Source organism: Actinophytocola glycyrrhizae, assembly GCF_042653545.1.
Classification (GTDB): Bacteria; Actinomycetota; Actinomycetes; order Mycobacteriales; family Pseudonocardiaceae; genus Actinophytocola; species Actinophytocola glycyrrhizae.
Genome location: NZ_JBHSIS010000022.1, coordinates 341,000 through 453,673, shown reverse-complemented (window position 1 = coordinate 453,673; position 112,674 = coordinate 341,000). Strand labels below are relative to the sequence as shown.

Annotated in this window: 112 protein-coding genes and 1 riboswitch (2 of these 113 only partly in view); of the genes, 52 read left to right on the top strand and 60 right to left on the bottom strand. The window is 70.6% G+C overall.

Annotated features, from left to right (window positions below; translation table 11 throughout):
* On the bottom strand, positions 1-164 hold the start of the coding sequence (locus ACFPCV_RS33180) for an NAD(P)/FAD-dependent oxidoreductase (RefSeq protein WP_378060845.1). The gene continues 856 nt to the left of window position 1, outside the view; only the first 164 of its 1,020 coding nucleotides appear in the window; its start codon is at positions 162-164; the stop codon falls past the left edge of the window.
* A gap of 173 nt (positions 165-337) precedes the next feature.
* Here ACFPCV_RS33180 and ACFPCV_RS33175 point away from each other — a divergent pair, with 173 nt between their 5' ends.
* Positions 338-1,126, top strand: a complete 789-nt coding sequence (locus ACFPCV_RS33175) for an rRNA adenine N(6)-methyltransferase family protein (protein WP_378060844.1) — start codon at positions 338-340, stop codon at positions 1,124-1,126.
* A 149-nt stretch (positions 1,127-1,275) separates the two neighbouring features.
* Positions 1,276-1,527, top strand: a complete 252-nt coding sequence (locus tag ACFPCV_RS33170) for a RidA family protein (protein ID WP_378060842.1) — start codon at positions 1,276-1,278, stop codon at positions 1,525-1,527.
* Here the strand turns inward: ACFPCV_RS33170 and ACFPCV_RS33165 are convergent.
* Together ACFPCV_RS33165 and ACFPCV_RS33160 are read right to left on the bottom strand one after the other, a co-directional pair.
* On the bottom strand, positions 1,499-2,998 hold the full coding sequence (locus tag ACFPCV_RS33165) for a PH domain-containing protein (protein WP_378060840.1): 1,500 nt from the start codon (positions 2,996-2,998) through the stop codon (positions 1,499-1,501). The two genes, ACFPCV_RS33170 and ACFPCV_RS33165, sit on opposite strands and share 29 nt — an antisense overlap.
* Positions 2,995-3,489: a PH domain-containing protein gene (locus ACFPCV_RS33160; RefSeq protein WP_378060838.1), complete on the bottom strand. Its 495-nt coding sequence runs from the start codon at positions 3,487-3,489 to the stop codon at positions 2,995-2,997. Before ACFPCV_RS33160 ends, ACFPCV_RS33165 begins: the two co-directional genes overlap by 4 nt.
* A gap of 99 nt (positions 3,490-3,588) precedes the next feature.
* Here ACFPCV_RS33160 and ACFPCV_RS33155 point away from each other — a divergent pair, with 99 nt between their 5' ends.
* Positions 3,589-4,629: a WD40/YVTN/BNR-like repeat-containing protein gene (locus ACFPCV_RS33155; RefSeq protein ID WP_378060836.1), complete on the top strand. Its 1,041-nt coding sequence runs from the start codon at positions 3,589-3,591 to the stop codon at positions 4,627-4,629.
* Position 4,630: 1 nt separating this feature from the next.
* On the opposite strand, the gene ACFPCV_RS33150 is transcribed toward ACFPCV_RS33155, so the two are convergent.
* The 3 genes from ACFPCV_RS33150 to ACFPCV_RS33140 all read right to left on the bottom strand — a co-directional run bounded on the left by ACFPCV_RS33150 (position 4,631) and on the right by ACFPCV_RS33140 (position 7,403).
* The gene (locus ACFPCV_RS33150) at positions 4,631-5,182 is read right to left on the bottom strand and encodes a hypothetical protein (RefSeq protein WP_378060834.1); all 552 of its coding nucleotides are present in this window, start codon (positions 5,180-5,182) and stop codon (positions 4,631-4,633) included.
* 181 nt (positions 5,183-5,363) lie between these two features.
* The gene (locus ACFPCV_RS33145) at positions 5,364-6,965 is read right to left on the bottom strand and encodes a DHA2 family efflux MFS transporter permease subunit (RefSeq protein ID WP_378060832.1); all 1,602 of its coding nucleotides are present in this window, start codon (positions 6,963-6,965) and stop codon (positions 5,364-5,366) included.
* Between the two features lie 12 nt (positions 6,966-6,977).
* Complete coding sequence (locus tag ACFPCV_RS33140; protein WP_378061182.1) at positions 6,978-7,403, bottom strand: MarR family winged helix-turn-helix transcriptional regulator; 426 nt, start codon at positions 7,401-7,403, stop codon at positions 6,978-6,980.
* Positions 7,404-7,631: 228 nt separating this feature from the next.
* Here ACFPCV_RS33140 and ACFPCV_RS33135 point away from each other — a divergent pair, with 228 nt between their 5' ends.
* The 5 genes from ACFPCV_RS33135 to ACFPCV_RS33115 all read left to right on the top strand — a co-directional run bounded on the left by ACFPCV_RS33135 (position 7,632) and on the right by ACFPCV_RS33115 (position 12,608).
* Entirely contained in the window at positions 7,632-10,019 is a 2,388-nt protein-coding gene (locus ACFPCV_RS33135; protein WP_378060830.1) for a Tex family protein, read from the top strand.
* Positions 10,020-10,059: 40 nt separating this feature from the next.
* A complete protein-coding gene (locus tag ACFPCV_RS33130) occupies positions 10,060-10,641 on the top strand; it encodes a pyridoxamine 5'-phosphate oxidase family protein (RefSeq protein ID WP_378060828.1) in 582 nt (193 codons plus the stop codon).
* 53 nt (positions 10,642-10,694) lie between these two features.
* A complete protein-coding gene (locus tag ACFPCV_RS33125) occupies positions 10,695-11,156 on the top strand; it encodes a hypothetical protein (RefSeq protein WP_378060826.1) in 462 nt (153 codons plus the stop codon).
* A gap of 89 nt (positions 11,157-11,245) precedes the next feature.
* On the top strand, positions 11,246-12,226 hold the full coding sequence (locus ACFPCV_RS33120; protein ID WP_378060824.1) for a lactonase family protein: 981 nt from the start codon (positions 11,246-11,248) through the stop codon (positions 12,224-12,226).
* 4 nt (positions 12,227-12,230) lie between these two features.
* Complete coding sequence (locus ACFPCV_RS33115; RefSeq protein ID WP_378060822.1) at positions 12,231-12,608, top strand: FadR/GntR family transcriptional regulator; 378 nt, start codon at positions 12,231-12,233, stop codon at positions 12,606-12,608.
* On the opposite strand, the gene ACFPCV_RS33110 is transcribed toward ACFPCV_RS33115, so the two are convergent.
* Positions 12,559-13,329 carry a fumarylacetoacetate hydrolase family protein gene (locus tag ACFPCV_RS33110; protein ID WP_378060820.1) on the bottom strand — a complete coding sequence of 257 codons (771 nt, stop codon included), beginning with the start codon at positions 13,327-13,329 and terminating at the stop codon, positions 12,559-12,561. The two genes, ACFPCV_RS33115 and ACFPCV_RS33110, sit on opposite strands and share 50 nt — an antisense overlap.
* A gap of 103 nt (positions 13,330-13,432) precedes the next feature.
* Between ACFPCV_RS33110 and ACFPCV_RS33105 the strand changes: the two genes are divergently transcribed.
* Complete coding sequence (locus ACFPCV_RS33105; protein ID WP_378060818.1) at positions 13,433-14,086, top strand: S1 family peptidase; 654 nt, start codon at positions 13,433-13,435, stop codon at positions 14,084-14,086.
* Here the strand turns inward: ACFPCV_RS33105 and cimA are convergent.
* From cimA to ACFPCV_RS33070, 7 genes are all read right to left on the bottom strand, one after another.
* The gene (gene cimA / locus ACFPCV_RS33100) at positions 14,059-15,696 is read right to left on the bottom strand and encodes a citramalate synthase (RefSeq protein WP_378060816.1); all 1,638 of its coding nucleotides are present in this window, start codon (positions 15,694-15,696) and stop codon (positions 14,059-14,061) included. The genes ACFPCV_RS33105 and cimA overlap by 28 nt on opposite strands.
* Positions 15,697-16,169: 473 nt before the next feature.
* Positions 16,170-17,219, bottom strand: coding sequence for a 3-isopropylmalate dehydrogenase (locus ACFPCV_RS33095; protein WP_378060814.1), 1,050 nt, complete (start codon positions 17,217-17,219; stop codon positions 16,170-16,172).
* A 108-nt stretch (positions 17,220-17,327) separates the two neighbouring features.
* Positions 17,328-18,926, bottom strand: a complete 1,599-nt coding sequence (serA, locus tag ACFPCV_RS33090; protein ID WP_378060812.1) for a phosphoglycerate dehydrogenase — start codon at positions 18,924-18,926, stop codon at positions 17,328-17,330.
* Positions 18,927-19,847: 921 nt separating this feature from the next.
* Positions 19,848-20,144: a DUF397 domain-containing protein gene (locus ACFPCV_RS33085; protein ID WP_378060810.1), complete on the bottom strand. Its 297-nt coding sequence runs from the start codon at positions 20,142-20,144 to the stop codon at positions 19,848-19,850.
* A 54-nt stretch (positions 20,145-20,198) separates the two neighbouring features.
* Complete coding sequence (gene ilvC / locus ACFPCV_RS33080) at positions 20,199-21,212, bottom strand: ketol-acid reductoisomerase (RefSeq protein ID WP_378060808.1); 1,014 nt, start codon at positions 21,210-21,212, stop codon at positions 20,199-20,201.
* Positions 21,213-21,251: 39 nt separating this feature from the next.
* Entirely contained in the window at positions 21,252-21,758 is a 507-nt protein-coding gene (gene ilvN, locus ACFPCV_RS33075) for an acetolactate synthase small subunit (protein ID WP_184808912.1), read from the bottom strand.
* A gap of 6 nt (positions 21,759-21,764) precedes the next feature.
* Complete coding sequence (locus tag ACFPCV_RS33070; protein WP_378060805.1) at positions 21,765-23,606, bottom strand: acetolactate synthase large subunit; 1,842 nt, start codon at positions 23,604-23,606, stop codon at positions 21,765-21,767.
* 283 nt (positions 23,607-23,889) lie between these two features.
* On the opposite strand from ACFPCV_RS33070, the gene ACFPCV_RS33065 reads away from it, so the two are divergent.
* Together ACFPCV_RS33065 and ilvD are read left to right on the top strand one after the other, a co-directional pair.
* Positions 23,890-24,336, top strand: coding sequence for a PH domain-containing protein (locus ACFPCV_RS33065; RefSeq protein WP_378060803.1), 447 nt, complete (start codon positions 23,890-23,892; stop codon positions 24,334-24,336).
* A 14-nt stretch (positions 24,337-24,350) separates the two neighbouring features.
* The gene (gene ilvD, locus ACFPCV_RS33060; RefSeq protein WP_378060801.1) at positions 24,351-26,195 is read left to right on the top strand and encodes a dihydroxy-acid dehydratase; all 1,845 of its coding nucleotides are present in this window, start codon (positions 24,351-24,353) and stop codon (positions 26,193-26,195) included.
* A 653-nt stretch (positions 26,196-26,848) separates the two neighbouring features.
* On the opposite strand, the gene ACFPCV_RS33055 is transcribed toward ilvD, so the two are convergent.
* The gene (locus tag ACFPCV_RS33055; RefSeq protein ID WP_378060798.1) at positions 26,849-27,136 is read right to left on the bottom strand and encodes a hypothetical protein; all 288 of its coding nucleotides are present in this window, start codon (positions 27,134-27,136) and stop codon (positions 26,849-26,851) included.
* 109 nt (positions 27,137-27,245) lie between these two features.
* Between ACFPCV_RS33055 and ACFPCV_RS33050 the strand changes: the two genes are divergently transcribed.
* The 18 genes from ACFPCV_RS33050 to ACFPCV_RS32965 all read left to right on the top strand — a co-directional run bounded on the left by ACFPCV_RS33050 (position 27,246) and on the right by ACFPCV_RS32965 (position 45,225).
* The gene (locus ACFPCV_RS33050) at positions 27,246-28,088 is read left to right on the top strand and encodes a helix-turn-helix domain-containing protein (RefSeq protein ID WP_378060797.1); all 843 of its coding nucleotides are present in this window, start codon (positions 27,246-27,248) and stop codon (positions 28,086-28,088) included.
* A 15-nt stretch (positions 28,089-28,103) separates the two neighbouring features.
* Positions 28,104-28,358: a DUF397 domain-containing protein gene (locus ACFPCV_RS33045; RefSeq protein ID WP_378060796.1), complete on the top strand. Its 255-nt coding sequence runs from the start codon at positions 28,104-28,106 to the stop codon at positions 28,356-28,358.
* A gap of 34 nt (positions 28,359-28,392) precedes the next feature.
* The gene (locus ACFPCV_RS33040) at positions 28,393-28,524 is read left to right on the top strand and encodes a putative leader peptide (RefSeq protein WP_378060794.1); all 132 of its coding nucleotides are present in this window, start codon (positions 28,393-28,395) and stop codon (positions 28,522-28,524) included.
* A 106-nt stretch (positions 28,525-28,630) separates the two neighbouring features.
* Entirely contained in the window at positions 28,631-30,304 is a 1,674-nt protein-coding gene (locus ACFPCV_RS33035; protein WP_378060792.1) for a nitrite/sulfite reductase, read from the top strand.
* The gene (locus tag ACFPCV_RS33030) at positions 30,301-30,477 is read left to right on the top strand and encodes an Insertion element protein (RefSeq protein ID WP_378060790.1); all 177 of its coding nucleotides are present in this window, start codon (positions 30,301-30,303) and stop codon (positions 30,475-30,477) included. The genes ACFPCV_RS33035 and ACFPCV_RS33030 overlap by 4 nt, the downstream gene beginning before the upstream one ends.
* Positions 30,474-31,166 carry a phosphoadenylyl-sulfate reductase gene (locus ACFPCV_RS33025; RefSeq protein ID WP_378060788.1) on the top strand — a complete coding sequence of 231 codons (693 nt, stop codon included), beginning with the start codon at positions 30,474-30,476 and terminating at the stop codon, positions 31,164-31,166. The genes ACFPCV_RS33030 and ACFPCV_RS33025 overlap by 4 nt, the downstream gene beginning before the upstream one ends.
* Positions 31,163-32,110 carry a sulfate adenylyltransferase subunit CysD gene (gene cysD / locus ACFPCV_RS33020; protein WP_378060786.1) on the top strand — a complete coding sequence of 316 codons (948 nt, stop codon included), beginning with the start codon at positions 31,163-31,165 and terminating at the stop codon, positions 32,108-32,110. Before ACFPCV_RS33025 ends, cysD begins: the two co-directional genes overlap by 4 nt.
* A 64-nt stretch (positions 32,111-32,174) precedes the next feature.
* Positions 32,175-33,452: a sulfate adenylyltransferase subunit 1 gene (locus tag ACFPCV_RS33015; protein ID WP_378060784.1), complete on the top strand. Its 1,278-nt coding sequence runs from the start codon at positions 32,175-32,177 to the stop codon at positions 33,450-33,452.
* Between the two features lie 11 nt (positions 33,453-33,463).
* Complete coding sequence (locus tag ACFPCV_RS33010; RefSeq protein ID WP_378060782.1) at positions 33,464-34,513, top strand: ABC transporter substrate-binding protein; 1,050 nt, start codon at positions 33,464-33,466, stop codon at positions 34,511-34,513.
* Positions 34,514-34,525: 12 nt separating this feature from the next.
* Positions 34,526-35,299: an ABC transporter ATP-binding protein gene (locus ACFPCV_RS33005; protein WP_378060780.1), complete on the top strand. Its 774-nt coding sequence runs from the start codon at positions 34,526-34,528 to the stop codon at positions 35,297-35,299.
* Entirely contained in the window at positions 35,292-36,179 is an 888-nt protein-coding gene (locus ACFPCV_RS33000; protein WP_378060778.1) for an ABC transporter permease, read from the top strand. The genes ACFPCV_RS33005 and ACFPCV_RS33000 overlap by 8 nt, the downstream gene beginning before the upstream one ends.
* Positions 36,180-37,016, top strand: coding sequence for a sirohydrochlorin chelatase (locus ACFPCV_RS32995; protein WP_378060776.1), 837 nt, complete (start codon positions 36,180-36,182; stop codon positions 37,014-37,016).
* A 187-nt stretch (positions 37,017-37,203) separates the two neighbouring features.
* A complete protein-coding gene (locus ACFPCV_RS32990; RefSeq protein WP_378060774.1) occupies positions 37,204-37,827 on the top strand; it encodes a cyclase in 624 nt (207 codons plus the stop codon).
* Between the two features lie 498 nt (positions 37,828-38,325).
* A complete protein-coding gene (locus ACFPCV_RS32985) occupies positions 38,326-38,895 on the top strand; it encodes a toll/interleukin-1 receptor domain-containing protein (protein ID WP_378060772.1) in 570 nt (189 codons plus the stop codon).
* A 1-nt stretch (position 38,896) separates the two neighbouring features.
* The gene (locus ACFPCV_RS32980) at positions 38,897-40,519 is read left to right on the top strand and encodes a CATRA system-associated protein (RefSeq protein WP_378060770.1); all 1,623 of its coding nucleotides are present in this window, start codon (positions 38,897-38,899) and stop codon (positions 40,517-40,519) included.
* Between the two features lie 7 nt (positions 40,520-40,526).
* Positions 40,527-41,153 carry a hypothetical protein gene (locus ACFPCV_RS32975; RefSeq protein ID WP_378060768.1) on the top strand — a complete coding sequence of 209 codons (627 nt, stop codon included), beginning with the start codon at positions 40,527-40,529 and terminating at the stop codon, positions 41,151-41,153.
* On the top strand, positions 41,150-44,434 hold the full coding sequence (locus tag ACFPCV_RS32970; RefSeq protein ID WP_378060766.1) for an ATP-binding protein: 3,285 nt from the start codon (positions 41,150-41,152) through the stop codon (positions 44,432-44,434). The genes ACFPCV_RS32975 and ACFPCV_RS32970 overlap by 4 nt, the downstream gene beginning before the upstream one ends.
* A gap of 17 nt (positions 44,435-44,451) precedes the next feature.
* Positions 44,452-45,225, top strand: a complete 774-nt coding sequence (locus tag ACFPCV_RS32965) for an enoyl-CoA hydratase-related protein (RefSeq protein WP_378060764.1) — start codon at positions 44,452-44,454, stop codon at positions 45,223-45,225.
* Here the strand turns inward: ACFPCV_RS32965 and ACFPCV_RS32960 are convergent.
* On the bottom strand, positions 45,215-45,616 hold the full coding sequence (locus ACFPCV_RS32960) for a guanyl-specific ribonuclease (protein ID WP_378060762.1): 402 nt from the start codon (positions 45,614-45,616) through the stop codon (positions 45,215-45,217). The two genes, ACFPCV_RS32965 and ACFPCV_RS32960, sit on opposite strands and share 11 nt — an antisense overlap.
* An 18-nt stretch (positions 45,617-45,634) precedes the next feature.
* Entirely contained in the window at positions 45,635-45,874 is a 240-nt protein-coding gene (locus tag ACFPCV_RS32955) for a hypothetical protein (RefSeq protein WP_378060760.1), read from the bottom strand.
* A gap of 69 nt (positions 45,875-45,943) precedes the next feature.
* On the opposite strand from ACFPCV_RS32955, the gene ACFPCV_RS32950 reads away from it, so the two are divergent.
* Both ACFPCV_RS32950 and ACFPCV_RS32945 read left to right on the top strand, forming a co-directional pair.
* A complete protein-coding gene (locus ACFPCV_RS32950) occupies positions 45,944-46,906 on the top strand; it encodes a zinc-binding dehydrogenase (RefSeq protein WP_378060758.1) in 963 nt (320 codons plus the stop codon).
* Positions 46,903-47,334 (top strand): HD domain-containing protein, encoded by a 432-nt coding sequence (locus ACFPCV_RS32945; RefSeq protein WP_378060756.1) that lies wholly within the window; start codon positions 46,903-46,905, stop codon positions 47,332-47,334. Before ACFPCV_RS32950 ends, ACFPCV_RS32945 begins: the two co-directional genes overlap by 4 nt.
* Here the strand turns inward: ACFPCV_RS32945 and ACFPCV_RS32940 are convergent.
* From ACFPCV_RS32940 to ACFPCV_RS32930, 3 genes are all read right to left on the bottom strand, one after another.
* The gene (locus tag ACFPCV_RS32940; RefSeq protein ID WP_378060754.1) at positions 47,308-47,658 is read right to left on the bottom strand and encodes an MmcQ/YjbR family DNA-binding protein; all 351 of its coding nucleotides are present in this window, start codon (positions 47,656-47,658) and stop codon (positions 47,308-47,310) included. The two genes, ACFPCV_RS32945 and ACFPCV_RS32940, sit on opposite strands and share 27 nt — an antisense overlap.
* Before the next feature lie 39 nt (positions 47,659-47,697).
* Positions 47,698-48,264 (bottom strand): Uma2 family endonuclease, encoded by a 567-nt coding sequence (locus ACFPCV_RS32935; RefSeq protein WP_465251578.1) that lies wholly within the window; start codon positions 48,262-48,264, stop codon positions 47,698-47,700.
* Positions 48,265-48,326: 62 nt separating this feature from the next.
* Positions 48,327-48,863, bottom strand: coding sequence for a Uma2 family endonuclease (locus tag ACFPCV_RS32930; RefSeq protein ID WP_378060750.1), 537 nt, complete (start codon positions 48,861-48,863; stop codon positions 48,327-48,329).
* Between the two features lie 23 nt (positions 48,864-48,886).
* Between ACFPCV_RS32930 and ACFPCV_RS32925 the strand changes: the two genes are divergently transcribed.
* The 3 genes from ACFPCV_RS32925 to ACFPCV_RS32915 are packed head-to-tail and all read left to right on the top strand — an operon-like array spanning position 48,887 to position 50,114.
* Positions 48,887-49,339, top strand: a complete 453-nt coding sequence (locus ACFPCV_RS32925; RefSeq protein ID WP_378060748.1) for an NUDIX domain-containing protein — start codon at positions 48,887-48,889, stop codon at positions 49,337-49,339.
* A gap of 59 nt (positions 49,340-49,398) precedes the next feature.
* The gene (locus tag ACFPCV_RS32920; RefSeq protein ID WP_378060746.1) at positions 49,399-49,926 is read left to right on the top strand and encodes an RNA polymerase sigma factor; all 528 of its coding nucleotides are present in this window, start codon (positions 49,399-49,401) and stop codon (positions 49,924-49,926) included.
* Positions 49,923-50,114, top strand: a complete 192-nt coding sequence (locus ACFPCV_RS32915; protein ID WP_378060744.1) for a hypothetical protein — start codon at positions 49,923-49,925, stop codon at positions 50,112-50,114. Before ACFPCV_RS32920 ends, ACFPCV_RS32915 begins: the two co-directional genes overlap by 4 nt.
* A 95-nt stretch (positions 50,115-50,209) precedes the next feature.
* On the opposite strand, the gene lepA is transcribed toward ACFPCV_RS32915, so the two are convergent.
* The 5 genes from lepA to ACFPCV_RS32890 all read right to left on the bottom strand — a co-directional run bounded on the left by lepA (position 50,210) and on the right by ACFPCV_RS32890 (position 55,687).
* Entirely contained in the window at positions 50,210-52,051 is a 1,842-nt protein-coding gene (gene lepA / locus ACFPCV_RS32910; RefSeq protein ID WP_378060742.1) for a translation elongation factor 4, read from the bottom strand.
* A 154-nt stretch (positions 52,052-52,205) separates the two neighbouring features.
* Positions 52,206-52,970: a heme ABC transporter ATP-binding protein gene (locus tag ACFPCV_RS32905; protein ID WP_378061180.1), complete on the bottom strand. Its 765-nt coding sequence runs from the start codon at positions 52,968-52,970 to the stop codon at positions 52,206-52,208.
* A complete protein-coding gene (locus tag ACFPCV_RS32900; protein WP_378060740.1) occupies positions 52,970-54,025 on the bottom strand; it encodes a FecCD family ABC transporter permease in 1,056 nt (351 codons plus the stop codon). Before ACFPCV_RS32900 ends, ACFPCV_RS32905 begins: the two co-directional genes overlap by 1 nt.
* Positions 54,012-55,025 (bottom strand): heme/hemin ABC transporter substrate-binding protein, encoded by a 1,014-nt coding sequence (locus ACFPCV_RS32895; protein ID WP_378060738.1) that lies wholly within the window; start codon positions 55,023-55,025, stop codon positions 54,012-54,014. The genes ACFPCV_RS32900 and ACFPCV_RS32895 overlap by 14 nt, the downstream gene beginning before the upstream one ends.
* Positions 55,013-55,687, bottom strand: a complete 675-nt coding sequence (locus tag ACFPCV_RS32890) for a biliverdin-producing heme oxygenase (RefSeq protein WP_378060736.1) — start codon at positions 55,685-55,687, stop codon at positions 55,013-55,015. The genes ACFPCV_RS32895 and ACFPCV_RS32890 overlap by 13 nt, the downstream gene beginning before the upstream one ends.
* A gap of 73 nt (positions 55,688-55,760) precedes the next feature.
* Here ACFPCV_RS32890 and ACFPCV_RS32885 point away from each other — a divergent pair, with 73 nt between their 5' ends.
* Both ACFPCV_RS32885 and ACFPCV_RS32880 read left to right on the top strand, forming a co-directional pair.
* Positions 55,761-56,519 (top strand): hypothetical protein, encoded by a 759-nt coding sequence (locus ACFPCV_RS32885; protein ID WP_378060734.1) that lies wholly within the window; start codon positions 55,761-55,763, stop codon positions 56,517-56,519.
* A 56-nt stretch (positions 56,520-56,575) separates the two neighbouring features.
* Positions 56,576-58,357, top strand: coding sequence for an HtaA domain-containing protein (locus ACFPCV_RS32880; RefSeq protein WP_378060732.1), 1,782 nt, complete (start codon positions 56,576-56,578; stop codon positions 58,355-58,357).
* Between the two features lie 99 nt (positions 58,358-58,456).
* Here the strand turns inward: ACFPCV_RS32880 and ACFPCV_RS32875 are convergent, their stop codons facing one another.
* A complete protein-coding gene (locus ACFPCV_RS32875) occupies positions 58,457-59,734 on the bottom strand; it encodes an Nramp family divalent metal transporter (RefSeq protein ID WP_378060730.1) in 1,278 nt (425 codons plus the stop codon).
* 71 nt (positions 59,735-59,805) lie between these two features.
* On the opposite strand from ACFPCV_RS32875, the gene ACFPCV_RS32870 reads away from it, so the two are divergent.
* From ACFPCV_RS32870 to ACFPCV_RS32860, 3 genes are read left to right on the top strand one after another with little or no spacing between them, the layout of a single operon-like run.
* Entirely contained in the window at positions 59,806-60,459 is a 654-nt protein-coding gene (locus ACFPCV_RS32870; protein WP_378060728.1) for a response regulator transcription factor, read from the top strand.
* A gap of 4 nt (positions 60,460-60,463) precedes the next feature.
* The gene (locus ACFPCV_RS32865) at positions 60,464-61,810 is read left to right on the top strand and encodes a sensor histidine kinase (protein WP_378060726.1); all 1,347 of its coding nucleotides are present in this window, start codon (positions 60,464-60,466) and stop codon (positions 61,808-61,810) included.
* Between the two features lie 32 nt (positions 61,811-61,842).
* Complete coding sequence (locus tag ACFPCV_RS32860) at positions 61,843-62,784, top strand: TAXI family TRAP transporter solute-binding subunit (RefSeq protein ID WP_378060724.1); 942 nt, start codon at positions 61,843-61,845, stop codon at positions 62,782-62,784.
* Positions 62,785-62,823: 39 nt separating this feature from the next.
* Here the strand turns inward: ACFPCV_RS32860 and ACFPCV_RS32855 are convergent, their stop codons facing one another.
* From ACFPCV_RS32855 to ACFPCV_RS32835, 5 genes are all read right to left on the bottom strand, one after another.
* A complete protein-coding gene (locus ACFPCV_RS32855) occupies positions 62,824-63,660 on the bottom strand; it encodes an EamA family transporter (RefSeq protein WP_378060722.1) in 837 nt (278 codons plus the stop codon).
* 15 nt (positions 63,661-63,675) lie between these two features.
* Positions 63,676-64,368, bottom strand: a complete 693-nt coding sequence (locus ACFPCV_RS32850; protein WP_378060720.1) for a formate/nitrite transporter family protein — start codon at positions 64,366-64,368, stop codon at positions 63,676-63,678.
* The gene (locus tag ACFPCV_RS32845; RefSeq protein ID WP_378060718.1) at positions 64,284-64,517 is read right to left on the bottom strand and encodes a hypothetical protein; all 234 of its coding nucleotides are present in this window, start codon (positions 64,515-64,517) and stop codon (positions 64,284-64,286) included. Before ACFPCV_RS32845 ends, ACFPCV_RS32850 begins: the two co-directional genes overlap by 85 nt.
* 80 nt (positions 64,518-64,597) lie before the next feature.
* Positions 64,598-66,136: a hypothetical protein gene (locus tag ACFPCV_RS32840; RefSeq protein ID WP_378060716.1), complete on the bottom strand. Its 1,539-nt coding sequence runs from the start codon at positions 66,134-66,136 to the stop codon at positions 64,598-64,600.
* Positions 66,121-66,876 (bottom strand): ABC transporter ATP-binding protein, encoded by a 756-nt coding sequence (locus tag ACFPCV_RS32835; protein WP_378060714.1) that lies wholly within the window; start codon positions 66,874-66,876, stop codon positions 66,121-66,123. Before ACFPCV_RS32835 ends, ACFPCV_RS32840 begins: the two co-directional genes overlap by 16 nt.
* Positions 66,877-66,940: 64 nt before the next feature.
* On the opposite strand from ACFPCV_RS32835, the gene ACFPCV_RS32830 reads away from it, so the two are divergent.
* The 3 genes from ACFPCV_RS32830 to rpsT all read left to right on the top strand — a co-directional run bounded on the left by ACFPCV_RS32830 (position 66,941) and on the right by rpsT (position 68,589).
* Positions 66,941-67,888: an SPFH domain-containing protein gene (locus ACFPCV_RS32830; protein ID WP_378060712.1), complete on the top strand. Its 948-nt coding sequence runs from the start codon at positions 66,941-66,943 to the stop codon at positions 67,886-67,888.
* 4 nt (positions 67,889-67,892) lie between these two features.
* Entirely contained in the window at positions 67,893-68,135 is a 243-nt protein-coding gene (locus ACFPCV_RS32825) for a type II toxin-antitoxin system antitoxin (RefSeq protein WP_378060710.1), read from the top strand.
* A 193-nt stretch (positions 68,136-68,328) separates the two neighbouring features.
* Positions 68,329-68,589 (top strand): 30S ribosomal protein S20, encoded by a 261-nt coding sequence (gene rpsT / locus ACFPCV_RS32820; protein WP_378060708.1) that lies wholly within the window; start codon positions 68,329-68,331, stop codon positions 68,587-68,589.
* A 247-nt stretch (positions 68,590-68,836) separates the two neighbouring features.
* Here the strand turns inward: rpsT and holA are convergent, their stop codons facing one another.
* Entirely contained in the window at positions 68,837-69,814 is a 978-nt protein-coding gene (holA, locus tag ACFPCV_RS32815) for a DNA polymerase III subunit delta (protein WP_378060706.1), read from the bottom strand.
* A gap of 148 nt (positions 69,815-69,962) precedes the next feature.
* A riboswitch (SAM riboswitch) is annotated at positions 69,963-70,093 on the top strand.
* Between the two features lie 11 nt (positions 70,094-70,104).
* On the opposite strand from holA, the gene thrC reads away from it, so the two are divergent.
* Positions 70,105-71,364 carry a threonine synthase gene (gene thrC, locus ACFPCV_RS32810; protein ID WP_378060704.1) on the top strand — a complete coding sequence of 420 codons (1,260 nt, stop codon included), beginning with the start codon at positions 70,105-70,107 and terminating at the stop codon, positions 71,362-71,364.
* A gap of 33 nt (positions 71,365-71,397) precedes the next feature.
* Here thrC and ACFPCV_RS32805 read toward each other — a convergent pair whose 3' ends face one another.
* The 8 genes from ACFPCV_RS32805 to nadD all read right to left on the bottom strand — a co-directional run bounded on the left by ACFPCV_RS32805 (position 71,398) and on the right by nadD (position 78,689).
* Positions 71,398-71,964 carry a hypothetical protein gene (locus ACFPCV_RS32805; protein ID WP_378060702.1) on the bottom strand — a complete coding sequence of 189 codons (567 nt, stop codon included), beginning with the start codon at positions 71,962-71,964 and terminating at the stop codon, positions 71,398-71,400.
* A 52-nt stretch (positions 71,965-72,016) separates the two neighbouring features.
* Complete coding sequence (locus ACFPCV_RS32800) at positions 72,017-74,434, bottom strand: DNA internalization-related competence protein ComEC/Rec2 (protein WP_378060700.1); 2,418 nt, start codon at positions 74,432-74,434, stop codon at positions 72,017-72,019.
* Positions 74,431-75,246 carry a ComEA family DNA-binding protein gene (locus tag ACFPCV_RS32795; protein WP_378060698.1) on the bottom strand — a complete coding sequence of 272 codons (816 nt, stop codon included), beginning with the start codon at positions 75,244-75,246 and terminating at the stop codon, positions 74,431-74,433. Before ACFPCV_RS32795 ends, ACFPCV_RS32800 begins: the two co-directional genes overlap by 4 nt.
* Before the next feature lie 142 nt (positions 75,247-75,388).
* Positions 75,389-76,246, bottom strand: coding sequence for a DegV family protein (locus ACFPCV_RS32790; protein ID WP_378060696.1), 858 nt, complete (start codon positions 76,244-76,246; stop codon positions 75,389-75,391).
* 11 nt (positions 76,247-76,257) lie between these two features.
* Positions 76,258-77,004, bottom strand: coding sequence for a diglucosylglycerate octanoyltransferase (gene octT, locus ACFPCV_RS32785; RefSeq protein ID WP_378060694.1), 747 nt, complete (start codon positions 77,002-77,004; stop codon positions 76,258-76,260).
* 7 nt (positions 77,005-77,011) lie between these two features.
* Complete coding sequence (locus tag ACFPCV_RS32780) at positions 77,012-77,626, bottom strand: histidine phosphatase family protein (protein WP_378060692.1); 615 nt, start codon at positions 77,624-77,626, stop codon at positions 77,012-77,014.
* Complete coding sequence (gene rsfS / locus ACFPCV_RS32775; RefSeq protein ID WP_378060690.1) at positions 77,623-78,021, bottom strand: ribosome silencing factor; 399 nt, start codon at positions 78,019-78,021, stop codon at positions 77,623-77,625. Before rsfS ends, ACFPCV_RS32780 begins: the two co-directional genes overlap by 4 nt.
* Before the next feature lie 77 nt (positions 78,022-78,098).
* Positions 78,099-78,689 carry a nicotinate-nucleotide adenylyltransferase gene (gene nadD / locus ACFPCV_RS32770; RefSeq protein ID WP_378060688.1) on the bottom strand — a complete coding sequence of 197 codons (591 nt, stop codon included), beginning with the start codon at positions 78,687-78,689 and terminating at the stop codon, positions 78,099-78,101.
* A gap of 124 nt (positions 78,690-78,813) precedes the next feature.
* Between nadD and ACFPCV_RS32765 the strand changes: the two genes are divergently transcribed.
* Positions 78,814-80,916: a RecQ family ATP-dependent DNA helicase gene (locus tag ACFPCV_RS32765; RefSeq protein ID WP_378060686.1), complete on the top strand. Its 2,103-nt coding sequence runs from the start codon at positions 78,814-78,816 to the stop codon at positions 80,914-80,916.
* Between the two features lie 304 nt (positions 80,917-81,220).
* On the opposite strand, the gene proB is transcribed toward ACFPCV_RS32765, so the two are convergent.
* The 6 genes from proB to ACFPCV_RS32735 all read right to left on the bottom strand — a co-directional run bounded on the left by proB (position 81,221) and on the right by ACFPCV_RS32735 (position 88,771).
* Entirely contained in the window at positions 81,221-82,330 is a 1,110-nt protein-coding gene (gene proB, locus ACFPCV_RS32760) for a glutamate 5-kinase (RefSeq protein WP_378061179.1), read from the bottom strand.
* Between the two features lie 8 nt (positions 82,331-82,338).
* Positions 82,339-83,817 carry a GTPase ObgE gene (obgE, locus tag ACFPCV_RS32755; protein ID WP_378060684.1) on the bottom strand — a complete coding sequence of 493 codons (1,479 nt, stop codon included), beginning with the start codon at positions 83,815-83,817 and terminating at the stop codon, positions 82,339-82,341.
* An 85-nt stretch (positions 83,818-83,902) separates the two neighbouring features.
* Positions 83,903-84,160 (bottom strand): 50S ribosomal protein L27, encoded by a 258-nt coding sequence (rpmA, locus tag ACFPCV_RS32750; protein ID WP_378060682.1) that lies wholly within the window; start codon positions 84,158-84,160, stop codon positions 83,903-83,905.
* A gap of 13 nt (positions 84,161-84,173) precedes the next feature.
* Positions 84,174-84,485: a 50S ribosomal protein L21 gene (rplU, locus tag ACFPCV_RS32745; RefSeq protein WP_378060679.1), complete on the bottom strand. Its 312-nt coding sequence runs from the start codon at positions 84,483-84,485 to the stop codon at positions 84,174-84,176.
* Positions 84,486-84,641: 156 nt separating this feature from the next.
* Positions 84,642-87,800 (bottom strand): Rne/Rng family ribonuclease, encoded by a 3,159-nt coding sequence (locus tag ACFPCV_RS32740; RefSeq protein ID WP_378060677.1) that lies wholly within the window; start codon positions 87,798-87,800, stop codon positions 84,642-84,644.
* Between the two features lie 221 nt (positions 87,801-88,021).
* Positions 88,022-88,771 (bottom strand): TIGR03936 family radical SAM-associated protein, encoded by a 750-nt coding sequence (locus ACFPCV_RS32735; protein ID WP_378060675.1) that lies wholly within the window; start codon positions 88,769-88,771, stop codon positions 88,022-88,024.
* 219 nt (positions 88,772-88,990) lie between these two features.
* Here ACFPCV_RS32735 and ACFPCV_RS32730 point away from each other — a divergent pair, with 219 nt between their 5' ends.
* Entirely contained in the window at positions 88,991-90,493 is a 1,503-nt protein-coding gene (locus ACFPCV_RS32730; RefSeq protein ID WP_378060673.1) for a S8 family peptidase, read from the top strand.
* Here the strand turns inward: ACFPCV_RS32730 and ACFPCV_RS32725 are convergent, their stop codons facing one another.
* A complete protein-coding gene (locus tag ACFPCV_RS32725; protein ID WP_378060671.1) occupies positions 90,494-92,416 on the bottom strand; it encodes a TIGR03960 family B12-binding radical SAM protein in 1,923 nt (640 codons plus the stop codon).
* Positions 92,417-92,573: 157 nt separating this feature from the next.
* Between ACFPCV_RS32725 and ACFPCV_RS32720 the strand changes: the two genes are divergently transcribed.
* Positions 92,574-92,984, top strand: a complete 411-nt coding sequence (locus ACFPCV_RS32720; RefSeq protein WP_378060669.1) for a DoxX family protein — start codon at positions 92,574-92,576, stop codon at positions 92,982-92,984.
* 30 nt (positions 92,985-93,014) lie between these two features.
* Here ACFPCV_RS32720 and ACFPCV_RS32715 read toward each other — a convergent pair whose 3' ends face one another.
* Positions 93,015-93,830 (bottom strand): ABC transporter permease, encoded by an 816-nt coding sequence (locus tag ACFPCV_RS32715; protein WP_378060667.1) that lies wholly within the window; start codon positions 93,828-93,830, stop codon positions 93,015-93,017.
* A complete protein-coding gene (locus ACFPCV_RS32710) occupies positions 93,827-94,627 on the bottom strand; it encodes an ABC transporter permease (RefSeq protein ID WP_378060665.1) in 801 nt (266 codons plus the stop codon). The genes ACFPCV_RS32715 and ACFPCV_RS32710 overlap by 4 nt, the downstream gene beginning before the upstream one ends.
* A 226-nt stretch (positions 94,628-94,853) precedes the next feature.
* Here ACFPCV_RS32710 and ACFPCV_RS32705 point away from each other — a divergent pair, with 226 nt between their 5' ends.
* Positions 94,854-95,576 carry a hypothetical protein gene (locus tag ACFPCV_RS32705; protein WP_378060663.1) on the top strand — a complete coding sequence of 241 codons (723 nt, stop codon included), beginning with the start codon at positions 94,854-94,856 and terminating at the stop codon, positions 95,574-95,576.
* 6 nt (positions 95,577-95,582) lie between these two features.
* On the opposite strand, the gene ACFPCV_RS32700 is transcribed toward ACFPCV_RS32705, so the two are convergent.
* Positions 95,583-96,500 carry an ABC transporter ATP-binding protein gene (locus tag ACFPCV_RS32700; protein WP_378061178.1) on the bottom strand — a complete coding sequence of 306 codons (918 nt, stop codon included), beginning with the start codon at positions 96,498-96,500 and terminating at the stop codon, positions 95,583-95,585.
* Positions 96,501-96,796: 296 nt separating this feature from the next.
* Here ACFPCV_RS32700 and ACFPCV_RS32695 point away from each other — a divergent pair, with 296 nt between their 5' ends.
* Positions 96,797-98,686: a hypothetical protein gene (locus ACFPCV_RS32695; protein WP_378060661.1), complete on the top strand. Its 1,890-nt coding sequence runs from the start codon at positions 96,797-96,799 to the stop codon at positions 98,684-98,686.
* Between the two features lie 16 nt (positions 98,687-98,702).
* Complete coding sequence (locus tag ACFPCV_RS32690; protein ID WP_378060659.1) at positions 98,703-100,262, top strand: hypothetical protein; 1,560 nt, start codon at positions 98,703-98,705, stop codon at positions 100,260-100,262.
* A gap of 21 nt (positions 100,263-100,283) precedes the next feature.
* Here ACFPCV_RS32690 and ACFPCV_RS32685 read toward each other — a convergent pair whose 3' ends face one another.
* The 5 genes from ACFPCV_RS32685 to ACFPCV_RS32665 all read right to left on the bottom strand — a co-directional run bounded on the left by ACFPCV_RS32685 (position 100,284) and on the right by ACFPCV_RS32665 (position 106,376).
* Entirely contained in the window at positions 100,284-101,429 is a 1,146-nt protein-coding gene (locus ACFPCV_RS32685) for a hypothetical protein (RefSeq protein ID WP_378060657.1), read from the bottom strand.
* Positions 101,430-101,535: 106 nt separating this feature from the next.
* Positions 101,536-101,943 carry a nucleoside-diphosphate kinase gene (ndk, locus tag ACFPCV_RS32680; protein ID WP_378060655.1) on the bottom strand — a complete coding sequence of 136 codons (408 nt, stop codon included), beginning with the start codon at positions 101,941-101,943 and terminating at the stop codon, positions 101,536-101,538.
* 62 nt (positions 101,944-102,005) lie between these two features.
* The gene (locus tag ACFPCV_RS32675; protein ID WP_378060653.1) at positions 102,006-102,392 is read right to left on the bottom strand and encodes a DUF4233 domain-containing protein; all 387 of its coding nucleotides are present in this window, start codon (positions 102,390-102,392) and stop codon (positions 102,006-102,008) included.
* Positions 102,389-103,726 (bottom strand): bifunctional tetrahydrofolate synthase/dihydrofolate synthase, encoded by a 1,338-nt coding sequence (gene folC / locus ACFPCV_RS32670; protein ID WP_378061176.1) that lies wholly within the window; start codon positions 103,724-103,726, stop codon positions 102,389-102,391. The genes ACFPCV_RS32675 and folC overlap by 4 nt, the downstream gene beginning before the upstream one ends.
* Before the next feature lie 10 nt (positions 103,727-103,736).
* Entirely contained in the window at positions 103,737-106,376 is a 2,640-nt protein-coding gene (locus tag ACFPCV_RS32665; RefSeq protein ID WP_378060651.1) for a valine--tRNA ligase, read from the bottom strand.
* A 144-nt stretch (positions 106,377-106,520) separates the two neighbouring features.
* Between ACFPCV_RS32665 and ACFPCV_RS32660 the strand changes: the two genes are divergently transcribed.
* The gene (locus tag ACFPCV_RS32660; RefSeq protein WP_378060649.1) at positions 106,521-107,486 is read left to right on the top strand and encodes a hypothetical protein; all 966 of its coding nucleotides are present in this window, start codon (positions 106,521-106,523) and stop codon (positions 107,484-107,486) included.
* A gap of 66 nt (positions 107,487-107,552) precedes the next feature.
* Entirely contained in the window at positions 107,553-107,801 is a 249-nt protein-coding gene (locus tag ACFPCV_RS32655; protein ID WP_378060647.1) for a mycoredoxin, read from the top strand.
* On the opposite strand, the gene ACFPCV_RS32650 is transcribed toward ACFPCV_RS32655, so the two are convergent.
* The 3 genes from ACFPCV_RS32650 to ACFPCV_RS32640 form a co-directional block, all read right to left on the bottom strand.
* On the bottom strand, positions 107,802-109,361 hold the full coding sequence (locus tag ACFPCV_RS32650) for a phytoene desaturase family protein (protein WP_378060645.1): 1,560 nt from the start codon (positions 109,359-109,361) through the stop codon (positions 107,802-107,804).
* A gap of 10 nt (positions 109,362-109,371) precedes the next feature.
* A complete protein-coding gene (locus tag ACFPCV_RS32645) occupies positions 109,372-109,545 on the bottom strand; it encodes a hypothetical protein (protein ID WP_378060643.1) in 174 nt (57 codons plus the stop codon).
* A gap of 65 nt (positions 109,546-109,610) precedes the next feature.
* Positions 109,611-110,183 carry an ArsR/SmtB family transcription factor gene (locus tag ACFPCV_RS32640; protein WP_378060641.1) on the bottom strand — a complete coding sequence of 191 codons (573 nt, stop codon included), beginning with the start codon at positions 110,181-110,183 and terminating at the stop codon, positions 109,611-109,613.
* Positions 110,184-110,268: 85 nt separating this feature from the next.
* On the opposite strand from ACFPCV_RS32640, the gene fdhD reads away from it, so the two are divergent.
* The gene (fdhD, locus tag ACFPCV_RS32635; protein WP_378060639.1) at positions 110,269-111,096 is read left to right on the top strand and encodes a formate dehydrogenase accessory sulfurtransferase FdhD; all 828 of its coding nucleotides are present in this window, start codon (positions 110,269-110,271) and stop codon (positions 111,094-111,096) included.
* On the opposite strand, the gene ACFPCV_RS32630 is transcribed toward fdhD, so the two are convergent.
* Together ACFPCV_RS32630 and clpX are read right to left on the bottom strand one after the other, a co-directional pair.
* Entirely contained in the window at positions 111,083-111,676 is a 594-nt protein-coding gene (locus tag ACFPCV_RS32630) for an RBBP9/YdeN family alpha/beta hydrolase (RefSeq protein ID WP_378060637.1), read from the bottom strand. The genes fdhD and ACFPCV_RS32630 overlap by 14 nt on opposite strands.
* A gap of 152 nt (positions 111,677-111,828) precedes the next feature.
* A protein-coding gene (clpX, locus tag ACFPCV_RS32625) for an ATP-dependent Clp protease ATP-binding subunit ClpX (RefSeq protein WP_378060635.1) crosses the window boundary here: on the bottom strand, positions 111,829-112,674 show its 3' portion. It continues 453 nt past the right edge of the window; 846 of the gene's 1,299 nt are visible here — the last part of the coding sequence; its start codon lies off the right edge, out of view; the stop codon is at positions 111,829-111,831.

Genomic DNA, 112,674 nt, shown 5'->3' with positions numbered 1-112,674 from the left:
ACCGGGCCGCCGTAGGTGGGCACGTAGATGGCAGCGGATCGGCCGGTGGTGTGCCTTGCCAGTTCGGGTTCTGCCTCCACGAGTACCACGTGCGCGTCTGCCGCCAGCTCGCAGGCGATCGAGACGCCCGCGATGCCGCCGCCGATGACCAGGACGTCCACCATGGCGTGGAGCTTAATTCGGTTGCCGCGCTCGTTAGCGTCGGCGGTATGAGTGCGTCGATACGTTTGCGCCGTCGCTGACAGCGGCGGTTGCCCTTTCCTTGCCCTGACGGCGTTCGCCCGCCGCTGTCTCCAAGCAGCCCTGTTCGCTTTCTCCGGCTTGGAGCCAGGCACTCATGTCCTCCCGATCGCGGCGTACCGCCGCGCCTTCTTCCGGTGTGCACCTGTTGTCGGACCCGCGTGTGATCACCGCGCTGGTGTCCGCCGCCCGGCTGGGCGCGGGTGACCTCGTCATCGACTTCGGCGCCGGTCCGGGCGCGATCACCGAACCGCTGGCCCGCACCGGTTCGCGGGTGCTCGCGGTGGAACGCGACGCGCGGTTCGTCGCCGACCTGCGGCGCCGGTTCGGCGACCGGCCGCAGGTGCGGGTGGTGCATGACGATCTGCGCACGGTCCGGCTGCCCCGGCGGGCTTTCGCCGTGGTGGCGAACATTCCGTTCGCGGTGACGACACCGCTGCTGCGCCGGTTGCTCACGCCGTCGTCGAGTGGGTTCTCGCGGGCGGAGCTGGTGGTGGAGTGGGGGCTGGCGAAACGGCTGACCGCCGCGTGCCCCCGGGACGCCGAGGCGGCGTGGTGGTCGTGCCGGTTCGCGTTCACGCTGCGGCGGCGGGTGGCCGCCGGGTGTTTCACCCCGGCGCCCAGGGTGGACGCCGCGCACCTCGCTGTGCGCCGCCGGCCCGGTGTGGACCGCCGGGTGTCGGCGATCCTGTGGGCGCTGCTGTCCACCGTCTACGACCGGCCCGCCGCGCCTGCGCGGAGGTCGCTGCGGCGCGTGGCACCACGGCTCACGCACCGGCTGCTCGGCGACCGCCCGGCGGCGGCGATCACCCCGGACACGTGGCTGACGCTGGCGAAAACGCTTGCGGCGGACCGGAACGTCATCCCGCCCGGCGGCATGCCGTGACCGCGCTGTCCGCCAGGTACGGCAGGAACCGGTGCGCGACCGCCCGGCCGGGCCGTCGAGTGCGGGCCCGTCGTTCACGACCGCGACGTCCAGCTCGCCCATTCTCAGCCGCGCGGCCAGCGCCGCGTCAGACCGTCCGAAAGGGACAGTTGGACGCCGGGGAAGTCGCGCCGGAACGCCACCATCGCCTTGGCACCGGCCGGGGCGCCACGTTCGCCGCCGTGGTCGACATCCGCACCTACCTCACCGACATGTCCCGCCTGCGCGAGTACGGCGAGGTGCGCGCGGCCTACCTCGACGGCGCGCTCCCGACCAGCACGACCGTCGAGGTCTCGCGGCTGTTCCGGCCGGGCGCGCTCCCCGAGGCCGACGTCACCGCCGTGGTTCCAGGAACGGCGTGAGCAGGCCGGGCACCGCCTCCTCGGCGAACCGCAGCCCGTCGTCGATGCCCACGTCGTACACCGGGTAGGCGCCGCTGTTCGCCGCGGTCGTCGCCTTGACGGTGACGAGGCCAACCCTGCGCTGGAACGGCGAGGCGGAGATCGTCCACCCGATCACCCCGGACCGCAGCAGCGCCGCGGTCCGCCGGGAACCCATGCCGTACCTGGCCACGAGGTGCTCCTCGGCGAGACCGTGCCCGAGGTTGCGGTACGACTCGTGCGCCAGGAACACGGCGGCCGGCGTGAGCACGACGGCCGAGATCCACGCCAGGTGCAGCAGCACGTCGGTCAGCAGGAAACCCAGCCCGGCGAGCACGGCTACGAACGCCAGCACGCAGTACAGGCCCCAGCGCAGCCGCCGCCACAGCGCGGCACGCGGGTGGCCGGTGACCGCCGTCGCGGTCGCGGCCTCCGAGCCGATCACGTCGGCCGCCACCCGGCGCGCGACGTCGAACGGCGCGGCAGGCAGCAGCGTCTTCGGGTCGCCGCTCTCGTTCTGGGTCTGCTGCCGCATACCGGTCGCGATCACGTCCACCCGCGCGGCACCCAGCATGCGCACCCCGAGCGGCTCGATCACCTCGACACCACGCAGCCTGCGCCGTTCCAGCGTGAGCGACCTGGTGCTGAGCAGGCCACGCGACATCAGGAGGTTGTCGCCCTCGTTGCGCAGCGAGTAGCGGTACCACATCTCGACGAACAACAGGAGCGAGCCGATCACCCCGACCACGAGCGCGGCGGCCAGCAGCACCACGATCAGCCCGATGACCGACAGCCCGCCGAACAGGTCGCGGACGAACCGGAACACCGCGCCCTGCAACTGGAACCACTCCGAGACCTGCATGACCGCGCCGAACGCGGCCGCGCCGAGGATCGGGGTGGACACCGACACCGGCGCGTACCGGAGCCAGCGCCAGTCCAGCTTCGCGATCTCGGGGCCCTGCTGCTCTTCCTCCCCGGCCACCACGTCCGACCTGCGCAGCAGTTCCCTGCGCAGTTGCTCGGCCGTCGCCCGCCCGACCGGGTCGAGCGTCACGTGGCTGGTCTCCGAGGTCTGCTGGCCGGTGCCGATCTTCAGCTTGGCGACGCCGAAGACGCGCTGCACCGGATCGCTGACCAGGTCGACGGTCCGCACCCGGTCCCTCGGCACCGACCGGTGCGTGTGCAGCACCCAGGAGTACCGCACCTCCACCCGTTCGTCGGTCACCCGGTAGGTGGTGTGCCGCCAGCGCATCAGGTCGATGACCGCGGCGACGGCCGACGCCAGCACGACCCCGCCCACCGCGATCAGCAGCATCAGGCCGAGCCCGGCCGCATCCGCGAAGCCGAGCACGAACGGCACCGCGATGCCCGCCGCGACCAGGGCCACCCACACCGCGGTGACCTGGACCGTGCGGGGGTGCAGCCGCTGCCAGCCGTCCTCGGGCGCGATCACGTCGCGTCCCCCCTGTTGGCCTGCGTGACCTCGGTGAGCGTGTCGGCGAGCTCGGCCGCCACCTCGTGGTCCAGGCCCTTGATGGTGATCGGGCCCGCGGCCGACGCGGTCGTCACGGTCACGCTCGAGAGCCGGAACGCCTGTTCGAGCGGCCCCCTTTTGGTGTCGACGGTCTGGATGCGGGACATCGGCGCGACCCGCCACTCCTGCCACAGCCAGCCGCTGCGGGTGTAGACGGCGTCCTCGGTGATCTCCCAGCGGTGCACCCGGTACCGCCAGATCGGCATGACGATCATGTACGGGATGCCGATGACCAGCACGATCCCCAGCGCGAGGAGCAACCACGGTCGGGCGGGCGGGATGAGGAAGGCCAGCACACCCAGCACCAGCGCGACCACCCCGTTGGTGATCGCCTCCCCCGTCATCCAGTACCGCACTGCCCGCGGGTCGACCCTGTTCGCAGGCGGACGCAACCGCACCTGTTCCTCCATGGGACGTCACGGTACTGACCCCGACGATGCGCCCACGTCGACCCGAAGACCCGTGCCGTGTCATTCCCTCGGTGGACATTCGCCGCTAGGTTCCCGGGCATGAAGCGTGCGCTGATGATCTCCCTGCTGGTCCTGGCCACACTCCTCACCGTCCCGGCCACCGCCGGCGCGACCGCGCTGACGTGGCGGTCGCTGCCGACCGGCACGGACGCCCAGTTCCGGGGGCTGTCCGCGGTGAGCCGGCACGTCGCGTGGGTGTCCGGCACCAGGGGCACCGTGCTCAGAACGGTCGACGCCGGCCGCACCTGGCAGCAGGTGGGGCCACCGGACACCGCGGCACTCGACTTCCGCGACATCGAGGCGTTCGACGCGAACACCGCGGTGGCGCTGTCGATCGGCGAGGGCGAGTCGTCGCGGATCTACCGCACGACCGACGCCGGTCGCACGTGGACGGAGACGTTCCGCAACACCGAGCCCACCGCGTTCTACAACTGCCTGGCGTTCTGGGACTCCCGCAACGGGCTGGCGGTCGGCGACCCGGTGGCGGGCGAGTTCCGCGTGCTGGCCACTTCGGACGGTGGCCGCACGTGGGAGCGGGTGACCGGGCTGCCGCCCGCGCTGGCCGGCGAGTACCAGTTCTCGGCGAGCGGCCAGTGCGTGACCGTGGCCGGGCGCAAGGACGCCTGGATCGCGACCGGTGGCTCGACGGTCGCGCGGGTGCTGCACACCGGTGACCGCGGCCGCACGTGGACCGCCGCGCAGACCCCGCTCGCGAGCAGCGAGAGCGCCGGGGTGTTCGCCGTGGCGTTCCGCAGCCCGCGCACCGGCATCGCGATCGGCGGCGACTTCGCGACCCCCGCGAACGGCGCGGACGCGCTGGCACTGAGCCACGACGGCGGCGCCACGTGGCGGGAGCCGGTGACCGCACCGGCGGGTTACCGGTCGGCGGTCGCGTACCACCCGTTCCTGCCGACGGTCCTGTTCGCGGTCGGCCCGACCGGCAGCGACGTGTCGCTCGACGGCGGCCGCAACTGGCGCCAGTTCCACGACGGCAGCTTCGACTCGGTCGACTGCACCCGCGACGGCGCCTGCTGGGCGTCGGGTGCGCGTGGCGCCGTGGGTGCGCTGACGCTGGGCTGAGTCAGTCGCGCCAGTCGGTGGGGTGGAGGGCGGCGGCGGCCAGCATGGCGCCGCCGCCGACGGTGAAGCAGAGGGTCGCCGGGGAGAACGCGCTGACCCGCCCGTCAAAGTGCCCGGCGAGGGCGAACACCAGCAGCCAGCCGAGCGCGCACGCCACCAGCAGGACGATGCCGCAGACCCTGGCGAACCGCACCGGCCCGGTGCCGACCGCGTCCGCGAACAACCGCAGCAGCGCGATCAACGCGACCAGGATGGCGAGGGCGAACACGCCGACGACCACGGCGGCCATCACCGCCTCCTCCTCGAACGGTCCGCCACCGGCTTCGCTGATGCCGAACACCGTCGGGAGCAGCGCGACCGACTCGTCGTCGTCCCCGCGCGCCTTCTCGGTCGCCGAGAGGAACGGCAGGAAGAAGCCCAGCACCAGCGCCACCGAGCCGACGGTCACCACCGCGCGGAACAGACCGATCTCCAGTCTGCCGACCCGGTCACCCAGCACCTGCACCTGGCGCCGCAACTCCCTGACCTGGTCCTCCGCGGTCTTCTCGCTCATGCGGGGAGGGTAGGCCCGAACCACCCGCCGCGGGGCCGGAATGCCCTGAAAGACGCTTTCGAGACGTTGAGCGTCCCGAAGGCGCCTTTCGGGACAAGGCACCCGCCCTGGCGCACCGGACGGGCAAACAGGTACGAGGACCTCCGCCGAGCGCGTCAGCGCCCGGCGGAGGTCTCACGTGTTATCGACGGTCGCCCGCGGGCTCGTCGATGACCGGCGGTGCCTCCGCGTCCTCCGGGAGCACGTCCTCCGGCTCCTCCCGCGCGGCCGGTGCGGTCTTGCCACGCGGCAGGAACAGCGCCGGGATGAACGCGACGGCCAGGAGCACCAGCGCCCACACGAACGTGGACGAGTACGCCTCCGACATCAGGTCCGCGAGCTGTGTGCGGACCGGCTCCGGCAGGTCGCTGATCGACGTGGTGGCGTCGGGCGCCGCACCGGCCGGGGCGCCCGCCGCCAGCGGTGCGAGCCGGTCCTTGACCTCGTTGAACAGGAGCACCGACAGCAGCGCGGTGCCGATCGACGCGGCCACCTGCTGGATGATGTTCAGGCTCGTCGAGGCACGGGCGACGTCCTTCTGCCGCAACGTCTTCAGCGCCGCCGACATGATCGGCATCATCGTCATGCCCATGCCGAGGCCGAGCACGAACAGCGCCGTCCCGATCGCCCAGTACGAGGTGTCACCCTCGAGCTGGGTGAACAGCACCATGCCGCCGACGATCACGATGATGCCGAGCTGCGCGATGCGTGCCGAGCCGATCCGGTCGACGACCAGACCCGCGATCGGCATCATCAGCATCGCGCCGATGCCCTGCGGTGCCAGCAGCAGACCGGCCGAGAGCGCGCCCTCACCCCGCACCTGCTGGAAGTACAGCGGGAACAGCAGCATCGCGCCGAAGAACGCGACCGTGAACAGGACCATCGTGATCGCGGCGACCCCGAACCCCCGGTCGCGGAACAGCTTCAGGTCGATCAGCGCGCCCTCGGTGCGGGACGCGTGCCAGATGAACGTCGCCACGAGCACCGCGCCGATGCCCGCCGGCAGGTACACCTCGGGGTGGCCGACGCCCTCGTGCGCGGGGACCTGTGCGAGGCCGTAGATCAGCGCGGCGAGACCCGGCGACAGCAGGAGCAGGCCCAGCACGTCGAGCTTCTCCGTCGGCCTCGGCTCGTCCTTGTCCAGGATCCTGATGCCGAGCAGCAGCGTCAGGATGCCGACCGGCACGTTGATGAAGAAGATCCAGCGCCACGACACGTCGTCGACGAGCCAGCCACCCAGGATCGGGCCGATGATCGGGCCGAGCAGCATCGGCACGCCGATCACCGACATCACGCGGCCGACCCGCTCCGGGCCCGCCGCCTTGGTCAGGATCGTCATGCCCAGTGGCATGAGCATGCCGCCACCGAGGCCCTGCAGCACGCGGAACAGGATCAGCGACTCGACCGACCACGCCATGCCCGCGAGCGCGGAGCCCACCATGAACAGGAAGACAGCGGTCAGGTAGATCCGTTTGGTGCCGAACCGGTCGGCGGCCCACCCGCTCAGCGGGATGACGGTCGCGAGCGCCAGCGTGTAGCCGGTGGCCACCCACTGGATGGTGTTCAGCGTCGTGTTGAACTCACCGATCAGATGGTCGAGCGCGACGTTGACCACGGTGATGTCGAGCATCGCCATGACCGCGCCGAGGACGACGACCGAGCCGATGGTGAGGATTCTGCGGTCGAGCTTCTCCGAGCCCGTACCCCCTGCCGCCGACGGTGTCGGCGGAAGCACCTCAGTCACAAGAAATCCCCTCTAGCAGCCAGATGTGGTGGTGGGGAGGTCCCCCCGAGCAAGAAAAGGCGTCAGTGCCAGCGAAAGCCGCTCCCGCTCGTGGTCGCTGAGCGACTCGAGGCACTCGCGTACGGCCGCCCGGTGTGCCTGCAGGAGACCGCCGACGAACTGCCGGCCGTGCTCGGACAGGCGCACCCGTTTGACCCTGCGGTCGTGGTCGTCCTCCCTGCGCGTCACCATCTCGGCCCGCACCAGCCCCTGGACGGCTCGTCCGGCGGTCGCCATCGACAGCCCGAGCAGTCCGGCCAGCTCGTGGACAGCCAGTTCCCCCTGGCTGTCGGAGAGCACGAACAACGCACGCATCTGCGAGAATGACAGATCGAGTCCTTTTGCGACACCTAATATGTGCGCCTCGCCGCTCTTCTTCAGCCGCGCAAGACAGTCCATCACCTGATCGGTGACAGACTCGACGGAGGAGAGCGACGGTACTTGCACGGTACAATCGTCGCACCGACGCAACTAACTGCAAGTGACTGTGCGCGGCGTCTCAGTCCACTTTCGGCGTACGTCTGGACGCAAGGCAGCTACTCATAGCAACGAGCAATTACTCGTGTACCCACCGATGCAACCCCCGTGCATCGGCTTTGTCGGGGGTGCGGGGCAGAATGCTCACCCGTGACAGCCACGGCCACTCCCCCTTCCGTCTACCTGCGCATAGCCGAGGAACTCGACGTCGCCGAGCGCCAGGTGCGCTCCGCCGTGGAGCTGCTCGACGGCGGCTCGACCGTCCCGTTCATCGCCCGGTACCGCAAGGAGGTCACCGGCGCCCTGGACGACACGCAGCTCCGCACTCTCGAAGAACGGTTGCGCTACCTGCGTGAGCTGGAGGAGCGCCGCGCCGCCATCCTCGACTCGGTCAAGTCGCAGGGCAAGCTGACCGACGAGCTCGCCGGGCAGATCTTGGCCGCCGACTCCAAGGCGCGCCTCGAGGACATCTACCTGCCGTACAAGCCCAAGCGCCGCACCAAGGCGCAGATCGCGCGTGAGGCCGGACTGGAGCCGCTCGCCGACGGCCTGCTCGACAACCCCGAGACCGACCCGCCTGCCGCCGCGGCCGTGTTCGTCGACGCCGACAAGGGCGTCGCGGACGTGCAGGCGGCGCTGACGGGTGCGCGCGACATCCTCGTCGAGCGGTTCAGCGAGGACGCCGACCTGATCGGCGGGCTGCGCGAGCGCATGTGGGAGCAGGGCCGCCTGGTCGCCAAGGTCCGCTCCGGCAAGGAGACCGACGGCGCCAAGTTCGCCGACTACTTCGACTTCTCCGAGCCGTTCACCAGGCTCCCGTCGCACCGCATCCTCGCGATGTTCCGCGGCGAGAAGGAGGAGATGCTCGAGCTGACGCTCAACCCGCACAGCGACGACGAGCAGCCCCCCGGCCCGACGGACTACGAGGCGCGGATCGCCGCCAGGTTCGGCATCGACGACAAGGGCCGTCCCGCCGACAAGTGGCTGGCCGACACGGTGCGCTGGGCGTGGCGCACTCGCATCATCGTGCACCTCGGCGTCGACCTGCGGGCCCGGCTGCGCCAGATCGCCGAGGACGAGGCGGTGCGCGTGTTCGCCGCCAACCTGCGTGACCTGCTGCTCGCCGCGCCCGCCGGCACCCGCGCGACGATGGGGCTGGACCCCGGCCTGCGCACGGGCGTGAAGGTCGCGGTGGTCGACGCGACGGGCAAGGTCGTCGCGACGGACACGATCTTCCCGCACGCCCCGGCCAAGCGGTGGGACGAGTCGCTGGTGAAGCTGCACGCGCTGGCGAAGGCGCACGACGTGGAGCTGATCGCGATCGGCAACGGCACCGCGTCGCGGGAGACCGACAAGCTGGCGGCCGAGCTGCTCGCCAAGAGCCCGGAGCTGAAGCTCACCAAGGTGATGGTGTCCGAGGCGGGCGCTTCGGTGTACTCGGCGTCGGCGTACGCGTCGCAGGAGCTGCCGTCGATGGACGTCTCCCTGCGCGGCGCCGTGTCGATCGCCCGCAGGCTCCAGGACCCGCTCGCGGAGCTGGTGAAGATCGACCCGAAGTCCATCGGTGTCGGCCAGTACCAGCACGACATCTCGGAGACGAAGCTGTCCAGGTCGCTGGACGCGGTGGTCGAGGACTGTGTGAACGGCGTCGGCGTCGACCTGAACACGGCGTCCGTGCCGCTGCTCACGCGGGTGTCGGGCATCGGCGGCTCACTGGCGGCGAACATCGTCGCGCACCGGGACGCCAACGGCCCGTTCCGCTCCAGGACGTCGTTGAAGACGGTCCCGAAGCTGGGCCCGAAGGCGTTCGAACAGTGCGCGGGCTTCCTCCGCATCCGCGACGGCGAGGACCCGCTCGACTCGTCGAGCGTGCACCCCGAGGCGTACCCGGTGGTGCGCAGGATCGTGTCGTCGACCGGCGTGGAGCTGGCTTCGCTGATCGGCAACACCAAGACACTGAAGTCGCTGCGCCCCGCCGACTTCGTCGACGACAAGTTCGGCCTGCCCACCGTCACCGACATCCTGGCGGAACTGGACAAGCCCGGCCGCGACCCGCGCCCCGCGTTCAAGACGGCCACGTTCAACGACGCGGTGCACACACTGAACGACCTGAAGGTCGGCATGGTGCTGGAGGGCGTGGTGACGAACGTGGCGGCCTTCGGCGCGTTCATCGACATCGGCGTGCACTGCGACGGGCTCGCCCACGTGTCGCAGCTGTCCAGGAACTTCGTGAAGGACCCCCGCGAGGTGGTCAAGTCGGGCGACATCGTGCGGGCCAAGGTGCTCGAGGTGGACCTCCCCCGGAAGCGGATCTCGCTGACGTTGCGGCTGGACGAGGAGACGTCGGCACCGCGGCCGCCGCGGGAGCGCGGGGATCAGCCTCGGGGTGGCCAGCCGCGCGGCGGTCAGGCCCGTGGTGGGCAGTCACGGGGTGGTCAGTCGCGTGGCGGTGGTCAGCAACGCCGTGGCGGCCAGTCCTCGGGCAGCGACGGCGCGATGGCGGAGGCCCTGCGGCGGGCTGGGTACCGGCCTGGCTGATCCGGGGTTCACTGGTTCCTCGCGGGGTAGGTTGGCCGGTATGGGGAAGGTCTACGAGGGGATCACGGCGCGGCTGCGGGCGTTCATCGAAGAGCAGAAGGTCTTCTTCGTCGCGTCCGCGCCGCTGTCGGGGGACGGGCACGTCAACCTGTCACCGAAGGGGCGGGACGGAACGCTTGTCGTGCTGGGTGAGCACACGCTCGCGTACCTGGACTTCGGGGGCAGTCATGCCGAGACGATCGCCCACCTGCGGGAGAACGGGCGCGTCACGTTGATGTGGTGCGCCTTCTCCGGTCCGCCCAAGGTGTTGCGGGTGCACGGGCGCGGAACACCGGTCTTCCGGGACGACCCGCGCTGGGCCGGGCTGATCACCCACTTCGCCGGGGCGGACGGGCCAGGGGCGCGGGCGATCATCCTCGTCGAGGCCGTGCTGGTGAGTGACAGCTGCGGGTTCGCGGTGCCGTTCATGGACTACCGCGAGGAACGGACCCAGCACGCGCAGCACTTCGGGCGCAAGACCGACGACGAGTTCGCCGCCTACTGTGCGGGCAAACCGCACAACGTGGCGAGCATCGACGGGCTGCCCGCGCTGCCGGTGCCACTGCCGTCGCGGACCTCCTGAGCGCCACCCCGCGCACTTGTGGACGCGCCGCCGGGTTTGGCAGCGTGCCGACCATGGTGAGACGCGCCCTGCCGAACTACCTGTGGCTGGTCCTCGCGATCCTGTTCGCGCAGATCATCCTCAACGTGTTCGGCGGCACGGTGCTGCTGTACTCGCTCGGCGGACGGCCCGATGCCGGGGCGCTGTACGTCGTGGTGTGCTTCGCGCTGCTCGCGTCCGTCGTGCTCGCGGTGAGTGCGCTGTTCCTGGTGCTGCGCAACCCGTGGGCGCGGTACCCGGTCATCGTCGTCGAAGGGCTGTCGATGGCCGGTGGGCTGCTGTCGCTGCTGACCGGTTCGACCGCCGGGATCACCAACCTCGCGCTCGGGTTCGCCGTGCTTCTCATGCTGTACCAACCCGAGGTGCGTGCCTGGCTCACCGACGTGCGCACCCCGCCGGGGTCCTGGCACGGGCCCGCGACCACGGTGGGGATGGCAGCTTCCGGCCGACTTCCTGACCACGGCCTGGCCGACTGATCGTCGGCGGCGATCCAGCATGCTGGGTGCGTACGCGGGACGGCAGGAACAAACGATTGATTACGATTTGATGGGCTACGGTGATCGGCATGGACGTCTGGGTTGGCTGCTACACGTCGGCGACCGGTGGCAACGGGGCCGGGATCAGCACGTTCCGCCGCTCACCGGACGGCACGCTCACCCCGGACCGCGGCCTGCCGATGCTCTCGCCGTCGTGGCTGACCGCCCACCCGAGCGCGCCCGTCGTGTACGCGGCGAACGAGTCGGGTGACGGCGTGATCACCACCGTCTCGGCCGAGCTGGAAGCGCTCGGCGCGGTCTCCTCCGGTGGCGCCGACCCGTGCCACCTCGCGGTGTCCGCCGACGCGCGGTACCTGTTGTGCAGCAACTACTCCAGCGGCAGCCTGTCGGTGTTCGCGCTGGCCGAGGACGGCCGGATCACCGCGCAGACCGATCTGGTGCGACACGAGGGCAGTGGCCCGCACCCCGAGCGCCAGGAGGCCGCGCACGTCCACCAGGCGGTCGTGCGCGACCGGATCGTGAGCGTCGTCGACCTCGGCACCGACGAGATCCGCTCCTACGAACTGATGGACAACGGCAAGCTCGACCCGCTGGCGGTGTCGGCGCTGCCGCCCGGCACCGGCCCGCGTGAGCTGCACCGCAGGCCGGGCGGCGACCTCGCGTACGTGGTTGGCGAGGTCGCCGGCACGCTGGTCGTGGTGCGTGAGGACCAGCCCGGTTCGTTCACACCGGTCACGGTCGTGCCCGCCACGAAGGAACCGTGGACCGGCGACACCCCGAACTGGGTGGCGCACCTGGAGATCGCGGGCGAGCGGCTGTACCTGTCGAGCCGGAACCCGGACGTGATCACGGAGTTCGACATCACCGCCGAGACCCCGGTCGCGGTCGCCGACCACCCGAGCGGCGCGTGGCCGCGGCACTTCGCGGTCGCGGACGGCACCGCGTACGTGGCCGCGCAGCACGACGACGCGATCGTGGCGTTCCCGGTGGGCGGCGGCGAGCAGGTGCGCTACGCGACGGGCACCCCGACCTGCGTGCTCGTCAGGTAGTGGCGTGCCGCGGTCCCAGCACCGTCCCCGCGGCGTCCACGGCCAGACCGTCGAGACGCTGGCCGGGCGGATCCTGTCGGGCGAGTACCCGGAGGGCACGGTCCTCGACCTGCCCACCCTGCGTACCGAGCTGGACCTCAGCCTGACCGCGCTCCGCGAGGCGCTGAAGGTGCTGACCGCGAAGGGCATGGTCGACGCGCGGCAGAAACGCGGCACGTTCGTCCGGCCGAGGTCGTCGTACTGGCCGCGGTGGCCGCCCACGACCCGGTGGAGGCGGAACGCGCCATGCACGCACTGCTGGCCACCTCGTGCCAGGACTGATGCCGTGCCGGTCAGCGGGCCTCGACCGGGTTGGTCAGCGTGCCGAGGCTGTCGATCGTGATCGACACCTGCTGGCCCGCGGTCATCGGGCCGACGCCGGCCGGCGTGCCGGTCATGATCACGTCGCCGGGCAGCAGGGTCATCACGCGGGACACCCACTCGACCAGCTCCGGCACGCCGTGCAACAGCAGCGAGGTCCGTGCGTCCTGCTTGACCTCACCGTCCAGCGAGGTGCTGATGGCCAGGTCGGACGGGTCCACCTCGGTCTCGATCCACGGGCCGAGCGGGCAGAACGTGTCGTGGCCCTTGCCGCGCGTCCACTGCACGTCGGCCTTCTGGTGGTCGCGGGCGGTGACGTCGTTGCCGATCGTGTAGCCGAGGATCACCGACTTGGCCTGCGCGGCGGTCACGTCCCGGCACGGCCGCCCGATCACCGCGACCAGCTCACCCTCGAAGTCCACTCTGGACGAGTCGGCGGGCAGCTTGATCGCCGCGCCGGGACCGATCACCGACGTCGACGGCTTGAGGAACATCACCGGGTCGGCGGGCGGCTCGCCCCCCATCTCGCGGGCGTGGTCCGCGTAGTTCTTCCCGATGCAGACGACCTTCGACGGCAGGATCGGCGCCAGCACCCGCACGTCGGCCATCGGCCACGACTTGCCGGTGTAGGTGGGCGTGCCGAACGGGTGGTCGGCCACCTCCCGCGCGACGAGGTCGTCCCCGGACCCGTCGACGGTGACGAACGCGACCCCGCCCGGATGAGCAATTCGAGCAATACGCACGCCGCCAGCCTACGAAACGCGACATGTCGCCCGGTTGCCGGATAGGCATCGGCCCAGGACGCCTGGTTGTGTCGAAGGCACCCTGCGTACGAAGGAGTACCCCATGCGGCGACTCATCGCCATCCTCACCGTGCTGTTCGCGTGCCTGTTAGGTCTGCCCGGCACGGCATCCGCCGTGCCGGTCCCGATCGGCGGCGGCAGCGTCCTGTTCAACCCGTTCGGCAGCGCCGGGACGCGGTGCACGGTCGCGTTCGCCGCTGCCGACAGCAGCCGCGAGTACCTCATCGCGGGCCCTGGCTGCGGCACCGGGTTCTCGACGCAGTTGTACAGCGGCAACAACGTGCTCGTCGGCCCGGTCGTCGGCAACGCCAACGGCGGGTACGTGGTCGTTGCGGTCACCAACACCGCGGCGTGGGACGTGGTCGGCTGGATCAACGCAGGCGGCAGGCACCCGATCGCCGGGTCGAGGGAGACGCCGATCGGCGGGCGCGTGTGCCTGCTGAGCAACACCGCGGGCATCACCTGCGGCACGGTGACCGCCAAGAACGTGACGATCAACTACCCAGGAGGCACGATCACCGGTCTGACCAGGACCAACATCTGCCCGCAGCCGCGCAGCATCGCCTTCGTGACCGGCGACCAGGCCCAGGGCGTGCCGTTCGGGGGCTCCGGCATCTGCACGACGGGGGGCAGCAGCTACTTCTTCCCCGTCAACCGGATCCTGGCCGCCTACGGGCTGAGGCTGCTCACCGGCTGACCGACCCGCATCGCCTTGTGCACCAAGGCGTCGCAGAGCGCGAGCCAGCTCGCCTCGACGATGTTGCCGTGCACCCCGACCGTGGTCCACTCGCGTTCGTGGTCGCTCGACTCGACCAGGACGCGGGTGACCGCGTCGGTGCCCGCGGTGCCGGGCAGGATGCGGACCTTGTAGTCCGACAACCGGACCTCCGACAGCCACGGCAGGTGCGGCAGCAACGCCTCGCGCAGCGCGGCGTCCAGCGCGTGCACCGGCCCGTTCCCTTCCGCGGTCGCGATGACGCGCTGGTCCGCGACGTGCACCTTGACCGTTGCCTCGGACACGATCTCGCCGTCCATGCCGTGGTCGAGGATCACCCGGTAGGACTCCAGCCGGAACGGCGGCGCGTCGACAGTGGCGTCCTCGGCGGCCGCCACTTCGTTGCGCAGCAACAGTTCCAGTGACGCGTCGGCCGCCTCGAACGACCAGCCGCGCGCCTCGAGCTCCTTCACCTTGCGCACCGAGGAGGTGAGCGCGGCCGGCTGGCCGGCCAGGTCGACCCCGAGTTCTCTGCCTTTCAACTCGAGGCTGGCCCGGCCGGCCATCTCGGTCACCAGCACCCGCATGTCGTTGCCGACGACAGCTGGATCGATGTGGTTGTACAACAACGGATCCACCTTGATCGCGCTCGCGTGCAGCCCCGCCTTGTGAGCGAAGGCCGACGACCCGACGTAGGCCTGGTGGGTGTCGGGTGCGATGTTCGCGATCTCGGCAAGCGCGTGCGAGACCCGCGACAGCTCGGGCACTGAGGCAGCCGGGATCACCGGCATACCGAGCTTCGTGACGAGGTTGCCGACCACGGCGAACAGGTCGGCGTTGCCCGCCCGCTCGCCGTAACCGTTGGCGGTGCACTGGACGTGCGTCGCGCCCGCCTGTACCGCGGCCACACTGTTGGCGACCGCGCAGCCCGTGTCGTCCTGGCAGTGGATGCCGACCCGGAAACCGGTGCGGGCGATGACCTCACCGACCGTGTCGGCGAGTTTCAGCGGGAGCTGGCCGCCGTTGGTGTCGCAGAGGACGGCGACGTCCGCCCCGGCCTCGACCGCGGCGGTGAGCACGCGGAGGGCGGTGTCGGGGTCGAAGGCGTAACCGTCGAAGAAGTGCTCGGCGTCGAGGAAGACCCGCCGCCCTTCCTGCCTGAGGAACGCCACGGTGTCCCGCACCATCGCGCACGCCTCGGTGACGTCGGTGCGCAGGGCCCGCTCGATGTGCCGCCGGTCCGACTTGGCGACCAGCGTGACGACCGGTGCCCCCGAGTCGAGCAACGCCCGCACCTGCGGGTCCTGGTCGGCGGTGGTGCCGGCGCGGCGGGTGGCCCCGAACGCGACCAGCGCGGCGTGCTTGAAGTTCTCCGCACGGGCCCGCGCGAAGAACTCGGTGTCCTTCGGCATCGCGCCCGGCCAGCCACCCTCGATGAACCCGACCCCTACCTCGTCCAGCAACCGGGCCACCGCGAGCTTGTCGGCGACGGAGTAGGTGACGCCCTCGCGCTGGGCACCGTCCCGCAGAGTCGTGTCGAACACGTGGAACGAGTCGCCGAGCGGGGTCCCGGCCGGGGTCGTGCGGTTCACGACGGGTGCCTTTCGTTGTGTGGCAACAAAAAAACCTCCCGCAGGATGCGAGAGGTCAGCGCGTCGGGTGCGTGGATCGGCTACCCGGCGCGCTCGGCGATAATGATCACGGCGTGAGTGGTCATGCTGGCATGTAATCACATGCCCCGCGCGGCTACCAACTTATGAGCACGTTCTCCCACATCCCGGGATCACGGCACGCACTCCGCCACCGGCGGCCGCTTCGTCGTGACTGTGCCCCGGACGCGGGATCCCAGCAGGCATTTCGAACCGGCCGTGATCGCCACCGAAGCGACGGCGTCGTCGGCGGGTGGTTGTGGACAGCCGGAACGGCTGTGGACAACCGCCGCCGGAGGCCGGTTCGGGCCGCCGGAACTGTCGGTGAGCCATGAGAGGCTGGTGACCGGGGGCCGGAGGCCCACGCGAAACGGGCGCCCCGGCCGAAGCCGGGGCGCCCGTTTCGCGTGTGAGATCTACAGTTCGACGTTCGTCGTCGGGTTGTTCGACGAGACCAGGGCCGCGAGGCGGTCGCCGATCGCGAACGTGTTGCCAGGGGACGGGTGGTCGCGGGTCGCGAGGTCGAACGCCACCGACGCCTCGATCCGCCGTGCCGCCTCGTGTTCGCCGAGGTGGTCGAGCAGCAACGCCACCGACAGCACGGCGGCCGTCGGGTCGGCGATGCCCTGGCCCGCGATGTCCGGGGCGCTGCCGTGCACCGGCTCGAACATCGACGGGTTGCGCCTGGTGATGTCGATGTTGCCGCTCGCGGCGAGGCCGATGCCGCCGGTCACCGCCGCCACCAGGTCGGTGAGGATGTCGCCGAACAGGTTGTCGGTGACGATCACGTCGAAGCGGCCGGGGTCGGTCACCATGTGGATGGTCGCCGCGTCGACGTGCTGGTAGTTCACCGTCACGTCGGGGTGCTGGAGCGACACCTCCTCGACCACCCGCGACCACAGCGAACCGGCGTGGGTCAGCACGTTCGTCTTGTGCACCAGCGTGAGGTGCTTGCGTGGCCGGGCGACGGCACGCGCGAACGCGTCCCGCACCACCCGCTCGACGCCGTACGAGGTGTTGACGCTGACCTCGGTGGCGATCTCGTGCGGGGTGTCCTTGCGCAGCAGGCCACCGTTGCCCGCGTACAGACCCTCCGTGCCCTCCCGGATCACGATCATGTCGATCTCACCCGGATTGGCGAGCGGGCTCTGCACACCCGGGTAAAGCCGCGCCGGACGCAGGTTCACGTGGTGGTCGAGCTCGAACCGCAGGCGCAGCAGCAGTCCCCGCTCGAGGATGCCGCTCGGCACCGACGGGTCACCTACCGCGCCGAGAAGGATCGCGTCGTGCTGGCGCAGCTCGCCCAGCACCGACTCCGGAAGCAGCTCGCCGGTCGAGTGCCACCGGGTCGCACCAAGGTCGTACTTGGTGACCTCGACGTCCGGCACCACCTCGTTGAGCACCTTGAGCGCCTCGGCGATCACTTCCGGCCCGATCCCGTCGCCTGGGATCACCGCGAGCCGCATGCACACCTCCCGGAGTATCGGGCTTCTGACAGATTCGTGAAGGTTACCGGGAAGACGTCGGATCACCGGTGCTGGCCACCCGACCGGGTGGTGTCGCGCCGGTGGACATCAGCCGAAATCCACCATGCGGATGATCGTGGCGCGTGCCGTCGCACCGATGGACTCCAGCACAGAGGGGTCGACGGGGCGGTCGACACGCAGGATCATGACCGCGTCCTCGCCACCACTCGTCTGGCTGATCTGTGCGGCCTCGATGTTGATCCCGACCTTGCCGAGCAGCGTGCCGACGACACCCATGACACCGGGCCGGTCCTCGTACTCCAGCAGCAGGTTCACGCCCTCGGCACGCAGGTCGAACGAGCGGCCGTGCACCTCGACGACCTTCTCGATCTGCGCGATGCCGCTGACGGTGCCGCTGACGGTGAGCGTGTCGCCGTCCGGGTAGACGGCGCGCAGCGTGACCAGGCTGCGGTGGTTGGGGCTCTCCGCCACCTTGTCCAGCGTGACGGCGACACCCAGCTCCTCCGCGATCCGGGTCGCGTTGACGAACGTGACCTGGTCCTCGACGACACCGGAGAACACCCCGCGCAGCGCGGCGAGCGACAGCACCGAGACGTCCTCGTTCGACAGCTCGCCGCGGACCTCGATCGCCACCGACGACGGCGGGGTGGACGAGAACGCCGACAGCACGAGCCCGAGCTTCTGGGTGAGGGGCAGGTACGGCCGCACCTCCTCGCCGACCGCGCCACCGGACGCGACGTTCACCGCGTCGGGCACGAAGTCGCCGCGCAGCGCGAGCAGGACGGAACGGGCGACGTCCGTGCCCGCGCGGTCCTGCGCCTCCCCGGTCGACGCGCCCAGGTGCGGCGTGACCACGACGTTCGGCAGACCGAACAGCGGGCTCTCGGTGGTGGGCTCGGTGGAGAACACGTCGACACCGGCACCGCCGATGCGGCCTTCGCGTGCGGCGTCGGCGAGCGCCTGCTCGTCGATCAGCCCACCGCGGGCGGCGTTGACGATGATCACGCCCGGCTTGACCTTCGCGAGCTGGTCGGCGCCGATCAGGCCCTTGGTCTCGGGGGTCTTCGGCAGGTGGATGGAGATGAAGTCGGCGCGGGCGAGCAGCTCGTCGAGCGTGACCAGCTCGACCCCCAGCTGCGCGGCACGGGCGGCGGACGCGTACGGGTCGTAGGCGATCAGCTCGGTGCCGAACGCGGCGATCCGCTGCGCGAACAACTGCCCGATCTTGCCGAGGCCGACGACCCCGACGGTCTTGCCGTTGACCTCGACACCGGAGAACTTGCTGCGCTTCCACTCGTGGTCCTGCAAGGTGGCGTGCGCGGCCGGGATCTGGCGGGCCGTGGCCAAAAGGAGCGCGACCGCGTGCTCCGCGGCGGAGACGATGTTCGAGGTCGGCGCGTTGACGACGAGGACACCGCGGGTGGTCGCGGCCGGGACCTCGACGTTGTCGAGACCGACACCGGCGCGGGCGACGACCTTCAGCCTGGTGGTGGCGGCGAACACCTCGGCGTCCACCTTGGTGGCGGACCGGACCAGAAGCGCGTCCGCCTGCGCGACGGCTTCGAGGAGGGCCGGACGGTCGGTGCCGTCGACGTGTCGGACTTCGACCTCGTCTCCGAACACGTCGAGTACCGAGGGCGCCAGCTTCTCGGCGATGAGGACAACGGGGCGAGGCTGCTGGGTCACGACACGGGCTCCAGGATTGCGCGGTTGCTGGGGGCGCGGTTACAGCGCTGTAACCAACCGAGCGCAGTCTAGGAGGTTCGCTGAATCGTTTCTCCACCTGGTGAGCCAGCCGACAGCGTCAATCACTCGTTCGGGTCGATTCGGGGGGTGTGTCCGGGTCTTGTCCCAGGATGTGGGCTTGTCGCTGCTCGGCGCGCGAGGGTGCGTCCACGTCGTGGGACGAGCGATGGCTGCCTGACCGGGGTTGTCGGTGCTTTCTCGTTGGGCTGTCCGTTGGTTCTGGGTGGTTGCCGCGGGGTTCTTGGTGCTGTTGTCCCACCTGGGCTTCGGGGTGTTTCCCGAGTGTTGGTGTTCGGTGGTGGCGGCGGATTTTACGGGCGGCCCCTCACGTGTCAAGGGCGCCTTCGGCGTCCGGCTTCGCCGGATGGCTTCGCCACCCTTGACACGCGAGCCTCCGCCGCCCCGCAGGGGCCCTTGCGGGCAGGGCTGGCGCCCTGCCACTGGATTGCCCGCCGCCACCACCGAACCTTCTGGGTGGTTCCGTTCGCTTGCGGTGCGTTGGGTGCGGGGTGGTTTGCCCTTTCAGGGCGCCCCGCTGCGCGGGGGCTTCGCCCGCTACGCGGGCTGCGGGGCTTTCGCCCCGCGGGCGGCGCGGCCCGCGTAGCGGCGCCGGTCCTTGATCAACGGAACATTTGGGACACCGGCGGTGTCGTGAATGGGCCATTCAGGGCGCTGGGCGCCGTGAATGTGCCATTGACGGCACGTTCGTATGCCGTCAACGCGCCTTTCGCGGCGTGTCCGCTTCGCGCGCCCGCGTGCCGATCAACGACGCGTTGCGACATCGGCCAATGCCCTGAATGGGCCGTTCAGGGCGCTCAGCGTCCTGAACGCGCCTTTCAGGGCGTCCTGGGGCGGGCGGCGTTACCAGGGTTCGTCGAACTCGCCTGCTTTGGCGCCTTCCACGAAGGCGTCCCACTCCGACTCGGTGAACACCAGGACCGTGTCGTTCGGGCCGGTGAACTTCGAGTTGCGCATGGCGATGTAGGTCTTGCCGTCGGTGTGGGGGACGAACGCGATCTCCACGTACTCGCCGTTCGGATCGGCGTCCGGTTCCGCGGCGCGTTGCCACTCGGCCTTCGTCAGGTCGAGTTTGCCCCGTACGTGCGCCTTGTCGTCAAAGATGGGGGCCGACTCGCGGGTGGTCGGTTCGTCACTCATGGCGACCAAAGTACCCGGTGGCCACCTGTGCGGTGGCCACCGGGCGCTCGACGATCAGGCGGTTTCCGTGATCGGGCGGTCGACCCACGACATGAGGCCGCGCAGCTTCTTGCCGACCTCCTCGATCGGGTGCTGCTCGCCCTGCTCCACCAGCTTCTGGAAGTTGGGGCGGCCCGCCTGGTCCTCGCCGACCCATTCCTTCGCGAAGGTGCCGTCCTGGATCTCGCCCAGGATCTTGCGCATCTCCTCGCGGGTGGCGTCCGTGATGACGCGGGGGCCCCTCGTCACGTCGCCGAACTCCGCGGTGTCGGAGATCGAGTACCGCATGCGGGCGATGCCGCCCTCGTACATGAGGTCGACGATCAGCTTCAGCTCGTGCAGGCACTCGAAGTACGCCACCTCGGGTGCGTAGCCCGCGTTCACCAGCGTCTCGAAGCCGGCCTGCACCAGCGCCGTGGTGCCACCGCACAGCACCACCTGCTCGCCGAACAGGTCGGTCTCGGTCTCCTCCTTGAACGTCGTCTTGATGACGCCCGCCCGCGAACCGCCGATGCCCTTGGCGTACGCCAGCGCCAGCGCCTGTGCCGAGCCGGACGCGTCCTGCTCCACCGCGATGAGGCACGGCACGCCCTTGCCGTCCACGAACTGGCGGCGCACGAGGTGGCCGGGGCCCTTCGGCGCGACCATCGCCACGTCCACGTTCGACGGCGGGGTGATCAGGCCGTAGCGGATGTTGAAGCCGTGCCCAAAGAACAGCGCGTCGCCGTCCTTGAGGTTCGGGGCGATCTCCTCCGCGTAGATGGCCGCCTGCTTGGTGTCCGGCGCGAGGATCATGATCACGTCGGCCCAGGCGCTGGCCTCCGCGACCGTCTGGACGGTCAGGCCCTCCTCCTCGGCCTTCGCCCGTGACTTCGAGGACTCCGGCAGTCCGATCCGGACCTCGACGCCGGAGTCGCGCAGGGACAGCGCGTGCGCGTGGCCCTGGCTGCCGTAACCGACGACGGCGACCCGCCGGTTCTGGATGATCGAGAGGTCCGCGTCGTCGTCGTAGAAGATCTCGACTGCCATGCTGGTGTGTACTTCCTTCCTCAAAGAATCTCGGGAAAACTAGCGGACGCCGGTGGCGGTGATGGAGCGCGGGCCACGGCCGATCGCGACCCGGCCGGACTGCACCATCTCCCGCACCCCGTAGGGCTCCAGCATCCGCAGCAGCGCCTCGAGCTTGTCCTCGGTGCCGGTCGCCTCGACCGTCAGCGCCTCCGGGGACACGTCGACCACCTTGGCGCGGAACAACTGCACGGTCTCCAGCACCTGCGTGCGCACCGTGGCGTCCGCGCGGACCTTCACGAGCAGCAGCTCACGCTGCACCGACACCTGGGGGTCGAGTTCGACGATCTTGATGACGTTCACGAGCTTGTTGAGCTGTTTGGTCACCTGTTCGAGTGGCAGCTCGTCCACCGCGACGACGATGGTCATGCGGGAGACGTCGGCGTGCTCGGTGGGGCCCACCGCGAGCGACTCGATGTTGAAGCCACGCCGGGAGAACAGGCCCGCGACGCGTGCGAGGACACCCGGCTTGTTCTCGACGAGAACCGAAAGAGTGTGTGTGCTCATCGTGTATCAGTCCTCGTCGAACAGGGGGCGGATGCCGCGTGCCGCCATGATCTCGTCGTTGCCGGTGCCCGCGGCGACCATCGGCCACACCTGTGCGTCCTTGCCGACCACGAAGTCGATCACCACCGGGCGGTCGTTGATCTCCATCGCGCGCTGGATCACCGTGTCCACGTCCTCTTTGGACTCACAGCGTAGCCCCGCGCAGCCCAGCGCCTCCGCGAGCAGTGTGAAGTCCGGGATGCGGTGCTTGTGCGTGCCGAGGTCGGTCTGCGAGTAGCGCTCCGAGTAGAAGAGGTTCTGCCACTGCCGCACCATGCCCAGGTTGCCGTTGTTGATCACGGCGACCTTGATCGGCGCGCCCTCGATGGCGCACGTGGCCAGCTCCTGGTTGGTCATCTGGAAGCAGCCGTCGCCGTCGATCGCCCAGACCACCTTGTCCGGCATGCCGAACTTGGCGCCCATGGCGGCGGGCACCGCGTACCCCATGGTGCCAAGACCACCCGAGTTGAGCCAGGTCGCCGGGTTCTCGTACTTGATGAACTGCGCCGCCCACATCTGGTGCTGGCCGACGCCCGCCGTGTAGACGGCGTCGGGGCCCGCGATCCTGCCGATCCGCTCGATGACGTACTGCGGCGACAGCGCGCCGTCGTCCGGCCACTCGTAGCCGAGCGGGAACGTGTCGCGCCACGAGTCGAGCTGCTGCCACCACCTGGCCAGGTCGGCCCGCTTGGCGCCGTCGGCCTGCTCGGTGCGCACCGCGGCGATCAGCTCCGCGATGATCTCCTTGCAGTCACCCACGATCGGCACGTCGGCGCGGCGGTTCTTCGAGATCTCCGCCGGGTCGATGTCGGCGTGCACCACCTGCGCGTCCGGCGCGAACGTGGAGAGCTGGCCGGTGACCCGGTCGTCGAACCGGGCGCCGAGCGCGATCAGCAGGTCGGAGCGCTGCATGGCGGCCACCGCGGCGACCGAGCCGTGCATGCCCGGCATGCCGAGGTGCTGGCGGTGGGAGTCGGGGAAGGCGCCCTTGGCCATCAGCGTGGTGACCACCGGGATGCCGGTCAGCTCGGCCAGTTCCTTCAGCTCGGCCGAGGCCTGCGCCTTCAGCACGCCGCCGCCGACGTAGAACACCGGCCGCTTCGCGGCGGTGATCAGCTTCGCCGCCTCCCGCACCTGCTTGCCGTGCGGCCGGGTCGTCGGCTTGTAGCCGGGCAGCCGCATCTCGGGCGGCCACGAGAAGGAGGTGGCCTCCTGCAGCACGTCCTTGGGGATGTCCACGAGCACCGGACCGGGGCGGCCGGTGCTCGCGATGTGGAACGCCTCCGCGATCGTCCTCGGGATGTCCGCGGGGTCGGTCACGAGGAAGTTGTGCTTGGTGACGGGCAGCGTGATGCCGCAGATGTCCGCTTCCTGGAACGCGTCGGTGCCGATGAGCGCCCTGGACTGCTGACCGGTGATCGCGACGACCGGGACGGAGTCCATGTTGGCGTCGGCGAGCGGCGTGACGAGGTTCGTGGCGCCCGGCCCTGAGGTCGCCATGCAGACCCCGACCTTGCCGGTGGCCTGCGCGTACCCGGTGGCCGCGTGGCCCGCGCCCTGCTCGTGACGGACGAGGACGTGCCGGACCTTCGTCGAGTCCAGGAGCGGGTCGTAGGCGGGCAGGATGGTGCCGCCCGGAATGCCGAACACCACCTCGACGCCTACCGCCTCGAGCGACCGGACGAGCGACTGGGCGCCGGTCACGCGGACCGGGGTGCCGGTCGGTGGGGCTGGTTTGGGTCGGGGGCCCGCGGGGCGGGCCCCGGGGGTCGCGGCGGCCGGGGTCGGCCGCTGTGTCGCACTGGTCATCGGCTTCAGCCTCTTGTCGGGGTCTCTACCAGGCTCTCAGGTGGTCTCTACACACGAAAAAACCCCCGTCGACCACATGGGCCGTACGAGGGTCGCGCGTTCGACGCAGCTGACTTCCTCAGCGTCGAACGCGCTGGGGAAGTACGAGACCGGTCTGCTGGGGCACGCTTGCAGACGTTAGTGCGATCGGTCTAGGGCGTCAACTCTGCGGGATTGTGATCTCGGATGCTGAAACGGTCGGCGGGTCGCCTCGCAGGTGCCGGGCCGTGGCACCATGTACGACGTGACCGTTCCGCAGCTGCCGTCACGGCTCGTGTTCAGGATTCCGTCCACGGCCGTGCTGGGTGCGCTGCTGTTCGCCGTCACCGCCACGCCGTTCGCGTGGGCCGCGCCGGGGCTGTACCTCGTCTACGTGGTTCCTGTCGTCGCCATCGTGTGGGTCCTGCGGGTCCGCACCACCGCCGACGGCGAGAAGCTCGTGGCGCGGACCCTGTTCGGCAGGCACGTGCTGCCGTGGACCGACGTGCGCGCGCTGAAGCTGTCGGAACGGTCCTGGGTACGTGCCGTCGACGAGGCCGGGAAGGAACTCCCGCTGCCCAACGTCCGCACCCGCCACCTCCCCGCCCTGTCGCTGATCAGCGGCGGGCGGCTGGACGATCCCACCGAGGCGCCCGAGCAGACTCCCGAGGAGGAGTCCGGGGAGCCCCGGGAAGAAGCCAAAGCTGAATAGAAGTTGGAGGAGCCGTGCCTGAGCTCCGTTCCCGCGTCACCACCCACGGCCGCAACGCCGCCGGCGCCAGGGCGCTGTGGCGTGCCACCGGCATGACCGACAGCGACTTCGGCAAGCCGATCGTGGCCATCGCGAACTCCTACACGCAGTTCGTGCCCGGCCACGTGCACCTGCGTGACCTCGGCGACATCGTGGCCGAGGCGATCAGCGCGGCCGGCGGCACCGCGCGGGAGTTCCACACGATCGCGGTCGACGACGGCATCGCCATGGGTCACGGCGGGATGCTGTACTCGCTGCCGTCGCGGGAGGTCATCGCGGACGCGGTCGAGTACATGGTCAACGGCCACGCCGCGGACGCGCTCGTGTGCATCTCGAACTGCGACAAGATCACCCCGGGCATGCTGAACGCCGCCATGCGGCTCAACATCCCGACCGTGTTCGTGTCGGGTGGGCCGATGGAGGCGGGCAAGGCGGTCGTCGTCGACGGCGTCGCGCACCCCTCGTCCGACCTCATCACCGCGATCTCGGCGTCGGCGAACGACAAGGTCGACGAGCTCGGGCTGTCGGCTGTGGAGCAGTCGGCGTGCCCGACCTGCGGGTCGTGCTCCGGCATGTTCACCGCCAACTCGATGAACTGCCTGACCGAGGCGCTTGGTCTCGCGCTGCCGGGCAACGGGTCGACGCTGGCCACCCACGAGTTCCGCCGCGCGCTGTTCGAGCGGGCCGGGACGACGGTCATGGAGCTGGCGACCCGGTACTACCGCGACGACGACCACTCGGTGCTGCCGCGCTCGATCGCGACCCGCGCGGCGTTCGAGAACGCGATGGCGCTGGACATGGCGATGGGCGGGTCCACCAACACGGTGCTGCACATCCTCGCCGCCGCCCGCGAGGGCGAGGTCGACTTCACCCTCGCCGACATCGACGCGATCTCCCGGCGCGTGCCGTGCCTGTCGAAGGTGTCGCCGAACTCGGACTACCACATGGAGGACGTGCACCGGGCGGGCGGCATCCCGGCGATCCTCGGCGAGCTGTGGCGCGGCGGGAAGCTGCACGAGGACGTGCACACGATCCACTCGCCGTCGATGGCACAGTGGCTCGGCGAGTGGGACATCCGCGCGGAGTCGCCGTCACAGGAGGCGGTGGAGCTGTTCCACGCTGCGCCGGGCGGGGTGCGCACGACGAAGGCGTTCTCGACGGCGAACCGGTGGACGTCGCTGGACACCGACGCCGCCGGTGGCTGCATCCGCGACGTCGGGCACGCGTACACGGCCGAGGGCGGTCTCGCGGTGCTGCGCGGCAACCTGGCCGAGGACGGCGCGATCATCAAGGCGGCCGGGATCGACGAGGAGCTGTTCCGCTTCGAGGGACCCGCGCGGGTCGTGGAGAGCCAGGAGCAGGCGGTGTCGGCGATCCTGGGCAAGCAGATCCAGCCCGGTGAGGTGCTGGTCGTGCGGTACGAGGGGCCCGCGGGCGGGCCGGGCATGCAGGAGATGCTGCACCCGACCGCGTTCCTGAAGGGCGCGGGCCTCGGCAAGAAGTGCGCGCTGATCACCGACGGCCGGTTCTCCGGCGGGTCGTCGGGCCTGTCGGTGGGCCACATCTCCCCGGAGGCCGCGGGCGGCGGCACGATCGGTCTGGTGGAGAACGGCGACCGGATCCTGATCGACGTGCACGAGCGGCGCCTCGAGCTGCTGGTCTCGCCGGAGGTCCTCGCCGACCGCCGGGCGAAGATGGAGTCGAGCGAGCGGCCGTGGCAGCCGGTGGACCGGCAGCGCCCGGTCACGGCGGCACTGCGCGCCTACGCGCGCCTGGCGACGGACGCCTCGCAGGGCGCCGTCCGCGACGTCAACCGCTGACCAGCCCTCTGAGCGGGGCTGGTGCTGGCTTCTTGTGGTTCGTCCGCGCCCGGACTCCGGGGTGGGTCGGCTGCGGTTGGCGTTGTGGGTTTGTCCTCGCCGGACGGGCAGGTCTCGGGGGTGGCGGAGGGGCATGTCGGCTGCGGTTGGGTTCGGGTCTGCCTGCCATCCCGTCGACCTCCCTACGGGCTATCACACCGCGCCAAGGGGGGCCGATTCTTGCCTGTGGTGATTCGGGCTTCTGGCCCCCCTTGACACGGTGCGATCGGGCGCTGCCAGGTCGACGGGATGGCAGGGAGCCCCTTGTGGTGGGCTTGCGCCACATCGGGGCTGCGTCGGGGTGAAGCCCCGCTTCACGGGTCGGGCGCGGAGCGCCCCGGCTTTGGTGCTGTGAAAGGCGCGTTGACGGCATTCGGGATGCCGTCAACGGGCCATTCACGGCGCTCAACGCCGTCAATGTGCCTTTGACGGCACCGGTTGTGCCGTGAACGCGCCTTTCACGGCATCGGCCCAGCCCCGTCGGGCGCCCGCAGGGGGTGTGGGTGTTGTGCCTGATGACGGGTCCGTACGCCAAAGCCACTTCACATGATCTTCACGGAATCAATCGCCTAGCGGGGTGGATTGCCCGGGCGCCGCGGCGAGGACAACCGAGGCTAGGCGGGCTCGGTGCCGTGCCAGATGACGCGGGCGGAGACCCGGTCATGGCGGCCGAAGCGGCGCAGCACGTGCTCCGGCTTGGTGCCCAGGTGCACGCCGCCGTCCAGGCCGATCACGTCCACGTGGTCGGCGTACGCCAGGCCCCAGCCCACCACCCGCGCGTCCACCCGCTCCCCGTACTCCTCGACCACCGCGAACAGCCGGGGCGCCGTGTCGGCCACCAGCTCCGCCAGCAGGGTCTCGAACTCCTCCGGGCCGCACATCGGCGGCAGGTCCGTGCTCATCGGCAACCTCCTCGTTCTCGTTGAGGAAACCGTGTGACTAGACGTCTCACAATTCACGTCACCCGATTGTGCGATGTCGTGTACACGCCATGTGCACCAAGATGACGTCATGGCTCCCCGACGTGATCCCTCCCCCTTGCGCTGGCTGATCGGTGTCGAGCTGGGCCGATATCGGGAGGCGACCGGGTTGTCGCTGTCCGATGTCGCCGAGCGGACCGGGATGTCGCGGGCCAAGGTCGGGCACCTGGAGACCGGGTTCCAGCAGCAGGACCCCGAGGACATCGCCACCCTGCTCGCGCTGTACGAGGTGGAGCCCCACGGCGTCGAACGGCTCACGGCGTTGACCACCTGTGCCGACCGGACGACCTGGTGGGCGCCGTGGGCGCACGTCCTGCCCGACTGGCTCAAGACCTTCGTCGGCCTGGAGGGGCTCGCCGAGGCCGAGTTCATCTTCGAGCCGATGATCGTGCCCGGGCTCCTGCAGACCGCCGAGTACGCCACTGCGATCACCGCCGAGACACCGCGTGTCCGGCCGGACCACGGCGAGCGGGTGGTCAGCTTCCGACTCGCCCGCGCCAACCGGCTCGCCGACAAGGAGCGGCCACTGCGCCTGCACGCGGTGATAGGCGAAGCAGCGTTGCGGTTGGCGGTCGGTACTCCCGAGATGCGCCGCGCCCAGTTCGAGCACCTGGTCGCGATGGCCAAGCTGCCGAACGTGACCATCCAGATCATCCGTCCCGAGGACGGCTTCCACACCGCGATGAGCGGCCGGTTCGCCATGCTCGACTTCGAGCAGGCACGGCCGATCGTCTGCTCCGAACTGCATGACGGTGCGGTCTACTTGCAGGACCAGGAGCAGGTTCGTTCTTATAAGCTGTCCTCGGAGAACTTGCAGCAAGTCGCGCTCGGCCCAGAAAGATCCGTCGCGCTGCTGCGATCGATGAGCGAGTAGCCACGGAGGCGCGCCATGGCCAGCCCACTCCCGACCGGTCTCGCCTGGCGCAAGAGCAGCTTCAGCTCGGACAACGGAATGTGTGTCGAGATCGCGAACCTGCCAGCCGATTTCGCGTGGCGCAAGAGCAGCCGCAGCACCGACAACGGAGCCTGTGTCGAGGTGGCCGACCTGCGTGCCGACCTCGTCGCCGTCCGGGACAGCAAGCGGCCCGACGCCGGGCACCTGGTGCTCCCCCGACGGGCGCTGCTCGCGGTCGTCGACAGCTAGCACACCCGCCTGGCGCCTTCCTAGGCGTCCCACCATGCGGATGACGGTGGACCACCACGTGGACGCGTGGCACGCTGAAGCCATGTCCGCTGTTACCGAACTCCTCCTCGTGGCACGTCGCCACGTGGACTTCGTTCGGGTTTCCAGCGCGATCTGCCGGCGGTAACCCGCCGCCGCCGTTTTCTGTTCGTACGCCGGCGCCCGGGTGCGCCGGCACAGCCTTCGGGTGGGGTCGGCGCGCGCGAGCGCCCAGACCCCCGGAGGTCGGTCGGGTGTCGTCATCTCCCACCACGAAACGCCAGAAGCGCGGTGAGGGGCAGTGGGCGCTCGGATACCGCGAGCCGCTGAACCCCAACGAGCGCAGCAAGAAGGACGACAACCCGCTCAACGTCCGTGCCCGCATCGAGAACATCTACGCCCACACGGGCTTCGCCGGGATCGACCCCGGTGACCTGCGCGGACGGTTCCGCTGGTACGGCCTCTACACCCAGCGCAAGCCCGGCATCGACGGCGGGCGCACCGCCACGCTCGAACCGGAGGAGCTGGACGACGAGTTCTTCATGCTCCGCGTCCGGATCGACGGCGGCGCGGTCACGACCGAGCAGCTGCGGGTCATCGGCGAGGTCTCCCGCGATTACGCCCGCGACACCGCCGACATCACCGACCGGCAGAACATCCAGTACCACTGGATCCGCGTCGAGGACATGCCGGCGATCTGGCGCAAGCTGGAGGACGCGGGCCTCACCACCATGGAGGCGTGCGGCGACAGCCCACGGGTGATCCTCGGCTCACCCGTGGCGGGCATCGCCAAGGACGAGGTGCTCGACGGCACCCCCGCGATCGACGAGATCAAACGCCGGTACGTCGGCGATCCCCAGTTCGCCAACCTGCCGCGCAAGTTCAAGACCGCGATCTCCGGGCTGCCGGACGTGGCACACGAGGTGCACGACGTCGCGTTCGTCGGCGTCGACCACCCCGAGCACGGACCCGGTTTCGACGTGTGGGTCGGCGGCGGGCTGTCCACGAACCCGATGATCGGCCAGCGCCTCGGCACGTGGATCCCCTTGGACGACGTGCCGGAAGTGTGGGCGGGGGTGATCGGCATCTTCCGCGACTACGGCTACCGGCGGCTGCGCCACCGCGCGCGCATCAAGTTCCTCGTCAAGGACTGGGGTGCCGCGAAGTTCCGCGAGATCCTCGAAACCGAGTACCTGAAGCGGCCGCTCTCCGACGGACCCGCACCCGACGTGCCGGACGTGCCGCGCGACCACATCGGCGTGCACCAGCAGAAGGACGGCAACTTCTACCTCGGCGCCGCGCCCATCGCGGGCCGCGTGTCCGGCACCACGCTCCTCGCGGTCGCCGACGCCGCGGAGAAGGCGGGCTCGTACCGGGTGCGGTTCACCCCGCAGCAGAAGCTGATCGTGCTCGACGTCGCCGAGTCCGAAGTGGACGGGTTGCGGACCACGCTCGCGGGGCTGGGGCTGCAGACGGACCCGTCGCCGTGGCGGCGCGGGGTGATGGCGTGCACCGGCATCGAGTTCTGCAAGCTCGCGATCGTCGAGACCAAGGCCAGGGCCGTGGACCTGGTGGGCAGGCTCGAGGACCGGCTCAAGGACATCACCGGTGACGTGACCACACCGATCAGCGTGCACATCAACGGCTGCCCCAACTCCTGCGCCCGCATCCAGACCGCGGACATCGGGCTGAAGGGCCAGATCGTCACCGACGACGACGGCAACCAGGTCGAGGGCTTCCAGGTGCACCTCGGCGGGGGGCTCGGCCTCGACGCCGGGTTCGGCCGCAAGCTGCGCGGCCACAAGGTGACCGCGCAGGAGCTGTCCGACTACGTGGAGCGCGTCGTACGCAACTACGTGGCCGACCGCAAACCGGACGAGCGCTTCGCGCAGTGGGTCGCGCGTGCCGAGGAGGCGGACCTCAAGTGACCGAGCGAGCGACCCCCTTCCACTGCCCCTACTGCGGCGACGAGGACCTGCGCCCGCAGGAGGAACCCCACGCGGCATGGCTGTGCGGCGGCTGCCGCCGCGTGTTCACCGTCAAGTTCGTGGGCCTGAACCTTGCTGGACCGACAGCGCAGCGGGAAGAGGTGACCCGGTGACCACCACCACCGACCTCCAGAAGGTCGCGGAGCAGGCACAGGAGGAGCTCGCCGGCGCGACCGCGGCGGAAGCCCTCGCGTGGACCGCGGCGACGTTCGGCGACAACTTCATCGTCGCGTCCAACATGCAGGACGCGGTGCTGATCGACCTGGCGGTCAAGGCGAAGCCGGATGTCGATGTCCTGTTCCTGGAAACCGGCTACCACTTCGCCGAGACCATCGGCACCCGCGACGCGGTCGAGCTGACCTACCCGTCGGTGCGGATCGTCGACGCGGCCGCCGCGCAGTCGGTCGCCGACCAGGAGGCCGAGTTCGGCCTGCTGAACAAGACCGACCCGACGAAGTGCTGCTTTTTGCGCAAGGTGGTGCCGCTGCGGGACACCCTCGCGCGCTACGACGCGTGGGTGACCGGCGTGCGCCGGGTCGACGCGCCGACCCGCGCGGACACGCCCATCGTGCAGTGGGACGACCGCAACGGCCTCGTGAAGGTCAACCCGATCGCGCCGTGGACCGACGACGAGTTCACCGGCTACATCGCCGAGCACGGCATCCTCGAGAACCCCCTCGTGTCCGAGGGTTACCTGTCGATCGGCTGTGCGCCGTGCACCGCGAAACCACTGCCGGGCCAGGACGCCCGCAGCGGCCGCTGGGCCGGCCTCGCCAAGACCGAATGCGGGTTGCACGGATGAGCGAGCTTGCGAGCGAAACGTCGCTGCCGACCGCCACCATCGAACCGCCGCCCACCCTGGACGCCCTGGGGCGCCTGGAATCCGAGGCCGTCCACATCATGCGTGAGGTCGCGGGCGAGTTCGACCGGCCGGTGATCCTGTTCTCCGGCGGCAAGGACTCCACGCTGCTGCTGCACCTCGCGGTGAAGGCGTTCTGGCCGGCGCCCGTGCCGTTCCCGTTGCTGCACGTGGACACCGGGCACAACTTCGACGAGGTCATCGACTTCCGCGACCGGGTCGTCGAGCGGTACGGGCTGCGGCTGGTCGTCGCGAAGGTCCAGGACTGGATCGACGACGGCCGCCTCACCGAACGACCCGACGGCACCCGCAACCCGCTGCAGACCGTTCCCCTGCTGGACACCATCACGGAGAACAGGTTCGACGCGGTGTTCGGCGGCGGGCGCCGCGACGAGGAGCGGGCGCGGGCGAAGGAGCGGATCTTCAGCCTCCGCAACAGCTTCGGCCAGTGGGAGCCGCGCAGGCAGCGCCCAGAGCTGTGGAACCTCTACAACGGGCGGCACCGGCCGGGCGAGCACGTGCGGGTGTTCCCGCTGTCGAACTGGACCGAGCTGGACGTGTGGCGCTACATCCAGCGGGAGAACATCGAGCTGCCGGACATCTACTACGCGCACGAGCGCGAGGTCTACCAGCGCGACGGCATGTGGCTCGCGGAAGGCCCGTGGGGCGGACCACGTGCCGGGGAGACGAAGGTGCGCAGGACGGTCCGGTACCGCACGGTCGGCGACGGCTCGTGCACCGGTGCCGTCGAGTCCGTCGCGACGACCCTCGACGAGGTGATCGCGGAGGTCGCCGCGTCGCGGCTCACCGAGCGCGGCGCGACCCGCGCGGACGACCGGCTTTCCGAAGCCGCCATGGAAGATCGCAAGAGGGAAGGCTACTTCTGATGAGCGAGCTCGCGAGCGAACCATCGGTACCGAGGCTGCTCGGAGCGTGCGAGGAGCGGCCGTCATGAGTGATCTCCTGCGCCTGGCAACGGCGGGCAGCGTCGACGACGGCAAGTCCACGCTCGTCGGGCGGCTGCTGTACGACACGAAGTCCGTGCTGGCCGACCAGCTCGACGCCGTGCAGCGCGCGAGCGTCGACAGGGGACTGTCCACCCCGGACCTGTCGTTGCTGGTCGACGGCCTGCGCTCGGAGCGGGAGCAGGGCATCACGATCGACGTGGCGTACCGCTACTTCGCCACCGACAAGCGGACGTTCGTGCTCGCCGACACCCCCGGCCACGTGCAGTACACCCGCAACACCGTCACCGGCGCGTCCACCGCCGAGCTGGCGATCCTGCTGGTGGACGCCCGCAAAGGGGTGATCGAGCAGACCCGCCGCCACGCCGCGGTCCTCGCGCTGCTGGGCGTGCCGCGGCTGGTGCTGGCGGTCAACAAGATCGACCTCGTCGACTACGACGAGGGCACGTTCCAGGTGATCGCCAAGGAGTTCACGGCACACGCGACATCACTCGGCTACCCGGCGGGCGCGGTGCTCGCGATCCCGGTCTCCGCGCTGGGTGGCGACAACGTGGTCGAGCACTCGGCGCACACGCCGTGGTACACGGGCCCGACGCTGCTCGACCACCTGGAGACGGTGCCGGTCGAGCAGGACCCGCACACCGCGCCGTTCCGTTTCCCCGTGCAGTACGTGATCCGGCCGCGCACGCCGGAGCACCCGGACTACCGCGGCTACGCGGGCCAGGTCGCGGCGGGCACGGTCCGCCCGGGCGACGAGGTCGTCGTGCTGCCCGCCGGGGTGCGGACCACCGTCGAACGCGTCGACACCCCGGACGGCGAGCTGCCCGAGGCGGTCGCGGGCCGCTCGGTGACGCTGCTGCTCGCCGACGACGTCGACATCTCGCGCGGTGACGTGATCGCGGCCGCGACCGAACCGCCGGAGCTGACCGACGAGCTGTCCGCGACGCTCGCGTGGCTGGCCGACAAACCGTTGCGGCACAACCAGAAGGTGCTGGTCAAGTCCGGCGCGAAGACCGTCCGGGCCGTGGTCACCGAGTTGCGCACACGCTTCGACGAACAGAAGCTCGCCACCCACGACGATCCGGAAACGCTGTCGCTCAACGAGATCGGCCAGGTGTCGCTGCGCACGGCGGAGCCACTCCCGGTCGACGGCTACACGAGCCGGGGCCGGACCGGCGCCTTCCTGGTGATCGACCCGGCCGACGGCACGACGCTCGCCGCTGGGCTGGTCGGGGCTCCGCTTCCCCTGCTGGACAGGAACTAGGAAGGAACCCGGTGCGCACTCGTCTTCTCGTCGCCACGGTCGCCGCGCTGTCGCTGCTCGCGGCGTGCACGCGTGCCGACCGCGGCGACGAGGCGGAGAGCGCACAGGACCAGGGCCCCGCGGCGGAACTGCGGCTCGGCTACCTCCCGAACCTCACCCACGCGCCCGCGCTGGTCGGCCTGGCGAAAGGGCTGTTCGAGAAGGAGCTCGGCGACACCAGGCTCGTCCAGCAGGAGTTCAACGCGGGTCCCACCGAGGTGGCCGCGCTGCTCGGCGGCTCGCTCGACATCGGCTTCGTCGGGACGGGCCCGGCCATCAACGCCTACGCCAAGTCCCACGGCGAGGCGGTGCGGCTGATCTCGGGTGTCACCTCCGGCGGTGCGCAGCTCGTGGTGCGGCCGGACATCACGAAGCCGGCGGACCTCGCCGGGAAGACCGTCGTCGCCCCGCAACTGGGCAACACGCAGGACGTCGCGCTGAAGAAGTGGCTGGCGGACAACGACCTCACCGACCGGGTCGACGTCGCCAACATGGAGAACGCGCGGACGCTGAGCGCGTTCCGGAACGACGACGTGCAGGCGGCCTGGCTGCCCGAACCGTGGTCCTCGCAGCTCGTGCTCGACGCGGGCGCGACGGTGCTGCTCGACGAGAAGGAGCTGTGGCCGGGCGGCCGGTTCCCCACCACCGTCGTGATCGTGCGGACCCAGTTCCTGTACGAGCACCCGGCCACCGTGCGCGCGTTCCTGCGCGGCCTGGTCGCGTCGATCGACTACGCAGGCGAGAACGAGGCCGACGCGCGGACCGCGGTCAACGCGCGGCTCGCGGCGCTGACCGGCAAGGCGCTGGCGCCCGAGGTGATCGAGCGGGCCTGGTCGAACAGCACGCTCACGTTCGACCCGATCGCGGGTGAGTTCTCCCGGCTCGCCCGGGACCAGGTGACCGCGGGCATCGTCGAGCGGGCACCCGAGGTGGCCGGTTTCGCTGACCTGACCGAACTGAACGCCGTGCTCAAGCAAGCAGGCAGGCCCGCGGTCGACGCGGGCGGCCTGGCCGAGAAGTAGGGAAGGCAACCAATGACCGCGACGCTCGACATCGGTGTGCAGACCGGCCACGCTGTGCGTCTTTCCGGCGTGGGCAAGACGTTCGGGCAGGGCAGGCGTGCGGTCACCGCCCTCGACGGGGTCGACCTGGAGGTCGCGCCCGGCGAGTTCGTGTGCCTGCTCGGCGCGTCCGGGTGCGGCAAGACGACCGTGCTGAACCTGGTGGCGGGGCTGGACGCGCCATCGACGGGTGCGATCGAGCTGAACGCGTCGCGGCCCGCGGTCATGTTCCAGGAGGCCGCGCTGATGCCGTGGCTCACCGCGGCCCGCAACGTCGAGCTGCCGCTGCGGCTCAACGGCGTCGGGCGTGCCGAACGCCGTGCCCGCGCCGGTGAGCTGCTGGAGCTGGTCCGCCTGTCCGGCGTCGGCGACAAGCGCCCGCACGAGCTGTCCGGCGGCATGCGCCAGCGCGTGGCACTCGCGCGGGCGCTGGCGTCCGCAGTGGACGGTGGCGCGAACTCGTTGCTGCTCATGGACGAACCGTTCTCCGCGCTCGACGCCATCACCCGCGACGTGCTGCAGTCGGAGCTGGTGCGGATCTGGCGCGCCACCGGCACCGCGGTCCTGTTCGTCACGCACGACGTGCGCGAGGCCGTGCGGCTCGGGCAGCGCGTGGTGCTGCTGTCGTCGCGGCCCGGCCGGGTCGTGCAGGAGTGGCACGTCGGCGACCTGTCCCCTGCCGCGCAGGCGACCGCCGTTGACGAGATCAACACCCGTCTGCACGAGGTGATCAGCACCCATGCGTGAGGGTCCCGTCGAGACCGTCGACGACGACACCGCGTCCGTCGGCGCCGGTCTCGACGCGCTCGACACCCCGAGTGCGGGTAACACCCGCGGCCGGACCCGCGGGATCCTGGGCCAGGTGCTGCCACCGGTCGTCGCGCTGGTGGCGATCCTCGCGATCTGGCAGGCGCTGTGGGCAGCCGCCTTCTGGCCCGAGTACCAACTGCCCGCGCCCGCGGCCGTGTGGACGCGGATCTGGGACAGCGTCGCCAGCGGCGACATCCTCGGGTTCCTGTGGATCTCGGTGCACCGCGCCGTGCTCGGCTTCCTGGTCGCGGTCGTCGCCGCCGTCCCGCTCGGGCTGCTGATCGCGAACTTCACGCTGGTACGGCGCGGGATCGGGCCGATCGTGTCGGGTCTGCAGAGCCTCCCGTCGGTGGCGTGGGTGCCCGCCGCGGTGCTGTGGTTCGGGCTGACCGACGCGTCGATCTACTTCGTGGTGCTGCTCGGCGCGGTCCCGTCGATCGCGAACGGGCTCGTGTCCGGCATGGACCAGATCCCGCCGATCCTCCCCCGCGTCGGCAAGGTGCTGGGCGCGGGCAGGCTGGCGTCCGCGCGGCACATCCTGCTGCCCGCGGCGCTGCCGGGTTTCCTCGGTGGTCTCAAGCAGGGGTGGGCGTTCTCGTGGCGGTCGCTGATGGCCGCGGAGCTGATCGCGACGTCCCCGCAGCTCGGGGTCGGGCTCGGGCAGTTCCTGCACAACGGGATGTCGCTGTCGGACATGTCGATGGTGATGGCCGCGATCATCCTCATTCTCTTCGTGGGCATCGGCATCGAACTGCTGGTGTTCCGTCCGCTGGAGCGGGCCGTGTTGCGTGCCCGCGGACTGAACGGATCGCTGTAGATGGCCGTGTCGGACTGTTCGCTCCGCTCCTCCGCTCAGCCGCCGTCGTCCCTCCTGCGCGCGCGGACCGCACTGGTCACTCCAGACGGCGCCCGCTCGATCGCCGCTGCTCACGCACCGCTCGTCGCCGTCGCGCACGGCAGCCGCGACCCGCGTTCCGCCGCGTCGATCGCGGCGCTGCTGGACGTCCTGCGTGCCGCCGAGCCGGGGCTGGACGTCCGCGCCGCGTTCCTCGACCTGTCCGCGCCCCGGCTGCCCGACGTCCTGTCGGGCATCGCGGCGCAGGGGCACCGGGAGGCGGTGGTCGTGCCGCTGCTGCTCGGGTCGGCGTTCCACGCGCGAGTCGACCTGCCCACGCTGGTCGGACAGGCGCACGCCCGGTTCCCGCGCCTGTCCGTCTCGGTGTCGGACGTGCTCGGCCCGGACGAGCGGCTCGCCGAGGTGGCGCTGCGCCGGGTGGTGGCCGCCGGTGCGCGGTTGGACGACCCGTCGCTCGGGATCGTGCTGGCGGGCGCCGGTTCCTCGCACGCCCCAGCCAACGACGCGGTGGCCGCGGTGGCGGCGTCGTGGGCGCGGCGGTTCCCGGTCGCGGGGGTGCGGGCGGCGTTCGCGTCGACGGCCGACCCGGACGTGCCGGCCGCGGTGGCGGCGCTGCGCGCGTCGGGTGCGCGGCGGATCGCGGTCGCGTCGTGGTTCCTGGCCCCCGGCAGGCTGCCCGACCGGGTCGCGGCGCTGGCCGGGGACGCGGCGGTGGCCGAGCCGCTGGGTGACGCGCCGGAGCTCGCGTCGCTGATCGTGGACCGCTACTTCGACGTCGCGGCGGTCACCGCTGCTTGACCTGGGGTTACTCCGCCCAGTCCGACCCGGTTCGACCATTGGGTGGCGCGCGATCCGCAGTCGCGTGTGCACATTCGGTAACCGTGAAGGGTTGACGTGATCGCTACCCGGCAGTAGACAAGGAAGTGCCCAGGGCATCACCGGTACCGGAAACACTTACCCTGCAACGTTTCCCGAGGTGAGGACAATGAGGTTCACCCTGCTCAGGACCGGCGTGGCCGTCGCGGCGGCGGTCGCGGCGTCCGTGGTGCTCGCACCGACCGCGTCGGCGGCCACCGACATCGTCTTCGACTGCGAGGCAGACACCCCGCTCGGCGCGGAGAACTTGACACTGAACCAGACGGTCGACGCCACAGCCCCCGCGTCGGTCGCCCCCGGCGGCGCCCTCGACATCGTGGTCGACCCGGCACCGAACCAGGTCCCGTCCGAGGCGGCGGGCTACACGGTCAAGAACGTCCACACGTTCACACTGAAGGTCCCGGTCCCGGCCAACGCGACGCTGACCGGCGTGGACCTGACGGGTGGCTCCGGCCTCGGCAGCGACCCGACGTGGACGGAGTCCGGCGGTGTGGTCACCGTGACCTTCACGGGCCCGATCGCGGGCGGCGCCACGTTCGAGTTGCCGACCATCACAGCGCACCTGACGGCGGGGGCTTCAGGTGCCATCGAGTCGACCCTGTACGGCACCGGCTACGACAACCCCGGCCTGACGTTCACCGCGGTCGTCGGCACGTTCATCGGCAACATCTCGGCGCCGACGTCGTGCTTCCCCAACCCCAACCCGGTACTCACGTCTACCACCATCGGCTGACCGGGCGCGGATGAGAAAGACGGTCCCCTGCAACGGCGCAGGGGACCGTTCTCGTCGCAGACTTCGCAGGTGAGCCGGGCGGGCACCCCGGGCGAGTACGAGTACATCCAGATCAGGTACACAGCGGACCGTTGAGGGACAGGGTTTCCGCCACTGTCCCGAACGGCACCATGAGGACGTTCAGCCGGTTCCACCGATAAACCAGGGCTCGGTTTCCGGTGGATTTGGGCGCCTGGTGCCTGGGTCGTGTCCTGAAAGGCACCACGCACCGCATGCCGGAACAACGCGCAAGATCATCGGCGAATCCAGGTTGAACGTCCCGGCACGACATCAGCCATGCCCTTCTGGATCGTCGCCCAAGCATCGCCCACACCGGATCCCGGCTGATCTTCCGGGGAGATCAACTTACGTTGTCCTTTTTTTGTCAACTATTTCCGGACACCTTTCACCTATGCTCGGACCGCACCAACATCCGGGTCGAAGGGGCGGCGGCACGCGGTGTCCGACTACGAATTCGATGTCTTCATCAGTTATCGCCGCGAGGGCAATCCCTACAAATGGGTACGTAACCACTTCCACCCGCGTTTGACGGACCACCTGGCCGACCATCTCCGCGACGAACCGAGGGTGTTCCTCGACGAGGGCATGGAGATCGGCAGCGTCTGGCCGGACCGGCTCGAGGAAGCACTGAACCGCACCAGGATTCTCGTGCCGGTGTTCTCCCCGCAGTACTTCCGGTCGCGGTGGTGCCTCGCGGAATGGCACAGCATGGCCGAGCGGGAGAAGATGCTCGGCCGGTCCGGACTGATCTACCCGGTGTTGTTCTCCGACTCCGACAACTTCCCCAGCTTCGCCCAGGAAAGATCGTGGCGGGACCTGAAGAAGTGGAACCACCCCGATCCGGTGTTCCAGCAGACCGTGCGGTGGATCGATTTCCTGCAGGAGATCGAGGACGTCGCCATCGAACTGGCTCAGCGGCTTGAGAAGGTGCCCCCGTGGGAACCGGGCTGGCCCGTGCAACGACCGGACCCACCGATGCCCGGCATGACGCCGGTGCCGAGGTTCTGACATGGCGGGCACGGTCGTCACCTTCTACTCGTTCAAGGGCGGTGTCGGGCGCAGCTTCGCGCTGAGCAACGTCGCGATCCTGCTGGCGCGATGGGGTTACCGCGTCCTCACCGTCGACTGGGACCTGGAGGCGCCGGGCCTGCCCGCGTACTTCAAGCCACTGCTGGCGTCCCCGCCCACCACCGGCATCATCGACCTCGTCGACGACTTCGCCACGGGCGCGCAGAAACCGTCGGCCGCCTACATCACCGAACTGGTGCTCGACGAGCCGGGCGTGGTGCACCTGCTCGCCGCGGGCGGTCAGCAGGACGAGGACTACGCGCGGCGCGTGCAGAGCATCGACTGGGCCGCCCTGTACAACCAGGGTTTCGCCGACGCACTCGAGCTGTGCCGGGCGGACTGGACCGAGACCTACGACTTCGTACTGATCGACAGCAGAACGGGTTTCGCCGACATCGCGAGCATCTGCACCGCGCACCTGCCCGACCACCTGGTGGTGCTGTTCACCGCGAACGACCAGAGCGTCACCGGCGCGGTCGACGTGGTGCGCCGCGCCGACCGCGCCCGCGACCGAATGCCCTACGACCGACCGCAACTGACCGCACTGCCGGTGCTGTCCAGGTTCGACGACCGCGTCGAGTACGAGCGGGCGGACTCCTGGCACAAGAAGTGCGCCGAGCTGACCACGCCCTTGTTCCAGAACTGGCTGGTGCGGAACGTGCAGCCGTCGCTCATGTTGCGACACCTCACTCTGCCGTATGTGTCGTACTGGAGCTTCGGCGAGCAGCTCCCGGTGCTCGCCGAGCGGGTGCCGTCGGCGAGTCAGATCGCGTACGCACTGGAGACGATCGCGGCGGTGGTGGCGCATCGGCTGGACCGCAGCGACCTGCTGGCGGACAACCGGGACGCGTTCGTGGCCGCCGCGCAGGGCCAGACCCGCGACTTCCCCGTCGACCTCCTGGTGAGCACGCCGCGCTCGACGCACGAGCAGGCGGCGGCACTCGTCCACGAGTTGCGCGCGATGGGGGTGAAGGCGGAGAGCTCGTTGTCCGGTGACGTGGACTTCCTGGCCCACGCACAGGATTCCGCGCGCCACCTGTGCCTGGTCATCGACGGGCAGGTGAGCCGATGGCAGACCGCGGAGGCCGAGTGGTTCCTGCGCAGGACCCTCGCCGCCGACGCCGACCGCCGCCTGTTCCCGGTGCTGACGTCGGCCACGAACCCCGTGCTGCTGCCGGGTTTCCTGCGCAATCTGCGGCACCTGGAACTGAGCCCCCGCCACGGCACCCGGGCGGTGGCGGCGAAGCTGCACTCGGAACTGGCAGGAAGCGACGCGGTTGCGCCGGTGAGCACCAGCCAGGTGTACGCGGACGCCGCGGCAACCCTCGAACAGACCAGAACGACGCTGCTCCCCTACACGGGCTGGCACGCGGTCGAACGCATCGTGCGCGCCATGGAGAACGCCACCCGCGACGGCAACGCCGACCGGATGCGCGACCTGATCGCCGAACTGGAGATCGCCATCGCCCGCCGCTCCGACAACGGCCGCGTCGCGATCCCCGGCAACGTCGCGGACCTGGCCACAACCGTGCTCAGCAGACTCGGTTGGCGAATAAGGAAATGAGTACCAGATGAACGATCGGCTCACCAGTCAGGACATTTCCGCGTTGTTCACCCTCATGGCGGTGGCCCGCGAGATCGACAACACGGAACTGGAGAAGGTCACCGGCATCCGCATCACCGGCGACGTCCGCAAGCGCCTCAACGGTCTCGGTCTCGTCGACAGCACCCGCACGGGCAACAAGCCGTACGTCCACGATCTCACCGACAAGGGCTGGGTCCGCTGCCGCTACGAACTCAAGGCACAACGCCCGTCGCGGCCGGGCTACTACGGCTACGCGTTCTTCGCGGTGCTCAACGGTCTCGACCGGTACCTGGGCCGGGAGCGCCGGGAACTCGCCGACGTGTTCCAGCCGGAGGCCGGCGACGACGCGGAAGGCCTCGAGACGCAGATCCGGCTCGCCTACCGCAAGCTCGCGCCCCGGCCAGGCGAACCAGTACACCTGGCCAGACTGCGCCCGTTGCTGAACGGTGCGGCGAAGGACGACGTGGACGCTGTGCTGAAGACGCTGGGCCGCCAGCAGGTCGTGACGCTCACGCCCAACCCCAATGGCAAGGACGTCACAGCCGAGGACCGGGACGCGGCGGTGCGGATCGGCGGTGACGAGAACCACATGATCGCGATCGAGGAGTCATGACCCAGGACGCGAGAGAGGCTCTCGCATCACTCAGGTTCAACTGGGCGGAAACCCCCGACGACGTCTGGAGTACCTCCCCCTACCACGTCGACGGCATCCACCAGGAGGCAGAACAGGCGGTCCGCGCAGGCATCAAGGACGCGGTCGGCAGCAACGGCCCCAGTCCCATCGGGATCGTGCTGCGGGGCCAGAAGGGCGTCGGCAAGACCCACCTCCTCGGCTGGGTCCGTCGCGAGGTGCAGGGCCAGGGCGGGTACTTCTTCCTGGTGGCACTCAGCACGGGCACAGTGTTCTGGTCCGACGTCGTGCAGCACGTCCTGTCCGGTCTCATGAAGACGGACGACGACGGCGAACGCCAGCTGACGCGATTCCTGCGCAGCCTCTGCTCATTGACCGGCACGCCGGACTCCGTGGCGAACGCGATCGTCGGCGACACCAGCGTTTCCGCCGACGACCTCGACGCCTTCGTCACCGATCTGTTCCGCCTGGACCGCGCGGTCGGCAAGAAGTGCGCGGACACCGCGCGGGCGCTGGTGCTGTACGCGTCGTCGGACATGAAGAAGTCCGAGATCGGTGAGGACTACTTCGACGGGTTCGACGAGCCGGAGCGAGAGGCGCGGGACAAGTGGGGCATCCGCCCCACGCTCAAGCCCGTGCACGAGATCGCACAAGAGATCTTCCAGCTACTGGCACTCACCGGGGCGAGCGTTATCGCCGTCGACCAGCTCGACACCCTCGTGGCCCGGGCGACCGACAAACCGCTCCAGTCAGACGACGACCCGAAGCTCGCGGGCGAGCTGTCGCTGATCGCGGACGGTTTGATGCAGCTGCGGGAACGCACCCGGCGCACGCTCTCGCTCGTGGCCTGCCTACCGTACTCGTGGCACCTGCTCAGCGAGAAGGCCGTCGACTCGGTGTCCGACCGGTTCCGCACCACCAAGCACCTCGACCGGATCATCGACCCCGAGCGTGGCCGTGAGTTCGTGCGGAAGTGGCTGGGCGTGCCGTACGCGAAGATCGGGTTCACGCCCCCGCACCCGACGTGGCCAGTGTCGCCCACCGCGTTCGAGACGTGGGACACCTACCGGGCGCGGGAGCTGCTCAAGCGCATCGACGCGCACGTCGAGTCCTGCCTGCGTGGCGAAATCCACGAGCTGAAGTCGTTCGACGCCGAGGTCGAGGTGTTGCCCACGCAGCCGACCGGTCCGGAACCGGCGTACTTCGCCGAGCTGGACAAGAGGTTCGCCCAGCTGCGGGCCGAGGTCGACGTGTCGACGCCGCTCGACGAGCACACCGAGGACCGGGTGATGCCCGCGTACCTGTCGGCGGCGCTGCGGTCGTGGATCACCGAGGTCGGCAACGACGACATGGTGTGGAAGGCCGAACCGCCACCGGAGGGGAAGTCTGTGGTGCACGCGGCGATCCGCCGCACCCTCGACGAGGAGTACGACATCGAGGAGCACTGGGCCTTCCGCGCCATCGCCGCGAGGCACCATCTCTCCGCGCTGCACCGGATCCGCAACGCACGTTCGGCGGCCGGGGTGCGCGCGACGGCCGACAACCGCCACCTCGTCCTGATCCGCAACAAGCCATGGTCGCCAGGTACCAAGACACAGCAGGAGCTGGCCGAGTTCCAAGCGAAGGGCGGCAAGGACGTCCGGATCAGCGAGGACGACCTCCGCACATTCGGCGCGCTGACCGAGATGCTCACCACCCAGAGCTACGACCTGCGCGAATGGCTGGTGTCCCGCAAACCGGCGAGCAGTTCGACCCTCCTGGCCGACCTCCTCCCGACCACCCCACCCGAACGCCGCTTCCCGTGGCCGGCCGCCGACCCCGACACCCGCGAGTCCAACCCGCACGACCCGCATGTCCAACCGGCACAGCCCACGAGTTCGACCGGGACCAACGGCAGCAGTCACACCAACGGACGCCACGCCGTCCAGACGCTGCCACAGCCGCCCGAATCGCCGCCCCTCACGGTCCAGGCGGCCACCACACTCCATACCGGCACCCAGCGCCCCGCCACACCCACATCCCAGGCGCTCCCACCCTCCGCCACCACGATCACGCTCGGCGTGGACCAGTCCGTCTCGATCGAGCTGGAGTCGTTGCGCAAGCACGCCGTGGTGTTCGCCGGGTCGGGGTCCGGCAAGACCGTGCTCATCCGGCGCATCGTCGAGGAGTGCGCACTGCGTGGCGTCTCCGCGATCGTGCTCGACCCCAACAACGACCTCGCCCGGCTCGGGGACCCGTGGCCGTCGCCACCGGCGGACTGGGCGGCCGGGGACGCCGAGGCGGCAGGCGACTACCTCGACAACACCGACGTCGTGGTCTGGACGCCCGGCAGGGCGAGCGGGCGGCCGCTCAGCTTCCACCCGCTGCCCGACTTCGCCGGTGTGCTCGACGACGAGGACGAGTTCACCGCCGCGGTCGAGGTGGCCGTCGCCGCGCTGGCGCCGCACGCGAAGGTCACCGGCGCAGCCAACAAGGCGGTCCGCGGCAAGGCGGTGCTGCGCGAAGCACTCACCCACTACGCCCGCAAGGGCTCGCGCGGCATGCTCGGTTTCATCGACCTGCTCACCGACCTGCCAGACGGGGTGAGCCGTCTCGGCAGCGGGCACCCGATCGCCGCCGACCTCGCCGAGAACCTCAAGGCCGCGATGGTCAACGACCCGCTCTTCGCGGGTGCCGGTGAGCCCGCGGACCCGGCCGTGCTGTTCACCCCGGCACCCGGCAAGCGCGCCCGCGTTTCGGTGATCAGCTTCATCGGGCTGCCCGCCGACGAGCAGAAGCAGGCGTTTGTCAACCAGCTGCAGATGGAGATCTTCGCGTGGATCAAACGAAACCCGGCGGGTGACCGGCCGCTCGGCGGGCTGCTCGTGATGGACGAGGCCCAGACGCTGGCCCCGTCCGGCGGGGTCACCGCCAGCACGCGCAGCACGATCGTCCTCGCGTCGCAGGCACGCAAGTACGGGCTCGGGCTCCTGTTCGCCACGCAGGCGCCGAAGGGCCTGCACAACCAGATCACCGGCAACGCGACAACGCAGTTCTTCGGCCGCCTGAACAGCCCGGCGCAGATCGCCGCCGCGAACGAGATGGCCAGGGCGAAGGGCACCACGCTCGACGACATCTCGGGGCTGAACCGCGGCCAGTTCTACGTCACCGGCGACACGTTCGCGTTCCGCCGCATGCGGTCACCGCTGTGCCTGACCCACCACCCGGCGAGCCCGCTGCGCATCGAGGAGGTGCTGGAACGAGCCAGGAACAGTCAGCCGTGATTGGTTAGTCTCTGGCCATGGCTGACGAGCTGGTGCACTACGCGGTCGACAAGGGCGTTGCCAGGATCACCCTGGACTCGCCGCACAACCGGAACGCCCTGTCCGCGCAGTTGCGGCGCGAGTTGCGGGACCACCTGGCCGCGGCGGCGGGCGACGACGCCGTCCGGGTGGTTCTGCTCGACCACACCGGGCCGGTGTTCTGCGCGGGGATGGACCTCAAGGAGGCCGGGGACCCGAGCTCCAGCACCGCAGGGGTGAACGAGTTCCCCGAGATCCTCACACAGATCTGGACCAGTGCGAAGCCCGTCGTCGCGAAGCTGGCCGGGCCCGCGCGGGCCGGGGGCGTCGGGATCGTGGCCGCGGCCGACATCGCGGTGGCGCTCGACTCCGCCACGTTCGCGTTCACCGAGGTCAGGCTGGGTCTGGTGCCCGCGGTCATCTCCGTGACCGTGCTGCCCCGGCTGGTGCCGCGGGCCGCGCACGAGCTGTTCCTCACCGGGGAGAAGTTCGACGCGGCGCGGGCCGTCGAGATCGGGTTGCTCAACTCCTCGGTGCCCGCCGACGCGCTGGACGCCGAGGTCGACCGGTACACCGGCATGCTCGCCCTCGGTGGGCCCACCGCGCTCGCCGCGACCAAGACGATGCTGCGGCGTGCCCGTGCCGCCGACATGGCCGACGACTTCGCCGAGATGCTGACGCTGTCCGCCGGGTTCTTCGCGGGTGCGGAGGGGCAGGAGGGCATCCGGGCGTTCGCCGAGAAGCGGCCCGCGAAGTGGGTCCCTAACGGGTGATGTCGACCCGCACGAACGACTCGTAGTGATCGGCCGTGTAGTAGACCTCGTCCGCGTCGCCGGTCACCAGTCGGCGCGCCCCCCGGTCGTCGCTGCCGGGGGTCTCGACCGTGTACTCGTGGTAGTAGCCGCGGTCCTGGTCCGGCAACAGGCCCTCGCGGTTGCCGAAGACCTTGCCGTCGTCCTCGGGGTACGGGAACGGGCCGCCCTCCTCGATCAGCCGCCACGTGTCCCCGGCCTCCGGCGGCAGCTCGGTCAGCGCGCGTTCCGGCACACCGGACACGGGCGGCGGCTGCTGCTCGCCGGTCAGCTGGGACTGCGTGAACCAGCCCGCGAGCACCAGTACGACCAGCCCGACCAGCGCGATCGTGATGCGTCTTGATGACCCCACGGGTCTCACCCTATGGAGTCACCGCGAGGACGAGTCGACCAGATCCGTGCTGTGCTCGCCGTCGGGCTCGGTGCCGATCGGCTCCTCGTCCCCGGGCGCGGGGCCGAACCAGGTGGACGCGTGGTCCACGACGCGGTCGATCGCCCAGGCCACGACCACGCAGAACGGACCGAGCAGCACCATCACGAGAGCGAACTGGAACGGGAACGCGAGGCCGGACACCCACAGCTCCACACCGTTCCACCACTCCGCCACCATGACCACGAGAGTAGACCTGCACCACTTCACCGGGCCGCCGGATGCCCCGACCGGTTAACGTTGGCGACCATGTTCGCCGTATACGCAGCAGAACCGAACCCGGAGAACCCGCTCGACGCGTTGCGGGTCGGCGAGCGACCGGAACCCGAGGTCCCCGACGGCTGGGTGACCGTCTCGGTGCGCGCGGGCAGCCTCAACATGCACGACCTGTGGACGTTGCGGGGCGTTGGCATCAAGCCCGACCGGTTCCCGATGATCCTCGGCTGCGACGGCGCCGGCGTCCTCGACGACGGGACCGAGGTCGTCATCCACAGCGTGATCGGCGACACATCCCACGGGGACGAGACGTTCGACCCGAAGCGCAGCCTGCTCACCGAGCGGTACCAGGGCACGTTCGCGGACAAGGTCGTCGTGCCGGCACGCAACGTCCTGCCCAAGCCCGCGTCGCTGTCGTTCGCCGAGGCCGCGTGCATGGGCACGGCGTGGCTGACCGCGTACCGGATGATCTTCACCCGGTCCGGCATGCGACCCGGCCAGACCATGCTCGTGCAGGGCGCGTCCGGCGGCGTGTCGACCGCGCTGGTCACGCTGGGCAAGGCCGCGGGCATGCGGGTGTGGGTGACCGGCCGGACCGAGGAGAAGCGCGCGCTCGCGATGTCGCTCGGCGCCGACGCGGCGTTCGAGTCCGGCGCGCGGCTGCCCGAGCGGGCGGACGCCGTGTTCGAAACGGTCGGCAAGGCCACCTGGGCGCACACGATGAAGTCGGTGAAGCCCGGTGGCGCGGTCGTCGTATCCGGCTCCACCAGCGGGCCCGACCCGAGTGCCGACCTTCAGCGGCTGTTCTTCATGCAGATCCGCGTGGTTGGCTCGACCATGGGTAACAAGGAAGAACTCGCCGACCTGCTGGCGTTCTGCGACCTGAAGGGGCTGCGGCCGGCGATCGGCACCGAACTGCCCATGACCGACGCGAAGGACGGGTTCGAGCAGATGCTGGCCGGAGAAACCGCGGGCAAGATCGTCTTCACCCGATGAAGCGCACATTCACCCTCGACGACGCCATCCAGGTCGCACGCCGTGCGCACGAAGGCCAGCTCGACAAGTCGGGCAGGCCCTACATCGCGCACCCGCTGCGGGTGATGGGGGCGCTGCGCGACGAGCAGGAGCGGATGGCGGCGGTGCTGCACGACGTCGTCGAGGACACCACGGTGTCCCTCGACGACCTGCACGCGGCGGGCTGCCCGAAGCCGGTGCTGGAGGCGCTCGACGCGATCAGCAAGCGCCAGGACGAGGACCAGCAGACGTACCTGGCGCGGGTCGCGGCCAACCCGATCGCGCTGGCGGTGAAGCGGGCCGACATCGCGGACAACATGTCCCCGGACCGCATGTCCCGCCTCGACAAGGCGACGCAGGAACGGCTGCTCGCCAAGTACACCTCAGCGCTGCGCCAGCTGGGCGCCTAACGACTTCGGGGCGATGGTGCGGTAGGCGTCCTCGACGACCTCACCGACCTCGTCCCAGTCGACCGGCACGTCGAGGTACACCCCGAGCCACCCCCGGTGCCCGACGTACGGTGGCCGGAAGTACCGCGTGTCGTCGACCAGCTCCTCCTGTGCCCCTGGCGGCGCGGCGCACCAGAACCCGACCCGGTCGTCATGGTGCCGGTCGGAGAACATCACGAACATCCGCCTGCGCACGAACCAGGCAGGCTCACCGTGGCTGACCTTCTCGGTCACCTCCGGCAACGCCGTGCACAACGCCCGCACCCGCGCGATCACATCATCCATGCCCCCGACGGTAACCCGCCCGTCTTGGACGAAAGTGACCTACGAGGCGAGCGTGCCGAGCAACTCCCTCGGCACGATCCGCACCGGGAACGGCCGCTCCACCGACAGAACGTCACTGTCCTTCACCTCGGCGGCCTGCTCGTAGCGGCCGTCGACCAGCTCGAACACGACAATGCTCGGCGCCTGCGGATCCACCACCCAGTAAGACGGCACGCCCATCCGCTCGTAGGCCGCCTTCTTGTTGTTCAGGTCGTTGATCACACTGCTCGGCAACAACACCTCGACCGCCAGTACCGGCGCTGCCGACAGCAGCTTCTCGGTGAGGTCCTCCTCACGAGCCACCAACACATCCGGCTGCAGCTCAGTCGTCGAAGTCATCCGAACGGCAAACGGCGCCGGAAACACATGCAGCCCATTCGGGCAAACGGCGTTGAGCGCGACAGCGAGCTGAAACAAGATCTTCTGATGGCGTGTACCAGGTGCCGGGCTCACGACCAGCATCCCGTCGATGAGCTCGTAGCGGTTCCCGTCATCGGGCATGGCCTCCAGGTCGTCCACGGTGAATGGGCGACCCTGCGGAATGCCAGCTGAGCGCGTCGCGGTCATGACACTCATGGTGCCCCCCCCTTTCTCGTCGGCGCCAAGTAGAGCACAGAGCACCGAAAGAATCACGAAGGGTGACGACCGAGCAGGTCCGTCAGCACGATGCGGACCGGGAACGGGTCCTCGGTCTCGTAGGGTTCCTCCGCGACGACCTCGGCGGCCAGCTCGTAGCACTCGGCCACCAGCTCGTACACCAGCAGCGAGGGACGGGCCGGGTCGAGAACCCAGTAGTGCGGCACGCCCATGCGCTCGTAGGCGGCCTTCTTGTTGTTGAGGTCGTTGATGGCGCTGCTCGCGTCGGCGACCTCGACGACCAGCTCCGGCGCGTCGAGCACGACCTCGCCGTCGATGTCGGAGTCCCACGCGACCTGCACGTCCGGGCGCAGCTCGGTGTCGGGCGCCGGGCGGACCACGTACGGCGGCCACAGCACGGCGAACTCGTCCGGGCAGGTGTCGTCGAGCAACTCGCCGAGGCGCAGCAGTGCCCGCTGGTGCCGTCGGCCGGGCGGTGGGCTGACGAACAGCACACCGTCGATCAGCTCGTAGGTGTTGCCGTCGTCCGGCATGAACTCGAGATCGTCCACCGTGAACGGCCGCCCCATGCCGCTCATGGTGCACTGCCCGTGTGCACAACACCATCCTCAGCGCGGCGGGCGCACTGATCCGTGACGAACAGGGCCGGATCCTGCTGCTCGAGCCGACGTACAAGGACCACTGGGAGATCCCCGGCGGCATCATCGAGCTCGGCGAAACCCCGTCGCAGGGCTGTGCGCGCGAGCTCACCGAAGAACTGGGCCTGGTCCGCGAACCCGGCCCGCTGCTGGTCGTCGACTGGGCCCCGCACCCAAAGCTGGGCGACCGGGTGCTGTTCGTGTTCGACGGCGGCACGCTCACCGAGAGTGAGATCGCGGCGATCCACCTCCAGGCCGAGGAACTGCGGTCGTACGCGTTCCTCCCGCCGGACGAGGCCTTCGACCGGCTGATTCCCCGGCTGGAGCGGCGCATGCGGGCGGCCGTGCGCGCACAGGAGACCGGGCGGACCGGGTACCTGGAGCACGGAGTCGCACACAGCGGGTAGTCCTACTCATTTCGGGTGGCCGCCGAATCCGAACGCGGACGAGCGACGTCCGAGGAGCCATGCAGGAGCTGATCCACCGGGCCACCCGCGGCGACGAGCAAGCCTGGCACGAACTCGTGAACCGGCACGCGGCCGTCATCTGGTCGGTGACACGGGCCCATCGGCTACGGGGCGCCGACGCCGCCGACGCGTCACAGAACACGTGGGCGGCGCTGGCCGAACACCTGCCGAGGCTGCGCGACCCCGACCGCCTCGCAGGCTGGCTCGCGACCACGGCCCGGCGCGAGTGCCTGCGCATCCTGCTGCAGGGACGGCGCGAGATCCCACTCGACGAGATCGAGGTCGAGACGTGGGAGGAACCGGCGGTGTTCCGCACGGTGCGGGACAAGCTGTTGTGGGAGGCGTTCGCGACGCTCCCCGCACGGTGCAGGCAGCTGCTCGGGCTGCTGGCGCACGCACCGGAGATGACGTACGTGCAGCTCAGCCGGGCGCTGGGGATCAAGGTCAACAGCATCGGCCAGACGAGGGGCCGCTGCCTGGACGTGCTGCGCCGCAGGCTGACGATCATGGGCGGAGGCCCCGAATGAAGTACAGCCGTACCGATCTGCGCCTGCTGGCCGCACTGGCGTCGTTGCTGCGGCGGGTGGACCCGGTGCCGCCGGAGGTCATGGCCGACGCGGTGGCGGCGGGCCTGCACCTGACCAGCAACCGCGAACCCCGCCTGACGACGTGGCAACTGGACGTGGCATGGCTGATACCGGAGAGCCCGGTGTAGCGACCACCGCCCATGGCCCTGAAAGACGCTTTCGGGACACTCGCTGTCCCAAAAGCGTCTTTCAGGGCACGCACCCGCGCATCGGCCGGGAGCTACTACTTCTTCTTCTTGTCCGTGGGCTCGTCGGTGGAGAGGGCGGCGACGAAGGCTTCCTGGGGGACCTCGACGCGGCCCACCATCTTCATGCGCTTCTTGCCTTCCTTCTGCTTCTCCAGCAGCTTGCGCTTACGGGTGATGTCACCGCCGTAGCACTTGGCCAGCACGTCCTTGCGCATCGCGCGCACGGTCTCCCGTGCGATGACCCGCGCCCCGATGGCCGCCTGGATCGGGACCTCGAACTGTTGCCGCGGAATGAGTTCCCGCAGCTTCGAGGCCATCTTCGTGCCGTAGCCGTACGCGGCCTCGCGGTGGCAGATCGCCGAGAACGCGTCCACCGGCTCGCCTTGCAGGAGGATGTCGACCTTCACCAGGTCGGCCCGCTGCTCGCCCGCCGGCTCGTAGTCCAGCGACGCGTAGCCGCGGGTGCGGGACTTCAGCGTGTCGAAGAAGTCGAAGATGATCTCGCCGAGCGGCATGGTGTAGCGCAGCTCGACGCGGTCGCTCGACAGATAGTCCATGCCGCCGAGCTGGCCGCGCCTCGACTGGCACAGCTCCATGATCGCGCCGATGTAGTCGCTCGGGGCGATGATCGAGGTCTTCACCACCGGCTCGTACACCTCGGCGATCTTGCCCTCCGGCCAGTCCGACGGGTTGGTCACCGTCCCGTCGGTGCCGTCGTCCAGGACCACCCGGTACACCACGTTGGGTGCGGTCGAGATCAGGTCGATGCCCGCCTCGCGTTCGAGGCGCTCCCGCACGATCTCCAGGTGCAGCAGTCCGAGGAAGCCGCAGCGGAAGCCGAACCCGAGCGCGGCGGACGTCTCCGGCTCGTAGGTCAGCGCCGCGTCGTTGAGCCGCAGCTTGTCCAGCGACTCACGCAGGTCCGCGTAGTCGGAGCCGTCGACCGGGTACAGCCCCGAGTAGACCATCGGCCTCGGCTCGCGGTAGCCGGCGAGTGGCTGCGCCGCGCCGCGCCGCTCGCTCGTCACGGTGTCGCCGACCTTGGACTGGCGCACGTCCTTCACGCCCGTGATCAGGTAGCCGACCTCACCGACGCCGAGCCCGGCGCTGGGCTTGGGCTCCGGGGAGATGATGCCGACCTCGAGCAGTTCGTGCGTCGCGCCGGTCGACATCATCTTGATGCGCTGGCGGGGGGTGATCTTGCCGTCCACCACCCTGATGTAGGTGACGACGCCGCGGTAGGTGTCGTACACCGAGTCGAAGATCATCGCGCGGGGCGGCGCCTCGTCGACGCCCTGCGGCGCGGGCACCAGCCGGACGATCTCGTTCAGCAGCTCCCGCACCCCGAGACCGGTCTTCGCCGAGACGCGCATCACGTCCGATGGCTCGCAGCCGACGATGTGCGCCAGCTCCTCGGAGTACTTCTCCGGGTCCGCGGCGGGCAGGTCGATCTTGTTGAGGACGGGGATGATCGTGAGGTCGTTCTCCATCGCGAGGTAGAGGTTCGCGAGGGTCTGCGCCTCGATCCCCTGCGCGGCGTCGACCAGCAGGACCGCGCCCTCGCACGCCTCTAGCGCACGCGACACCTCGTAGGTGAAGTCGACGTGGCCCGGTGTGTCGATCATGTGCAGCACGTGGTCCTGACCACCGACCTCCCACGGCAGGCGCACGTTCTGCGCCTTGATCGTGATGCCGCGTTCGCGCTCGATGTCCATGCGGTCCAGGTACTGGGCCCGCATCGCGCGCTCCTCGACCACGCCGGTGAACTGCAGCATCCGGTCGGCAAGGGTCGACTTGCCGTGGTCGATGTGCGCGATGATGCAGAAGTTTCTGATCTGCTCGGGGTTCGTGAACGTCGTGTCGGCGAAAGTGGTCACTCAGGTTCCTCGCGGTGTCTACGGATACGACACATCGTCCCATGTGCCCCGGAACCGCCTGCGTCCTCGTTCGGCGAACCAGGTCGAACTGTAGTGCCATCGTAGGTCAACGCCGTGCCCGGCGACCGGGAGCTGCCCGCGGCGACCGGCTGGTTCAGCGCACCGGCAGCACCAGCGGGGCACCGGAGCGCGGGTGGGCGATCACCTCGACCTCGCGGTGGTAGACCTCGGTCAGCAGCTCGCCCGTGAGCACCTCGCCCGGCGGGCCGCACGCACGCAGCCGCCCGTCGGCGACAACGGCGACCCGGTCGGCGTGGGCCGCGGCGAGGTTCAGGTCGTGCAGCACGGCCAGCACCCCGCACCCGTCGGCGGCGCGGGCGGCGGCCACGGACAGCACGAGGTCCTGGTGCCGCAGGTCCAGCGCCGCGGTCGGTTCGTCGAGCAGCAGCACGGGGGTGCGCTGCGCCAGCACGCGCGCGAGCGCGACCCGTGCCCGCTCGCCACCGGACAGCGTCCCGAACGTGCGGGAGGCGAACTCGGTCACCTCGGTCACGGCCATGGCCTCGGCGACGGCCCGCTCGTCCTGCCCCGCCGACGACGTGCGGGCCCACGGCGCCCGGCCCATCGCCACCACCTGCGCGACGGTGAACGGGAACGCGACCGCCGTGTGCTGGGGCAGCACGGACCGCCGCAGCGCCAGCTCTCCCGGCCGCCACCGCCCGGCGGGCCGCCCGTCGACCACGACCGACCCCGACACCGGCGGCAGGTCCCCCGCGAGCACGCTCACGAGCGTCGACTTGCCCGCCCCGTTGGGCCCGACGACCGCGACGACCTCCCCGGCCGACAGCGTGAGCGACACGTCGTCCAGCACGGTCCGCCCGCCACGGGCCGCCGACACCCCAGCCAGTTCCGCCAGCATCACGCCCACCCGCCCTGCCTGCTCCTGGTCCTGCGCAGCAGCCAGAAGAAGAACGGCCCGCCGACGAGCGACGTGAGCATCCCCAGCGGCAGCTCGGCGTTCTCGACCGCCGTGCGCGCCAGCAGGTCCGCGCTCACCAGCACCAGCGCGCCACCCACCGCGCTGGCCGCCACCAGCAGCCGGTGCGCGGGCCCGGCGACCATCCGGATCACGTGCGGCACCACCAGCCCGACGAACCCCACGATGCCCGCGAACGCGGTTCCGGCGCCCACGAGCAGCGCGACCGCGACGACCACCACGAGCCGCAGCCGTTCGACGTGCACGCCGAGGTGCCGTGCCGGTCCCTCCCCCAGCGCGAGCAGGTCGAGCCTGCCAGCCACGACAGCCGCGATCACCAGACCGCCCACCGCGAGCGGTGTCACCGCGGCGACCGCGGACCCGGTGGCGCCGTTGAGACTGCCGAGCTGCCAGAACACGATCTGCTCACGTGCCTGCGGGTCGGCGACGTAGGTGAGGAACGCGATGACGCCGAACGCGAACGCGTTGACCGCGATCCCGGTCAGCACCAGCGTGACCACCTCGGTCCGCCCGCCGGACCTGGCGAGCGCGTACACGAGCAGCGTGGTCACGAGCCCGCCGGTGAACGCGGCGACCGCGATCGTCAGGTTCCCGAACACGCTCACACCGAGCACGATCACCGTGCACGCGCCGACCGCGGCCCCCGACGACACCCCCACGACCGCGGGTTCGGCGAGCGGGTTGCCGAACACGCCCTGCAGCAACGCGCCCGCGACCGCGAGGCACGCGCCGACGACCACCGCCAGCGCGACCCTCGGGAACCGCACTGCCCACAACGCGTTGTCGCCCTGCGGGTGCGTCGGCAGCGGCCCGAGGTCGAGCCCGACGCCGTGCAGGAACGACCCCAGCACCTCAAGCGGCGGGATCGCGACCTGGCCGCTGCCCGCCGCGACGAGCACCATCACCAGCAACGCCGCCGCGAGCACGACGAGCAGCGACCACCCGGCGACCCGCCGCCTGGTCTCAACGACCGCCATACAGCACCGTCGCCAGCGCCGTGATGGTCCTGCCCACGCGCGGTCCGAAGCTCAGCAGGTCGGTGTCGTCGACGTCGACGATCCGCTTCGCCTGCCCGGCCGGGGTCTGCCCGACACCGGGGATCCGCAGCAGGCCGTCGACCCCGCCGACGGACGCCAGCCCCTTGGACAGCACCAGGATCACGTCCGGCGCCGCGTTCATCAGCCCCTCGCTGGTGATCGGCACGAACGGTTTGTCCAGCCCGATGTCGGTGCCGACGTCGACCCCGCCGACCGCCGCGATCATCGCGTCCGCGCCGGAACCGGGCCCGGCCATCAGGTACACGCCCGCCGAGCCACGCACGTAGAGGAAGGTCACCCTCGGTGGGACCGCGCCGTCCGGCGCGAGGTCGCGGGCGGCGGCGATCTCCCTGTCGACGGACGCGACGAGCGCGTCGCCCGCCGGCGGCACGCCCAGCGCCCGCGCCACCGCGCGGATGTGGTCCGGGACGCCGTCGAGCGTCCGTTGTGGATCGAAGAACACCACGGGGATCCCTGCGGTGCGCAACTGCTGCTGCACCTCGGGCGGGCCGATGCTGGTGTCGGTGAGCACGACCGTCGGGTCGAGGTCGAGGATGGCCTCCGCGTTCAGGTCGTGCCCGCCGGAGGTCACCACCGGCACGTGCGCCGCACTCGCGAACCCGGTCGACGAGTCGCGCCCGACGACCCGGTCGCCGAGGCCGAGGCTGAACACGATCTCGCCGAGCGTGCCGTACAGGTCGACGGCCACGATCCGGTCCACATCGGACACCGTGACGTCGACGCCGTCCTGCGAGCGGACGGTCACCGGCAGGTCCGGTACCGGGTCCTCGACGACCGGGTGCACGTCGTCGTCGGCGATCTTCGCGGTCGCCGGGCCGGACAACGCGAGTGCGCCCGGCTCACCACCCGTGCCACCGGCACTCGCCCCGCCGCAGCCCGCGACGAGCAGCAGCGCCGCGAGCAGGATCAGCGGTCGCACGAGCCGGTCCACCCGACACCGAGCGCCTTGCCGAGGTCGTCGAAAACGCCGCGGTTGAGCCGGAACGCCTCGTTGGCCTCGGCGACGAGGTTGGTGCGCTCCCCGGTGTCCCACGGCGCGGTGTCGATCAGCGCGCGGTAGTCGTCCTTGAACACCTTGGGTTTCGCGATGTCGTCGAAGAGGTAGAACCGCACGCCGTCCCCGGTGAGGCCGTAGATCGTGCGCAGCTTCGACCGGATGATCTGCCCGCCGGACAGGTCGCCGAGGTAACGGGTGTAGTGGTGGGCGACGAACGCGCTGCGAGACGAGAAACACACCGCCCGCAGGCGGTCGACGTACCGCTGGGTCGCGGGCAGCGGCGCGAGCGCGGACCGCCACCGCGGCCCGCACAGCCACGCGAGGTCCGCCTCCAGCGCGGGACCCCGCACGAGCGCGTCCGAGACGAACGGGCCGACGACGGGGTCGCCGCGCCACCGCTCACCTGCTTCTTCGAGGACTGAGTAGAAGAGGTAGCTCTGCTGGAGCAGTGCCGCGTAGGCCTGCCGGTCCAGCCGACCGTCCATCAACGCGGTCACGAACGGCGACGACTCGGTCCGTTCGTGCTCGTCGCGGGTCGCGTCCCGTAACCGGACTGAGAGGCGTTCCACCTCAAGATCGGTCATTGTCACCCGTTCTCCCGGAAGTTAGGCTGCCCTCAGTAAAGCGAGCCTAACCTAAGGACAAGTGAGTCCTCCAGTGCCAAGTGGACGAACCATCGGCGTGCTGGCCGTCACCGCGGCGGCCATGCTCGCGTGCGCGCAGCCCGCGGCGGCCGCGCCGGGCATCACCGTCTCCGAGCCGAACGGCCTCGACCCGGCCGGTGACTCGATCACCGTGAGCGGTTCCGGCTTCGACGTGACCAAGGGCATCTACGTCGCGGTCTGCGTCGACAACGGGCCCGGGCAGGTGCCGACACCGTGTCTGGGCGGGGTGGACACGAGCGGCAGCGGCGGTGGCTCGGCGTGGATCTCGTCGAACCCGCCGAGCTACGGCCAGGGCCTCGCCACGCCCTACGGGCCGGGCGGCAGCTTCACGGTGACGCTGTCGGTGTCGGCGCGGGACCCGGTGACCGGCACGGACTGCACGCGGGTCGTGTGCTCGGTCGTGACACGCGCCGACCACACGCGCACTGGCGACCGTTCGCAGGACGCGCGTGTGCGCCTGACGTTCGGGCAGCCCGCACCACCACCGGCGCCGACGACCACCACGACCGCGGCGCCACCACCTCCGCCCCCGACCACGACGTCGACGACGACGACGACCACAACGACGACCACAACGACAACCACGACGACCACGGTCGCGCCGACCACGACCACGGAAGCCGCCGTCGCCAACACCGCGGCGGAGGAACCGGACCGGACCGGCTGGTGGCTGGGCGCGGGAGCCGCCGCGCTCCTCGCGGCCGCCGCCGTGCTCGCGCTCCGCGTGCGCAGGAACCGCCGAACCGACTGACCCACCCCACCACGGAGCTGTCCTTCCCGATTCCCCACAAGGAGCAGGCAGCCCCCATGACCATGCGATCCAGACCGATCGCCGGCGCGCTCGTCACAGCGCTCGGCGCGCTGGGCATCCTCGCCGGAACGGCACAGGCCGAAGCGGCGAGCGTGTCCGGCGGACACCTCGACTGGGGCCTGAAGCAGTCGTTCCGCAACTACATCAGCGGACCGATCGCCCACGGCACCATCACCGCGAGCGACGGCGCCACGAAGAACGCGGACGGCACGTTCCGCTTCTCCCCGGCCGCCGGCGACGTCGACGCGGACGGAGACACCGCGGGCCTGGCGTTCACCGGCAAGGTCGAGTTCACCGGCCACGACAGCGGTTCCGGTCCGCTGCTGTACCTGACGATCGAGGACGTGCGCGTCACGTTCACCGGCAGCGGCGGCACCCTCGTCGCCGACGTGGTCAGCAAGTCGCTGGCCTCCGGTGAGCTGGCGACCTACGACGACGTCGAGTTCGCGACGCTGGCCGCCACCGACCTGGCGGCCGGGAGCGACACGGTCACCGCGACCGGCGTCGCCGCCACCCTGACCGAGGCGGGCGCGCCCGCGTTCGCCGACTTCTACGCACCGGGCACCGCGCTGGACCCGCTGTCGTTCTCGGTGACCACCGCACCGAGTCCGGTGTGGACACCCGCCGTCTCGGTGAGCAGGACCACCGGTCTCGACCCCGACGGCGAGACGATCACGGTGACGGGCAGCGGTTTCGACCCGGCCGCGAACGCCGGCACCCGCCCGCCGCTGGCCGGGCAGCCCACCGGCGTGTACCTGGTGTTCGCGAAGGTCGCCGACCCGTGGCGGCCGTCGGAGGGCGCGCCGTCGTCCGCGCGGACCGTGCTCGACCAGAAGTGGGTGCTGCCCTCGGCGTCCATGGCGATCCTCGACCCGTCCGGCACGAACCCGGACTACGTCGAGCTGAGGCCCGACGGCACGTTCACCGGCACACTCGACGTGACCGACGAGGACTGCACCCCGGAAACGTGCGGTGTGCTCACCTATGCCGCCGGTGGTGCCGTCAACGCCGCGCACGAGCTGTTCACGGCACTGACGTTCGCGACGACGCCGACCGAACCCACCGAGCCGACCGACCCGTCCGAGCCGTCGACGCCGGTCGACCCCGGCACCGGGGTCACCGGGGCCCGGCTGGAGTGGGGTCTGAAGGAGTCGTTCCGCAACTACATCAGCGGGCCCATCGCCCACGGGTCGTGGACGCTGCAGGGCGTGACCGGCAACGGCCCGTTCGTGTGGGAGGACCTGACCACGGGCACCGAGGAGCACGTCGACTTCGCGGGCAGCGTGCACTTCACCGGCCATGACGGCCTGCTCGACCTGACGATCTCGCAGCCGCGGGTGCGGTTCGCGAACGGTGCCGCCGAACTTCTGCTCGACGTGCGCAGCAAGGGCCTGGAGAACCCGGGCGAGTACGTGGAGCTGGACGACGCCGTGTTCGCCACGCTCACGCCCGGCACCCCGACCGTCCAGAACGGACTCATCACCTACCCGGCGATGCCCGCGGTGCTGACCGAGCAGGGCGCGTCGGGCTTCGCGGGCTTCTACCCGGCGGGCACCGAGCTGGACCCGGTGACCGTCACGATCGCACTCGACGGCGCGACGCTGCCGCCCGCCGGAAGTGGCGGTGGCGGCGGTGGTCCGGTGCACACGCCGACCACCCCGGTCGCGCAGAACCTGGCCGACACGGGCGTGAACGTGAGCATGCTGGTCGCCATCAGCCTGACGATGGTGCTCACCGGTGCCACGCTTGTGTTGCTGCGCAGGCGAGTCAGGACCTGAGCACCCTCGCGGCGGCCCGCGCGGAGCGGGTCGCCGCGAGGTGGGCCACGCCGCCGGACACCCCTCGGCCCGGCCGTCATGGCCCCGCCGGGCCCCTCCTCACTCGAACAGGCCCACGACCTGGTCGTACGCGAGGTAGGCGAACAACGCGACACACGCCACCAGGACCGTGTTCGAGACCCAGCCCGACCGGCCGGCCGCGCCCACCCTGCGCGAGTTGAGCAGCACCAGCAGCGTGCCCGCGAGGAACGGCATGAACAACGCGCCGAGCGCGCCGTACACGACCGTGAGCTGGAAGGGCTGGTCGAGGAACAGCAGGAACATCGGCGGGAACGTCAGCCACAGCACGTACCCCCGGTACGCGCGGCTGCCCTCCAGCCGGCGGTACTCCACCTTCTCGTCCGCCGCGCCCTCCGGCGCGCGCAGCGTGCGCCACCAGTCGGCGAACAGCAGGCTCACGCCGTTCCACACGCCGATCAACGACGTGAACGACACCGCGAAGAAACCGACGAGGAACGGGATCCTGGCCCACTCGCCGTAGTCGGCTGCCAGGGTGTCGCCGAGGTTCAGGAGTCCCTTGTCACCGGTGACGACCTCGTGGCCGGCCAGCAGCTCCGCGCCGACGATCAGCATCGCGACCACGAACACGCCGGTCGTGACATAGCCGATCGCGTTGTCGGTGCGCATCATCGGCAGCCACGTCGGGCCGCGCCAGCCCTTCGCGATCGTCCAGTAGCCGTACGCGGCCATCGTGATCGTGCCGCCGACCCCGCCGACGAGACCGAGGACGTACACGAGCGAACCGTCGGGCAGCCGCGGCACGAGCCCCCACGCGACGTCACCGATGCTCGGGGTCACGAGGACCGCGGTGCCGACCACGGTCACGAACATGACCCCGACGAGCACGGTCATGACCTTCTCGAGCACCGCGTACCGGCCGAACCAGACGAGGGCGAACCCGGCGAGGCCGCACAGCATCGCCCAGTAGCGCACCGACAGGACCGGGAACAGCGCGTTCAGCGGCAGCCCGGACGCCGACATCGCGGTGGCGCCGTACACAAAGCCCCACACCGCGGCGTACGCGCCGAAGTACCACAGCGCCCACTTGCCGAGCGTGCGCCAGCCGGACAGGATGGTCTGCCCGGACGTGAGGTGCCAGCGCCCGACGGCCTCACCGAGCGCGAGCTTGAACGCGGTGCCGATCACCACCGCCCACAGGAGTGTGTACCCGTACTTGGATCCGGCGACCATCGTCGCCACCAGGTCCCCAGCGCCGACGCCGGTGGCGGCGGCCATGACGCCGGGACCGATCTGCTTGAGCCGGGCCCGCCAGTCCGCTGGCGCGGCCACCACGTTGTGGTCCACTTCACTCGACATGCCGGGACCGTAACCTCGGTGCACAACCGGACCCGCGAGACTTAACGCTCGCTTAGGAAAAGGGGGCGGCAGTGAAGGTCCTGGTCGTCGAGGACGACGACGGCGTCGCGAACGCGGTCGTCGGTGCCCTCGGCGCGCACGGGCACCTGACCGAGCGGCTCACCCGAGGCGAGGACGCACTGAGGAGCCACCACGACGCCGACCTGGTGCTGCTCGACCTCGGCCTGCCCGACGTGGACGGTCTTGAGGTGCTGCGCAAGCTGCGGCGGGTGGCGACCACCCCGGTGATCGTGCTGACCGCGCGGGGCGACGAGCGTTCCGTGGTCCGCGGCCTGCACCTGGGCGCGGACGACTACCTGGTCAAGCCGGTCCGGCTCGCGGAGCTGCTGGCCCGCATCCACGCGGTCACCCGCCGCGCGGCACCCGCCGGGGAGCCCGCCGTGGTGCGGGTGCGGGACCTGGTGATCGACCTGGACGCGCGGCGGGTCGGCACGGAACACGGCGAGATCGAGCTGACGGCCAAGGAGTTCGACATCCTCGCGGTGCTGGCGCGCAACCACGGTGTCGCGGTGAGCAGGCAGCGGCTGCTGGACGAGGTGTGGGGCGACGCGTACCTGGCGGTGTCCCGGTCGCTGGACGTGCACCTGACCGGCCTGCGTGCCAAGCTCGGCCGCCCGGGGCTGGTGGCGACGATCCGCGGCTTCGGCTTCCGGCTGGAGGAGTAGGTCCTTGCGGCGGCGGTTGTTGCTGGTGCTGCTGGCGTTCGCGGTGGTCGCGGTCGCCGGGTTCGCGGTGCCGTTGCTGCTGACGACCGCGGCCAACCGGACCCAGCAGTTCGTGCTGTCCCGCACGGCCGACACGGCCCGGTTCGCCGCGCTGGCACAGGAGAACCGCGCCCACCTGGTCACCGAGGTCCGTGCGCACACGACCCTGTACGGCGACGACGTGGTGGTCGTGGACGCCCGCCGCCGGGTCGTGGTGGAGGCGGGGATGCTGGCCACGGACCCCGACGTGGCGGCGGCGATCGACGCGGCGTTGCGCAACCAGCCGAGGCAGGCGCCCGGCGAGCTGCGCCCGTGGTCGGATGGCAGCGTGCTGTTCACGCAGCCGGTCGGCACGGGGACGAGCGTGTCGGGTGCCGTGGTGCTGCGGTCGCCGGTGGCGCGGGCCGTGGCCGACATCCGGTTCCGCTGGGCGGTGGTGCTGTTCGCGGCGCTGGTCGCCGCGGTCGCGTGTGTGCTGCTGGTGCTGCGGATCGCGCGCTGGCTGCTGCGGCCGGTGGCGCAGCTGGCGGACGGGGTGCACGCGGTGGCGGCCGGCCGCGAACGCACCCATGTCGACGTCGGTACCGGCCCGCCGGAGCTGCGTGGGCTGGCGGAACAGTTCAACCAGATGTCCGACGCGCTCGCCGAGTCGGCTGGCAGGCAACGGCAGCTGGTCGCGGACGCGTCACACCAGCTCCGCAACCCCTTGGCGGCGCTGCGGTTGCGCATCGACACGCTCGCCGCCGCCGACCCCGCCCACGACCCGGTGGTCCGCGAACTTGACCGGCTGGAAGCGTTGCTGGACGGCATGTTGACGCTCGCGTCGGCGGACAGCAAGGCGACGGACCTGGCCGCGTCGGCCACGGACCCCCGCTGCGACGCGGCGACCGTGCTGGCCGACCGGGTCGAGGCGTGGCAGCGGGCAGCGGACACGGCGGGCGTGCGCCTGGCGGGCGAGATCCCGGCGGCGCTTCCCGTGCGCTGCGCGGAACCGGAGCTGGCGCAGGTGCTGGACGTCGTGCTGGACAACGCCATCAAGTACGCGGGCACGGGCGCGACGGTCCGCTGGACGTGCCGCCGCACCGGCGCGGCGACGACGCTGACCATCGACGACGACGGCCCCGGGGTACCGGAGGAGCACCTACAGCGGCTCACGGAACGTTTCTGGCGCGCGCCGACCGCCGCCCCCGGCTCCGGGCTCGGCCTGGCGATCGCGGAACGCCTGACCACCGCCCACGGCGGCGGGCTCACGGTCCGGACCGGCGACCGCGGTGGCCTGGCCGTGGACATCACCCTGCGGACGGCACCATGACCTGTGGACAACCCGGCCCCACGCCACCGAAGATGTCGCCCCCTTCCGGTAACGTCGAACCCGGGGGCCGGAGGCCGACCCGCCGCACGTTCCTCACCCTCGCCACCGCATTCCTCGCCACCGCGTGCACCAGCGGTCCACAACAGACACTCCGGGTCGCGGCGGGCGAACCAGGCGGCTTCTACAAGGAGTTCGCCGACCTGCTGGCGGGTGAGCTGCCCGCGACCGTCCTGTCCACCACCGGCTCCGTCGCCAACCTCGGCCTCGTCCGCGACGGCGGGGCCGACCTCGCGCTCACCCTCGCCGACGCGGCGGCCGCCGCCTACGCGGGCCGCGCCCCCTTCACCACCCCCGTGCCACTGCGCGCGATCGGCCGCGTCTACGAGAACTACATGCAGTTGGTCGTCCCCGCCGACAGTCCGGCCCGGTCGGTCGCCGATCTCGCGGGCCGTCGGCTCTCGTTGGGGGCGGAAGGTTCCGGCGCGGCGCTGTTCGGCGACCGGTTGCTGGCGCGGAGCGGCGTCACCGCGACCGTCGACCACAACCCCCTCGCCGAGGCTGTCGCGGAGCTGGCGGAGGGCGGTGTCGACGCCATCCTGTGGTCGGGCGGCGTGCCCACCCCGGCGATCGCGGAGCTGCACCGCCGCCGCCCGATCCGGCTGATCGACCTCACCGACCAGCTCGCCGCGCTGCAGTCCGCGCACGGCCCGGTGTACGAACGGGTCGCGGTCCCCGACGGCGGCTACGGCCACCCGGTCGACACCATCGGCGTGCCGAACCTGCTGGTCACCCACCGCGACCTGCCCGACGACGTCGCCGCCGCGGTGGCCGGTGTGCTCGTCACGCGCGCGTCCCGGCTGGTGCCGCCGCAGGCGCTCGGCACCCAGTACCTCGACCAGCGCTCACTCATCGCGACCGCGCCACTGCCGATGCACCCCGGCGCGGCGACGGCCTACCGGGACCTGCGCGGGTGACGCACGCCCGAGGTTGCTCTCTCCGCCGGCACGAACCACTCAGGCGACCGCGATCGCCGCCACCCCCGCGAGGACGATCACCGCCCCGGACAGGCGGCGGACGGGGTTCGGCTCGCCCAGCAGCAACCAGGCCCCGAGGCTCCCGGCCACGATGGACAGCTCCCTGGCCGGCGCCACCATGCTGACCGGCGCCAGCCGCATCGCGAAGAGCACCAGCACGTAGGCGAGCGGCGAGAGCACGGCGACGGCGAGCACGGCCGCGCGGTGCTCGCGCCAGATCCGTCCCACGGCGTCGCGCCGCGCCAGCGCGTAGGGGGCGAGGAGCACGGTCTCCACGAGCGCGGAACCACACATGAGGAGCACCGGCGGCACGGCGAGCGCGGTGACGGCGTGCGCGTCCCAGAGCGTGTACGTGGCGATCAGCGTGCCCGTGGCGAGCCCGTACCCCACGCCGGGGCCGGTCCCGAGCCCTCCGATGATGAAGACCCCGGCGACCACGGCCGCGGCCCCGGCGAGCGCCACGAGCCCGGGCCGCTCACCGAGCAGCCAGACGGCGGCCACGACGGACAGGAGCGGCCCGGTCCCCCGCGCGAGCGGGTACACCACGGACAGGTCACCGACCCGGTAACCCCGCTGCAGCAACACGAAGTACCCGAGGTGGACGACACCGCTGACGGCGAAGGCGAGCCACCATGAGGCCGCCATGCCGTCCCGCCACACGATCACGACGGTGACCGGCAGCAGGAAGATCCCGCTCCAGGCCGCGCCGAGCCACACGAACAGCGCGCCGCCGTCGGGCACCCGCTTGGCGAAGATGTTCCACCCGGCGTGCGCGACCGCCGCGCTGAGGACGAGCACGATCGCTACCGGGTGCACCACCCCACCCTGTCACTACCCGACCGTTGTCTTCGCCGGCGCCTCGACCACACCGTCGCGGGCCGGGGCGGTGCGCCCGTGGGTCGCGTACATCGTCAGCCCCACGAAGGTGAGGCCGCCGACGAGGTTCCCGACCACGGTGGGGATCTCGTTCCACAGCAGGTAGTCGCCGACCGAGAAGTCGCCGCCGAGCATCAGGCCGGACGGGAACAGGAACATGTTGACGACCGAGTGCTCGAACCCCATGTAGAAGAAGACCAGGATCGGCATCCACATCGCGATCACCTTGCCGGACACGGAGGTCGAGATCATCGCGGCGACCACACCGGTGGAGACCATCCAGTTGCACAGCACACCGCGGATGAACAGGGTCAGCATCCCGGCAGCGCCGTGCTCGGCGTACCCGACTGTCCTGCTCTCGCCGATCACGCCGAGCTGCCTGCCGACCGCGTCCGGGGCCTCGGTGAACGAAAAGGTGACGATCACCGCGATCATGAGCGCGACGACCAGCGCGCCCGCGAAGTTGCCGACGAACACCAGGCTCCAGTTGCGCAGCACCGTGCGCGGCCGCACCCCGGGCCGCTTGTCGATCAGCGCCAGCGGAACCAGCGTGAAGACCCCGGTCAGCAGGTCGAACCCCAGCAGATACAGCAGGCAGAACCCGACCGGGAAGAGCAGTGCGCCGACGAGCGGCTGTCCGGTCTGCACGTCACCGTGACCGCGAACGCGGCGGCGAGCGCGAGGATCGCCCCGGCCATGAACGCGCGGATGATGGTGTCGCGGGTGGACATGAAGGCCTTGGCGGCACCGGCGTCGACCATCTTGGCGACCAGTTCGGCCGGGTTGACGTAGGACATGGAAAGTCGCTCCTTCGGTGGGGACTGGTCGGGAAGTCTCCGCAGCGCGGGCAAGTCTGCACCCCCGCGTCACCGATGACTCACACCCGCTTCGCGACCTGCCCAAGCAGCTCCGGCCCGCGGGCCGCGAGCCGCCGCGCGGCGACCGCGCCCCACCACCAGAACGTCAGCACCCCGATGCCGACGCCGACCGGCACCCCGAGCCACGACACCGCGGGCACGCCGGTGACCTCACCGGCCACCACGAGTGCCACCACCGGCAGTGCCACCAAGGCCAGCAGCAGGCTGATCCCGATCTGCAGCAACGCCCGCAGCAACCCGGGACTCCCGCCGGACGCGAACGGGCTCGCCCGCTGGTCCGGCATCGGGTACCCGGCGAACACCGACAGCAGCACGACCAGTCCGGCGCCACCGCCGAGCAACGCGGGCACCAGCCCCAGCACCCACGGGTAGGTCCCCGGATCCGACACCGCGGGCAGCACCAGCGCGAGGAGGAGCGCCACCGGCCCGACCACCAGCAGCCACGCCACCTGCCGCCCCCGCACGTCCACCCGCTCCGCGCCCGGCGCGACCAGGGTGTGCCACAGCGCGCTGCCGTCCATCCCGTACAGGTTCCCGGCCATGAGACAGCCGAACGCCACCAGCGCGAGCCCGCCGAACGGCGACGGTCCGCTGCCTTCCCCGGACAGCAGCGGTCCCAGCGAGATCACCACCCCGACCAGCACGATCGACAGGATCGTCACCCGCCGCCGCGCGTCCCGCGCCCATGTCCGCAACTCCTTGCCGACCACCGCGCCGACCGGTGTCGCGGGCAGCAGCCCGCCGAAGGCCCGCCCCCGCACCGCACCCGCCGTCGCAGCGACCCGTGTCGTGCGCCGCACCAGCAGCACGCCCCACACCGCGAGCAGTGCGGCGTTCACGACGGCCAGCCCGGCCACGCACGCGAGCGCGACCGGCCACGACGACGTCACCGCGACCGTCCCCCACCCGGACGGCGACCACCGCAGCACCGCCGACAGCACGGGCGACTCACCGTTCACGAGGCCCGGGCCCAGCGTCCGCACCAGCGCCTGCACCAGGAACCCGGACATGCCGACCACCGCGGTCAGCAGGATCCCCAGGTCACGGCCGCGTCGGGACCGCAGCACCGCGCCAAGGGCCGCCATCGTCACCCGCGACAGCAGGATCACGAACACCAGTTGCAGTGGCATGGCCACCACCGCGACCAGCACGTGCGCACCGGACGCGTGCAGGAACAGGCCGCAGAACGCCACCGCGGTCACGATGGCGGGCACCCCGGCGAAGGCCGCCCCCAGCAGCCCCGCGGCCAGTTGCCGGGAGGTCAGCGGCACCAACGCGAAGTGCTCCGGCCGCAACGTCTCGTCGCCGCCGCCGGACAGCACGGGCGCGAACAGCCAGCCGATCGTCCACAGGAGATAGACGGCGGCGAGCACGTCCGCCGCCACCGCGGGATCGTCGATCGGCGCGGCGGCCACCACGAGCGTCGCGCCGGCCGCGAGCAGACCGGCGACGAACCCCAGCACGGTCAGCACGGCCTGTTTGCCGTGCAGCGAGTGCCGCAGCACCCGCCACCGCATCCGGATCAGGACGCCAACCACGACAACCCCTCCGTGCCGCCGGTGCGCCCGCCGACGATGTGCACGAACGCCTCCTCGAGGCTCGTCGCGCCCCGCACCAGGTCCACCGGCCCGGCGGCGACGACCCGGCCCCGCGTGATCACCGCGACGTGGCTGCACAGCTGCTCGACCAGAGCCATCACGTGGCTGGACAGCACGACCGCGCCGCCGGAGGCGACGAACCGCTGCAGGATCGTGCGGATCGTCGACGCCGACACCGGGTCGACCGCCTCGAACGGCTCGTCGAGCACCAGCAGGCGGGGCGCGTGCAGGAGCGCGACGGCGAGGCCGATCTTCTTCCGCATGCCGGCGGAGTAGTCGATGACCAGCCGGTGCTGCGCGTCGGCCAGCTCCAGCACGGTGAGCAGCTCGTCGGCCCGTTCCGCGACCGTGGCCGAGGGCAGCCCGCGCAGCAGGCCCATGTAGGTGAGCAGCTCGCGGCCGGTCAGCCGCTCCGGCATCGACATGCCGTCGGGCAGCACCCCGATCAGGCTCTTGGCACGCAGGGGGTCCGCCCACACGTCGACGTCGAAGATCGTCGCCGTGCCCGCGTCCGGCCGCAGCAGTCCGACGGCCATCGACAGCGACGTCGTCTTGCCCGCTCCGTTGGGTCCCACCAGCCCGAAGAACGAGCCCGCTGGCACCGCCAGGTCGATGTGGTCGACCGCGATGGTCGTGCCGAAAGTCTTGTACAGCCGTGTCAGGCGAAGTGCCTCGCTCATGGACTGGACACTACGCTAATGTGATATCACTTTGCTAGACGCAACACCGCCCGAGGGGAACGCCATGAACGCGACCGATCTCGTCGTCGACACACCGGCCATGCCCGCGCCACACGTGCGTGAGCGCGTGGCGTTCGGCAGCTCAGGGCTGCCGGTGCTCGGCCTGGTGGCGCTCGCCTACCTCGGCGGGCTCGCGCTCCTGCTCATCGGCGTCGTCCGGGCGGCAGGCGGGGAGAGCGACCCGAGGACCTCGGGCATCGTCCTGATCGCGCTGTCGGCCGTGCTGTTCGTCGGCGCCCTCGTCCTCAACGTCGGCCTGATCATGGTGGCTCCCGGCGAGGCCCGCGTCCTGCAGTTCCTTGGCCGCTACGTCGGCACGGTGCGCACGGACGGGCTGCGGTTCGTCAACCCGTTCACCGTCCGGCGGCGCATCTCGACCAGGATCCGCAACCACGAGACCGCGGTGACCAAGGTCAACGACGCCGACGGCAACCCGATCGAGATCGCCGCCGTGGTGGTGTGGCGGATCACGGACACGGCCCGCGCGGTGTTCGAGGTCGACGACTACGACGAGTTCGTGACCATCCAGGCCGAGACCGCGGTCCGCCACATCGCGACGAGCTACCCGTACGACGCGCACGGCATCGACCAGCTCTCGCTGCGGGAGAACGCGTCGGAGATCACCGAGAAGCTGTCCAGGGAGATCGCGGCACGCGTCGAGGCGGCCGGTGTCGAGGTGATCGAGTCCCGCATCACGCACCTGGCGTACGCGTCGGAGATCGCCGGTGCGATGCTGCGCCGCCAGCAGGCGGGCGCGGTGGTCGCGGCAAGGCAGCGCATCGTCGAGGGCGCGGTCGGCATGGTCCAGCTGGCGCTGCGGGAGCTCGCCGAGCAGGAGGTGGTCGAGCTGGACGAGGAACGGAAGGCGACGATGGTCAGCAACCTGCTCGTGGTGCTGTGCTCGGACCGCGAAACCCAGCCCGTGGTCAACACCGGCTCGCTCTACCACTGATTTCGTGCCGGAGCGCAAGAAGGTCCTCCTCCGTCTGGATCCCGCGATCCACGACGCGGTGGCCCGCTGGGCTGGTGACGAGCTGCGCAGCACCAACGCGCAGATCGAGTTCCTGCTCCGCCGGGCGTTGTCGCAGGCAGGACGACTGCCGGACCACGCGGGGAAGCTGCCGAGGCGAGGACGGCCGCCGAAGGCGGAGCCCGTGGACGACGACGGTGACGGCCCGGGAAGCGAGGTGGAGCTGTGACCGCCGCCCACCTGCCGCGCGGCGCGGGCACCGGCAAGACCAGGAGCTTCCAGGCAGGCCGCTGAACCGCCCTGGTAGTCTCACCGGGTCGTGCCCGTGTGGCATTCCGCCCAGGAGGAAACCCGTCCGTTCCGGAGGGGCCACCCTAAATGCGGTCACGACAACCGTGATCGACATCGAGGAGTAGTCCCCCATGGCCAACATCAAGTCCCAGATCAAGCGGATCAAGACGAACGAGAAGGCGCGCCAGCGCAACAAGTCCGTCAAGTCCTCGGTGAAGACCGCGATCCGCAAGTTCCGAGAAGCAGCCGACGCCGGCGACAAGGCGAAGGCCGTGGAGCTGCTGCAGGAAGCCAGCCGCAAGCTCGACAAGGCGGCGGGCAAGGGCGTGATCCACGCGAACCAGGCGGCGAACAAGAAGTCCGCCATGGCGAAGCGCGCGAACCAGATCTGACCCAGATCTGCCCAGAACACCCCGAGGGCGCGCCGGCACAGCCGGCGCGCCCTCGTCATGTCCGGACTTGTCCACAACCGCTCCGGTTATCCACAACCAAGATCGACACCCCACCCACTGACACCCCCATCCGGTAGACTGGCAAGGCGGGATGCCCCCGGGTTCGGGTGGGGGTTGCCCACCGGCCGTTTTCGATGAATCCGCTGGTCAGCGAGCGTCCATCAGGGTCAAGCACACCCGGTGACGGTCAGGTCCGGCGGCGGGCTTCCGCCAGCTTCAGCACGGCCCGCTCCAGCGCGTAGCCCGCGTCCGCCGCGACACCCTTCACGTCCGCGTTGACGTCGGCCACCACCCGCATCGCCATCACCAGGCCCGCCGGGTGCCACCCACGCGACTGCGCCAGCGCCTTGCGGACCTTCCACGCGGGCATCCCCAGCTCACTCGACAGCCGGAACGGGTCGGCCCGGCCCGCGCCGGCCACCTTCGCGACCGTGCGCACGGCGTCGGCCAGCGCGTCGGCCACGAGCACGTGCGGCACACCCAGCTGCATCGCCCAGCGCAGCATCTCCAGCGCACCCGTCACGTCGCCGGTGACGGCCTTCTCCGCGACCGCGAACCCCGTCACGTCCGCTCGGCCCCGGTGGTAGCGGCGGATCGCCTCGACCGTGACCTGACCGTTGGTGTCCGCGACCAGTTGTGCCGCCGCGGCGGCGAGTTCCCTGAGGTCGGATCCGACGGACTCGATCAGCTCTCGTACCGCCTCCAGGTCCGTTTTCCCACCCGCCCGGCGGATCTCGTTCCGGACGAACGATTCGCGGTCACCCGGTTTGGTGATTTTCGGGCATTCGACGACCTGCGCGTCCGCCGACCGCATCGCGGTCACCAGGTCCTTGCCAGGCTTGCGGCCACCACCGTTGTGCAGCACGACAAGCTGCACGCTGTCGGCGGGTTCCTTGACGTAGGCGGCGATCGACACGGCGATGTCCTTGCCCGCCTCCTGCGCACCCTCCAGGACGATCACGCGCCGCTCGGCGAACAGCGAAGGGCTGACGAGTTCCGCGAGCTCCGGTGCGGTCAGGTCGGTCACCTTCACTCGGGTCGTCTCGGCCGTCGGGTCGGCGAGACGCGACGCCTCCACCGCGGCCTGGACGGCCCGTTCGACCAGCAGTTCCTCTTCGCCCAGCACGAGCTGCAGTGCGGGCGGGGTCACGGCGGGCGCCTTCACCCCGCCATCCTCGCATCACCCGCCCACGGCCGGGCCGACGGGCAGGCCGCCGCCCTCGAGGCCCGCTGAACCCGCTCTCGGATGATGGACCTCACATTGGCCGAGTCACGGGGTCGTGCCGTAACGTGTCCGGCAGACAACTGAATACCGCTCATCCAGAGGGGCAGAGGGATCGGCCCGAAGAAGCCCCGGCAACCGGCGTCAGCCGCATCATTCGCGTACGCGAGGACGGCGACGACCACGGTGCCAATTCCGACCCGCACGCGGGACAGATGAGGAGACACCTCGCGATGACGATCACCGCCGACGCCGGCACCACCACGCTCGACCTCGGGCCCGCACGCGCCCTGACCTGCCGGGAATGCGGCAACCAGATTCCACTCGCCCCCGAGTTCGCGTGTAGCGAGTGTTTCGGCCCGCTGGAGGTCTCCTACGAGTTCGGTGATGTCACCCGAGCCGAGATCGAAGCGGGCCCCAGGTCGATCTGGCGGTACCGCGGGCTGTTGCCCGTCCCGTCCGATGTGGACAGGCACCCCAACACCGAGCCCGGCCTCACGCGGCTCGTGAAGGCCGACCGCCTGGGCGCGGCCCTGGGCATGAAGTCCTTGTGGGTCAAGGATGACACCGGCAACCCGACACACTCCTTCAAGGACCGTGTGGTCGGCGTGGCACTCGCCGCCGCACGGCAGCTCGGTTTCCGGGTGCTCGCGTGCCCGTCCACCGGCAACCTCGCGAACGCGGTCGCGGCCGCCGCGGCCCGCGCGGGCTGGGAGTCGGTGGTGCTCATCCCGTCGTCCCTCGAACGGGCGAAAATCCTGACCACGGCCGTGTACGACGGCGCGCTGATCGCCGTCGACGGCAACTACGACGACGTGAACCGGCTCGCCACCGAACTGGCCGCGGAGCACGAGGACTGGGCGTTCGTGAACGTCAACGTCCGGCCGTACTACGCGGAGGGTTCGAAGACCCTCGGCTACGAGGTCGCCGAGCAGCTGGGCTGGCGCCTGCCCGACCAGGTGGTCGTGCCGATCGCGTCCGGTTCGCAGCTCACCAAGGTGGACAAGGGTTTCCGCGAGCTGATCGACCTCGGCCTCGTCGACGGCAGGCCGTACCGCGTGTTCGGTGCGCAGGCCACCGGCTGTTCCCCGGTCGCCGCCGCCTACAAGGCGGGCCACGACGTCGTGACTCCGGTGAAGCCGGACACCATCGCCCGGTCCCTCGCGATCGGCGCGCCCGCGGACGGCCCGTACGTGCTGGACGTCGTCCGGCGCACGGGTGGCGCGGTCGAGAACGTCTCCGACGACGAGGTCGTCGCGGGCATCCGCCTGCTGGCCAGGACCGAAGGCATCTTCGCCGAAACCGCGGGTGGTGTCACCGTGGCCACGGCCAAGAAGCTCATCGAGACCGGCCAGCTCGACCCCGAGGCCGAGACGGTCCTCCTCATCACCGGCGACGGCCTCAAGACCCTCGATGCCGTGCAGGACAAGGTGGGCCCGCGTGCGACGGTGCCGCCGTCCGCGGCCGCGGTCCGCGAAGCCCTGGCCGACTGACAGCCACCTCGCCGTGCTCTGACCCGCTGCGGGTCAGAGCGCGGCGAGCAGGTTCCGCAGAAACCCGGGCGCACCAACACCGAGCACCAGACCGAGCGCCACCCCGACCGTGGCGTCCACGACGTCCGCACCGTGTTCGTACCCGGCACGCACCGTCTCCCCACCGTCTGGTGTGGACAGCCGAGACACCTGTCGCCCGTTGCGCTCCAACCGAGCCCGCCATCGGCCTTCGTGGTGCATCAGGTACTGCCGGCCCGCCACCGTGGCCCGCACGTCGAACGTCGCCCGCCGCATCGCGCGCCGCCCGCAGTCCAGCGGCACGGGCTGCCCGTCGACCGTCAACGTGATCGCGTGCCGGTCGTTGGGCAGGATGCGCGGCGGCCGAACCAGCCACACGAGCCGTCGCTTCAACGCGTCGGGCATGTGCAGCGGCGCGCTGAGCGTCACCCTCGCCTGCCACGGCCCGGTCACCGTCACCACGCGCGGATCCCACGCACCCGTCACGGTGAACGTGCCGAACGCGGCGTCCTGGATCCGGACCACCACCGGCTCGGTGGGCAGATCCGCACCCACAACGGCTTTCCGCAGCTTGTCGAACACCCGGCAAAGCTAGCCGACTCCGAACCTCACCACCGGCAGGACACGAGAAGCCCTATGAAGAGTCGCCAGCCCGTCCCGGCGGTGCCCGCGACGCGCCACGGGTGACCGCCCGCGGCCCGTTGTCCGTCGCGACGATCGCGGTGTCCCCGCTCGTGTCGGTCCGCAACACCAGCGCACCGGTGCGCGCGAGCAGTCGCATCGTGAACGGGCTGGGATGCCCGTAGCGGTTTCCCGCCCCGACACTCACCAGCGCGATCCGTGCCCGCGTCGCCGAGAACAACTCCGGCGACGTGTACCGCGAACCGTGGTGCGGCACCTTGAACACGTCGGCGGACAGGTCCACCCCCGCGTCCAGCAACCGCGCCTGCGCCGACAGCTCCACGTCCCCGCTCAGCAACACCCGCCCCGCGGGCGTGGTCGCCCGCAACACCAACGACGCGTTGTTGATCTCCGTGCCGTCCGACTCCGCCGCCGGCATCACCTCCTTCTCGTCGGGCGCCAACACCTCGATCACCAACCCCGGCCAGCTCAGCCGCTGCCCGGCACTCAGCTGCAACACCGGCACCCCGGCGTCCTGCGCCTTCCGCCGCACGTCCTCCCATGCCCACCGCGGCTGCCGCGCCCTGCTGACGCCCACCGCGCCCACCGCCCGTTCCGACAGCACCCCGTCCAGCCCGCCGACGTGGTCCGCGTGCAGGTGGCTCAGCACCACCAGCGGCACACGCGCCACGTCCAGCCGGTCCAGGCACCCGGCCAGCGGCGCCGCGTCCGGTCCGGTGTCGACCACGACGGCACGCCCGGCCTCACCCGTCGCGAGCACCAACGCGTCGCCCTGGCCGACGTCGCACGCCACGACAGCCCACCTGTCCGGCGGCCATCCGGGCGCGATCACCCGCAGCGGCACGACGACGATCAGCAGACCGGTCAGCAGCAGCCCGATGAGCACCCGCAGCCGTCGCCTGCGCGACGCCGCCGCCAGCAACATCACGCACCCGGCGAGCAGCATCCCGCCGAGCCAGCCCGCAGGCCACGCGATCACCGCTCCCGGGACGTCGGCCGCGTGCCGGGCGACCAGGATCAGCCAGTCCGCCTCCGGGCCCGCCACCCGGACCAGCACCTCGGCGAGCCACCGGGACACCGGCGCCACCACCGCCGCCAGCACGCCCAGCACGGTCGCGGGCGCGACCACCGGAGCCGCCAGCAGGTTCGCGACGACCGCGACGAGGCTCACCTCACCCGCGAACCCCGCGACCACCGGCGCCGTGACAAGGTGCGCCGCCGCGGGCACCGCCAACGCCTCGGCCAGCCCTCGCGGCACTCCCCGCACCGCGAGCCTGTCCGCCCACCTCGGCGCGATCAGCACGAGCCCACCGGTCGCGAGCACCGACAACGCGAAGCCGATGCTCACCGCCATGGCCGGGTCCCACAGCACCAGCCCGATCACGGCGACTGCGAGCGCGGGCAACGCCGCCCGCTGTCGGCCCACCGCCAGGGCCAGCAACCCGACCGCGCCCATCACGCCCGCCCGCAGCACGCTCGGCTCGGGCCCGGCCAGCACGACGAACCCGATCAGGGCGAGCATCGCCCCGGCGGCCGCCGTCCTCGGTCCGCAGCGCAACGTCCGCAGAAGCAACAGCACCGCCACGCAGACGATCGCCAGGTTGCTGCCACTGACAGCGAGCAGGTGCGCGAGACCCGCCGCCTGGAACTCGTCCACCACCTGCGGCGGCAGGTCATCGGTGTCGCCGACGACCAACGCGGGCAACAGCCCACGCGGCTCCGCGTCCAGCACACCGGCCGCGTCCCGGAGGCCCGCACGCAGGGTCTGTGCGACCCGCTGCCACACCGCGGCCGCACTCACTGCCTCCGGCGGTCCCCGGACCCGCAGCACGGCCACGGTCAACTCGCCGGGCTGGGCGGGCGCCATCACCGCGACCGCGGTCACCTGCTGTCCCGGCAGCAACGCACGCCACCGCTCGGCGGGCGCGATCACGACGACCGCGCCCGTGGATCGCACCGGACGACCGGCCGCCACCGCGCTCACGACCCTGGCAGGCACCACCACGGTCCACACGCCGCCCTGCTGCCCACCGAACCCGGCGGAGACCACCGGCTTGGGCCGCTCGGTGACCTCGACCCGGACGACCGCCGAAGAACCGGCCGCCGCGGGCCGCCGAAGCGGGTCCTCCTCGGCGGCGCGCAGCCGGAGCGTGCCGACCAGCCCCACCAGCAGGCTGCACACGAGCAACGACCACGCCAGCCCCGCACGCCACCACCGGGCGACCGCCGACCGGCCACGGAACCTGACCGCCACGGCGAGGCCAACCACGACCCCCGCGAACGCGGTCGCCGCGGACCACCACCAGCCGAGCAGCAGACCGGCCATCGTGGCGAGCCACACCACGAGTGCCGCGGGCACCAGCCGCCAGTCCTGTCTGCCGCCGACCTCGAGCCCCAGCCCGCCGATCATCGCGCCACGACCAGGTCCTGCAGCTTCGCGAACCGGCTCGGCCCGATGCCGTGGATCTCCCGTAGCTGGTCGACGCTGTCGAACCGGCCGTGCTCGGTGCGCCAGTCGACGATGCTCTGTGCGGTCACCGGGCCCACCCCCGGCAACGCGTCGAGATCCGTCAGCGTCGCCGTGTTCAGGTCGACCTTCTCTGGCTCGCCGGAGGCCGTCGCGCCGGTCACCGGCTCGGCACCCGGCGGCGGTGGCACACCGACGTAGATCTGCTCACCGTCGCCGAGCTTGCGCGCCAGGTTGAGCGCACCGAGGTCGGCTCCCGGCACCGGTCCGCCCGTCTCCCGCAAGGCGTCGGCGACGCGGGCGCCCTCCGGCAGCGTGATCAGCCCCGGTCGGGCGACCCGGCCGACCACGCTCACCACGATGGGTGTCTCGGCGGGCCCCCTCGACTCGCTCGCGGCCGCCACCGGCAGCACGGGCGGCGCCTCGTGCTCGGTGCCACCGGAGGACACGGCGACGCCCACGGCGACCATGGCAGCGAGCACCAACCCGCCGACCACCGCGACGGCCAGCTTCCGCCGGCCTGCACCGGCCGTCTCCGGTGCCCACTGCGCCATCAGCCTGCCCGCCGGGCCACGCCACCACGGCTCACGCGACGGCGGGTCGGGTGGATCCACCGAGACGTCGTCCCATTCCTGGTCGGGTGGCAGCTCGGCGGTCTCCACCCTCGGTTCCGCCAGGGCCTGGCCCATCAGGCCGGCGAGCCGGTCCCTGGTCGAGTCGATTCTCCGTTCACGCCGTGCGGTCGTTTCGATCACGGGTTCGACGATATGCGGGAACGGGTGGCTGGCCGGGCCGGTGAGCGCTCGCTGTGGACAAGTCGGCGGGCTGTGGACAACTGCCGGTGGCGGGCGGTTCGAGAACGCCGAACTGTCGGTGTGGTGTGAGAGGCTGGCGGGTTTACCCTTCGACCGGGCACACCACGACAGCGAGCATGCCCGGACCGGTGTGCGCCCCTATCGCCGCACCCAGCTCCGACACGAGACACCCGGACGACGGCGCGACCCGCTCGTCCAGCCGGGTCGCCAGCTCCGCCGCCCGCTCATGGGCGGCGAGGTGGTGCACCGCCAACTCGACGCCGTGCACCCCGCTGGCGGCGCTGGCCTGCTCCGCGAGGTCGACGAGGCGCCCGAGCGCCCGGTGCGTGGTGCGCACCTTCTCCAGCGGCACGATGTGGCCGTCCTTGACGTGCAGGACCGGCTTGACCGCCAGGGCCGTGCCGAAGAACGCGGCAGCGGACCCGATCCGGCCGCCTCTGCGCAGGTACTCGAGGGTCTCGACCATGAAGAACGTGGTGGTCCGTGCGGCCGCCGCCACCGCGGCCTCCTCGACGGACTCCGCCGTGCCTCCCGCCGCCGCCACCGTCGCAGCGCGCAGCACGGCGAAACCGAGGCCCATGACCGTCGTCCGCGAGTCGACCACCCGCACCCGGTCGACACCGACCTCCTGCGCCGCCAACCGCGCCGATTCCCAGGTCCCGGACAGCTCCCGGGAGAGGTGCACCGACACGATGCCCTCCGCGCCCTCGTCGAGCAGCCGCTGGAAGGTGCGGATGAACTCGTCCGGGTTGGGCCGGGAGGTCGTCACCGTCCTCTTGCCGGTCAGCGCGGTCGCCACCTCGACCGGGCCGAAGTCCACTCCGTCCAACCCGGACTGTTCGTCGATCAGCACGTGCAGCGGCACGACGTGCACCGCATGCCGGTTGGCGAAGCCATCCGGCAGGTACGCACTCGAATCGGTGACCACTGCGACCGGCACGGTCGGAGAGCCTACGTGGTCGGTGGCGAAACGAGCGTCATCGCGGCCGGGTCGAGCAGCGCACCGGCTTCGTCGGCCAGGGCCTTGCCCACCAGCTTGTGTGCCTCCCAGCCCCAGTGGATGCCGTCCGGATTGCCCCTACCGCCCAGCACGTGGTCCCCGACCAGCGACGCCAGGTCCAGCAGCGGCACGCCGGCCCCGTCACCCCAGGCCCGGATCGCGGCGGTCCCGTTCAACCGCCCAGAGTGGACGAAGCCGTACGAGCTGGCCCGGTGCACCGGCGGCAGCACCGCCACCGCGGGCAGGTCCGGCCGCAACGCGCGGATCGACCCGAGCACCCGGTCCAGGTAGCGGACGGTCAGCGCGGGCGGCAACGCCACCGGATGACCTCGCAGCGCCCTGGCCAGCCACGGCTGCGCGGCGAGATACCGCTCCCGCGCCCAACGGCGCAGCGGGTCGGGCCGCAGGTAGCGCAGCCCTTCCCGCAGGAAGGTCGGCAGCGGCGATGGCAGGGTGTCCATGCTGCCGACGGCCAGCACGAGCACGTCGGCCTTCGGCAGTTGTGCCCACACCCTCGGGTCACCCGCGAGGGACCAGAACGCGTCACGCGCCGTCCACCCGGCCCCTGCGAACAACTCGGCACGCCCACCCAGTGCGGCGGCGGCGCGGTTGGGCCACAACCGCTCGTCATCCGCGGGGTGGGGGCCGTCCGGTCCGTGGAAGCTCAGCGAGTCCCCGAACACCAACAGGGTCGTCAACGCGGACTCAGCCGGTGATGCCGGCGTTGTACACGATCAGGCGCCAGGACAGGCCACTGGTCGCCCGCCGCGCGAGCACCACCCAGTGGCAGTTCTTGATACCGCCGAGCTTCGCCCACGTGGTGACGGGCAGCTCAAGGAGGTAGCCGGTCAGCGCGGTGATCAGGCCGCCGTGCGCACACAGCACCGCGGTGTCCTCAGTGGAATCGTCGAGGTCGGTCACCACCTCGGAGGCACGCGCGGCGACCTCGACCCGCGCTTCCCCGCCGGGCGGTGTCCAGGTCGGGTCGGTCTGCCAGAGCTGCCGCGCACCGGGCCACTGCTCGTCCACCTCAAGGCCGGTCATGCCCTGCCACAGCCCGAGGTGCGTCTCACGCAACCGCTTGTCGAACCGCAGCGGCACCCCGGTGGCCTCGGTGAAGATCGTCGCGGTGTCGGTGGCCCGCTTCAGGTCCGACGCCACGACGACGTCCGGCGAGAACCTGGCCAGCGCGGGCACCGCGAACCTGGCCTGGTTGCGCCCCACGTCCGTGAGCACGGAGTCCAGCTGACCCTGCATGCGGCTGGAGGCGTTGTAGTCGGTCTCGCCATGTCGCCACAGGACGAGCCGTTGGAGGGTCACGTCGTCCCGCCCTCTCCGTTCGGCTCGGCGGGCAGGCCGTCCGGGTCGAACTCGATGCGCGGGCAGTCCTTCCACAGCCGCTCCAGACCGTAGAAGGCGCGTTCCTCGGCGTGCTGCACGTGCACCACCACGTCGACGAAGTCGAGCAGCACCCACCGACCCTCGCGGGCGCCCTCGCGGCGCACCGGCTTGGTGCCCGCGTTGCGCATCTTCTCCTCGACGTTGTCGACGATGGCGCCGACCAGCCGCTCGTTCGGTGCGGAGGCGATCACGAAGCAGTCCGTGATGACCAGCTGGTCCGAGACGTCGAGCACGATCACGTCGCTGGCCTTCTTGTCGGCTGCCGCGGTGGCGGCGACCAGCGCCAACTCTCGTGCGTCGTGCGTTGCGGCCACGTCACTCCTCGTTCGTAGGTGCTGCTCGCAGCGGGCTGTTCAACCCTGAGAGAGTACCCGTGCGGAGGCCGTTCGGGTTAAGCCTCCCGATACAGGTCCCTCTTGGTGATGTATTGGACAACGCCGTCAGGAACCAAATACCAGACCGGGAGCCCTGAAGCGACCCGTTCACGGCACGCTGTCGAGGATATCGCCATCGCCGGCACGTCGATGAGACTCACCGAACCGGCAGGCAGATGCCGGCTGTCGAGCGGGTAACCGGGCCTGGTCACACCGACGAAATGGGCAAGGGAGAACAGCTCTTCCGCCTGCCGCCAGGACAGGATCTGCTCGAGCGCGTCCGCGCCGGTGATGAAGAACAGCTCCGCGTCCGGGTGAATCCCGCGCAGGTCGCGGAGCGTGTCGATCGTGTACGTGGTGCCGCCGCGCTCGATGTCCACCCTGCTCACCGAGAATCGCGGGTTGGACGCGGTGGCGATCACCGTCATGAGGTAGCGGTCCTCCGCGGCGCTGACCTTGCGGTTGCTCTTCTGCCACGGCTGCCCCGTCGGCACGAAGATCACCTCGTCCAGGTCGAAGCTGGACTGGACCTCGCTCGCGGCGACCAGGTGCCCGTGGTGCACGGGATCGAAGGTTCCGCCCATGATCCCGATCCGACGACCCGTCATAGCTGGTCAGCGTACGTGCACACGGTTCGGCCGGGATGTGTCGCCCACCACTTGTCCGAGCGAATGTCCCTTTCGTTCTGCCTTCTCCTGGCCTCCCTCGGCCCGATGCGCCATCGTGGGTCTCGTGGACGAGCAAGCACTTCGCAATTCAGCAGAGAACCGGCTCCGAGCCCTCGCGGGCGACGGCGCGACGCTGCGGGAGGACCAGTGGACAGCCATCAAGGCGCTGGTCGTCGACCGCAGGCGCGCGCTCGTCGTGCAACGCACCGGGTGGGGCAAGTCGGCCGTGTACTTCCTCGCCACCGCACTGTTAAGAGAGCTGGGCAGCGGACCGACGGTGATCGTCTCGCCACTGCTCGCCCTGATGCGCAACCAGATCGACGCGGCGGCGCGGGCCGGTGTGCACGCGGCGACCATCAACTCCGCGAACCTCGACCAGTGGCAGGACGCCCAGGCCGACGTCCTCGCAGGCCGCACGGATGTGCTGCTGGTCAGCCCGGAGCGGTTGAACAACCCCGACTTCCGCGAAACCGTGTTGCCGGAGCTGACTTCGTCGGCGGGCATGCTGGTGGTCGACGAGGCGCACTGCATCTCCGACTGGGGCCACGACTTCCGGCCGGACTACCGCAGGCTGCGCACGCTGCTGACCGAGCTGCCCGAGGGCGTTCCGGTGCTGGCGACGACGGCGACCGCCAACGACCGCGTCGTCCGCGACGTCGCCGACCAGCTCGACCTCGGCAGGCAGGACACGCTGGTGCTGCGTGGTGAACTGGACCGCGACAGCCTGCACCTCGGCGTGCTGGCTCTGCCGACGCCGCAGGCGCGGATGGCGTGGCTGGCCGAGCACCTCGGCGAGCTGCCGGGGTCGGGCATCATCTACGCGCTGACCGTCGCGTCGGCCCACGAGGTGGCGTCGTTCCTGCGCGACAACGGGTTCGAGGTCGCCGCCTACACCGGGCGGACCGATCCCGCCGAACGGGAGCGGATCGAACAGGACCTGCTGGCCAACAGGGTCAGGGCCGTCGTGGCGACGTCGGCCCTTGGCATGGGTTTCGACAAACCAGACCTGGGCTTCGTCATCCACCTCGGTTCGCCTGCGTCGCCGATCGCGTACTACCAGCAGATCGGCCGAGCGGGACGTGGTGTGGAGCGCGCGGAGGTGCTTCTGCTCCCCGGCGTGGAGGACAAAGCGATCTGGAAGTACTTCGCATCCTTGGCGTTCCCGCCGGAACCCGCTGTGCGCCAGGTGGTCGACGCGTTGACCGCGGCCGGCCGACCACTGTCCACAGTGGCTCTCGAACCCCAGTGCGACCTTTCGCGGTCGCGGCTCGAGATGGTCCTGAAGGTCCTGGACGTCGACGGTGCGGTGCAGCGGGTCAAAGGCGGCTGGATCGCCACCGGTGACGAGTGGCGATACGACAGCGAGCGCTACCAGGGCATCGCCGAGGCGAGGCGGGCCGAGCAGCAGACGATGCTCGACTACCAGTCGACGGACAAGTGCCGGATGGAATTCCTGTTGCGGCAGCTGGATGATCCGCACGCCGCACCGTGCGGCCGGTGCGACAACTGTTCTGGACCGCGGTGGAGCACCGAGGTGTCGTTGGACCGGGTCCAGGAGGCCGGCGAACGGTTACGCCGCCCCGGCGTCGAGGTCGACCCGCGTCGGCAATGGCCGAGCGGTATGGCCAAGCTGGACGTGCCGCTGTCCGGTCGAATCGGCGCAGAGGTGGTCGCCGCACCTGGTAGAGCGCTGGGCCGGCTGACGGACATCGGGTGGGGCAACCGTTTGCGCGAGCTTTTCTCGCCGACCGCCGAGGACGTCCCGGTGCCGGACGACATGATCAACGCATGCGTTCAGGTACTGGCGTCCTGGGACTGGGCGGAACGTCCGGTGGGTGTGGTGACGATCGGTTCGCAGAGCAGGCCGAAACTGGTGTCCAGCCTCGGAGAACGGCTGGCGACGATCGGAAGGTTGACACTGCTGGGCGAGATCGGCTCCGAACCATCGGGCGAGCACCGGGCCAACAGTGCGTTGCGCCTGGCTCAGGTGTGGCGGAAGCTGACCGTCGACGCGCACCTGGCAGAGCGGCTGTTCACGGTGAACGGACCGGTGTTGCTGGTCGACGACCGTCTCGACACGGGCTGGACGATGACGGTCGCGACCAGGCTGCTGCGGGAGGCAGGCGCACCGGCCGTACTGCCGTTCGTACTGGCGACCACCACCTGACCCACCTCCATACGCGACATCACGGACGTGCCGTCCCGCGCCAAGGCGCGACGGAGGCGGCGGCACCCGAGCCGGCAGCATGACCGGCCGACTCGGGTGCCGACCTGGTGCTCGCGACCGCAGGCCCATGCGTCGCGGCCAGCACCGAGCACGCAACCGCCGTCACGCGGCTCGTTCATTGAAAACTCCACGTGGACAATCAACCAACGGCATCCACTCCGCCCACGGATGGCCACCGTCTTGGACCGAACACTCGGCGCCGTCACGGAAGACCTTCCGGTTTCTGTCCGGTCGGTGGCGGGCGTCAGCGGCGGAGCGGGACCAGGTCGTCGGCGTGGACGACCTCGCGTCGGTGTTCGGGGGCGAGGTCGTGGCTGGAATGGCCGATCAGGGAGGGCAGCTCGGTGGCGTCGAAGGCGACGACTCCCCTAGCCACGACGTCGCCATGCGGGTCGGTCAGTTCCACCACGTCACCGGCCTCGAAGTCCCCGGTCACCAACGTGATGCCCGCGGCCAGCAGCGAGCGGCGCCGGTTCACGACCGCCTTGACGGCGCCGTCGTCCAGCTGGAGTTTCCCGCGGGGGTCGGCGGCGTAGGCCAGCCAGAAGCGGCGTGGGGTGAGGCGGCGACCACCGGCCGCGAAGGCGGTGCCGACGTCAGCAGGGCCGAGTGCGCTGCCGGCGTCGGCGGCGGCGGCGAGCAGCACCGGGACACCCGCCGCCGAGGCCAGCCGGGCCGAGGCGAGCTTGGTGGTCATGCCGCCGGTGCCAACGGCCGAACCGGCATCGTCGGCCTGCACATGTGCCACATCCGCGTGGTCCAGCACCTCCGCGATGCGCTGCGCCCCCGGGCGGCGGGGGTTGCCGTCGTAGAGGGCGTCGACGTCGGAGAGGAGGACCAGTGCGTCGGCACCGACGAGGTAGGCGACGAGCGCGGCGAGCCGGTCGTTGTCCCCGAAGCGGATCTCCTCGGTGGCGACCGTGTCGTTCTCGTTGACGACCGGGACCACCCCCAGCGCCAACAGGCGGGACAGGGTGCGCTGGGCGTTGCGGTAGTGGGCACGTCGGACAACGTCGTCCGACGTGAGCAGCACCTGGCCGACGCGGAGGCCGTAGCGGGAGAAGGACGACACGTAGGCGTGGCCGAGGACCAGCTGGCCGACGCTCGCCGACGCCTGCTGGGTGGCGAGGTCGCGGGGACGGCGGCTGATGCCCAGTGGTGCGAGACCGGAAGCGATGGCGCCGGAAGACACCAGCACCACCTGGCTTCCCGCGGTGCGGCGGGCGGCCAGGGCGTCGACCAGAGCGTCAAGGCGGGCCGGGTCCAGGCCGCCCTCCGCGGTGGTGAGGGAGGACGAACCGACCTTCACCACGATCCGTCGCGCGGCCGCCACCTGCGACCTGGTCGCGGACAGCACTCCGGTCACGACAACTCGTCGTCTTCCTGATCGTCGGTCTGGTCGTCGGCCGGTTCCTGGCTCGACGGGGTGCGGCGGGCCATCTTGGCCGCCTTGCGCTCGGCCGCGCCGACCCGGCCGGTGCGTTCGAGCCGGGGGTCGGTGCCCCGCTCGTGCATGGTCATGTCGATACCGGCCTGCATCGAGGGCTCCCAGTCGAAGGTCACGCCGCCGATGGTGACCGGGCAGCCCGGTGTGGCACCCCGCTCCGCCAGCACCTTCTCGACGCCGAGGCGGGCGAGACGGTCGGCCAGGTACCCGACGGCCTCGTCGTTGTCGAAGGCGGTCTGGCGGACCCACCGCTCCGGGCGTTCGCCGAGGACGATGAAGCCACCCTCCTGCTCGGGGTCGTCGACCACCGTGAAACCCGCGTCGTCGACCGCGGTTGGACGCAGGACGATACGGCTCGCCTCGAGCGACGGGCGGCTCGCGCGGTCCTCATCGACGATCTTGGCGAGCGCGTAGGACAGCTCGCGGAGGCCTTCGTGGCTGGCGGTGGACACCGCGAAGACGGGGAACCCGCGGGCCTCGAAGTCGGGGCGGACCATTTCGGCCAGGTCACGGGCGTCCGGCACGTCGATCTTGTTGAGCACCACCACGCGAGGGCGCTCTGCGAGGCTGCCACCGAGGCCGGGCGTGTAGCGGGCCAGCTCGTCTTCGAGGGCGTCCAAGTCGGACACCGGGTCGCGGCCGGGCTCGTAGGTCGCGCAGTCGATGACGTGCACGAGCACGGAGCAGCGCTCGATGTGGCGGAGGAAGTCGAGACCGAGTCCCTTGCCCTGGCTGGCGCCGGGGATGAGGCCAGGCACGTCGGCGACGGTGAAGGTGGCGTCGCCGGCCGTGACGACGCCGAGGTTGGGCACCAGCGTCGTGAACGGGTAGTCGGCGATCTTCGGGCGGGCCGAGGACAGCACGGAGATCAGCGACGACTTGCCTGCCGACGGGAAACCGACGAGGCCGACGTCGGCGACCGAACGCAGCTCGAGCACGAGGTCCGCGGCCTCGCCGGGCTCGCCGAGGAGGGCGAAGCCGGGGGCCTTGCGGGCTTTGGACGCGAGAGCCGCGTTGCCGAGACCACCACGGCCGCCACGGGCGGCGACGAACCGGGTGCCGTTGCCGATGAGGTCGGCGAGCACCTCACCGTCCTCGGTGAGCACGACAGTGCCGTCGGGCACCTTCAGCTCGAGGGACTCACCCGCCGCACCGTCGCGGTTGCTGCCCTGCCCCTGCTTGCCGTTGGCGGCGCGAGCGTGCGGGCGGAAGTGGAAGTCCAGGAGCGTGTGCACCCCGGAGTCGACGACGAGCACGATGTCGCCGCCGTTGCCGCCGTTGCCGCCGTCCGGACCGCCGAGAGGCTTGAACTTCTCGCGGTGCACCGAGGCGCAGCCGTTGCCGCCGTCGCCCGCGGCGGCGTGGATGACCACGCGATCAACGAATCGGGACACTGCGAAACCTTCCTAGAACGCAAAAGAGGGACGGGCCGCACACTCGCCGGCCCGCCCCTCGTGGGGTCTTGCTTCGATCGCGGGCTCAGCCCTCGACCGGGACGATGTTCACGGTCTTGCGACCGCGCTTCTCGCCGAACTGGACCGCGCCCGCGGCCAGGGCGAACAGCGTGTCGTCGCCGCCGCGGCCGACGTTGACGCCCGGGTGGAACCGGGTGCCGCGCTGGCGGACCAGGATCTCGCCGGCGTTGACCTGCTGGCCGCCGTAGCGCTTGACGCCGAGGCGCTGGGCGTTCGAGTCGCGTCCGTTGCGGGAGCTGGACGCACCCTTCTTGTGTGCCATGGCTGTTCAGCTCCTACTTGGTCTTGATGCCGGTGACCTCGACACGGGTCAGCTTCTGCCGATGCCCCTGCCGCTTGTGGTAGCCGGTCTTGTTCTTGAACTTGTGGATGCGGATCTTCGGGCCCTTGGTCTGAGCCACGACGACGCCGTTCACGGAAACCTTCGCCAGGGCGTCGGCGTCCGCGGTGACCTGGTCCCCGTCGACGACGAGCAGCGCGGGGAACGTGAGCTCGGCGCCCGGTTCACCGTCGAGCTTCTCGACCTCGACGATGTCGCCGACGGCGACCTTGTACTGCTTGCCGCCGGTCTTGACGATCGCGTACATCGGACGCAACTCTCCTGCTACTCGACTGCTTCGGAAAACCTTGGGGCTACGCGGCGACCGGGCGAGATGACACCGAGCTCGCGCACGAGTCGGCCCACCTTCGCGGCGGGCCGACCTACAGGATACGTGCCTGCCGGAACGACGACCAAACCGGGGTCAGCCATCGTGCCGCACCGAGACCGGCGGACCTGCCGGACGCGACGCCGCACGGCGTGGCTGCCTGCGCGGCGGCGTCGTTGGCGCGGGCACCGACGGCTCCTCCTGCTCGGCGTTGCCGTTGGTCTGCTCGTACTCACCTTCACCGGGTTCGGGCGACGCCGCGGCCGTCCGTTCGGCAGTGGGTCCGTCAGCTGCCTGCTCGACGCGATCCCCGGCTGCCTGGGCGGCCGGGGCCACGACGGCGGCGGGCTCGGCATCGGCAGGTTCGCCGGTGACGAGTTCGTCCGGCACCGGACCGTTGGCGGTGTGCTCGCCGGCCACGGCCGGCACCTCGTCCGCGGTGACGGGCGCGGGCTCCTCGGCGGTCCGCTCGCTGCCGGCCGCCTGGCCCCGGTGACCACCGTTGGTCTCGGCCCGGCTCGCGGCCTCGGTGTCGTTGGCGTGGCTCGCGGCGCGTGCCTCCGCGCGGCGCGAGCGGCTGCGGTGCCGACCGCGTTCGCGGGTGGGCTCGTCCGCACGGACCTCGGACTGAGCCGCGGGCTGGGGCTCTGGCTGCGGGTCCGGCTCGACGGTGTCGTCCTCGCCGGACTCGCCGGGGGTCTTCGTGGTGGCCTTGGCGATGTCGCGAACGGCTTCCTTCGCCGCCTGGGCTGCGGCCTCCTTGGCCGCGTCCTTGTTCTGGGTCTTGTCCTTGCCCTCGTCACCCCGGCCGCGTGAGCGGCGGGTTCCCCCACGGGACGGCTCGGTGTGCGTGTGGCCGTTCGCGCCGCCCGGCTTGGTGACCGGCTCGGTCGTGACCAGGACGCCGCGGCCCTTGCAGTGCTCGCAGGTGGTGCCGAACGCTTCGAGCAGGCCCGTGCCGACCCGCTTGCGGGTCATCTGCACCAGGCCAAGCGATGTGACCTCGGCCACCTGGTGTCGGGTGCGGTCACGGCCGAGGCACTCCGTCAACCTGCGGAGGACCAGGTCGCGGTTGGACTCCAGGACCATGTCGATGAAGTCGATGACGATGATGCCGCCGATGTCGCGCAGCCGGAGCTGCCGGACGATCTCCTCGGCGGACTCCAGGTTGTTCCTGGTCACCGTCTCCTCGAGGTTGCCGCCGGAGCCGGTGAACTTCCCGGTGTTGACGTCGATGACGGTCATCGCCTCGGTGCGGTCGATGACCAGGTAGCCGCCGGAGGGCAGCCACACCTTGCGATCCAGGGCCTTGAGCAACTGCTCCTCGATGCGGTACTCGGCGAAGACGTCGGCGTTGCCGACGTGCTTGCGAACGCGGTCGACGAGTTCGGGCGCGACGTGGCGGACGTACGCGTCGACGGTCTCCCACGCGGTGCCGCCCTGGACCACGAGCGCGGAGAAGTCCTCGGTGAACAGGTCGCGGACGACCTTCACCAGCAGGTCCGGCTCCTCGTAGACGAGGGACGGCGCACCGACCTTGCGGACCCCGTTGGTGCCCTCGGTCTTGTCCTTGATGACCTGCCACTGGGCCTGGAGCCTGCTGACGTCACGCGCCAGCTCCTCCTCGCTGATGCCCTCGGACGCGGTGCGGATGATCACCCCGGCGTCCTCGGGGACGACGCGCTTGAGCACGTCCTTGAGGCGACGGCGCTCGTTCTCCGGCAGCTTGCGGGAGATGCCGGTGGCACCTCCACCCGGCACGTACACGAGGAAACGGCCGGGGAGGCTGATCTGGGTGGTCAGGCGGGCGCCCTTGTGGCCGACCGGGTCCTTGGTGACCTGGACGAGCACGCTGTCGCCCGTCGACAGGGCCTGCTCGATCTTGCGGGCCTTGCCTTCGAGACCCGCGGCGTCCCAGTCGACCTCGCCTGCGTACAGCACGGCGTTGCGGCCGCGGCCGATGTCGACGAACGCGGCCTCCATCGACGGCAGCACGTTCTGGACGCGGCCCAGGTAGACGTTGCCGACCAGGGAACCAGTGCCGGCCGAGGTCACGAAGTGCTCGACGAGCACGCCGTCCTCGAGTACGCCGATCTGGATCCGGTCGCCGCGCTCGCGGATGACCATCGCCCGGTCGACGGCCTCACGGCGGGCGAGGAACTCGGCCTCGGACAGGATCGGGGCGCGGCGGCGGCCTGCCTCGCGGCCGTCGCGGCGGCGCTGGCGCTTGGCCTCCAGGCGGGTGGAGCCGCGGACGCTGCGCACCTCGTCACGACCGTCGGACTCGACCTTGTCCTTGTCCTCGCGAGCCTCGCGGACGTGGACGACCGTGTTCGGCGGGTCGTCCTCGGTCGGGTTGCCGCTCTCGTCGTCGGCACCGCCGCGACGACGGCGCCTGCGGCGACGGCGGCGGGTCGCCGCGTCCTCGCCATCGGCCTGCTCCTGGTCGTCGGTGTCCTCGGCCTCGGGCTCCTCCTTGGCCTTGCGCCTGACGGGCTTGTCGGTCTTGTCCGGCTTGTCGGTCTTGTCCTGCTTGGCGGCCGGCTTCTGCTCCTCGTCGGCGATCTCGTCGCCGGCGTCGTCCTGGCCACCCTTGCCGCGGCCACGGCCACGGCGGCCACGGCGGCGACGCGGCCTGCCTTCCTCGCCGTCCTCGCCGGTCGTGTCCTCGGTCTCGTCCACCTCGTCCTCGACCGGCGCCGGCTCGTCGTCCTTGGGACGGGCGGCCGGACGAGCCGGTGCCACGGGGGGCTCCGGCGGGAGGAACAGCGGTGACGCCGACGCGAACACCGGCGTGGGCGGCGTGGCCCTGGACGGCTGCGGTGGCTCGGCCGCCCGGGCGGCCTTGGCGGGGGGCGCGCTGAAGCCCGGCGTGTCCGCGATCCTCGACCCGCCCTGCTGGGTGCCGGCGACAGGACCGGCCTGCGCGGCGGCCTCCGACGCGACCTCGGCCGGCGCCGGGGCCCCGGCGCCGGCCTGCTCGGTCGTGGCCGCCTCCGCGTCAGCCGGGTCGGCGGCGGTCACGCCCAGCGCCTCGGCCACCCGCAGCGCCACCTCGCGGTCGATGCTGGACTGCACGCTGCGACCGCCGACACCGAGTGCGGTGACGGCGGCGAGCACCTCGCGGCTGCTGTGGCCCAGCAGCTTGGCAAGCGCGTGCACACGGATCCTGGCCGGCAGGTCCGCGAGTGCGGCGGCAATGGGTGTGGTGGGGTGCCCGCCGGTGTTTCCGGCAGGCGTCGACATATCCGACATGTAGCTCCTTCACCCCCGGGCGCGTCCATCAGCACCGATGCCGTGGGCATCAGCACTCTCGGACGCGGCCACACAGGGGCCTCGTTGTCCTCGCCTCACCGTGCTCCTCCGGTGAAGCGTGTTGTCTTTCCGCCGCTGGGCGGCGGGAATCCTCGCCTCTCGCCATGCACACCGGGCAGGCCGGTGACCATGGCAGGTCAGTCACAACGCAGCGCCGGGCGTCACCCGAATGTCGAAACCCGCACGGCCCGGTCCAGGGCCAACGGGTCGGACAGACCTCCGCTGTCGTCGAGCCGTCCCTGGGCCATCCGGGTCGCCTTCGCGGGCACCGGCGGTTCCAAGGCGGCGACGACGCGGAGCGCGCTCAGCACGTCGTCCGGTCGAACGGCAGGTGTCAGCTGCCGGACAACCACGTCGAGTATCCCACACGGGTCGGGTGGAGTGGTTGAAGGAGACACGACCGGGTCATCTTCGACCCGTCCGGTGACGATCGCGGAGCGCGCGTCGATGGTGCGCATTCCGTGCTTGGTCAGGCGTTCGACCTCGACAACCTCCGCCGCGAGCAGCCGCTCCCACGCCGCTTTGAGCGTGTCGGACGCCACGCCGGGCAACTCGATCCGCCACCGGCTCGCCTCCATGCGGTCCGCGAGTGACTCACCGCCCGCGCCGACCGGCACGCCGACCGCCTCCAGCAGGTCGAGTCCCGGCGGCATGGCCGCGTCCAGCATGCGGACCAGCTCGTCCGGCTCGAGCACCTCGACCAGCTGTATCTCGACGTACTCGGCCTCACTCGCCACCCCGGTCGGCGACGCGCCGATCCAGGAGATCTTCGGGTGCGGGTTGAAGCCCTGTGAGTACGCCATCGGCACCCGTGCCCGGCGCAACGCGCGCTCGAACGCGCGGGCCACGTCCCGGTGTGAGGTGAACCTCAGCGGACCGCGCTTGGCGTACCGAAGCCGCAGCTTCTGCACCGCCGAGGCGGAGGGGTTCGGGCGGTCGTCGCGGGTCAGCGCTACTCCTTCTGGTGGTATCCAGCTGGTCCGGTGGTGTTCAATTGCGGATGCTGGCACCGTACCCCCAGGTCCAATTCCGGCTGTGAGCTTGTCTGTGGAGCGGCAGTCTGGCTACCGTCCGGACAGTGGAGTGCCGGCGCTCCCCAACCGGCCGCCCCAACAACATGGAGGTCGCCCGTGCCTCTGCTGCGCCGTCTACCGGCGGCAGCGGTCGGTGCCGCGGTGTTCGCGACATCCCTGGTGACGACCGGCATGACCGCGAGTGCCCAGGCCGCGGACCCACCGCGCGACACGTGCACGACCGACAGCGCCGAGCTTCGGTACCTGATCCTGCTCGCCCCCGGCACCACCCAGCCGGACGCCGCCGACGAGATCGCGGCGTCGTGCGGCGCGCTCACCGCCTACTACCCCCAGATCGCCGTCGCGGTGGCCAGCTCGGCCGACAGCGGCTTCGCCGAGCGCATCGGCACCGACCGGGCGTTCAGCGCGGAAGGGGCGCTGGCGGCGCAGCAGGGCCCCCGCAAGGACGAGACCTCCGCGGAGGCGACCGCCGCCACCGATCCGGTCGAAGTGGACGGGACGGACCGGACCGGCGAGCAGTGGGACATGGCGATGATCGGGGCGGACCGGGCTCGCCGGATCAACCCGGGCAGCAAGGACGTCGTGGTGGGCGTCCTCGACTCCGGGGTCGACCCGAACCACCCCGACCTGACCGCGGCGCTGGACCGCACGACCTCGGCCGGGTGCCTGTCCGGCAAACCCGACCCGGCACCCGCCGCGTGGGAGCCGACGGCCTCGCCGCACGGGACGCACGTGGCAGGCACGATCGCGGCGGCCGACGACGGGCACGGCACCGCCGGCGTGGCGCCCGGCGTGCGGATCGCGTCGGTGAAGGTGGTCGACGACCAGGGCTACATCCTCCCCGAGTACGCCGTGTGCGGGTTGATGTGGGCCACCGCCAACAAGATGAAGGTGACCAACAACAGCTACTTCGTCGACCCGTGGCTGATGACGTGCGACCGGGACAGTGAGCACGTCGTGTACGAGTCGGTCCGGCGCGCGGTGGACTACGCGACGCAGCAAGGCGTGCTGACCGTCGCGGCGGCCACGAACGAGGGCGCCGACCTGGCCGACCCGAGTGGACGGACCGCCGAGAACCCGGTCGCCTCCGGCATGGCGAAGGGCCAGGCGAAACGGCGCACGCTGGACGGCAGCTGCAAGGTGCTGCCCGCCGGGTTGCGTGGCGTGGTCGCGGTGTCCGCGGTGGGCCACAACGAACTGAAGGCCAGCTACAGCTCCTACGGCCTCGGTGTGGTCGACGTGACCGCGCCCGGCGGCGAGACGAAGCCGAAGGCGTACGAACCGTCCGGCGCCAAGCAGGACGACAACGGCTGCGTGCTGTCCACGGTGCCGGGCGGGTACGACCGGTTCTGCGGCACGTCGATGGCCACCCCGCACGTCGCCGGTGTCGCCGCGCTCATCGCATCGGAACACCCGGACGCGACCCCGCAGGCGATCACGAAGATGCTGACCGAGGACGCGGAGTCACTGCCGTGCCCAGCCGACTACGACCTGGACGACACCGGGGCACAGGACGCCTACTGCACGGGTTACAAGCCGTACAACGGGTTCTACGGACACGGCCTCGTCGACGCCACGGCCGCCGTCACCGGGAACTGACTACACGGGAGTGACCGGCAGCAGCTTCCTCCCGGTGGGGCCGATCTCGATGTCGGTGCCCATCGCCGGGCAGACGCCGCAGTCGAAGCACGGGGTCCAGCGGCAGTCGTCGAGCTCCTGCTCGGACAGGGCGTCCTGCCAGTCGTCCCACAGCCAGCCCTTGTCGAGGCCCGAGTCGAGGTGGTCCCACGGCAGGACCTCGTCCCCGGCGCGCTCACGCGTGGTGAACCAGCCGATGCCCACCCCGAGTGGCTCCAGCTCGGCCGCGGCGGCGGAGGTCCAGCGCTCGTAGGAGAAGTGCTCGCTCCAGCCGTCGAACCGGCCGCCCTCGCGCCACACGCGCTCGATGACGCGGCCGACGCGACGGTCCCCACGGGAGAGCAGTCCTTCGACGAGGCTCGGCTTGCCGTCGTGGTACCGCATGCCGATGTTGCGACCCAGGCTGCGGTCGGAGTTCACGGCCTCGCGCAGTTTGCGCAGCCGGGAGTCCACTGTGTCCGGGTCGCACTGCGCGGCCCACTGGAACGGCGTGTGCGGCTTGGGGACGAACCCGCCGATGGAGATGGTGCAGCGGATGTCCTTGCGGCCACTGGCCTTCCGGCCCGCACGGATGACCTCCTGGGCCATCGCGGCGATCTGCAGCACGTCGTCGTCGGTCTCGGTCGGCAGGCCGCACATGAAGTACAGCTTCACCTGCCGCCAGCCTCCTGCGTACGCGGCGCTGACCGTGCGGATGAGGTCGGCCTCGGACACGGTCTTGTTGATGACGCGGCGGATCCGCTCGCTGCCACCCTCCGGCGCGAAGGTCAGTCCGGAGCGGCGGCCGTTGCGGGACAGCTCGTTCGCGAGGTCGATGTTGAACGCGTCGACCCGGGTCGACGGCAGCGAAAGGCCGGTGTTCGTGCCCTCGTACCGGTCCGCGAGGCCCTTGGTGATCTCGGCGATCTCCGAGTGGTCCGCACTGGACAGTGAGAGGAGACCGACCTCCTCGAACCCGCTCTTCTCCAGTCCCTTGTGGACCATGTCGCCGATGCCCTGGATGGACCGCTCGCGCACCGGCCGGGTGATCATGCCGGCCTGGCAGAACCGGCAGCCTCGGGTGCAGCCGCGGAAGATCTCGACACTCATCCGCTCGTGCACGCTCTCGGCGAGCGGGACCAGCGGCTGCTTCGGGTACGGCCACGCGTCGAGGTCCATGGTTGTGCGTTTGGCCACCGTCGCTGGCACGCGCTCGCGGTTGGGCGTGATCGGGTTCAGCGCACCGGAGTCGTCGAACGTGACGTCGTAGAACTTGGGGACGTACACGCCGCCGGTCTCGGCGAGCCGGGTCAGCAGCTCGTCACGGCCGCCGGGGCAGCCCTCCTGCTTCCAGGCCCGGACGATGCCGGTGATCTCGAGGACCGCCTCCTCGCCGTCGCCGAGTACGGCGGCGTCGACGAAGTCGGCGATCGGCTCCGGGTTGAACGCGGCGTGGCCGCCCGCGACGACGACCGGGTGCTCGCCGGTGCGGTCCCTGGCGTGCAGCGGGATGCCCGCGAGGTCGAGCGCGGTCAGCAGGTTGGTGTAGCCCAGCTCGGTCGAGAAGCTGACTCCGACCAGGTCGAAGGCACCGAGCGGGCGGTGGGCGTCCACGGTGAACTGCGGGACGCCGTGCTCACGCATGAGCGCCTCGAGGTCCGGCCACACCGCGTAGGTGCGCTCGGCCAGCACGTCGGACAGCTCGTTGAGCACCTCGTACAGGATCATGACGCCCTGGTTGGGCAGGCCGACCTCGTACGCGTCCGGGTACATCAGCGCCCACCGGACGGCGGTGGCGTCCCAGTCCTTGACGGTGGAGTTCAGCTCCCCACCGACGTACTGGACCGGCTTGGACACCCTGGGCAGCAACGGCTCCAGACGGGGAAAGACCGACTCAACACTCATAGTGGCCCAAGGGTAACCCCAGCCCGCGGCGCCGCGCGGTGGCGGCTCTCCCCCGCTCCGGTCACCGATCACCACACGCCGTGGCGGTACGTGTTGCCATCGTGATCTCACGGGTGGACAGTTGAGCCCTGAACCATCCCCTTCGACGGAGGTCGGTATGGACGTCGTCGCTCTCATCGGTCGGATCCTCTTCGTGCTCCTGTTCCTCGGATCGGCCTTCGGCCATTTCACGCAGTCCGCGGCCATGGCCGGGTACGCCGCGTCCCGCGGGCTGCCGCAGCCCAGGCTGGCCGTCATCGGCAGCGGCGTGCTCATGCTCGTCGGTGCGCTCATGGTGCTGCTCGGGATCTGGCTCGACCTCGGCGCCCTCCTGCTCGTGCTCTTCCTGGTGCCGACGGCGGTCCTGATGCACCCGTTCTGGAAGGAGACCGACGCGACGAACAAGCAGAACGAGATGGTCTCGTTCCAGAAGGACATCTCGCTCGCCGGTGCCGCCCTGCTGATCCTCGCGCTGTACGCGGGCCACGGCGCCGACCTCGGCCTCACGATCACCGATCCCCTGTTCTGACGGCCACCGCGCGCCCTGCTGCCCGCGCGTTCAGCGCAGCAGCAGGGCACCGAGCCTGCGCGCGGACACGACCACACCCAGCGCGGCCATCACCGCGAAGTACGCGAGGTGCCAGAGCACGCCAACCTCGACGACGCCAGCGCACAGGTTCCGCATCAGCTCGATCGCGTGGTAGAGCGGCAGGCACCGCACCACGACGCGCACGACCGCCGGGTAGACCTCCAGCGGGAAGAACGTCGCCGAGAACAGGAACATCGGCATCAGGGCGAGCTGGATGAGGTCGAAGTCCTGCCACGACCGCATGAACGTCGTGCAGGCCATCCCCACCGCCGCGAACGAGAACGCCACCAGCAGGGCGGCGGGCAGCGCGAGCAGCGCCCACGCCGACGTGAGCAGCCCCATCGCCAGCATCACGCTCAGGAACCCGCCCGCGTAGAGGCCACCGCGCAGCAGCGCCCACGCGATCTCGCCGACGGCGACGTCGAGCGGGCCGAGCGGGGTCGCCAGCATCGCGTCGTAGAGCTTGGCGTACTTGTACTTGAAGAAGATGTTGAACGTCGCGTCGTACACGGCGCCGTTCATGGCGGACGCGGCGAGCAGGGCGGGCGCGACGAACGCGACGTAGCTGACCGGCTCGCCCCCTGGCCCTGTCACGTCGCCGACCAGCGCGCCGAACCCGACCCCCATGGCGAACAGGTAGAACAGCGGCTCGCAGAACCCGGAGACGACGGTGAGCCAGGCCCGGCGGTTCACCAGCAGCGACCGTTCGACGAGCACGTGGGCGCGGCCGGCGTACATGCCCGTCGGCAGCACCCGCAGCAACAGTCCGCCACCGGCGGCCGTCATGCCGCCAGCCTTCTGGTGAACGTGCGGACGCCGAACCAGGCACCTGCCGCCAGCAGCACCAGCAGGTAGGCAACATGGCCCGCGGCGTCGAGCAGCGGCAGGTCACCGAACGCGGCACCCCTGCTCAGCTCGGTGCCGTGCCACAGCGGCGTGACCCAGGCGAGCGGGCGCACCACCTCCGGCAGCTGTCCGACCGGGAAGAACGTGCCCGCGAACAGGGTCATCGGCATCACGACGAACCGGAACAGCGCGCTGAACTGCTGCCCTTCGGTCCGCAGCGTCGCCGAGTACGCGGCGACCGGGGCGGCGAAGGACAGGCCGGCGAGGATCGACACCAGCAGCGAGCCCAGCACCCCGAAGCCGGTCAGCGCGCCGAGCACGGCAGCCACGCCGAGGTAGGCGGCACCCGAGACCGCGAGCCGCAGGCCAACCCACGCCAGGTGCCCCGCGAAGATCTGGGCCGGCGTGATGGGCGAAGCGGCGATGCCGAGGTAGGTCTGCTGCCACTTGAACGCCGACAGGATCGGGTAGGTCGACTCGAACGCGGCGATCTGCACCGCGGTCGCGGCGAGCAGCGCCGGCGCCAGGTACACCACGTACTCGCGGCCGCCGGTGGCCGCGGCCGGTTCCACCTGTGACCCGAGACCGAAACCGAGTGCGAGCAGGAAGAGCACGGGCTGACCGACGCTGGACACCACGGTGGCGCGCCAGTTGCGCCGGTACCAGGTCCACATCCCCTCGACGACGATGAACGCCGCGTGCGCCGGGCCGAGGACCCGGCCGCCTGCCTGCCCCATGTTCGTCCTCCTCGCCCCATCATCGCCGCCAATCGGGCGATGGTGGAAGGACCATCCGGATGACGAACCACATTCCGTGCCCAAAGCTTCACTCGTTCGCGGGCTGCTCTCGGTCGGCCGCACAGGCCACACTTTCTGGTGGTTCGCTTGCCTTGGAGGAAGACCGCCGGTGGCCCTGCGCGCACGTCCCTCACGTCACGACATGGCGGCGATCCATTTTCTTTCCGTGGCAGCGGATCTCATGGACGCCTACCTGCAGGCGGACCCGGTCGACGACGCCCAGTCGCAACGCCTCGGCCACATCACCTTCCCCACCGCGCTGGACTGGCTGCGCACCGACGACGTGATCCGGCTCGCGCCGTCGTGGTCCGGCGAGGCGGCCCGCCGCCGGGCCTTCTTCAGCCGATGGGCCACCCGCGGGGACTTCCTCGCCGACGCGGTGGTCTACGCGCTGATGCGGGAACAGCCCGCGATCCCCGCACCCCGGCACGACAGCGATGTGCCGGTCTCCCAGTACATCGCCGACGTCACCGACGACCTGCTGGCGAACCTGGTGCAGCACCCGAGGAGCTACCTGGTGCTGCACCTCGCCCCGCTGCTGCCGCGCCACCCGCACCTGGCGGCGGCGTTCGCACCTGGTTCGCGCGCGGCGACCCGCGCGTGGACCGACATCTACCGCAGGCTCGCGGACGGGCTCGACATCGTGATGCGTCCTGAGTGGACGTTCAAGCGGCTGTCGTCGGTGCTGCAGGCCATGGTGGACGGTTTCGTGCTCCGGCACCGGGTGCGGCCGCAACAGCATCCGCGCCACGGCTGGCAGGACGCGAACATGCTGGCGGACGCGGTGATCGCGTTGCTGCTCGGCGCCGTGGACTGGGACCTCACCGGACAGTCCGGCCGGGCCACCCTCGACGGGCTGGCGACGCCCCGGCCGGTGCGGCGGATCTGACCGGCGCTAGTCGACCAGGGTGCGGCCGGTGAGGCGCAGGAACACGTCCTCGACGGTGCTGCGCCGCACCAGGCTGGACACCGGGTCGACGCCACGCTGGTGCACGGCGCTGAGCACCGCCTCGCCGTCCGCTGCGTACAGCAGCACCCGGTCCGGGAGGGCCTCGACGCGGTCGGCGAGGCCCGCGAGCCGCTCCTCCACGGCGACGGGATCCTCGCCCGGCGGGAAACGCAGCTCCACCACCTCCTTCGTGGAGTAGCGGCCGATCAGTGCCGCCGGGCTGCCCTCGGCGGCGATCCGGCCGCGGTCCATCACGACGAGGCGGTCGCACAACTGCTCGGCCTCGTCCATGTAGTGGGTGGTGACGATGAGGGTGACGCCGTTCTGCTTGAGCCGGAACAGGCGGTCCCACAGCAGGTGGCGTGCCTGCGGGTCGAGCCCGGTGGTCGGCTCGTCGAGCAGCAACAGCTCGGGGTCGTTGATCAGCGACCGGGCGATGGTGAGCCGCCGTTTCATGCCGCCGGACAGGGCGTCGACCTCGTCGTCGGCACGCTCGGTGAGCTGTGCGAACGCCAGCAGTTCGGCGGCCTTGGCGCGCACGTGGGCCTTCGAGAGACCGAAGTAGCGGCCGTAGACGTGCAGGTTCTGGCGGACCGTCAGCTCGGTGTCGAGGTTGTCCTGCTGCGGGACGACACCGAGCCGTGCGCGGATGTGCGGGCCGTCGCGCTCGGGATCCATGCCCAGCACCGTCAGCTCACCACCCGAACGCGGTGACACGCAGCCCACCATCCGCATGGTCGAGGACTTCCCGGCCCCGTTCGGCCCCAGGAACCCGAACGCCTCCCCGCGCCGGACCTCGACGTCGATCCCGTCGACCGCCGTGAACCGGCCGAACCGCTTCACCAACCCCCGGGCCCGTACCAGTGTCACGTCCTCACCCACGCCCCCGCACACCAACCAGCCGCCACGGTCGACACTTTCGACCGACACCACCACCGGTACCGGTGGCTGGGACTTCGGTGATCGGCCATCGGTATCAACTGAAAGCGACTCCGGCGTCCCGCGCAATGGTCTGATCAGGCTAATGACGCGATATTCCGCCCGCTGTCCGACGGCCTGGTCTAGGGTTTGACGCGAGCGGAGGAGAGGGGATCCGCGTGCCGATCGCCGACGAACGCGTCTATGGGTTGAAGGGTGTAATCGATCTCGTCCGCGATTTCATGACACGAATCGAGCGGAACGGGTCCCTGTACAGCGAGAACCTGCCGGTCATCGTGATCGAGGGATTCCGGGGCACCGGGAAGTCGGCCGTTCTGTCCAAACTGGACCGCATGTTGGACCAGGTCCCGCATGCCCGCCTCGATGTGGAGACGAACCGGCACGCGTCGGCGCCGGAAGTGCTTTCCGCGATCGCGTTCGACCTCAGCCGGAAGTACCCGAAGTACACACTGCGGTTCCCCCGATTCATCATCGGTCAGCTCGTCATGCGGCTGGACCTCGATCTGACCGATCATTCCCTGGCGTGTCAGAACGTCGAAATCGCACTGGAGCGCTACCGAAATCTGGATACCGTTCGCGAGGTCCTCGCGGACACGGCGGGAAGTGTTCTCGCCAGTATGAGCGGCAGCGTGGGGGTGCCGATCAATCCACCCGCCAGCCTGATGCGGTATATCGTCACCTGGCTGTCCAGGCGGGCGCCGAACCGGCAGTCGAGCCTCGGCGCCTACCGGGACTGGTACGGCCACCGCGATCTCGGACTGCGCAACGACCCCGTCGACGTCCTGGTGGACCTCAACCGCTGGGCGACCGACCCCGACGAGGAATACAGCCGGGAGCGGGTCGACGAACTGCTCTGGTCGGCGTTCCTGGCCGACCTGCGCTCGGAGTTCGACCTCGGCAGACGGGCCGGCGAGCGGTCACTCAACTGCGTGGTCCTGCTCGACAACGCCGACACCGAACTCGGCCGCCGCTTCCTCGCACAGCTGGTCCACGCCCGCCGCGAGCGGATCGTCGGTGAGCCCGACGGTGCCGACCCGCTGACCGTCGTGGCCACGAGCCGCGGCACCCTGCTGGCCGAGGTGCCCGACGCGGACCAGGTGCGGGTCACACCGGAGGACCTGCGAGCCGGCCGTGCGCACCACCCGGACTGGTCGCGCTACTGGTGGGTCGGCTGCCGGCTCCCGGACCTGACCGAGGACGAGGTGGGCCGGGCGATCGCCGACCTGGGCCTGCTTCTGGGCAGGCACCAGCGGCTGACCCGGATCGTGTACGACCTCACCGCCGGGCACCCCGCGTCGACCAGCCTGGTGCTCGACGCCATCGCGAAGGACACGCCGGGCAAGTGGTTCGAGCCGGCGGCCATCCTCGACCGCCGCGGCCAGCAGGCGCCGACGACGGCAGAACAGATGCTCGACCGCCTGCTGGAGGGCACGTCCGATGCGGCGCTGTGCGACCTGGTGACCTGCGCGCCCGCGCGGCGACGGGGGCAGGCGCTCGCCCTGGCCGGCCGGGAGCACCTGCTGGTCCACAGCCCGGCCGCCTACGCGGAGACCATCGACCCACTGCTGTGGCCGCCGGAGGAGTCGGCCGGGCTGAGTGTGCTGCGCAGGCTGCTCACGCGCCGGCTCGCGGAGCGGACCGGCACGGACGAGCCGGGCTGGTCGGAGGTGCACGCGCAGTTGCGCCACATCTGCCAGGCCGAGGACGACGAGGCGGGCGTGCTGTACCACGCCCTCGCCGACGGCGAGGTCGGTTTCGTTGCCGCCCACCTGCACCGGCGGCTGACCGAGCTGCCGTGCGCCGGGTGGTACGAGCTGATCACCTCGGTCGCCGCGGCCCCGCGGCTGCCCCGGACCGGCGGCGCGCCCGTCGACGAGGTGCGCACGCTGGTGACGTCGGCCCGCATGGAGCCGGAGGTCGTGCCCGTCGGCAGGCTGCTCGCGGCGTTGCACGTCGCGGCCGACCCGTTCACCGACAGCCGCCGGGGTGACGTGCACCTGCAGATCGCCGACGACTGGGCCGACGTCGGCCGGCTCCGGCCCGGCGGGCCGCACGCGACGTTCCTGGAGGCCGCACGCCACCACCGCCGGGAGGCCGAGTGGTGGGACTGAGGGGGAGGACACCGGGGTGAGCGAGAGCGACGCGATCGTCCCGCCGGAGACGGCGATGGTGCGCAAACGCCGCAGGCGCACCCGCATGGCGCTGATCACGGTGGCGGTCGTCCTGGTCACCGCCGGGGTGTGGGGCGCGGTCACGGTGTTCCGCACCTGCGGATCGCTCGGCTCCGGCGTGCAGGAAATCGACGGTGATTGCGTGGGCGTCACCGACGGCACCTACGCCTTCCACCCTGATCTGGCTGACATCCAGGCGCGGATCGCGGCCGAGAACGCGAGGGTCCGCGAGCATCCGAACGGCTACGTGTCGGTGGCGCTGCTGGACCCGCTGACCCCGACCGGCCACAGTGCCCTGCCGCCCTCCGCGGTCCGCAACCGGCTCGAGGGCGCGTACACAGCACTGCGCCGGATCAATCGGTACCGCGTCGCCGGCGACCCGAACCCCCAGATCCAGCTGCTGCTCGCCAACCAGGGCAGCAGCGACGACCAGTGGCGGCACGTGCTCACCCGGTTGCGGGAACTGAGCGAGGCCGAGCCCCCGCTTCTCGGGGTCATCGGACTCGGGGTGAGCACCGCCCGCACCAAGCAGCAGGCCGAGGATCTGTCCGGACTGGGCATTCCCATGGTCGCCGCCGTGCTCACCGCCGACGACTTCGAGTACGACCACATCCCCGGCCTGATCAAGACCTCGCCGAGCAACCGGCACTACGTCGCGGCGCTGCGCGACTACCTCGGCAGCACGGCACTCGATTCGGCGATCATGGTTCGCGACTCGAACTCCGACCTGGGCTCGGACCTCTACACCAGGACACTGGAGGAGCAGTTCGCGACCCAGATGGGTGACTACATCAAGTTCGAGACCCAGCAGTTCACCGGCGTCTCCGGTTCAGGGGACGAACCGCCGAGCCTGTTCGACAACGTGCAGGCCAACATCTGCGCTGCGGCTGACGAGGAGGGCGTCGCCATCCTCTACGCGGGACGGGAGATCGACCTCGGCGACCTGCTCGAATCGCTGGAGAACCGCACCTGTACGAACGCCCCGCTGACGGTGCTCACCGCGGGCCTGGAGCTCGGCGAGGTGTTGAAGGACATCGACCTGCGGGCGGCGAAGCTCACGATCCTCAACGCGGCGACCGTCGACCCCGCCGGCTGGAACCGCGGGGAGGAGGGCACACCCACCTACTACGAGGACTTCCGCCTCGCCTATGTGAACGAAGAGCGGTTCTCCCCACGGCACCTGCGAGACGGTGGCGCGATCATGATGCACGACGCCCTGTTGACCGCGGCACGGGCGATCCGCCTCGCCGCACCCGAAGGCTCGGCGTCCCAGTTGACCCCGAAGATCGTGCGGACCCAGCTGCTGAACATCAACACCGGCTATGAGGTGCGCGGCGCCAGCGGCACGTTGCGGTTCAGCAAGCTGCCTGCCCGCGGCGGCACCGGCATCCCCAAGGGCAAGCCGATCCCCGTGATCCAGTACCCGCATCCCACGGACGAGGAACTCCCGTCGCAGCGGGTCGGACGGCTGTGCGTAATCACGACCGGCCCCGGCATACTGCGGTGCGGGGCCTGACGGGTTGCCGGGGCGCGCCGGTCAACCCGAGCGGCCGAACCGCTTCGTGAAGCGGTCGAGCTCCGCTTCGAGGGCCTTCACCTTCTCGCGGATCATGTCGGCCCGCTCGTCCGCGTTCGCCAGCAGTTCGTCGTCGGCCGCGGTCACGGTGATGCCACGGGCCCGCACGGTGGCGATGACCGACCGGTTGACCGCCGGGTCCACGAGCACCAGCGCGGACACCACGCCCGCGTTGAGCTCCTTGCTCCGCCCGAAGGACGCCTTGTAGACGACCTCGGCGGGGACGCGCAGGTCCAGCTCGAACTTCTCGAGCTCGTTCTTGGCGGTCGCGATCGTGATGGTGAGGAGGGCCTGGCCCAGCGCGTCGAGGAGCCGCTTGCGGCCGGGGAACCAGGGCATGGGCAGGTTCTCGACCTGCTGCTGGACGGCGTCGCCGACGAGGTAGTCCACGACGTGCCTGGTCCGCAGCTCGGTGACCTTCCCCCACGGGACGTCGTCCCCGTCGAAGGCGATCTCCTGGGGCGAGTAGGCGACACCGCCGAAGCGGTTCAGCCTGACGACGAGACCGCGCACGCGCTTAGGCACCTTCGGGTGCTCGGCCAGCAGGTCCCCGACGCCGATGGACCAGTTGCCCGGGATGGGGCCCTCCGGTGGCCTGCGCCTGGCGAGGAGCTGCTGGAACATCTCGACCAGCTCACGCACCTCGGACGCGTCAGCGTGGTCCTCCGGCTCGTCGGCGAGGCTGGGCTCGTCGGCGGGACCGCCCGACACGACGGGACCGGCGTCCGGGGCGTTGTGCCGCAAGGCTGGCCCGGCGCCCTGGGCGGGGAAGGCGCTGCCGGGAGTGCCGAGACCGGCTGCGGGCCCGTTCGGTGACGGGAAGCCACTCGCTCCGATGGCCGGGACGTGAACGCTTGGAAAGCCCTGTGGCGCGGCCGGAACGGGCCGCAGGGCGACAGGGCTGTGGGGAGTCGCGGTCTGTGCGCCCGGGATCACCTGGGTCACGTCCGGGGCGTCGATGTCGACGACCTGTGTGGCGTCGGGGTCGTCGTCGGCCATGCGGCGGGAGGCGGCCTCCGCCGCGTCCTTGACCTTCTCGGCCGCCTTCTCCGTCGCCGAAAGGGCGCCCTTGACCAGCCCGCGACCGATCCCACCGATGTCTGGCACCTGTACTCCCGCACGTCCGGACGACGCGCACACATTAACGCCTGACCTGCGGTGTCCGGGGGCGAATCGCGGGGCTCGGCCTGCGTGGCCGAGCCCCGTCATGGGCTCAGACGCCCGGGAACCAGAGGTCGATCTCGCGCTTCGCGGACTCCGTGGAGTCGGAACCGTGGACGATGTTGTACTGGACCTCGATGGCGAAGTCGCCGCGGATGCTTCCGTTCGCGGCCTGCACCGGGTTGGTGACGCCCGCCAGCTGGCGGAACGCGGCGATGGCGTTGTCGCCCTCGACGACCATGGCCGCGACCGGGCCGGACGTGATGAACTCCAGCAGCGACTCGAAGAACGGCTTGCTGGCGTGCTCGGCGTAGTGCTGCTCCGCGACGCTCCGCTCGACGTTGCGCAGCTCCAGCGCGGCCAGCTTCAGGCCCTTGCGCTCGATGCGGGAGATGACCTCACCGACCAGGCCACGGCTGACGCCGTCCGGCTTGACCAGGACCAGGGTGCGCTCGCTCACGACTGTGGGTACTCCTTCATGGGGGAACTTGCTGCGCGCGAAAGCCTAGCTGGCGGGTTTCGCTACTCCGACTGGGTCGGCTGCTGGCTCGGCAGACGCCCCTCCGCCATGCGGCGGGCCACGTCGTGGCGCATCCACAACAGCGCGGCCCACACCAGCCCGAACACCAGGCCCAGCACGCCGAGGACGTCGACCGCGAACCAGCACGCGATCATCACGACCTGCAGACCTGCCGCGACCCACCTGCCCCACGGGCGGCGCAGGAACGCGCAGGTCACCAGCAGTGCCAGGGCCAGCGCACCGACCAGCACGCCCTGCCACGTGCCGAGGCCCTCGCCCAGCTTCGCCACCACCGGCAGCGCCAGCAGGACGACGATCACCTCGAGCACGAGCGTCGCCGACATGACGCCGACGAACGACCGCATGGGGTCGACCGGTTTGGTACTCATACCGGTTCCCTGCCCAGCAGCGCCCGTGCCTCACCCGCGGTGACCACCGAGCCCGTCACCACGACACCGACCCCGGACAGCAGCTCCTCCGTGTCGGCCTCCGCCATGGCGAGGGCGGTGTCGATCGCGTCGTCCAGCCGGGGCCGCACCTCGACGCGGTCCGGGCCGAAGATCTCCGACGCGACCTCGGCCAGCTCCTCGGCGGGCATCGCGCGCTCGGACGAGTTGGTCGTCAGCACCAGCTCGTGGAACACCGGCTCCAGCGCGGACAGGATCCCGCGCACGTCCTTGTCCTGCATCACGCCGACGACGCCGACGAGGTTGCGGAAGCCGAAGTCGGTGTCGAGCGCGTCCGCGAGTGCCCGCGCGCCATGGGGGTTGTGCGCCGCGTCGACGAAAACGCTCGGCGTGGAACGGACCCGTTCCAGCCTGCCGGGGACGACCACCGAGGCGAAGCCCTCGCGGATCGCCTCCTGGTCGAGCATCCGCTGGGCGCCCGCGCCGAAGAACGCCTCCACGGCGGCGAGTGCGAGTGCCGCGTTGTTCGCCTGGTGCGGGCCGTGCAGCGGAAGGAAGATCTCGTCGTACGCACCGCCGAGGCCCTGCAGCTTCAGCATCTGCCCGCCGACGGCCACGTCCCTGCGCAGCACACCGAACTCCAGCCCGGCCCGCGCCACCGTCGCGTCCACCTCGACGGACCTGCGCAGCAACACCTCCGCCACCTCGGGCCGCTGCTCGGCGAGCAGCGCGATCGAGCCCTGCTTGAGGATCCCGGCCTTCTCGGCCGCGATACCGGTGATCTCGGCGCCGAGGTACTCGACGTGGTCGATCTCGATCGGCGTCACCACCGCGACCTTGGCGTCCGCGACGTTCGTGGCGTCCCAGGTGCCGCCGAGGCCGACCTCCAGCACCGCCGCGTCGACGGGCGCGTCGGCGAACGCGGCGAACGCCATGCCGGTGAGCACCTCGAACTTGCTCATCGGCACGTCGGAGCCGCGGTCGATCATCCCGAGGTACGGCTCGATGTCGCGGTACACCTCGACGTAGCGCTCCGGCGAGATCGGGGCGTTGTCGACCGCGATCCGCTCGGTCACCAGCTGCAGGTGCGGGCTGGTGTACCGGCCGGTCCGCAGACCGATGCGCGTCAGCAGCGAGTCGATCATGCGGGTGACCGAGCTCTTCCCGTTGGTACCGGCCACATGCAGGATCGGGTACGACTTGTGCGGGTCGCCGAGCAGGTCGACCAGCAACCGGATCCGTGCCAGCGTCGGCTCGATCTTCGTTTCCGGCCAACGGGTGTTGAGCTCCGACTCGACCTGCCGGAGATCGTCCATCGCGGACTCGTCAGCCACCGAAGGACTCCAGCCGCGCCGTGATCCTGGCGATGTCGGCCACCGCCACCTCCCGGCGTCCCTTGATCTTCGCGACCACCTCGGTGGGCGCCTTGTCGGTGAAGTTCGGGTTGGTCAGCTTCGCGTCACAGCCCTTCAGTTCCTTCTCGGCGACGGCGAGGTCCTTCTCGAGCCGCTTGCGCTCCGCCGCGAGGTCGACCGTGCCGGACAGGTCCAGCTCGACGTGGACGTTGCCGTCCGGCAGCGACACCTCGATCGACGCGCTCGGTGTGAACGTCTCGCCGGGCTCCTCCAGCCGCGCCAGCGACGACACGGCGGCCGCCAGCGACCCGAGCCCGGCCTCGGCGACCCCGACCAGCTTGGCCTTCACCCGCTGACCGGGTTTCACGCCCTGGTCGGACCGGAACCGGCGGACCTCGGTGACGAGCTTCTGCACACCCGCGACCCGCCGGGCGGCATCGGTGTCGGCGGCGGCGCCGGTCGGCCGCGGCCACTGCGCGACGACCAGCGACTCACCACCGGTCAGCGTGGTCCACAGCCGCTCGGTGACGTACGGGACCAGCGGGTGCAGCAGCCGCAGCACGACGTCGAGGACGTGCCCGAGCACCGCACGGGTCGAGTCGGCCCGCGCACCGCCCTCGCCGATCTGGACCTTCGCGATCTCCAGGTACCAGTCGCACAGCTCGTCCCACGTGAAGTGGTACAGCGCGTCGGAGAGCTTCGCGAACTGGTAGTCGTCGAACAGGCCGTCCACTTCGGACACGACGGCGTCGGTGAGGTCCAGGATCCAGCGGTCGGCGTCGGTGAGCTCCGTGCGCGGCGGCACCTCGGTCGCGACGGTCGCGCCGTTCATGAGCGCGAACCTGGTGGCGTTCCACAGTTTGTTGCCGAAGTTGCGGGATCCGGCCGCCCACTCCTCGGCCAGCGCCATGTCGCTGCCCGGGTTCGCACCGCGCGCGAGGGTGAACCGGACCGCGTCGGCGCCGAAGCGGTCGAGCCAGTCGAGCGGGTCGATGACGTTGCCGCGCGACTTCGACATCTTCTTGCCGGACGCGTCGCGGATGAGCCCGTGCAGGTACACGTTGTCGAACGGCTGCCTGCCGTCCATCGCGTACAGGCCGAACATCATCATCCGCACGACCCAGAAGAACAGGATGTCGTAGCCGGTGACGAGCACGCTGTTCGGATAGAACTTCTCCAGGTGCGCGGTCCTGTCCGGCCAGCCGAGCGTGGAGAACGGCCACAGCGCGGACGAGAACCACGTGTCGAGCACGTCGGGGTCCTGCGTCCACCCGTCGCCCGACGGCGGCTCCTCGTCCGGGCCGACGCACACGACCTTGTCGTCCGGGCCGTACCAGACCGGGATCCGGTGCCCCCACCACAGCTGGCGCGAGATGCACCAGTCGTGCATGTTGTCGACCCAGTCGAAGTAGCGCTTGGACAGCTCGGCCGGGTGGATCGTGGTCCGGCCGTCGCGGACCGCGTCCCCCGCCTCGCGTGCCAGCGGCTCGACCTTGACGAACCACTGCAGCGACAGCCTCGGCTCGACCACCGTGTCGCACCGCGAGCAGTGGCCGACCGAGTGCAGGTACGGGCGCTTCTCCGCGACGATCCGCCCCTGCTCGCGCAGGGCGGCGACGATCGCGGGCCGCGCCTCGAACCGGTCGAGCCCCTCGAACGGACCGTGGGCGGTGATGGTCGCCCGCTCGTCCATGATCGTGATGGCGGGCAGGTCGTGGCGCCGACCGATCTCGAAGTCGTTCGGGTCGTGTGCGGGGGTGACCTTGACCGCGCCCGTGCCGAACCCGGGGTCGACGTGCTCGTCGGCGACGACCGGGATCCGCCGGCCGGTCAGCGGCAGCTCCACCTCGGTGCCGACCAGGTGGGCATACCGCTCGTCGTCCGGGTGGACCGCGACCGCGGTGTCCCCCAGCATCGTCTCGGCCCGCGTGGTGGCCACGACGATCGAGTTGTCGCCGGTGCCGTCGACGGAGCCGTAGCGGATGGAGACGAGCTCGCCCTCGTCGTCGGCGTACTCGACCTCGATGTCGGACAGCGCGGTCAGGCAGCGCGGGCACCAGTTGATGATCCGCTCGGCCCGGTAGATCAGGCCGTCCTCGTAGAGGCGCTTGAAGATCGTCTGGACCGCCTTGGACAGGCCCTCGTCCATGGTGAACCGGTCGCGTGACCAGTCGACGCCGTCGCCGAGGCGGCGCATCTGGCCGAGGATCCTGCCGCCGTACTCGGCCTTCCACTCCCAGACCCGGTCGATGAACGCCTCGCGGCCGAGGTCGTGGCGGGTCCTGCCCTCACGGGACAGCTCCCGCTCGACCACGTTCTGGGTGGCGATGCCCGCGTGGTCCATGCCCGGCTGCCACAGCGTGGCGTACCCCTGCATGCGGCGACGCCTGGTCAGCGCGTCCATCAGGGTGTGGTCGAGGGCGTGGCCCATGTGGAGGCTGCCCGTCACGTTCGGTGGCGGCAGGACGATGCAGAACGACGGCGCGTCACTGTCCGGGTTCGGGGAGAAGTAGCCCGCGTCCACCCACCGCTCGTACAGCTCCGCCTCTACCGTGGCCGGCTCCCAGGCCGGGGGGAGGTCTGTGGGCTGCTGCGATGCGGTGTCAGTCACGCCAAAAGTCTACGAACCGCTACCGGCCGCCTGCATTCGAGTTCCTCAGCCCACACGTTGTTAACGCTCAGGTCGGTCCGATCGATGAGCTGAGCACCGGAGGATTCGTGTTTTGCCTGGTTGTGGGTCAGGGTTGGGGGGCAGGTGAAGGCTCGGCAGCGCGCCAAGGAACAGCCGGCCCCCGGGGTCGACTGGGCGGTCACCGTCGAACGTGCGGCCACCAAGGACGTGCGGCGGTTGCTGCGCGTCGTGCGGCGGCGGCGCCGTGGGCGCTGGTTCGCGGGTGGGCTCATCGTGCTCGCGGTCGGCGCGGTGGTGACGCTACTGGTCAGGAGCAGCCTGTTCGCGCCGGTGGTGGGCGACCCGGTGGCCGAGGGCACCGAGCAGGTGGGCTCGGGTGCCCAGCTGGACCTGGCGCGGCCGTTCGCCGCGACCCCCGCCGCGGATTGGGCGGACGGCGCGGCCGGCATCACGCTCCCCGAGGCGGAGCCCGTCGGCGGCTTCAGCGCCGAGCAGGTGGCCGACGCCACGGCACTGGCGCGGGACGCGCTGGTCGCGAGCCGGGTCGACGAGCGGATGCTGAGCAGGCACGACCCGGCCGGCTACCTGGGCCTGCTCGCGCCGGACGCGAGGCGGCAGCTCGAACCACTGTTCGGCGGCGGGCGCGAACCCGAGGTGCAGTCGCTCGTGAGCATGGCGGCGGCCGGGACCGAGCTGCTGCCGGTGGCGCCGAAGGTGTCCGGGTCGATGTCGGTGCGGACGGGCGACGCCGGTGAGCTGGTGGTGCACACCAACTACGTGTTCGCGTACGCGTTCCGGCCCGCGGGGCCGACGAAGCTCGTGGACGCGATGAACGTGATCGTCGTCGTGCGGGCGGACGTGGACTACGTGCTGCGCAGCGGTGACCGGTGGACGCCGGGCAGCCGCGGTCTGTGGTTCGGCGACGCGTCCGGCTTCGGCTACTCGATCGGGTGCGATGCGTACCAGAAGGGGTTCCTCGCCCCGGTCGCCGCGGAACCGTCCGTGACCGCCCCGGCCGACGACCGCGATCCCGGTGCTTTCTTCGACCCCTCCGCTCCACTGCCCGCCGGGGGCGGCTGCCGCGCCTGAGCCGGGCATGTTTCGGGACCGTCGCGCGTTGTGACGTGGAGACGGACCTTCCCGACAGGAGTGGTGATGACCGAGGCCCCCGCCAAGCTGACGATGTACTCGACCACCTGGTGTGGCTACTGTCGGCGCCTGAAGACGCTGATGGACCGCGACGGGATCGAGTACGCCGAGGTCGACATCGAACGCACGCCGGGCGCGGCCGAGTTCGTGATGAGCGTCAACGGCGGCAACCAGACCGTCCCGACGCTCCACTTCCCCAACGGCAGGGCTTTGACGAACCCCACACTCGCCCAGGTCAAGGCGGAGCTGAACTGACTAGTGCTCGCCGAGGGGCGCGGCGCGCCCCTCAGCGAGCACCGCCTGCGCCGCGTTGTGGCCGCCGATGCCGCTGACCCCTCCCGCGCGCCGGGCGCCGCTGCCGCACAGGAACAGGTTCGGCACGTCGGTTTCCACACCCCAGCCGCCGCCATCGTCGCTGAACGGCCATGCGAGGTCGCCGTGGAAGATGTGGCCGCCCGGCATGGCCAGTTCGTCCTCCAGGTCGAGCGGGGTCTTGGCCTCCACACACGGGCGGCCGTCCTCGTCGGTCGCGACGCAGTCCTCGATCGGCTCGGCCAGGTGGCGGTTGAGGCCCGCCAGGTACCGGGCGCACAGGTCGGCTCGCCTGCCCGCGTTGTCCGCGGCGAAGAGCGACGCCGGGACGTGCAGGCCGAACAGCGTCAGCGTGTGCAGTGGACCATCCACGATGGACTCGTCGGTCAGCGTGTGACAGTACGTCTCACCGGGCAGTGGCTCGGGAACGACGCCGGAAACACTTGCCTCGTAAGCTTTTTCGAGTTCTACATAGGACTCGTCGAGGTGCAGCGTGCCCGCGAACGCCTGCCGGGGATCGACGCCGGACCGCAGTCGCGGCAGCCGGGACAGCAGTATGTTGATCTTCAGCTGGGAGCCGGCGCACGGTTCGGCGGAGCGTCCTCGCAACCGGTCGAGGACCGCGGGCGCCACCCCGGAGAGCACGTACGAGGCGGCCACGGTGTGCTCGGTCTCACCCGCCGTGTAGGACACCTCGGCGACGGCACCGTCCGCGTCCACCCGCGACACGACCGCCGAGGTCCGCAGCACCGCGCCCGCCTCCTGCGCGACCCTCGCCAGTTCCCCCGTCACCGCCCCCATGCCGCCGACCGGCACCCGCCACTCACCCGTGCCGTCGCCGATCAGGTGATAGAGGAAGCACCGGTTCGCGAGCAGCGACGGCGACCGCAGCGACGTGTGGGTACCGATCAACCCGTCGGTCGCCACCACGCCGCGGACCACGTCGTCGGCGAACGTCTCCTCGACGGCCACGCCGATCGGCTGCTCGAAAACCTGCTCCCACAACCGTTCCCCGGCCGCCTCGGCCACGAGCGACCGGAACGCCGCCCGCGACGGGACCGGTTCGAGCAGGGTGGGTGCGACGGCCCGCGCCATCGCCGAGAGCGATGAGTACCACGACATCCATCGGGCGAACTCGTCATCTGAGCCGGTGAGTTCCCGGAACGAGGCGGCCGTCGCCTCCCCTGGATCGCGTTCCACCAGCAGCCCCGTCGGGTGGCCGTCCCGCTCGACCGGTGTGTACGACGACACGGACCGCGACCGCAACGCGATCCGCAGCCCGAGGTCGCGAACGATCGCGGCCGGCAGCAGGCTCACCAGGTAGGAGTACCTGGACAGGCGGGCGCCCACACCGGGGAACGGGCTGGCGCTGACGGCGGCACCGCCGACGCGACCGAGCCGTTCGAGCACGAGCACGGACTTCCCGGCACGGGCCAGATAAGCGGCGGCGACCAGTCCGTTGTGGCCACCACCGACCACCACCACGTCGTAGCGTTCGGTCACCCCGGTCACGCTACCGGGCAACTCCCAGCAGGCGGGCCCGAACCACCCCCGGCGCGGGTTTCGGCACCGGTTTCGGGGTCTCGCGGGACTCGCGGACCAGCCGGGCAAGGCGGAACTCCCCGGCCTCCCTGGTCAGGTCGGCGCGACGGGCGGCGGCGAGTGCGGCAGCGCTGTGGACATCCATGACGATCTCCGTTTCCGGGCAGGTCGAAGAGAGCCGTCGTCGCACGACGGCTGGTTCGCGGTGGTTCAGCTCTTGTCCGGCGCGACCGTGGTGGAGAAGAAGAGGTTCACCGAGCGGGCACCATCGGGCCGCGCAGCGGGGTCCTCGCGCCGCCCCCGGTAGCGGTCCATCAGCGCGCGGACCTCTTCCCGGAACGCGATGACCTCCTCGACGGTGAGGAAGTCGTTCGTGTTGTCGACACCGAGCGCGTTCCGCCACTCCGCTGGCGCGCCGGTCACGGCGAGGTGTCGTTCCCTGATCTGGTTGAGCGTGTACTCGAGGAAGGCACCGGACGCGGCGTTCGCGGCGACGGCTCCTTCGGTGTCGAGGCCGACGTCGGTGAACCGTGTGGTCTGCCTGGCGAGCCGCCACGGCTTCTCCCGGCCCTTGCCACCTTCCGCCTGCACCACGTAGTCGTACTTGGCCAGCATGTTCAGGTGGTAGGAGCAGCTCGCGACGCTCTCACCGCTCTCCTGCGCGCACTGTGTCGCGGTGGCGCTGCCCTCTCGGCTGAGGAAGTCCAGGAGCTGCCACCGCAGCGGGTGCGCGAGCGCCCGAAGTGCCTTCGGGTCGGTGATGTCGCGCTTCTCGTCGACCATGCATATCAAGATAGCTTGCTAAAGGATCGTTGCGCAAGAACCCTTTCTAAAGACTTCTTGTTATGACTGGTTGTAGGGTGGCTGGATGGGACGAGTCACCGTTCGGCGCCCGGTTCTGCGGCTCTCCGAGGAGGGCAGCAGGCGCCGTCAGGACGCGCTCGCGGCCGAGGAGCCACTGGAGTTGCGCGTGGCCGGCAAGGCGTTGTCGGTGACGATGCGCACCCCCGGCCAGGACGTGGAGCTGGCGCACGGCTTCCTGCTGACCGAAGGTGTGATCGGCGCCGCGGAAGACGTCAGCACCGCCCGCTACTGCGACGGCCGCGACGCCGAGGGCCGCAACACCTACAACGTGCTCGACCTGGCGCTGAGGCCGGGCGTCGAACCACCGGACAGCAGCCTGGAACGCAACTTCTACACCACGTCCTCGTGCGGGGTGTGCGGCAAGGCGGCGCTCGACGCGGTGAAGCTGAAGACCCGCTTCTCTCCCGCGGCCGACGCCAGCCGGGTGTCCCCCGAGACGCTGGCAACCTTTCCTGGCCGACTGCGGGAACAGCAGCGGGTGTTCGACTCGACGGGCGGCCTGCACGCCGCGGGCATCTTCACGGTGGACGGCGAACTGCTCGTGGTGCGCGAGGACGTGGGCAGGCACAACGCGGTCGACAAGGCGACCGGCTGGGCGGTGCTGAACGGCCGCGTCCCGCTGGCCGGCACAGTGTTGATGGTGTCGGGCCGGACGAGCTTCGAGCTGGTGCAGAAGGCGGCGATGGCGGGCATCCCGGTACTGGCGGCCGTGTCGGCGCCGTCATCGCTCGCGGTCGAACTCGCCGACGAGCAGGGCATCACGCTGATCGGCTTCCTGCGCGGCACCAGCATGAACATCTACACCCACGCGGAGCGCATCACCGGTTCGTGACCATCCGGGTGTGCCGGTCGGCGACCCAGTCCCGCACGGCGGGCCACGGTCCGTAGCCGGCGTGCCCGTCCAGGTGCGCCCCGCCGGGAATGATGTCAAGGTCGACCTTCAACGCCGACGCCATGTCGACGGCCTCGTCGACGGAGCAGGCGGCATCGTCGTCCCCGGCCACGAGCTGTGTCCACCCGGCCGCGCGCCGCACCCCCGCCGGGTCCAGCGGCGCCGGCGTGAACCCGTGCACGTCGGGGTGATGCCACCGCGGCCCCGGCGGCGACACCAGCATGGCCCGGTCGAACCGCAACGGTTGGCGTTCGCCGTCGACGAGCCGGGCCGCGTGGTGCAGCCACAGCAACGCACCGCAGGAGTGCGCGAGCACGATCCGTTCGTCGTCGTCGGCGGGCACCGCCTCCAGGTGGTGCGCCAGCTCGGCGAGCCACAGGTCGAGCCGCGGCCGGTCGGGCTCGGACAGCTGCGGCACCTCGACCACACAGCCGGTCTCGGCCAGTTCGTGGGCGAGCCAGCTCTGCCAGTGCGGAGGCGGGGCACCCATGTGCCCGTGGAGCAGCAGAACATATGGCATGCGGCCATCCTCGCAGATGAACCGAACGGAGCAGGCCCACCCGAAGCCCGGTCACACCCAGTGGCCGCCGGTCCAGGCGTCCTTGACCGTGCCTCCACCACCAGGCCGCCCCGGAACCGGCGCCGACGGCCCGGCACCACCCCGGGGAAAGGTCAGGCAGACTTCTCGCGACGCTCCCGACGCGAAGGCTGGCGGGCCACGATCGTCGGGTTCACGTTCTCGCGGACCGTCTGCTCGGTGATGACCACCTTGGCGACGTCAGACCGCGAAGGAATGTCGTACATGACGGTCTGAAGCACCTCCTCCATGATGGCCCGGAGCCCACGAGCACCGGTCCCGCGGAGGATCGCCTGGTCGGCGATGGCCTCGAGCGCGGCGTCGGTGAACTCCAGCTCGACACCGTCCATCTCGAACAGCTTCTGGTACTGCTTGACCAGCGCGTTCCTCGGAGCGGTGAGGATCTGGACCAGCGACGTCTTGTCGAGGTTGGTCACGGAGGCCACGACCGGCAGACGCCCGATGAACTCGGGGATCAGACCGAACTTGATCAGGTCCTCCGGCATGGTGTCGGCGTAGAAGTCGGCGTTGTCGATGTCCGCCTTCGACCGGATCTCGGCGCCGAAGCCGAGGCCGCGCTTGCCGACCCGGTCCTCGATGATCTTGTCGAGGCCCGCGAACGCACCGGCCACGATGAACAGCACGTTGGTGGTGTCGATCTGGATGAACTCCTGGTGCGGGTGCTTGCGACCACCCTGCGGCGGCACCGACGCGGTGGTGCCCTCCAGGATCTTCAGCAGCGCCTGCTGCACACCCTCGCCGGAGACGTCCCTGGTGATGGACGGGTTCTCCGACTTGCGGGCGATCTTGTCGACCTCGTCGATGTAGATGATGCCGGTCTCGGCGCGCTTCACGTCGTAGTCGGCGGCCTGGATCAGCTTCAGGAGGATGTTCTCGACGTCCTCACCGACATAACCCGCCTCGGTCAGCGCGGTCGCGTC

What these genes read in the sequence shown, in the direction of transcription:
- ACFPCV_RS32970 (WP_378060766.1), top strand. Translation starts at nt 41,150, where the DNA reads ATGACCCAGGACGCGAGAGAGGCTCTCGCATCACTCAGGTTCAACTGG.
- rpsT (WP_378060708.1), top strand. Translation starts at nt 68,329, where the DNA reads ATGGCCAACATCAAGTCCCAGATCAAGCGGATCAAGACGAACGAGAAG.
- ACFPCV_RS32800 (WP_378060700.1), bottom strand. Translation starts at nt 74,434, where the DNA reads ATGATCGGCGGGCTGGGGCTCGAGGTCGGCGGCAGACAGGACTGGCGG.
- ACFPCV_RS32715 (WP_378060667.1), bottom strand. Translation starts at nt 93,830, where the DNA reads ATGACGGCCGCCGGTGGCGGACTGTTGCTGCGGGTGCTGCCGACGGGC.
- ACFPCV_RS32835 (WP_378060714.1), bottom strand. Translation starts at nt 66,876, where the DNA reads ATGAGCGAGGCACTTCGCCTGACACGGCTGTACAAGACTTTCGGCACG.
- ACFPCV_RS33040 (WP_378060794.1), top strand. Translation starts at nt 28,393, where the DNA reads ATGCGGATGACGGTGGACCACCACGTGGACGCGTGGCACGCTGAAGCC.
- ACFPCV_RS32875 (WP_378060730.1), bottom strand. Translation starts at nt 59,734, where the DNA reads ATGTCGAGTGAAGTGGACCACAACGTGGTGGCCGCGCCAGCGGACTGG.
- folC (WP_378061176.1), bottom strand. Translation starts at nt 103,726, where the DNA reads ATGGACGATCTCCGGCAGGTCGAGTCGGAGCTCAACACCCGTTGGCCG.
- rpmA (WP_378060682.1), bottom strand. Translation starts at nt 84,160, where the DNA reads ATGGCACACAAGAAGGGTGCGTCCAGCTCCCGCAACGGACGCGACTCG.
- ACFPCV_RS32740 (WP_378060677.1), bottom strand. Translation starts at nt 87,800, where the DNA reads ATGTCGGATATGTCGACGCCTGCCGGAAACACCGGCGGGCACCCCACC.
- ACFPCV_RS33015 (WP_378060784.1), top strand. Translation starts at nt 32,175, where the DNA reads ATGAGTGATCTCCTGCGCCTGGCAACGGCGGGCAGCGTCGACGACGGC.
- ACFPCV_RS32940 (WP_378060754.1), bottom strand. Translation starts at nt 47,658, where the DNA reads ATGGATGATGTGATCGCGCGGGTGCGGGCGTTGTGCACGGCGTTGCCG.
- ACFPCV_RS33130 (WP_378060828.1), top strand. Translation starts at nt 10,060, where the DNA reads ATGGGGAAGGTCTACGAGGGGATCACGGCGCGGCTGCGGGCGTTCATC.
- ACFPCV_RS32725 (WP_378060671.1), bottom strand. Translation starts at nt 92,416, where the DNA reads ATGAGTGTTGAGTCGGTCTTTCCCCGTCTGGAGCCGTTGCTGCCCAGG.
- ACFPCV_RS32720 (WP_378060669.1), top strand. Translation starts at nt 92,574, where the DNA reads ATGGACGTCGTCGCTCTCATCGGTCGGATCCTCTTCGTGCTCCTGTTC.
- rplU (WP_378060679.1), bottom strand. Translation starts at nt 84,485, where the DNA reads ATGTACGCGATCGTCAAGACCGGCGGCAAGCAGTACAAGGTCGCCGTC.
- ACFPCV_RS33125 (WP_378060826.1), top strand. Translation starts at nt 10,695, where the DNA reads ATGGTGAGACGCGCCCTGCCGAACTACCTGTGGCTGGTCCTCGCGATC.
- fdhD (WP_378060639.1), top strand. Translation starts at nt 110,269, where the DNA reads ATGGGACGAGTCACCGTTCGGCGCCCGGTTCTGCGGCTCTCCGAGGAG.
- cysD (WP_378060786.1), top strand. Translation starts at nt 31,163, where the DNA reads ATGAGCGAGCTTGCGAGCGAAACGTCGCTGCCGACCGCCACCATCGAA.
- ACFPCV_RS33175 (WP_378060844.1), top strand. Translation starts at nt 338, where the DNA reads ATGTCCTCCCGATCGCGGCGTACCGCCGCGCCTTCTTCCGGTGTGCAC.
- ACFPCV_RS32695 (WP_378060661.1), top strand. Translation starts at nt 96,797, where the DNA reads ATGACACGAATCGAGCGGAACGGGTCCCTGTACAGCGAGAACCTGCCG.
- ACFPCV_RS32880 (WP_378060732.1), top strand. Translation starts at nt 56,576, where the DNA reads ATGACCATGCGATCCAGACCGATCGCCGGCGCGCTCGTCACAGCGCTC.
- ACFPCV_RS32950 (WP_378060758.1), top strand. Translation starts at nt 45,944, where the DNA reads ATGTTCGCCGTATACGCAGCAGAACCGAACCCGGAGAACCCGCTCGAC.
- ACFPCV_RS32935 (WP_465251578.1), bottom strand. Translation starts at nt 48,264, where the DNA reads ATGACCGCGACGCGCTCAGCTGGCATTCCGCAGGGTCGCCCATTCACC.
- ACFPCV_RS32905 (WP_378061180.1), bottom strand. Translation starts at nt 52,970, where the DNA reads ATGCTGGCGGAACTGGCTGGGGTGTCGGCGGCCCGTGGCGGGCGGACC.
- ACFPCV_RS32995 (WP_378060776.1), top strand. Translation starts at nt 36,180, where the DNA reads ATGGCCGTGTCGGACTGTTCGCTCCGCTCCTCCGCTCAGCCGCCGTCG.
- ACFPCV_RS32655 (WP_378060647.1), top strand. Translation starts at nt 107,553, where the DNA reads ATGACCGAGGCCCCCGCCAAGCTGACGATGTACTCGACCACCTGGTGT.
- ACFPCV_RS33120 (WP_378060824.1), top strand. Translation starts at nt 11,246, where the DNA reads ATGGACGTCTGGGTTGGCTGCTACACGTCGGCGACCGGTGGCAACGGG.
- ACFPCV_RS33160 (WP_378060838.1), bottom strand. Translation starts at nt 3,489, where the DNA reads ATGGAGGAACAGGTGCGGTTGCGTCCGCCTGCGAACAGGGTCGACCCG.
- ACFPCV_RS33140 (WP_378061182.1), bottom strand. Translation starts at nt 7,403, where the DNA reads ATGGACTGTCTTGCGCGGCTGAAGAAGAGCGGCGAGGCGCACATATTA.
- ACFPCV_RS32675 (WP_378060653.1), bottom strand. Translation starts at nt 102,392, where the DNA reads ATGAGTACCAAACCGGTCGACCCCATGCGGTCGTTCGTCGGCGTCATG.
- ilvN (WP_184808912.1), bottom strand. Translation starts at nt 21,758, where the DNA reads ATGAGCACACACACTCTTTCGGTTCTCGTCGAGAACAAGCCGGGTGTC.
- ACFPCV_RS33155 (WP_378060836.1), top strand. Translation starts at nt 3,589, where the DNA reads ATGAAGCGTGCGCTGATGATCTCCCTGCTGGTCCTGGCCACACTCCTC.
- ACFPCV_RS32920 (WP_378060746.1), top strand. Translation starts at nt 49,399, where the DNA reads ATGCAGGAGCTGATCCACCGGGCCACCCGCGGCGACGAGCAAGCCTGG.
- ACFPCV_RS32955 (WP_378060760.1), bottom strand. Translation starts at nt 45,874, where the DNA reads ATGGTGGCGGAGTGGTGGAACGGTGTGGAGCTGTGGGTGTCCGGCCTC.
- ilvC (WP_378060808.1), bottom strand. Translation starts at nt 21,212, where the DNA reads ATGGCAGTCGAGATCTTCTACGACGACGACGCGGACCTCTCGATCATC.
- ACFPCV_RS33005 (WP_378060780.1), top strand. Translation starts at nt 34,526, where the DNA reads ATGACCGCGACGCTCGACATCGGTGTGCAGACCGGCCACGCTGTGCGT.
- ACFPCV_RS32890 (WP_378060736.1), bottom strand. Translation starts at nt 55,687, where the DNA reads ATGACCGATCTTGAGGTGGAACGCCTCTCAGTCCGGTTACGGGACGCG.
- ACFPCV_RS33045 (WP_378060796.1), top strand. Translation starts at nt 28,104, where the DNA reads ATGGCCAGCCCACTCCCGACCGGTCTCGCCTGGCGCAAGAGCAGCTTC.
- ACFPCV_RS33095 (WP_378060814.1), bottom strand. Translation starts at nt 17,219, where the DNA reads ATGCGGCTCGCGGTGATCCCAGGCGACGGGATCGGGCCGGAAGTGATC.
- ACFPCV_RS32710 (WP_378060665.1), bottom strand. Translation starts at nt 94,627, where the DNA reads ATGGGGCAGGCAGGCGGCCGGGTCCTCGGCCCGGCGCACGCGGCGTTC.
- ACFPCV_RS33105 (WP_378060818.1), top strand. Translation starts at nt 13,433, where the DNA reads ATGCGGCGACTCATCGCCATCCTCACCGTGCTGTTCGCGTGCCTGTTA.
- ACFPCV_RS32965 (WP_378060764.1), top strand. Translation starts at nt 44,452, where the DNA reads ATGGCTGACGAGCTGGTGCACTACGCGGTCGACAAGGGCGTTGCCAGG.
- ACFPCV_RS33150 (WP_378060834.1), bottom strand. Translation starts at nt 5,182, where the DNA reads ATGAGCGAGAAGACCGCGGAGGACCAGGTCAGGGAGTTGCGGCGCCAG.
- ACFPCV_RS33050 (WP_378060797.1), top strand. Translation starts at nt 27,246, where the DNA reads ATGGCTCCCCGACGTGATCCCTCCCCCTTGCGCTGGCTGATCGGTGTC.
- ACFPCV_RS32645 (WP_378060643.1), bottom strand. Translation starts at nt 109,545, where the DNA reads ATGGATGTCCACAGCGCTGCCGCACTCGCCGCCGCCCGTCGCGCCGAC.
- ACFPCV_RS32980 (WP_378060770.1), top strand. Translation starts at nt 38,897, where the DNA reads ATGGCGGGCACGGTCGTCACCTTCTACTCGTTCAAGGGCGGTGTCGGG.
- ACFPCV_RS32915 (WP_378060744.1), top strand. Translation starts at nt 49,923, where the DNA reads ATGAAGTACAGCCGTACCGATCTGCGCCTGCTGGCCGCACTGGCGTCG.
- ACFPCV_RS33085 (WP_378060810.1), bottom strand. Translation starts at nt 20,144, where the DNA reads ATGAGTGACGAACCGACCACCCGCGAGTCGGCCCCCATCTTTGACGAC.
- ACFPCV_RS32845 (WP_378060718.1), bottom strand. Translation starts at nt 64,517, where the DNA reads ATGTCCTACGTCAACCCGGCCGAACTGGTCGCCAAGATGGTCGACGCC.
- ACFPCV_RS32990 (WP_378060774.1), top strand. Translation starts at nt 37,204, where the DNA reads ATGAGGTTCACCCTGCTCAGGACCGGCGTGGCCGTCGCGGCGGCGGTC.
- ACFPCV_RS32830 (WP_378060712.1), top strand. Translation starts at nt 66,941, where the DNA reads ATGAACGCGACCGATCTCGTCGTCGACACACCGGCCATGCCCGCGCCA.
- ACFPCV_RS32975 (WP_378060768.1), top strand. Translation starts at nt 40,527, where the DNA reads ATGAACGATCGGCTCACCAGTCAGGACATTTCCGCGTTGTTCACCCTC.
- ACFPCV_RS33070 (WP_378060805.1), bottom strand. Translation starts at nt 23,606, where the DNA reads ATGACCAGTGCGACACAGCGGCCGACCCCGGCCGCCGCGACCCCCGGG.
- nadD (WP_378060688.1), bottom strand. Translation starts at nt 78,689, where the DNA reads ATGACGGGTCGTCGGATCGGGATCATGGGCGGAACCTTCGATCCCGTG.
- ACFPCV_RS33000 (WP_378060778.1), top strand. Translation starts at nt 35,292, where the DNA reads ATGCGTGAGGGTCCCGTCGAGACCGTCGACGACGACACCGCGTCCGTC.
- ACFPCV_RS32945 (WP_378060756.1), top strand. Translation starts at nt 46,903, where the DNA reads ATGAAGCGCACATTCACCCTCGACGACGCCATCCAGGTCGCACGCCGT.
- ACFPCV_RS32900 (WP_378060740.1), bottom strand. Translation starts at nt 54,025, where the DNA reads ATGGCGGTCGTTGAGACCAGGCGGCGGGTCGCCGGGTGGTCGCTGCTC.
- ACFPCV_RS32860 (WP_378060724.1), top strand. Translation starts at nt 61,843, where the DNA reads ATGTCGCCCCCTTCCGGTAACGTCGAACCCGGGGGCCGGAGGCCGACC.
- ACFPCV_RS32640 (WP_378060641.1), bottom strand. Translation starts at nt 110,183, where the DNA reads ATGGTCGACGAGAAGCGCGACATCACCGACCCGAAGGCACTTCGGGCG.
- thrC (WP_378060704.1), top strand. Translation starts at nt 70,105, where the DNA reads ATGACGATCACCGCCGACGCCGGCACCACCACGCTCGACCTCGGGCCC.
- ACFPCV_RS32930 (WP_378060750.1), bottom strand. Translation starts at nt 48,863, where the DNA reads ATGGGGCGGCCGTTCACGGTGGACGATCTCGAGTTCATGCCGGACGAC.
- ACFPCV_RS33055 (WP_378060798.1), bottom strand. Translation starts at nt 27,136, where the DNA reads ATGAGCACGGACCTGCCGCCGATGTGCGGCCCGGAGGAGTTCGAGACC.
- ACFPCV_RS32630 (WP_378060637.1), bottom strand. Translation starts at nt 111,676, where the DNA reads ATGCCATATGTTCTGCTGCTCCACGGGCACATGGGTGCCCCGCCTCCG.